This is a genomic window from Pseudobutyrivibrio xylanivorans (genome assembly GCF_010906925.1).
Taxonomy (GTDB): domain Bacteria; phylum Bacillota; class Clostridia; order Lachnospirales; family Lachnospiraceae; genus Pseudobutyrivibrio.
This window is the reverse complement of the sequence record NZ_VTVE01000001.1, coordinates 115,344-230,686: the sequence shown is the minus strand read 5'-3', so window position 1 is coordinate 230,686 and position 115,343 is coordinate 115,344. Positions and strand designations below refer to the sequence as shown.

107 protein-coding genes, 1 tRNA gene and 1 riboswitch (1 of these 109 only partly in view) are annotated in these 115,343 nt (G+C 39.6%); of the genes, 13 read left to right on the top strand and 95 right to left on the bottom strand.

Features of this window, described 5'->3' with window-relative positions:
- On the top strand, window positions 1-83 hold the 3' end of the coding sequence (locus F0Q01_RS01120; RefSeq protein WP_090485314.1) for a TetR/AcrR family transcriptional regulator. 454 nt of this gene lie to the left of the window's left edge; only the last 83 of its 537 coding nucleotides appear in the window; the start codon falls outside the window, past its left edge; it ends in the stop codon at window positions 81-83.
- A 7-nt stretch (window positions 84-90) separates the two neighbouring features.
- Here the strand turns inward: F0Q01_RS01120 and F0Q01_RS01115 are convergent, their stop codons facing one another.
- From F0Q01_RS01115 to F0Q01_RS00910, 42 genes are all read right to left on the bottom strand, one after another.
- Window positions 91-888: a protein-ADP-ribose hydrolase gene (locus tag F0Q01_RS01115; protein ID WP_090485311.1), complete on the bottom strand. Its 798-nt coding sequence runs from the start codon at window positions 886-888 to the stop codon at window positions 91-93.
- 65 nt (window positions 889-953) lie between these two features.
- Complete coding sequence (locus F0Q01_RS01110; protein WP_090485308.1) at window positions 954-2,528, bottom strand: hypothetical protein; 1,575 nt, start codon at window positions 2,526-2,528, stop codon at window positions 954-956.
- A gap of 29 nt (window positions 2,529-2,557) precedes the next feature.
- On the bottom strand, window positions 2,558-3,040 hold the full coding sequence (locus tag F0Q01_RS01105) for a MazG nucleotide pyrophosphohydrolase domain-containing protein (RefSeq protein ID WP_090485305.1): 483 nt from the start codon (window positions 3,038-3,040) through the stop codon (window positions 2,558-2,560).
- A gap of 426 nt (window positions 3,041-3,466) precedes the next feature.
- Window positions 3,467-3,871, bottom strand: coding sequence for a HEPN domain-containing protein (locus F0Q01_RS01100; protein WP_090485302.1), 405 nt, complete (start codon window positions 3,869-3,871; stop codon window positions 3,467-3,469).
- On the bottom strand, window positions 3,856-4,398 hold the full coding sequence (locus tag F0Q01_RS13815) for a nucleotidyltransferase domain-containing protein (RefSeq protein ID WP_242941815.1): 543 nt from the start codon (window positions 4,396-4,398) through the stop codon (window positions 3,856-3,858). Before F0Q01_RS13815 ends, F0Q01_RS01100 begins: the two co-directional genes overlap by 16 nt.
- Before the next feature lie 116 nt (window positions 4,399-4,514).
- A complete protein-coding gene (locus F0Q01_RS01090) occupies window positions 4,515-4,703 on the bottom strand; it encodes a hypothetical protein (protein ID WP_090485298.1) in 189 nt (62 codons plus the stop codon).
- Window positions 4,700-5,464 carry an NUDIX hydrolase gene (locus tag F0Q01_RS01085; protein WP_090485295.1) on the bottom strand — a complete coding sequence of 255 codons (765 nt, stop codon included), beginning with the start codon at window positions 5,462-5,464 and terminating at the stop codon, window positions 4,700-4,702. Before F0Q01_RS01085 ends, F0Q01_RS01090 begins: the two co-directional genes overlap by 4 nt.
- Before the next feature lie 94 nt (window positions 5,465-5,558).
- Window positions 5,559-5,762: a helix-turn-helix domain-containing protein gene (locus tag F0Q01_RS01080; RefSeq protein ID WP_090485291.1), complete on the bottom strand. Its 204-nt coding sequence runs from the start codon at window positions 5,760-5,762 to the stop codon at window positions 5,559-5,561.
- A gap of 21 nt (window positions 5,763-5,783) precedes the next feature.
- Window positions 5,784-6,077: a HigA family addiction module antitoxin gene (locus F0Q01_RS01075; RefSeq protein ID WP_090485287.1), complete on the bottom strand. Its 294-nt coding sequence runs from the start codon at window positions 6,075-6,077 to the stop codon at window positions 5,784-5,786.
- Between the two features lie 534 nt (window positions 6,078-6,611).
- A complete protein-coding gene (locus F0Q01_RS01070) occupies window positions 6,612-6,788 on the bottom strand; it encodes a hypothetical protein (RefSeq protein WP_177209262.1) in 177 nt (58 codons plus the stop codon).
- A 37-nt stretch (window positions 6,789-6,825) separates the two neighbouring features.
- Entirely contained in the window at window positions 6,826-7,260 is a 435-nt protein-coding gene (locus F0Q01_RS01065) for a GNAT family N-acetyltransferase (protein ID WP_090485285.1), read from the bottom strand.
- A gap of 141 nt (window positions 7,261-7,401) precedes the next feature.
- Window positions 7,402-7,623 carry a DUF6485 family protein gene (locus tag F0Q01_RS01060; protein WP_090485283.1) on the bottom strand — a complete coding sequence of 74 codons (222 nt, stop codon included), beginning with the start codon at window positions 7,621-7,623 and terminating at the stop codon, window positions 7,402-7,404.
- A gap of 31 nt (window positions 7,624-7,654) precedes the next feature.
- Window positions 7,655-8,218 carry a cyclophilin-like fold protein gene (locus tag F0Q01_RS01055; RefSeq protein WP_090485281.1) on the bottom strand — a complete coding sequence of 188 codons (564 nt, stop codon included), beginning with the start codon at window positions 8,216-8,218 and terminating at the stop codon, window positions 7,655-7,657.
- Between the two features lie 50 nt (window positions 8,219-8,268).
- A complete protein-coding gene (locus F0Q01_RS01050) occupies window positions 8,269-9,591 on the bottom strand; it encodes an ATP-binding protein (protein ID WP_090155866.1) in 1,323 nt (440 codons plus the stop codon).
- 119 nt (window positions 9,592-9,710) lie between these two features.
- The gene (locus F0Q01_RS01045) at window positions 9,711-9,914 is read right to left on the bottom strand and encodes a hypothetical protein (RefSeq protein WP_090485278.1); all 204 of its coding nucleotides are present in this window, start codon (window positions 9,912-9,914) and stop codon (window positions 9,711-9,713) included.
- A gap of 109 nt (window positions 9,915-10,023) precedes the next feature.
- The gene (locus F0Q01_RS01040; RefSeq protein ID WP_090485275.1) at window positions 10,024-10,434 is read right to left on the bottom strand and encodes a peptide deformylase; all 411 of its coding nucleotides are present in this window, start codon (window positions 10,432-10,434) and stop codon (window positions 10,024-10,026) included.
- Window positions 10,435-10,446: 12 nt separating this feature from the next.
- Window positions 10,447-11,172 carry a hypothetical protein gene (locus F0Q01_RS01035; RefSeq protein ID WP_090485272.1) on the bottom strand — a complete coding sequence of 242 codons (726 nt, stop codon included), beginning with the start codon at window positions 11,170-11,172 and terminating at the stop codon, window positions 10,447-10,449.
- 166 nt (window positions 11,173-11,338) lie between these two features.
- A complete protein-coding gene (locus F0Q01_RS01030; RefSeq protein ID WP_090485269.1) occupies window positions 11,339-11,620 on the bottom strand; it encodes an HNH endonuclease in 282 nt (93 codons plus the stop codon).
- Between the two features lie 272 nt (window positions 11,621-11,892).
- Window positions 11,893-13,443 (bottom strand): hypothetical protein, encoded by a 1,551-nt coding sequence (locus F0Q01_RS01025; protein WP_143096629.1) that lies wholly within the window; start codon window positions 13,441-13,443, stop codon window positions 11,893-11,895.
- On the bottom strand, window positions 13,419-13,985 hold the full coding sequence (locus F0Q01_RS01020; RefSeq protein WP_143096628.1) for a hypothetical protein: 567 nt from the start codon (window positions 13,983-13,985) through the stop codon (window positions 13,419-13,421). The genes F0Q01_RS01025 and F0Q01_RS01020 overlap by 25 nt, the downstream gene beginning before the upstream one ends.
- Before the next feature lie 158 nt (window positions 13,986-14,143).
- Window positions 14,144-15,199, bottom strand: a complete 1,056-nt coding sequence (locus tag F0Q01_RS01015; RefSeq protein WP_163927093.1) for a reverse transcriptase family protein — start codon at window positions 15,197-15,199, stop codon at window positions 14,144-14,146.
- Window positions 15,200-15,436: 237 nt separating this feature from the next.
- Window positions 15,437-17,389: a retron Eco8 family effector endonuclease gene (locus F0Q01_RS01010; RefSeq protein ID WP_163927091.1), complete on the bottom strand. Its 1,953-nt coding sequence runs from the start codon at window positions 17,387-17,389 to the stop codon at window positions 15,437-15,439.
- An 86-nt stretch (window positions 17,390-17,475) separates the two neighbouring features.
- Complete coding sequence (locus tag F0Q01_RS01005) at window positions 17,476-18,132, bottom strand: hypothetical protein (RefSeq protein WP_163927089.1); 657 nt, start codon at window positions 18,130-18,132, stop codon at window positions 17,476-17,478.
- Window positions 18,133-18,184: 52 nt separating this feature from the next.
- Window positions 18,185-19,381, bottom strand: coding sequence for a hypothetical protein (locus F0Q01_RS01000; RefSeq protein ID WP_090485247.1), 1,197 nt, complete (start codon window positions 19,379-19,381; stop codon window positions 18,185-18,187).
- A gap of 28 nt (window positions 19,382-19,409) precedes the next feature.
- Window positions 19,410-20,402 carry a restriction endonuclease gene (locus tag F0Q01_RS00995; RefSeq protein ID WP_090485244.1) on the bottom strand — a complete coding sequence of 331 codons (993 nt, stop codon included), beginning with the start codon at window positions 20,400-20,402 and terminating at the stop codon, window positions 19,410-19,412.
- Between the two features lie 17 nt (window positions 20,403-20,419).
- Window positions 20,420-21,703 carry a nucleotide-binding domain-containing protein gene (locus F0Q01_RS00990; protein WP_090485242.1) on the bottom strand — a complete coding sequence of 428 codons (1,284 nt, stop codon included), beginning with the start codon at window positions 21,701-21,703 and terminating at the stop codon, window positions 20,420-20,422.
- A gap of 40 nt (window positions 21,704-21,743) precedes the next feature.
- Window positions 21,744-22,316 carry an SLATT domain-containing protein gene (locus tag F0Q01_RS00985; RefSeq protein ID WP_090485239.1) on the bottom strand — a complete coding sequence of 191 codons (573 nt, stop codon included), beginning with the start codon at window positions 22,314-22,316 and terminating at the stop codon, window positions 21,744-21,746.
- A 12-nt stretch (window positions 22,317-22,328) separates the two neighbouring features.
- The gene (locus F0Q01_RS00980) at window positions 22,329-23,117 is read right to left on the bottom strand and encodes an SMODS domain-containing nucleotidyltransferase (RefSeq protein ID WP_242941838.1); all 789 of its coding nucleotides are present in this window, start codon (window positions 23,115-23,117) and stop codon (window positions 22,329-22,331) included.
- 34 nt (window positions 23,118-23,151) lie between these two features.
- A complete protein-coding gene (locus F0Q01_RS00975) occupies window positions 23,152-26,367 on the bottom strand; it encodes a type I restriction endonuclease subunit R (protein ID WP_090485233.1) in 3,216 nt (1,071 codons plus the stop codon).
- Between the two features lie 18 nt (window positions 26,368-26,385).
- Complete coding sequence (locus F0Q01_RS00970; RefSeq protein WP_090485230.1) at window positions 26,386-27,567, bottom strand: restriction endonuclease subunit S; 1,182 nt, start codon at window positions 27,565-27,567, stop codon at window positions 26,386-26,388.
- Window positions 27,567-29,177 (bottom strand): type I restriction-modification system subunit M, encoded by a 1,611-nt coding sequence (locus F0Q01_RS00965; RefSeq protein ID WP_090485227.1) that lies wholly within the window; start codon window positions 29,175-29,177, stop codon window positions 27,567-27,569. The genes F0Q01_RS00970 and F0Q01_RS00965 overlap by 1 nt, the downstream gene beginning before the upstream one ends.
- A gap of 85 nt (window positions 29,178-29,262) precedes the next feature.
- On the bottom strand, window positions 29,263-30,606 hold the full coding sequence (locus tag F0Q01_RS00960; RefSeq protein WP_090485223.1) for an HsdM family class I SAM-dependent methyltransferase: 1,344 nt from the start codon (window positions 30,604-30,606) through the stop codon (window positions 29,263-29,265).
- A gap of 1 nt (window position 30,607) precedes the next feature.
- Window positions 30,608-31,195, bottom strand: a complete 588-nt coding sequence (locus F0Q01_RS00955; RefSeq protein WP_090485220.1) for a restriction endonuclease subunit S — start codon at window positions 31,193-31,195, stop codon at window positions 30,608-30,610.
- Window positions 31,196-31,459: 264 nt separating this feature from the next.
- Window positions 31,460-31,780: a nucleotide pyrophosphohydrolase gene (locus tag F0Q01_RS00950; RefSeq protein WP_090485216.1), complete on the bottom strand. Its 321-nt coding sequence runs from the start codon at window positions 31,778-31,780 to the stop codon at window positions 31,460-31,462.
- A gap of 169 nt (window positions 31,781-31,949) precedes the next feature.
- Window positions 31,950-32,705 (bottom strand): hypothetical protein, encoded by a 756-nt coding sequence (locus tag F0Q01_RS00945; protein ID WP_090485212.1) that lies wholly within the window; start codon window positions 32,703-32,705, stop codon window positions 31,950-31,952.
- A gap of 100 nt (window positions 32,706-32,805) precedes the next feature.
- Entirely contained in the window at window positions 32,806-33,084 is a 279-nt protein-coding gene (locus F0Q01_RS00940; RefSeq protein WP_330388666.1) for a helix-turn-helix domain-containing protein, read from the bottom strand.
- Between the two features lie 103 nt (window positions 33,085-33,187).
- Window positions 33,188-33,367, bottom strand: a complete 180-nt coding sequence (locus tag F0Q01_RS00935; RefSeq protein WP_090485209.1) for a hypothetical protein — start codon at window positions 33,365-33,367, stop codon at window positions 33,188-33,190.
- Between the two features lie 39 nt (window positions 33,368-33,406).
- Window positions 33,407-34,744 carry a hypothetical protein gene (locus F0Q01_RS00930; RefSeq protein WP_090485206.1) on the bottom strand — a complete coding sequence of 446 codons (1,338 nt, stop codon included), beginning with the start codon at window positions 34,742-34,744 and terminating at the stop codon, window positions 33,407-33,409.
- A 17-nt stretch (window positions 34,745-34,761) separates the two neighbouring features.
- Entirely contained in the window at window positions 34,762-35,316 is a 555-nt protein-coding gene (locus tag F0Q01_RS00925) for a hypothetical protein (RefSeq protein WP_090485204.1), read from the bottom strand.
- A 74-nt stretch (window positions 35,317-35,390) separates the two neighbouring features.
- Complete coding sequence (locus F0Q01_RS00920) at window positions 35,391-35,990, bottom strand: hypothetical protein (RefSeq protein WP_090485202.1); 600 nt, start codon at window positions 35,988-35,990, stop codon at window positions 35,391-35,393.
- 113 nt (window positions 35,991-36,103) lie between these two features.
- Window positions 36,104-37,045 (bottom strand): hypothetical protein, encoded by a 942-nt coding sequence (locus tag F0Q01_RS00915; RefSeq protein WP_090485199.1) that lies wholly within the window; start codon window positions 37,043-37,045, stop codon window positions 36,104-36,106.
- A 286-nt stretch (window positions 37,046-37,331) separates the two neighbouring features.
- Window positions 37,332-37,958, bottom strand: a complete 627-nt coding sequence (locus F0Q01_RS00910) for an alpha/beta hydrolase-fold protein (protein WP_090485196.1) — start codon at window positions 37,956-37,958, stop codon at window positions 37,332-37,334.
- A 292-nt stretch (window positions 37,959-38,250) separates the two neighbouring features.
- Here F0Q01_RS00910 and F0Q01_RS00905 point away from each other — a divergent pair, with 292 nt between their 5' ends.
- The gene (locus F0Q01_RS00905; protein WP_090485193.1) at window positions 38,251-39,213 is read left to right on the top strand and encodes a putative ABC transporter permease; all 963 of its coding nucleotides are present in this window, start codon (window positions 38,251-38,253) and stop codon (window positions 39,211-39,213) included.
- A gap of 15 nt (window positions 39,214-39,228) precedes the next feature.
- Complete coding sequence (locus F0Q01_RS00900) at window positions 39,229-40,251, top strand: Mbeg1-like protein (RefSeq protein WP_090485190.1); 1,023 nt, start codon at window positions 39,229-39,231, stop codon at window positions 40,249-40,251.
- Between the two features lie 88 nt (window positions 40,252-40,339).
- Here the strand turns inward: F0Q01_RS00900 and F0Q01_RS00895 are convergent, their stop codons facing one another.
- Window positions 40,340-40,516 carry an antitoxin VbhA family protein gene (locus tag F0Q01_RS00895; protein ID WP_205467946.1) on the bottom strand — a complete coding sequence of 59 codons (177 nt, stop codon included), beginning with the start codon at window positions 40,514-40,516 and terminating at the stop codon, window positions 40,340-40,342.
- 204 nt (window positions 40,517-40,720) lie between these two features.
- On the opposite strand from F0Q01_RS00895, the gene F0Q01_RS00890 reads away from it, so the two are divergent.
- Window positions 40,721-41,347, top strand: a complete 627-nt coding sequence (locus F0Q01_RS00890; RefSeq protein WP_090485184.1) for a DUF6088 family protein — start codon at window positions 40,721-40,723, stop codon at window positions 41,345-41,347.
- Between the two features lie 78 nt (window positions 41,348-41,425).
- Here F0Q01_RS00890 and F0Q01_RS00885 read toward each other — a convergent pair whose 3' ends face one another.
- From F0Q01_RS00885 to F0Q01_RS00875, 3 genes are all read right to left on the bottom strand, one after another.
- A complete protein-coding gene (locus tag F0Q01_RS00885) occupies window positions 41,426-41,758 on the bottom strand; it encodes a type II toxin-antitoxin system RelE/ParE family toxin (protein ID WP_090485180.1) in 333 nt (110 codons plus the stop codon).
- Window positions 41,748-42,005 (bottom strand): type II toxin-antitoxin system Phd/YefM family antitoxin, encoded by a 258-nt coding sequence (locus F0Q01_RS00880; RefSeq protein ID WP_090487564.1) that lies wholly within the window; start codon window positions 42,003-42,005, stop codon window positions 41,748-41,750. The genes F0Q01_RS00885 and F0Q01_RS00880 overlap by 11 nt, the downstream gene beginning before the upstream one ends.
- A 226-nt stretch (window positions 42,006-42,231) precedes the next feature.
- Window positions 42,232-47,151 carry a carbohydrate-binding protein gene (locus tag F0Q01_RS00875; protein WP_163927087.1) on the bottom strand — a complete coding sequence of 1,640 codons (4,920 nt, stop codon included), beginning with the start codon at window positions 47,149-47,151 and terminating at the stop codon, window positions 42,232-42,234.
- Window positions 47,152-47,610: 459 nt separating this feature from the next.
- On the opposite strand from F0Q01_RS00875, the gene F0Q01_RS00870 reads away from it, so the two are divergent.
- Entirely contained in the window at window positions 47,611-49,134 is a 1,524-nt protein-coding gene (locus tag F0Q01_RS00870; RefSeq protein ID WP_090489793.1) for a hypothetical protein, read from the top strand.
- A 79-nt stretch (window positions 49,135-49,213) separates the two neighbouring features.
- On the opposite strand, the gene F0Q01_RS00865 is transcribed toward F0Q01_RS00870, so the two are convergent.
- From F0Q01_RS00865 to F0Q01_RS00855, 3 genes are all read right to left on the bottom strand, one after another.
- Complete coding sequence (locus tag F0Q01_RS00865; protein ID WP_090489791.1) at window positions 49,214-49,783, bottom strand: GDSL-type esterase/lipase family protein; 570 nt, start codon at window positions 49,781-49,783, stop codon at window positions 49,214-49,216.
- A gap of 42 nt (window positions 49,784-49,825) precedes the next feature.
- Window positions 49,826-50,413 (bottom strand): sugar O-acetyltransferase, encoded by a 588-nt coding sequence (locus F0Q01_RS00860; RefSeq protein ID WP_090489789.1) that lies wholly within the window; start codon window positions 50,411-50,413, stop codon window positions 49,826-49,828.
- Between the two features lie 302 nt (window positions 50,414-50,715).
- Entirely contained in the window at window positions 50,716-51,003 is a 288-nt protein-coding gene (locus F0Q01_RS00855; protein WP_090489787.1) for a heavy-metal-associated domain-containing protein, read from the bottom strand.
- A 794-nt stretch (window positions 51,004-51,797) separates the two neighbouring features.
- Here F0Q01_RS00855 and F0Q01_RS13905 point away from each other — a divergent pair.
- Window positions 51,798-51,920, top strand: a complete 123-nt coding sequence (locus F0Q01_RS13905) for a hypothetical protein (protein ID WP_278335200.1) — start codon at window positions 51,798-51,800, stop codon at window positions 51,918-51,920.
- A 258-nt stretch (window positions 51,921-52,178) separates the two neighbouring features.
- Here F0Q01_RS13905 and F0Q01_RS00845 read toward each other — a convergent pair whose 3' ends face one another.
- The 5 genes from F0Q01_RS00845 to F0Q01_RS00825 form a co-directional block, all read right to left on the bottom strand.
- Complete coding sequence (locus F0Q01_RS00845; RefSeq protein WP_090489785.1) at window positions 52,179-53,102, bottom strand: alpha/beta hydrolase; 924 nt, start codon at window positions 53,100-53,102, stop codon at window positions 52,179-52,181.
- Window positions 53,103-53,333: 231 nt separating this feature from the next.
- Entirely contained in the window at window positions 53,334-55,346 is a 2,013-nt protein-coding gene (locus F0Q01_RS00840; protein ID WP_090489783.1) for a right-handed parallel beta-helix repeat-containing protein, read from the bottom strand.
- Window positions 55,347-55,363: 17 nt separating this feature from the next.
- The gene (locus tag F0Q01_RS00835) at window positions 55,364-56,233 is read right to left on the bottom strand and encodes a carbohydrate ABC transporter permease (RefSeq protein ID WP_090489781.1); all 870 of its coding nucleotides are present in this window, start codon (window positions 56,231-56,233) and stop codon (window positions 55,364-55,366) included.
- A 2-nt stretch (window positions 56,234-56,235) separates the two neighbouring features.
- On the bottom strand, window positions 56,236-57,147 hold the full coding sequence (locus tag F0Q01_RS00830; RefSeq protein ID WP_330386076.1) for a carbohydrate ABC transporter permease: 912 nt from the start codon (window positions 57,145-57,147) through the stop codon (window positions 56,236-56,238).
- Between the two features lie 114 nt (window positions 57,148-57,261).
- Window positions 57,262-58,659, bottom strand: coding sequence for an extracellular solute-binding protein (locus F0Q01_RS00825; protein ID WP_090489779.1), 1,398 nt, complete (start codon window positions 58,657-58,659; stop codon window positions 57,262-57,264).
- 313 nt (window positions 58,660-58,972) lie between these two features.
- Here F0Q01_RS00825 and F0Q01_RS00820 point away from each other — a divergent pair, with 313 nt between their 5' ends.
- Window positions 58,973-59,956: a helix-turn-helix domain-containing protein gene (locus tag F0Q01_RS00820; RefSeq protein ID WP_090489777.1), complete on the top strand. Its 984-nt coding sequence runs from the start codon at window positions 58,973-58,975 to the stop codon at window positions 59,954-59,956.
- A gap of 11 nt (window positions 59,957-59,967) precedes the next feature.
- On the opposite strand, the gene F0Q01_RS00815 is transcribed toward F0Q01_RS00820, so the two are convergent.
- The 4 genes from F0Q01_RS00815 to F0Q01_RS00800 are packed head-to-tail and all read right to left on the bottom strand — an operon-like array spanning window position 59,968 to window position 65,048.
- The gene (locus tag F0Q01_RS00815; protein WP_090489775.1) at window positions 59,968-61,491 is read right to left on the bottom strand and encodes a glycoside hydrolase family 32 protein; all 1,524 of its coding nucleotides are present in this window, start codon (window positions 61,489-61,491) and stop codon (window positions 59,968-59,970) included.
- 30 nt (window positions 61,492-61,521) lie between these two features.
- A complete protein-coding gene (locus F0Q01_RS00810) occupies window positions 61,522-63,183 on the bottom strand; it encodes an ABC transporter substrate-binding protein (protein WP_090489773.1) in 1,662 nt (553 codons plus the stop codon).
- Window positions 63,184-63,214: 31 nt separating this feature from the next.
- Window positions 63,215-64,123 (bottom strand): carbohydrate ABC transporter permease, encoded by a 909-nt coding sequence (locus tag F0Q01_RS00805; RefSeq protein ID WP_242869246.1) that lies wholly within the window; start codon window positions 64,121-64,123, stop codon window positions 63,215-63,217.
- A 13-nt stretch (window positions 64,124-64,136) separates the two neighbouring features.
- The gene (locus F0Q01_RS00800) at window positions 64,137-65,048 is read right to left on the bottom strand and encodes an ABC transporter permease (protein WP_090489771.1); all 912 of its coding nucleotides are present in this window, start codon (window positions 65,046-65,048) and stop codon (window positions 64,137-64,139) included.
- A 269-nt stretch (window positions 65,049-65,317) separates the two neighbouring features.
- On the opposite strand from F0Q01_RS00800, the gene F0Q01_RS00795 reads away from it, so the two are divergent.
- Genes F0Q01_RS00795 through F0Q01_RS00785 form a run of 3 tightly spaced genes read left to right on the top strand, consistent with a single transcriptional unit; the run spans window position 65,318 to window position 67,637 of the window.
- Window positions 65,318-66,373, top strand: a complete 1,056-nt coding sequence (locus F0Q01_RS00795; protein ID WP_090489769.1) for a LacI family DNA-binding transcriptional regulator — start codon at window positions 65,318-65,320, stop codon at window positions 66,371-66,373.
- A 17-nt stretch (window positions 66,374-66,390) separates the two neighbouring features.
- The gene (locus F0Q01_RS00790) at window positions 66,391-67,008 is read left to right on the top strand and encodes a YesL family protein (protein WP_090489767.1); all 618 of its coding nucleotides are present in this window, start codon (window positions 66,391-66,393) and stop codon (window positions 67,006-67,008) included.
- 2 nt (window positions 67,009-67,010) lie between these two features.
- Window positions 67,011-67,637 (top strand): hypothetical protein, encoded by a 627-nt coding sequence (locus F0Q01_RS00785; RefSeq protein ID WP_090489765.1) that lies wholly within the window; start codon window positions 67,011-67,013, stop codon window positions 67,635-67,637.
- 35 nt (window positions 67,638-67,672) lie between these two features.
- Here F0Q01_RS00785 and F0Q01_RS00780 read toward each other — a convergent pair whose 3' ends face one another.
- A complete protein-coding gene (locus F0Q01_RS00780; RefSeq protein ID WP_090489763.1) occupies window positions 67,673-68,551 on the bottom strand; it encodes an N-acetylmuramoyl-L-alanine amidase family protein in 879 nt (292 codons plus the stop codon).
- Window positions 68,552-68,776: 225 nt separating this feature from the next.
- On the opposite strand from F0Q01_RS00780, the gene F0Q01_RS00775 reads away from it, so the two are divergent.
- A complete protein-coding gene (locus F0Q01_RS00775; protein WP_090489761.1) occupies window positions 68,777-69,682 on the top strand; it encodes a TIGR01212 family radical SAM protein in 906 nt (301 codons plus the stop codon).
- Between the two features lie 618 nt (window positions 69,683-70,300).
- Here F0Q01_RS00775 and F0Q01_RS00770 read toward each other — a convergent pair.
- The 8 genes from F0Q01_RS00770 to F0Q01_RS00735 form a co-directional block, all read right to left on the bottom strand.
- The gene (locus tag F0Q01_RS00770; protein WP_090489759.1) at window positions 70,301-71,158 is read right to left on the bottom strand and encodes a LysR family transcriptional regulator; all 858 of its coding nucleotides are present in this window, start codon (window positions 71,156-71,158) and stop codon (window positions 70,301-70,303) included.
- An 84-nt stretch (window positions 71,159-71,242) separates the two neighbouring features.
- Complete coding sequence (locus F0Q01_RS00765) at window positions 71,243-73,234, bottom strand: FAD-dependent oxidoreductase (protein ID WP_090153671.1); 1,992 nt, start codon at window positions 73,232-73,234, stop codon at window positions 71,243-71,245.
- A gap of 158 nt (window positions 73,235-73,392) precedes the next feature.
- Complete coding sequence (locus F0Q01_RS00760) at window positions 73,393-74,106, bottom strand: hypothetical protein (protein ID WP_090489757.1); 714 nt, start codon at window positions 74,104-74,106, stop codon at window positions 73,393-73,395.
- Window positions 74,081-75,580 carry an ATP-binding cassette domain-containing protein gene (locus tag F0Q01_RS00755; RefSeq protein ID WP_090489755.1) on the bottom strand — a complete coding sequence of 500 codons (1,500 nt, stop codon included), beginning with the start codon at window positions 75,578-75,580 and terminating at the stop codon, window positions 74,081-74,083. The genes F0Q01_RS00760 and F0Q01_RS00755 overlap by 26 nt, the downstream gene beginning before the upstream one ends.
- An 85-nt stretch (window positions 75,581-75,665) precedes the next feature.
- Entirely contained in the window at window positions 75,666-76,964 is a 1,299-nt protein-coding gene (locus F0Q01_RS00750; RefSeq protein ID WP_090489753.1) for an ABC transporter permease, read from the bottom strand.
- Window positions 76,964-77,677, bottom strand: a complete 714-nt coding sequence (locus F0Q01_RS00745; protein ID WP_090489805.1) for an ABC transporter ATP-binding protein — start codon at window positions 77,675-77,677, stop codon at window positions 76,964-76,966. Before F0Q01_RS00745 ends, F0Q01_RS00750 begins: the two co-directional genes overlap by 1 nt.
- A 38-nt stretch (window positions 77,678-77,715) precedes the next feature.
- A complete protein-coding gene (locus tag F0Q01_RS00740; RefSeq protein ID WP_163927085.1) occupies window positions 77,716-79,179 on the bottom strand; it encodes an efflux RND transporter periplasmic adaptor subunit in 1,464 nt (487 codons plus the stop codon).
- Window positions 79,172-79,390, bottom strand: a complete 219-nt coding sequence (locus F0Q01_RS00735; protein ID WP_090153661.1) for a helix-turn-helix domain-containing protein — start codon at window positions 79,388-79,390, stop codon at window positions 79,172-79,174. Before F0Q01_RS00735 ends, F0Q01_RS00740 begins: the two co-directional genes overlap by 8 nt.
- A gap of 288 nt (window positions 79,391-79,678) precedes the next feature.
- Between F0Q01_RS00735 and F0Q01_RS00730 the strand changes: the two genes are divergently transcribed.
- Complete coding sequence (locus F0Q01_RS00730; protein ID WP_090489749.1) at window positions 79,679-80,641, top strand: P1 family peptidase; 963 nt, start codon at window positions 79,679-79,681, stop codon at window positions 80,639-80,641.
- A 165-nt stretch (window positions 80,642-80,806) separates the two neighbouring features.
- Here the strand turns inward: F0Q01_RS00730 and F0Q01_RS00725 are convergent, their stop codons facing one another.
- The 13 genes from F0Q01_RS00725 to F0Q01_RS00665 form a co-directional block, all read right to left on the bottom strand.
- Complete coding sequence (locus F0Q01_RS00725) at window positions 80,807-81,670, bottom strand: hypothetical protein (protein ID WP_090489747.1); 864 nt, start codon at window positions 81,668-81,670, stop codon at window positions 80,807-80,809.
- Window positions 81,671-82,232: 562 nt separating this feature from the next.
- Window positions 82,233-82,312, bottom strand: a tRNA-Leu gene (locus F0Q01_RS00720).
- A gap of 202 nt (window positions 82,313-82,514) precedes the next feature.
- Complete coding sequence (atpC, locus tag F0Q01_RS00715) at window positions 82,515-82,928, bottom strand: ATP synthase F1 subunit epsilon (RefSeq protein ID WP_090489745.1); 414 nt, start codon at window positions 82,926-82,928, stop codon at window positions 82,515-82,517.
- 3 nt (window positions 82,929-82,931) lie between these two features.
- Window positions 82,932-84,329 carry a F0F1 ATP synthase subunit beta gene (gene atpD / locus F0Q01_RS00710; protein WP_090489742.1) on the bottom strand — a complete coding sequence of 466 codons (1,398 nt, stop codon included), beginning with the start codon at window positions 84,327-84,329 and terminating at the stop codon, window positions 82,932-82,934.
- A gap of 18 nt (window positions 84,330-84,347) precedes the next feature.
- Entirely contained in the window at window positions 84,348-85,355 is a 1,008-nt protein-coding gene (atpG, locus tag F0Q01_RS00705) for an ATP synthase F1 subunit gamma (protein ID WP_090489740.1), read from the bottom strand.
- A 3-nt stretch (window positions 85,356-85,358) separates the two neighbouring features.
- Window positions 85,359-87,374: a F0F1 ATP synthase subunit alpha gene (gene atpA, locus F0Q01_RS00700; RefSeq protein ID WP_090489738.1), complete on the bottom strand. Its 2,016-nt coding sequence runs from the start codon at window positions 87,372-87,374 to the stop codon at window positions 85,359-85,361.
- Between the two features lies 1 nt (window position 87,375).
- Entirely contained in the window at window positions 87,376-87,858 is a 483-nt protein-coding gene (locus tag F0Q01_RS00695) for an ATP synthase F0 subunit B (RefSeq protein ID WP_090153645.1), read from the bottom strand.
- 119 nt (window positions 87,859-87,977) lie between these two features.
- Window positions 87,978-88,202, bottom strand: coding sequence for an ATP synthase F0 subunit C (gene atpE, locus F0Q01_RS00690; protein ID WP_090153643.1), 225 nt, complete (start codon window positions 88,200-88,202; stop codon window positions 87,978-87,980).
- Between the two features lie 353 nt (window positions 88,203-88,555).
- Window positions 88,556-89,242: a F0F1 ATP synthase subunit A gene (locus F0Q01_RS00685; protein ID WP_090489736.1), complete on the bottom strand. Its 687-nt coding sequence runs from the start codon at window positions 89,240-89,242 to the stop codon at window positions 88,556-88,558.
- Between the two features lie 154 nt (window positions 89,243-89,396).
- Complete coding sequence (locus tag F0Q01_RS00680; RefSeq protein ID WP_090489734.1) at window positions 89,397-90,686, bottom strand: amidohydrolase family protein; 1,290 nt, start codon at window positions 90,684-90,686, stop codon at window positions 89,397-89,399.
- Between the two features lie 21 nt (window positions 90,687-90,707).
- Window positions 90,708-90,974 (bottom strand): kinase to dihydroxyacetone kinase, encoded by a 267-nt coding sequence (locus F0Q01_RS00675; protein ID WP_090153637.1) that lies wholly within the window; start codon window positions 90,972-90,974, stop codon window positions 90,708-90,710.
- 361 nt (window positions 90,975-91,335) lie between these two features.
- Entirely contained in the window at window positions 91,336-92,751 is a 1,416-nt protein-coding gene (pyk, locus tag F0Q01_RS00670; RefSeq protein ID WP_090153635.1) for a pyruvate kinase, read from the bottom strand.
- A gap of 211 nt (window positions 92,752-92,962) precedes the next feature.
- A complete protein-coding gene (locus F0Q01_RS00665) occupies window positions 92,963-93,682 on the bottom strand; it encodes a PilZ domain-containing protein (RefSeq protein WP_090489732.1) in 720 nt (239 codons plus the stop codon).
- A 96-nt stretch (window positions 93,683-93,778) separates the two neighbouring features.
- On the opposite strand from F0Q01_RS00665, the gene F0Q01_RS00660 reads away from it, so the two are divergent.
- Window positions 93,779-94,786 (top strand): hypothetical protein, encoded by a 1,008-nt coding sequence (locus F0Q01_RS00660; protein WP_090489730.1) that lies wholly within the window; start codon window positions 93,779-93,781, stop codon window positions 94,784-94,786.
- Window positions 94,787-94,836: 50 nt separating this feature from the next.
- On the opposite strand, the gene eno is transcribed toward F0Q01_RS00660, so the two are convergent.
- From eno to F0Q01_RS00585, 15 genes are all read right to left on the bottom strand, one after another.
- The gene (gene eno / locus F0Q01_RS00655) at window positions 94,837-96,135 is read right to left on the bottom strand and encodes a phosphopyruvate hydratase (protein ID WP_090489728.1); all 1,299 of its coding nucleotides are present in this window, start codon (window positions 96,133-96,135) and stop codon (window positions 94,837-94,839) included.
- A gap of 287 nt (window positions 96,136-96,422) precedes the next feature.
- Window positions 96,423-97,043 (bottom strand): ECF transporter S component, encoded by a 621-nt coding sequence (locus F0Q01_RS00650; RefSeq protein ID WP_090489726.1) that lies wholly within the window; start codon window positions 97,041-97,043, stop codon window positions 96,423-96,425.
- A gap of 102 nt (window positions 97,044-97,145) precedes the next feature.
- Window positions 97,146-97,277: riboswitch (FMN riboswitch) on the bottom strand.
- 49 nt (window positions 97,278-97,326) lie between these two features.
- Entirely contained in the window at window positions 97,327-99,864 is a 2,538-nt protein-coding gene (locus F0Q01_RS00645; RefSeq protein WP_090489724.1) for a heavy metal translocating P-type ATPase, read from the bottom strand.
- A gap of 26 nt (window positions 99,865-99,890) precedes the next feature.
- On the bottom strand, window positions 99,891-100,217 hold the full coding sequence (locus F0Q01_RS00640) for a metal-sensing transcriptional repressor (RefSeq protein WP_090153621.1): 327 nt from the start codon (window positions 100,215-100,217) through the stop codon (window positions 99,891-99,893).
- Between the two features lie 165 nt (window positions 100,218-100,382).
- On the bottom strand, window positions 100,383-102,764 hold the full coding sequence (locus tag F0Q01_RS00635) for a methyl-accepting chemotaxis protein (protein WP_090489722.1): 2,382 nt from the start codon (window positions 102,762-102,764) through the stop codon (window positions 100,383-100,385).
- 142 nt (window positions 102,765-102,906) lie between these two features.
- A complete protein-coding gene (locus F0Q01_RS00630) occupies window positions 102,907-103,602 on the bottom strand; it encodes an L-ribulose-5-phosphate 4-epimerase (RefSeq protein ID WP_090153616.1) in 696 nt (231 codons plus the stop codon).
- 20 nt (window positions 103,603-103,622) lie between these two features.
- Window positions 103,623-105,218, bottom strand: coding sequence for a xylulokinase (locus tag F0Q01_RS00625; RefSeq protein WP_090153614.1), 1,596 nt, complete (start codon window positions 105,216-105,218; stop codon window positions 103,623-103,625).
- Between the two features lie 455 nt (window positions 105,219-105,673).
- Window positions 105,674-106,330 (bottom strand): fructose-6-phosphate aldolase, encoded by a 657-nt coding sequence (fsa, locus tag F0Q01_RS00620; RefSeq protein WP_090153609.1) that lies wholly within the window; start codon window positions 106,328-106,330, stop codon window positions 105,674-105,676.
- Window positions 106,331-106,512: 182 nt separating this feature from the next.
- Window positions 106,513-108,012, bottom strand: a complete 1,500-nt coding sequence (gene araA, locus F0Q01_RS00615; RefSeq protein WP_090489720.1) for an L-arabinose isomerase — start codon at window positions 108,010-108,012, stop codon at window positions 106,513-106,515.
- A gap of 252 nt (window positions 108,013-108,264) precedes the next feature.
- A complete protein-coding gene (locus tag F0Q01_RS00610) occupies window positions 108,265-109,332 on the bottom strand; it encodes a GntR family transcriptional regulator (protein WP_090489718.1) in 1,068 nt (355 codons plus the stop codon).
- A complete protein-coding gene (locus F0Q01_RS00605) occupies window positions 109,313-110,269 on the bottom strand; it encodes an ABC transporter ATP-binding protein (RefSeq protein WP_090489716.1) in 957 nt (318 codons plus the stop codon). The genes F0Q01_RS00610 and F0Q01_RS00605 overlap by 20 nt, the downstream gene beginning before the upstream one ends.
- A complete protein-coding gene (locus F0Q01_RS00600; RefSeq protein ID WP_090489714.1) occupies window positions 110,253-111,338 on the bottom strand; it encodes an ABC transporter ATP-binding protein in 1,086 nt (361 codons plus the stop codon). Before F0Q01_RS00600 ends, F0Q01_RS00605 begins: the two co-directional genes overlap by 17 nt.
- 16 nt (window positions 111,339-111,354) lie before the next feature.
- Window positions 111,355-112,392: an ABC transporter permease gene (locus F0Q01_RS00595; RefSeq protein WP_090489712.1), complete on the bottom strand. Its 1,038-nt coding sequence runs from the start codon at window positions 112,390-112,392 to the stop codon at window positions 111,355-111,357.
- The gene (locus F0Q01_RS00590) at window positions 112,393-113,328 is read right to left on the bottom strand and encodes an ABC transporter permease (protein WP_090489710.1); all 936 of its coding nucleotides are present in this window, start codon (window positions 113,326-113,328) and stop codon (window positions 112,393-112,395) included. It lies immediately after the preceding gene.
- Between the two features lie 116 nt (window positions 113,329-113,444).
- The gene (locus F0Q01_RS00585) at window positions 113,445-115,085 is read right to left on the bottom strand and encodes a peptide ABC transporter substrate-binding protein (RefSeq protein WP_090489709.1); all 1,641 of its coding nucleotides are present in this window, start codon (window positions 115,083-115,085) and stop codon (window positions 113,445-113,447) included.
- Between the last annotated feature and the right edge of the window lie 258 nt (window positions 115,086-115,343).

Below are 115,343 nucleotides of genomic sequence, written 5' to 3'. Positions count from 1 at the left end.
ACTGGTGGATTAGGAACTACCCAGCCTGCAGCTCTAAAGAGGCTACAGATATCATGCTGGAGCTGTCTACTCCATACCTATAATGGACCACTAACCCCGTCCCCCTGGTCCATCAAGAAGCTTCTCATATATCTCAAGGTCAACATCCTTAAATACATTAAAGACAATCTTCATATCACTTCTCGTTGCGTCCAGCCAATTACTTACTGTATCAACAGCAATCTCTGCCGCTCTCTGATTTGGAAACATAAATACGCCAGTTGATATGCAGCAAAATGCGATTGATTTCAAACCGTTTTCAGCCGCTAAATCAAGACAAGATTTGTAACAAGAAGCTAATAATTCCTCATGCTCTTTTGTTAAAGGTCCCTGAACTATAGGACCTACTGTATGGATAACATACTCGCATGGAAGATTGTATGCAGGGGTAATTTTTGCATGGCCTGTAGGTTCCTGATGACCCTGACGACGCATAATGTCAGCACATTTTAGGCGAAGCTGAATTCCTGATTTTGAGTGGATAATGTTGTCGATGCAATTATGAAGGGGCTGAAAGCATCCACACATTCCTGAATTAGCCGCATTTACGATAGCATCAACCTTTAGTCTGGTTATATCCCCCTGCCAGACATAGATGTTGATTCTTGATTCTACTGGCTTTAACTCATCTATAGATACCAACCCACTGCTTGCATTTTCTTCCTTTAAATACTCATCCTGAATCCGTAAGAATTCTTCACTTATAGTTTTTGGCTCTCTCACATTCATTAGAGCCCTAAGAAAATCCTTCTGGTCTTTTGCAGCCTCTGGAATATCGTAATTGCGATAATAATCATCCTCTGCCATAAGCTCTTTTATGAGCCACATTCTTCTTTCAGTTTGGTTCATAATAAACCTCCACCTATTTCAATCCAGCAAGTATTTCATCTATATAACCCCGTCCCCCTGGGTCATCAATGACCAATCCAAACACAATGCTCCTCAGCCTCAGTGTTAAACAAAATATACTTCTCCAGCACATCCTGCATCTTAAGCTCCTCAACATCATACTCATTCATATTTTCCAGAATCCTATCGTCAAGGGCCGACACCGGAGTGCCTGGAATATATAAAATATAATGCACCGCACTACTATCCTCTAATCCGTATGGGGTTATGTATATTCGATAAGCCTCGTACCCGTTGGATAATGTCTCATATCCTTCTGTATCTGGAGTATATTTCAAATCTATATCAGACATAGTCAATGAATATGAATACTCATCAATCTTTTTTGCATAAGTGAATCTTCCAATAAACTCATTGATAGTTGTTATTTCATTCTCATAATCACTTTCATGATAATCCCCTTCAAAGCTACCGTTTTTGTCTACGGAAAACGCAGTTTCAGTTCCTCCCTCAACCCTAGATAAACTAAAATCTATAGGAAAATACTCCATTATCTCCAAGAAATTGTCACTATTATAACTAGCTATATATGGCTCGAAATTAATCTCCAATTCCTTCCACTCAGCCTCAGCCCCATTTTTAATTGTCTCGGTAAGCCCAACTTCGGCCTCTCTGTCAGCTATCATTTCTTCCACCTCTGACAGAGTATAGAAGTACTCTCCACCATAATATTTTCTAAGTGGACTATCCTCGTCATATATAGACTCATCACCATCTAGCTCGCAGTAACAATAACCTCTGTATCCATGCTCCCAATCTAAGAATTCATCTTCTTTAGCGAACTTGCCATAAGAACGAACAGTATCGCCCTCATAATATTCACCTGAATTTGGCGTGTTAAAATGAAAATCAATCAGAATGTACTCACCACTATACTTAGCGACTTCATCCTCTGACAATTCATAGGCGCCTCCATTCCCGTAAAGTACTCTATCCTCCTCAGATATCCACGCAAGCTCAGTAGAATCTGAATATATGAAATGCCACTTCCCGTCGCCATCCACGAAACTTTTATTGAAAGAATGACTAGCAGCTCCTCCAGAACCATCACCGTAAATATAGCCATATTCATTAATATGGATGTAGCTCCTACTCCAGGCCACATCCGAATATACGGTCTTAAGCTTTCCATCAAATTCCTTGATAATAATATACTCAATCCATCCCTCAGCTGACATTGGAGTGTCAATATGAAGCGCTAATTCAGGCTCGCCGTCAGCCCCACAATCAATGTAGGCATATTCTATTTTATCAAGCCATATCTCAACAGAGTCATCATCCCCTATATAATCAGCAATGATACAATTAACAAGCTCTTCTAGGGTGTACTCCTCACCCTCATAATTCTCAAATGAATAATATTCGCCCTGCTGCACATGTTTGCCAATTGTAACAGGCACCTCGTTATTAAGAAATCTTTCATAGAGGTCCTGAGCATCAATCTCTGATTCTTCCTCAGATTCCTCCACTTTACTGACATCTGGGATCTCAGAAATATCAGCAGACGCTGCCTCTTTCTTACCACATCCTGCCAGTAGCATTATGCCTATTAAAAAAATCGCTGTTAATCTATTTTTCATAAAAAATCACCTCTTGTAACAATGGTCCACTAACCCCGTCCCTCTAGTCCTTTTCTAGCCTTCGCCTGCTCAATAAGCTGCTGCGCCTCCTTAAATGCTTCTGGGAGATAATCAGCGTACCATTCTTTTCCAGCTTTCTCCGCCTTCTTTATCTCTTCCCAAGCAGCATGTTGCTCTTCCCTAGACGAGTAGGATACGCCACTAAACACATGAGGATGCCTCCGCACCATCTTATCAGCGACAACCTGGCAAACATCTTCAAATGTAAATAGGCCTTCCTCTTCTGCTATCACACTGTGAAACATCACCTGCAAAAGCAAATCCCCTAACTCTTCCTTTAGATTCTCCGCATCATTTGTTCTTTCAAGAATGTTAATTCCACTGACCACCTCGGCAGCTTCCTCAATTACCTCTGGCTTGAGACTAGTGTGGGTCTGCGCTCTGTCCCATGGACAGCCAGTCTCGCTCCTTAAAGTCTCAACTATTTCCTTTAGTCTATCTATCTGTGCCATATTATCTCCTAAAATTTTTAAACAAGCCGCAGTAGCTCATGCTATTGCGGCTTCAATTTTATAATTAATATATCACATTTATATCTCTTCCATGTACCATTTCGTCAAACCTACGGGTTTTTTAGCGTTTTTTCCATATCGCCCGTAAAAATTTTGAAAATATCCACTCACTGTGTATTATCTCAGCCCATATGATAGACATCACTTCCATCTTGGGTAGTAACCAGCAATCCATGCTCCTCAAAGGCATCTCCACCTCAGCAAAACTCGCAAATCCCTACGGGTATATTCGCCATTTTCATTTTATACCCGTAGGTTTTGAATTCCGGCTCTCAAGTTATGCCACAGTGACCGTTTCAAAACCCATTTTCTCGAAAAATGGACCACTAACCCCGTCCCCCTGGTCCATCGCGCCATGGGCCAATTCTATTCTAATACTCCTTTTCCTTTTAAATAGTCACCAATATATTCAATAACTTTCTCTGCTCTTGTAATTTGTTTTTTAGCTTCATCTTTTGATGCAATAAAGAAGTCCAAATAATCAGCTTTCTCTCTGTTTTCAGAAGCCTCTTTTATTAGTTTTGAAACTTCTTTAGGAAACACTCCACTTTTAACATACTCCTGATTAAAATGCGCTATAACACCACTGTGTTTGCTACTATCAAAACCGTCCAATGCATTGACAGCTCTAATGGCATGAAATATTGCATAATAACCTCTATTCAGTGAATTTTTATACCTTCCATTCTCAAACATGAGCTTTTCGTCATACAAATCTTCTTGGCTTGTCTCGAATCTATACTTCGCTAACTCAGTCATGCTGCTTTCCATAAAATAATTCCCTCTTTCTCAACATTTTTATAAAAAGGAAGTGTTTTATTCCACTCCACATATTGATCATAATCTATTGGAACAACAGATAACGTAACTGCCAAATCCAATTCATAGTCAACAACTATATCAACCATTTTGTCATGCATTTCTTCTGTATTTCCAACTTTAAGAATAACTGCGATATCCACATCTGATTCAGGTGTCTCTTCGCCTCTAGCGTATGAACCATACAGTACTATACTATCTAAACTAGCCCCATAGGTTTCACTTAGTTTTATACACATTTCCTTAAGCGAATGCATCAACTCTGGATTATGCTGATTAAGCATAACTTTCTGTCTCCACTTCCTATATTTTCCACTTCTAAGTCTTTTATCAGCTGGCAACGTTGTATCCTTTGGAATGAGCCACTGCCTACCAACCTTTTCCCCCGACAATGTACCATTAATAAGCATTCTACGTATATTACCAGGATCTTTACCTGTTAAATTAGAAAATTCATTTACTGTATAATAACTTACCATTATCTTCACCTCTGTTTTGACTATAACACGCTATCGTGTAATTGTCAAAATAGCCCCTGGTCCATCAAACAAGCCGCAGTAGCATTAGCTATTGCGGCTTGAACATTTCTAATCTACTATATCATTTTTCTATATCGTTCCATGTCCTTGGCATCAATTTTAAGTACTGCACATGCCTGTTCAAAAGAATAGTTAAATGATTGCATGATACTCTTTATCGAAAAAGCTATGCCTTCCGCTCTACCCTTATTAGTCAAATCTATAACAGCCTTGCACATATTATAATTACCTTCCTTGTTCATCATTCGCCATCTCCACGCTCACTTTTAGCAGGAACCTCTCTCCTAATAGTTCGCGAAGCAACAAATCCTCCAATCAATCCTAGCATCATCCCTACAGTCATCCATGTTCCAATGCGGTAATTAATAACCCCAAAGGCTGCCCCGATTGTGATGCCAATCAATACGCCAATGCACATGCATGAAAACACGCTATCGAATCTTCTCTTCCGCTCCTTCACATACCTTCGCACTATCTCAAGTCCACCCATTGGCACGCAAAACTTCTCATCTCTCGGCGGCTGGCAAGCCCTGTACACCTCTTCCAGTTCAAACCATTCCACCCCATCCAGCTCTTCCTCCTGAATGGTAATATCGTCAATACCTGCCTCCTCGTCGTAGACATACACAAACGCTATTTCATTGTCCTTGAAGGGCTTCCCATGGAATTCCTTCTCATACTGAATAGGAAATGTCCCTGCAAAATGCAAATCCTCCGGCACTACCTGAAGACCAAGCTCCTCCGATAACTCTCTGATAGCCGACTCCAGCGGCTCGTCTCCCGCCTGGATATGGCCCGCTGATGAAGTATCATATCTGCCAGGGAAAGAATCCTTGTTAAGTGCCCTCTTCTGCAGTAGCACCTCCGTCTTGTCCCCATTTTCCCGAAGCACCCATATGTGCGCAGTTCTGTGTCTAACGCCATTGGCATGAGCCTGTGACCTAGTCACCCTCTCGCCAGTAGGCTGCCCATTTTCATCTACGATGTCAAAAATCTCGTCTGCCATTTTATTCTCCTCCATCAACAATTCAACCGTAAATGGTCCACTAACCCCGTCCCCCTGGTCCATTACTTGCTTCTGAGCAGAAACAACCTTCTGTTTAATCTTTCATTAACTTCTCTACATTAATCTTATAAATCATGAGTCTCAATAAATAATCCGGCATTTTTCTATTTCCAAGTTCCCAATCCTGCAAGGTTCGATATGGAATTCCGAAATAATCACAAAACTCGCGTCTTGTCATTCCCGTACTCTCTCTTAACTCAATCAAAACATCTTTATTGTCTCTATTTTGAACATCCATAATATTTATTGCTCCATAAATTTACATTGTTATAGTCTCAATCTTAGCAATTTCATCTTTTAATGCTAATTTTGTAGTTCTAATATCAATGTCGTTTTGCAACTTAAGGAAATATTCATCAGAAACGCCGAAGTACTTTCCTAGCCTCAAAGATGTATCAACCGTTATTTTTCTCCTATCATGTAAAATATCCTGAACTCTAGATGTTGGCACAAAAATATCTTGAGCCAACTTATAAGCAGATATTCCCATAGGTTCCATAAATTCTTCTTTTAATATTTCCCCAACCGTAGGTGTGCTAATTCGCCTAGCCATATGACCTCCTAATGATAATCAACAATTTCAACATCATAAAAATCATTATCTTTTTCAGTAAAACATATGCGAAATTGATCATTAATGTAACTCCATTATACACGCTACACGTGTACATTTCAATCATGTATATAAGCGCGCCATAGCACGCATCGCGTATATATGATACCACCCGCAACGCGTATATTCAACCCGTTCACAAATTCAAAACACAAATGCGTTACCATCCCCTTATCAAACAAAACAGAAAGGAAGGATTGTAATCGGCTCCGCCGATGATATCAAAAAGGACCCTGAATACTCAGAGTCCTTACGTTAAAAGATATTTGGTTACCGTCGCCTCTGTAACATCTCTTTTGACCCATAGGGTGCGTGGTTGCAACGAAATTTACCACCTCAAATACCTCTTATTTGTATAAGTATGTTAACAAGATTATAGTCTTTTGTAAAGAATTCGCTTATTTCTTAATTTGTAGTCTGTTCACTTTTAACGGAAGGATTGTAATGGACCACTAACCCCGTCCCCCTGGTCCATTACTTCTGAGACACTCCAGTTGAATTTCTTATTTTCTTAACTCCTGCTGCTTCATATATTTTAACAGGCTCTACCACAATCTTATGTCTTTTAAGAATAGGTTTTTCACTCTGAGCATCCTCAAGTGCTTCATTAAGACCTGTCATAATACTATTAAATACTCTGTTATCGCTCATATTACTCACCTCCAAGGCCTCCTTTTAAGCACTTCAATCACAGCCACTGAATAAACCCAGTCTTATCCCCACTATTGTACCCAGCGTGCTCATAGAACCCCAGCGTCTCGGCATCCTTCGCCCCAGTCATCAGGAATATCTTATAGCAATCCGCCTCCTGGGCAACGCTCTTCGCATAGTCAAGGCAAGCCCTGGCATATCCGCATTTACGGTAATCCTCGTGGGTCACCACATTCTCCACAAAGGCATATGGTCTCACATTCCAGGTAAGATTCGGAATGATAATGCAGGTGCATGACGACACTATCTTGCCATCCACTTCATTTACAATCAGGTGATAATCCTCGTCAGTAAGAATCTTCTCCCAAATCTCAGCAAGATGTTCATCATGCTCCGGAATGCTCTTCTCATGAAGGAAAAGATACAGTTCCAGCATCGAATCTAAATCTTCAAATGTAACCTCTCGTACCATGTTGGCCTCCTATATTTTACACACGTATTTTACCATTCCTAGCAGCCCGCTCCGCGGCCAGGTCTGCCCGAGCTCCACAGACCACGGGCTAGCGCCCGCAAGGAAGGATTGTAATCGGCTTCGCCGATGTATTATAAAATTTTATTTTCCATTAAGATTTATCAGCGCCGCAAAATCCTCAAAGTACCAATCCTTCGTAGGCTTCTGCCCACCAGCCTTCTTAAAGAAGCAGCTAGGTATCTCCCGCTGGGCCAAGTTCTTGGCTATGCATGGTGTACATCCCTTGTCATGATTGGTAGGATGACATGGACATGCCGTGTCTGTGCATGTGCAAAATGAAACCGATGATTGATTCTCCGACATATCTATACTTCACCTCTCATGTTTTTTTGTACTATTCACTCAAACTAAGAAACACTTCCACATCTCCATTGGCCAACATACTCTCCAGCTCCTCTTGCGACGCCTTAAGCTTCCCAAGTTTTGTATATGCCCAAGTGTTTGACCCATAAAAGATAACAATCTGATTCCCATTATAAAGAACAATATCTCCAGGCCCTGTAGTCATCTGTACATCGTCACTTGTTATATCTGCTCCAAGTGAACCCACCTGCTCAAAATCACTATACATCCTCATCTGAATCGTCAAAGAACCCTTTTCATCGATCAGATTTTCAAGGGCTTCAACCGATTCATTATCTTCCCATTCAACGGCTTGATCCACATGATCAATCGAAATGTTAATAATTCCTTTTGATAATTCTTCATTTGCCATTTGCTCATCTCCTATATTTGAAGTAACAACATCTTGCTCCTCACTAGCATCAGCTTTTAGTTCTGAATACACTACAGATGCCTCTTCATTATTATCCTTCCCACATGCAGAAAATAAAGCGCTGCTTATTAAAATAAAAGCACACACACACACATTAACTCTTTTCATTAGAAAATTCTTCATAAAAACCTCCTCTTGTAATAATGGTCCACTAACCCCGTCCCCCTGGTCCATCACCCCTTGATGTAACTATCAATATTCCATTCTAAATACAGCGGAATATTAAATGTTAAGGTTGCCTCGCAAAGATTCTCAGCAATATTTTTCCTAGAAAGTTTTAATCCTTTCTTTGGTTGATACTTTTTACAAAACTGCTTATAACTCTTTGCTTGTGTATTATCTGCAGCTTTTACCTCTACTGGTACAATCTCTCCTTCTTCTTCGTAAATGAAATCTACCTCTGCCGTGTTTCCGGAACGCCAGAAAAATGGAGCTTTCCCTATTGATTTTAATTCATTCAAAACATAGTTTTCTGCAAATGCGCCCTTATATCTAATATATAAGTCAGACTCTTCCAATATCGTATTTACGGATACTTTTGATTTTGCCCGCAGTAATCCAACATCAGACATATATACTTTGAAATAGGTTTTATCAGAGGCTCCTTCTAAAGGTATTTCAGGTTTTTCTACCAACTCGGTCTTAATAAGTAATCCTGCATCCACTAGCCACTGTAAAGCATCCTCCAATTCTGCAGAACGTTTTCCCTCTTTTACATGCGAAAAGATAAATTTATTATTCTCTTTTGCGAGTTGTACTGGAACCGAATCCCAGATCCATCTGATTTTTGGAATATCTGTAAGTGGTGCATGCTTTGAAAAATCATCAGCATAATCATTTAAGATTTCCTTCTGAACCTCTTCGACCTCTTCGTAATCATGGTTTTCGATCCAAGTCTTTACAACTTCTGGCATGCCCCCAACGATATAGTAATTCTTAAGTAATTCCTCCATTTGAGCCGTATATAACTTAGGGATTTCACGATCTGTTGGCCACTCTTTAAAAGTGTCAATCAAATCCGCTTTATCATTTGCAATTATAAATTCCTTAAAACTCATTGGATAAAGCTGTAAGCGGTTTACCTTACCAACGGGGAATGAAATCTGTTTTTTCTTCAGGGCAACTCCCAGTAGTGACCCAGCACATACTATATGCAAATCCCTCATTTGCTCGCAAAAGTATTTTAATGAGGTTATTGCCCTGGTACACTCTTGAATCTCATCAAAGAAAACCAGCGTTTTTCCAGGAATAATCTCTGTCTTAAAATGACGCTCCAACTCCTTTATTATCCTATTCACATCGAAGTCGTAATCGAAAATTGCAGAAAGAGTCTCCTCAGACTCAAAGTTAACATATACATAACTTTCAAAATTACTACGAGCAAACTCATCCACAATATAAGTCTTTCCACATTGTCTTACTCCAGTAAGAATCAACGGCTTCCTTCGTGACTTATCCCTCCATTTTTTCAAATCATTTATTATTTCTCTATACATAACGACATTGCAACTCCTATCTCTTTTGCAATAATTATAACAAAAGTCCTATGACTTTCGCAATTCAATTTGCAAAAACCATAGGACTTTTACTATCTTTTTTTACCATTCCTGGTCCATCACTTAAGCAATTTCTTTATTCTCTTTTCATTCTCTTTTGCAAAAAAACTTAATTCATAAGATCGAATTCTTTCTTTAACCATATTAGGTTCTACGAATCCAATCTTAACAAGCACTGCTAATCGATTAATAACAGTCTTATTTGTAACCCCAAGCTCGCGGCTAACTTCTATAGGTGTGAACTCGCCCTTGTATTTCTTCAACAGCAACAATAGTAGCTCTTTTTCTCCACTAAAATTACACTATTTTTACACTATTTTCCATTGGCTAATAATGGTCCACTAACCCCGTCCCCCTGGTCCATCACTTCCCCTAAATCAACTCCCCACTAAAATGCTGTATCTCGTGCTGTATAATCTGGGCTGTGAATCCTGTGTACTTGCCATGCTGTGGTTTAAAGTTCTGGTCCAGGTAATCCACCTCGATTTCCTTGTATCTCACACATGGACGGACTCCATCTAGCGATAGGCAGCTCTCTTCCGTCTCATACTTCCCACTCTTTGCAGTAATCACAGGATTAACCATGGGAAATATAAATGGCCCGGCAGCTACAACAATAATCTGCTTCTTCACTCCTATCATGTTGGCAGCCATGCCAACACATCTATCCAAATTTGCTTTTAATGTATCCATCAAATCCACAATCACCTGAGCATCCGCCTCTGTGGCTGGCTCAGATTTCTGCTGTAGGAAAAGTGGATCTCTTACTATCTTTTTTACCATCTATAACCTCACTTAATAATTGGCCTCTTCTAATTTCTCTTTCCTCAGCCCCTTCAAAAACTCATCATACGGAACGAACTCCTCCGGATACACGCTCTGCTCCATATCATAAATCTCAGCAACATTAGCATTAAACTGCTCTTCACTCACAAGCTCATCTTCCCACTCATAAGTCAATATATATGGATAATTCTCATCGGCAATCAAATGCTCCCTGTCTGCCTCACTAAGATAGGCAAGTCCAACACCAATTTCCCTAAACTCACCATCTTCCAACTTGGTAATAGTTAATGGGTAGTAATCCATATGCCCAGTATTTGTATAGACAAGCCCACTTCTTTCGATGTACTGTGAACCTAGTCGTGGGAAATTGTAGCTTACCACTTCACCATCGTAATAAGTTGCAATAATCTCTCCACCGGCCTCCATTCCCGTGTCTATAAATAACTCCGGTACATCATCGTCATCTAAATAAATCATTGTTACTTGTAATCCATGATTGCCCGTTTCATCTGGTGCTACATCCTCATTTGTGGTCAGATAATCATAATAAGCCTCACGCCAAGATTCCTCTGTCTCAACGCCCTCGTCTTCTCTTTCTTCTGCCTCATCCGCCTCTTCAGTGCTTTCCTCTACAGTCACTTCTTCCGGCTCTATTGCTGCCTCTTCCTTAGACGCAGTTTTGCATCCAACCAGCATTGATGCCATCAAAACAACTACAATTACTCTCTTTTTCATTTCAAAATCTCCTTTTTCATAAACTCAACTCCCCAACACATAAATGCTGTATCTCATGTATATTTTACCATTCCTAGCAGCTCGCTCCACTCGCAGGTCTGCCCGAGTTCCACAGACCACGGGCTGTCGCCCGCAAGGAAGGATTATAATCGGCTTCGCCGATGGATTACTTTCTTCCTACGTATTTACGTATCTCTATCTTATATTCCTCATCCAGAAATGGACAACATTCCTCTATACTCATAAGCCTAGAACTCTTGGCTCTATTACATGCCTTGCACAGAGGAATAAGGTTTCTAATATCATCTGTGCCACCATGATATTTAGGTATGAAATGATCAATGGTACGTTTATCTACCTCAACTGTTCTTCCGCACTTGGCACAGATGCCACTTGTTTTGGCCCATATTAAATTCTTGAGATTTTCTTTACGTTTTCTTCTTTTCATGTGTTTATAAAAAGTGCTGCAGAGCACGCCCTGCAGCTAATATATAAGAGCGGGCAAGCTTCGCTTCAACCCGCGAATCGAGATTAGGCCTCCATCTCCTGGAGGGATTTTGAGGTATTGTACATAGGCAATTCCTCCTTTCCTAATGTCGATTTCATTATAAGTTAAAAATGAATCCGCAACAACTGATTGTTTTATAAACATAGGTTCATTAACCCATTACATTTGTATCATCTCTGAACTAATACAGACACAAATCTTTGTCTAGAACCCTATTTGTATTTTTTTACCTTTATGGCATCCCAAGAATCCGCTATTGATTGCTTATTGTTATCATCAAATCCATAAGCATCAAGACTACCCCCGCTAGTTACAAATAACGATTGACCATATCCTGCTGCCACATCGTAATAAGTTTTTTCAAATATTTCGGAATTTATATATTTCATTCTAGGCTTATTTTCACCCGTAATTAATACAGTTCCATCACTTTTAACTCCAATAGTATACCAATCTCCAGCAGAAACCCTTACTATATCACTCCAATCTTCAACATCACATTGGCCATACGAATTATCTCCAACCGCTACTACTTTTCCCTCTTTAGTCAAACCAACAGTGTGCCCTTTTCCATGCCTATTCGAACCAACAGCTGTTTCGCCACCACCACTGGCACTAATTGAAACTACATCTTTCCATAATTCTTTTTCTGATATATATTCACTCTCTTGACTCTTGCTTACACCAGAAAATAAGAGCTCCCCTCCATTTGTCAGCCCTACTGCAAAACGCCACCCTGCATCAATATCAACTACAAAATAATCATCCCAATCTGCGATATCACATTGTTTATCATCATTATGCCCTTCCGCTTCAACTTTTCCATCAGAGTATAAAGCAACTGCAAATTGCTCTCCTGTAGCGACATCTATGCAACCTGTATTTCTATCAAATTTTATTTTAGAACCATTATCATATGTTCCTGCGGTATAAAGATTTTTATCTTCATCTATTGCAATAATTATTTTTCCATAAGTATCAACACTTACTAAATTTTCCCAATCCGTAGTTTTTGAAAAATCCGAATTATCTTTATCTGTATATAAAAGTTTTCCCCCTGACGTTATAGCAACACTATTTATGACTCCTCCTGCAACAGTTCTATTTAAATCCATTCTCCTTAAGTAATCTTCACATTTTTTAATATATGAACTTGCATCTTGATAATCCTCAATATCTATGAATTTACTTAAAGCTAATTGATAATTTCCGTCGTTAAAGTCCGTTATAGCAGATATATATAATTCATCCTTTTTAGAATCAATCATTTTTATATCTATTTGAGTCAAATACAACTTTGAATCCGAATAATCAATAATAGATTCAAATTCCTCCTTTGCTTCTTCATATTGACCATCATCAAACAATGATACTGCTATCGAATACTTCATCTCATTCTTTTTTGAATTAATATCAGTATCCTCTGATTTAATTTCATTTAAATACCCTAACGCAATATCATAGTTCTGATTCAAAATTTCTGCCTCTGCTTTTTGGATATTATCTAAATTAAATGATTTTTGAGCCATTTCTTGCGAGTTACTATAACTATCAAGTTTCTCAAAAATTATATATGCTTCATCATATCTTTGCTTATCAAATAATTGTTTAGCCTGATTATAATCAGCATTATTCCTCAGTTGCACTACTAATCCCGCAATAAAAAAGACAGCAAATAACACCACTAATATAATAATATATCTAAAAATAGGCTTTACGATTTTTAGCATCATTTTATCTATGCATCCTTTTCTTCTACACATTTTTCTTGAGGTATAACAGAATTATCTTCTGCATTACATACTACAATTTGAGGCTTCTTTACATAATCACTTCCTATGTAAAGAATGCCTAAAAGTAAATTAATAATAGTAACTACAATAATTATAATTAATACATTACTATGTAATTCTTCTATTTTTGCACCTATAAGATAACAATAAAACCCGCCGCTAATAAGTGCAACTATTCCTCCAAAAAAACATATAGCTCTTTCAATTAGTTTATTTTTATGATAACCCTCAAGTTCCTTTTTCAAAATATAGCAGTTCAAGGCGACAGCATACAACAATAATAATGTATCTATATGCGGAATATAAGAAAAAAAACTATTTTTAAACTTTTCTGCTGTCCATTTAAATACTGCAACCAAAAAAGGTAATACCGCTGTTAAAGTGGTACTTAATGTCCACTTCAACATATCAAGTTTTTTCTGTTCAGTAAGCGTCTCTCCAAAAATAAATTTTCCGATATCAAATCTTTTGAAATTTTTTAAACTCATCATTCTATCCTCTTTTTTAATCATACAAATATATTAGCGTAAAGGTAATTGCCCCCATTTCATATTTATTACTTATTACAACATCTCAAGCATATGGGACCTAACACCATTGAATTTTTATTACAATATGTAATATTTCTGTAATGGGGTCAGACACTAATGTTCTTATTATATTCCTCGAGTTATAAAAATGATTTTTTAGGACCATTTAAATAAGACTCAATACTATTAATTATTTTTTTCAATCGATTTTCAATGTTAATATCCTCACAATATTTAAGAATTTGAATCAAATATGAGCGATATCCACAAAGATAGAATCTTACGTCTATAGCACTATTAAAAGTCTTATCTATTTTAGCCTTTTGAAAGGTGTTATTAATACATTTCAAACATTTTTCGATATCCTTTTCTTTTTCTACTAGCTTAAGAGCAAACAACATGGTTCTAATTGGTTTAAGTTTTTTTCTTGATAAATGAATGGATTTTCCCACAACTATCCCGTTCATGACAATTGAATCGGACATATTTATTGTTTTGTCTTCATTTATATTAAATCCACGGCTGCCAAGTATCTTTCTTATTCCTCTGTAAAAGTCTTTTCTCATCACAGTATTATCGTCAGAAGAAAAAAGCAAATCATCTGCATATCTTGTATAAACAACCTTTCTTTTATTGCAATACTTTTCTATTCTTATGTCCAATTCACGAAATACTATATTTGAGACAGCAGGTGCTATAGGTGTTCCTTGCGCCAGCGTTCCATTGTATAAAAAAATCTCTTTTAACCTTTCTATTATATAATCCCTATCTTTACATTCTTTTAAAATAAACCCAAAAGCATTTTCAATATGTTCGCTTTTAATTGAATCAAAAAATGATGAAATGTCGATTCTCATATAATGCCTGTTTTTATATTTGTTTAAATGCGGTACTAAGTAATCATAATAACTTCTCTTTTTAACAAAACCGTAGGCTGCATCTGATATATAGATTCTATCCAAATATTGCTTTTTCAAATTATTATGAATACGATATAACTCCGATGTTTTATCAATATTATAGATTAATCTTGTACCATTTTTCTTTGGTATTTCTACTGATTGTTTATAGTATTTATTTTTTGCCAAGAAACTAACATAACTCTTTAATTCCAAATCAGTTTTTACCCCTATTCTATTGTAAAAATCCTCTTTATCCTGTATATTCCATCCATTCATACCATTATTATCTCCCATAAAAAAAGGCTTCACAATTGAAGCCTTTACAAATGAGTACCTCTTCATTTTCGCTACGCGAACGTAACAATACGTTAACAAAGTATCTCTTTAACATACTTTTGTTAAAATAATAAACGTTCAAATTAGCCAATACTCTTTCTCGGTTTATTATACATAGTTTAAGTTTGTCAGACTCAAACAGATAAAACAACGAGACTTCGACTATTATGTACACTTAAGTCAAATCATTACTACTCATTCGTATTTACGATATTTTACCATACCAGCTATAAGGTTTACAATATCTTTGAGTTCAGGAAATAACTTAAAAATCTCCTTAACTTTTTTATCAGAATCGTCATTATATTCTTTTAGCCATTCCCGAATAATCCAACTCATATATCTATCAATCCACTCCGTTTTTGTACCTATTGAATATCTAGTTATAAAATCATATGTATCATCATCCACAAATTTCGTCTTGTTTTCAAATGGTTTTTTTAGAATGTCTAGCTTACCCTGATATAGACAACGTAGCACACATAACTTTTTAGCATCTGAATAAGCCTCCAAATTATTATGCACTTCATTATATTTTTGTGAATCATCACTTTTAATCCATTCCATAAAAGCATTGTAAGAATTCTGGTTAATCAACAACCCTTCAACTGTTGTTTTCAATGGATAAACTTGATATTGGAGGCAATAATTTTTTATATTATCAATCAAAATATCAAAATTTCTATCTGTTATAATGAATTCTTCTTGTGTCACTGGGTAAAGCCTTTCTAATTCAATGTTAATTTTACTTCTAAGATTTGTAGTATTAGTTCTAAACTTTCCCGGATAATAAAATTTTTCCCTCAAGTTTATGTCTTCACTTTTTAATGGGTTAACAGTTTCATTGTTATTATTTTGCTTAAACTTTTTCTTTGACTCCGCATAAACAATAATTTTATCCATATCAACAAGCACAAAATATGGAATTGCCTTATTCTTTCCTTTTGACAAAATAGCTCTAGTTGCCGAATCATCAGAATTAGTTGAAAAAAAGGAAACTTCTTCTAATACTGGAAAAAGTGTCCTTAAAGCTTTATTGTAGAACAGCTGCATTTCACTAGTACCTTCTACAAAAACAACTGCATTAGAGAAAAATGGGACCGTTTCGTTATCTCCAATCGGCCATTTAGCGGACTCGAATGGGAACTTATAACCCTCCACTTGTGCATAACCTTCTTCGTTATATATTTTATAAAAAGTTGCCTTTCGGTTGTAGTTAAGTAGGTTAGCTAAAAAATGTGGAGAATGTGTAACTACCATATACTGCATTTTTCGCTTACTTATAAAATATTCGGCCAATCTGTCTATATACGGTGGATGTAAACTTATTTCTGGTTCATCTATAAGCAAACATACTTCTTTGTATGATACATCTGTTAGCTCAGTTAACAGTCTTATATATAAAGCCAAATATTTTAACGAGTTAATGCCATATGAATAATAATTAAATTTTTCATCATCATATATAAATTGCTCTCCTCCCAAACTTGATATGAGTGCATTTTTATATTTCGCTTTATAATCATTTTGTTTGATGTCAATTTTTTCTTCATTAAGTGCCTTCAAGAGCTTTTCATATGTTTTAGAAAATCTATCGCCATATATATTTTTAAATACATCAACTATCTGTGTTTTTTTCGCATCATCATCGTCGTACATACTTATAGCTATTTCACTAACAATATCCCATATATTGCTCCATGAATCAGCGGTTATTTCCTTTGCATCGATAAAATATATAGGAAATACTGATAATATTTTTTTCACCGCATATACATTGTTTATAGGCGACCATTCTATCAGTCCATTTTTATATTGAGTAAGTCCTATTACTAATTTCCTATTTACAGTAATGAAATCCCTATATACTTTTAAAGAATCTTTAAATATATCATTATTCGACTGTAACGAAATATCAAAAACTATTTCAATTGATGCTTTTTGAATAAATGGGTTTTTGTTATCTATTACTTTTTCAATAGTATTCGGATTATTAGCAATACTATAAAAATAACTAATAGCCTTCATCACAGAGCTTTTTCCTGATCCATTTTTCCCTAATAAACAGGTCACACCATCATCTGCAAAACTAATGCTTACCTTTTTCAATGATTTAAAATTGTTAATACTTACTTTTTCTATACCCAACTCATGTCTCCTAATTAGATTAACGTATATACGAATTATACTCTTGCGGTTTTATTCTGTCACCCCTTCAGTAATTTTAAATATATCTAATAATTGCTTTCAGCGTCGAACTCATCCTCATGGGCTGCAATGTATGCAATTGTTTGGCCATCTATCCCTGAATTATATTGCATCCAGTAAACAGCTAATGTTTCATAAGCAATTTTCGCCTCAGCGTACTGATTCTTACATATTTCTATTATGCGCTCCTCATCTGTAACATTAGCTTCTTTCGGTACAATGTTTAAATATTTATCAACATCCAAAAAACATATCTTAAAATACTTGAATTGCCTTCCTATAAACGAATATAAAATCTCGCGGTAACTATATCCGTTAGTTGATACAGGTCGTACTTTTTCATAGAAAGAGCTATTCTTCTTTTCAAGTAAATCATAGTTTATCTGAAGATTTAAGAATATATATTGAATAACGTCTTTTACTTCACTACTTACATTATTTTTACTTTGTGCTACTTGTAAGCATTCCCAATTCTCGCATTCTTTAGAAGCAAAAAGAAGCCAAACTCTACTCTCATTATCAATAGTAGATCGATATTTCGCTTGTATTTCATTCCTATCTTCATAAGTGTTGAATGAGAATTCTTGCTTAAGAAACTTTGATACATCAGTATATTTTTTTCTCGTTTTATTTTTATATGGCTCGCGCAATTTCATCTGCTCTCTTACCCCCACTTTATCCAAAAATCTGACTATAAAGCACGTATTAAGTTTTATCCATTTCAAACAAAACCCATCATCCAGCAATCAAATAAATATTCTCTTTATCGAAGCATATTTCTGTAGTCTTATCGTATATCTGAATCATATCTTCCATCTTTTGCATAAACACTCCAGTATTTGGATTGCTAACCTCTGAAAAAGACTCTATTACTTCATTGCTAATTCCTAATGCATTTGTTTTAAGTTTACCTCCAGCTTCCTGTAAGAATTCATCAACCTGACCTTCTTTGATCTTTGGAATACTTCCGATAAACTTTCCCATAACATCACTAGCGGCACCAAGACCTTTTAAAACATTTGATTCTAAAGAACCCTTTGATAATTTCTCCAAAAAAACAGAACAATCACTAAATAATTCTCTATACTCATCAGTGTTTTTTCTGACTTCGCTGATAGATGCTTCGATATTTTCTTCTTTAAAATTTCCACTCAGCATTATCTCTACCAATGAAGCCAAAGAAAATGTATACAATGATAATCTATAGTACTTAAATTTTTTCAGTAAATCTCTTAATGCATTGCTTACTTGCCCTTGTGCAATTACAAACTTTTTGGAATTCAACGTCTCAGCAACTTTTTTTTGAAAAGAAATCATATTCTTTCTCGCTGTCCTCTGAATATCAAGAACCATCTTATGATTGCTGGCAATATAATGCTCATTATCCCAATTATATTTATACTTACTAATAATTGTATTTAGTGTCACTACATCCGCTTCAATTTCAGACTCCTTTTCAATCTGAAGAAATGAAAGAATCTGCTTCTCCATATCTGCGATATTTCCTAATTCTTTTTCAATAGAAAAAAGAGCTATAGACATCATAATCATAGCGGGATTTGCATTCATAACTATAGTATTTGTTGTTGAAATTGGATCTGCATTGGAAAGTTGCGCAAATTTTGATTTTCCCTCAGCCGTTTTAAGTGCGCCCCAGAAATTACCATTTTGGGCAGCCTTTAAAGTATCCCCAACACTTTTATTTGCAAGCCGATACAAACCACTCATATCCATCGTTGTGGTATTAGTAATTGTATTCAATGCTGGAATTAAAGTTGAAACAGCTGCGCCAAGTGTAGAAAGTTGAGCTATAGGCACAGCAATACTTCTATCTTTTGGAATCTCTTCAGTTCTGACATCTAACAACAATTGTTCTGTTATAGTTGATATTTCTTTTTTATCATTTATTAATTCGTTAGAATGTATAGACATAAATTTCTACCACCAATAATCCATCTTACTAATCAATCCCAGTTTCTTCTTTTAATACAGGAATATAAACCTGCTTCAAAGGAATAATATCCTGATATTTATCATCTAACTTATCATAATAACGTAGAACCAAATCTACCAACTCAGAACCATTGATTCCCCTTATAATTGGATGCTGTTCCAAATATGCCTTGGCATTAAGTGTGTAATCAGATAGTGTTACAAAAACACCATAATCACCTTCGCTCATTGCTCCACGCAAGGATTGTATAGTAGTCTCTTTAATATCACCATCAATGCTCTTAACCTGTACGCAAATACGAGGCGGAAACTCATCCTTGTAGGCAACGATATCAATCCCACTATCTCCACCTTGTTTAGACACCTTTGTTCTATAGCCCATAGCATTCAAAAGATTTGCTACAAAGTGTTCGAAATCGTATCCCTTAAGTTTCTTGCTAAGCTCTTTTAAAACAAAGTCTTTGGTAATCTCCTGAATGTCATCAGCAGTTGCTCCTATAGACTCATCAATTGTAGTATCAAGCATAGCTTTTTTCCCATCTAATGCAGCTAAGAATTCATCTGCATAATTCTTAACCTGGAAGAAAGTTAAAGCTGAACCAACTTCATACAACGCCCCCTGTGAGAAATCAGTACGCGGAAAACTCTTTAACCATTTTACCTTACGTCTATTTGTGTACTGTACTTCTGAATCATCGTAATAATAATCACTCTCAATAATTCCAATATTAATCTTGCGATCAGCCTTAGAAGGATATACTACATAATCACCGACTTGAACCTCATAGACAAATCTATACAGCATACCTACACATGTAGCAACAGAACCTGGTGTAGCATCTGGGTACACTCTTGCATACGTCAACTTAATGGTATCACGGCTGTCACCAGCAAGTTTAATATCGCCTATTTCTTCCCAGCCAATACCTATAATTCCATTTGGAACAAATAAATCATCTCTTAATGTATGGATTCCCCATACTACTTTTCCTTCTGCCATAATCTTCTCCTTAATTTCTATCCACTAATCGGAACATTAATCCTTGCTTTTGCCACGCAAACACCATGTTTAACAATATAACATTCAGTATAATGTGGGCCTTTGTATCTAGAATGTTCGGTGTGGGATGACCGTCCCTTTACAATTTGACCTCTTATATCATCTCTTCGCTCTGCTTCATCACCCACGTTTCTCACCTTCCAATATATATCATAGGGCTGCGGACAATCTGTGGACATAATCATAAACTCCAAGCTTTTATCTATCTTCAAGAAACCATCATCTTTAATAATTTTTGAAAGCAAGTTCGTTCTCCAGCCATCTTGCTTCACTTCGCAATCAATCCTAAGATTATAAACAATGTCCACAGGGAATTTATCTTTTATAAACTCTTCCGTATTCTTGTAATTACTCAAGTTATACGCTCTAACTGCTTTATCAGATTTTGGAAAATCACATCCCAATATTTCACTAAGCGCTTCATTTAAGTTATCATCACTTGATTCTTTGAGTTTTTCATAAGCTATCTGAGCTTTTTTTACGAACTTTCCATTTCCTTTATCCGAAACATGTTGATTGCTCCCCAACGCAAACCAATAACTCTGATTGGATTTTTCATCCTTTAAGAACCCAAACAGATTTAAAAGCATCTCTCTGTAGTCGTAATAGGTAGCACCTTCAAACAAATCATTTTTTTCAAAGAATTCTGCAACTAGCGAATCAATTAGTAATCCACTAAAAGAAAAACCAATATTGTTTTTCCAGGCTCTCAAAATACCTGCAAAATCTCGAAATGCACCATTAGATGAATCATCATAATCATCACATGCAGCTTGTTCCAATAACGGCTTCGTAACCTTCCAGCTCCCACCATCATGAGTATCTGGGTAAATAAATGAACTTGCGTCATTTATAAAAGCAGGAACAAGTTCAACCGTGTATGCATCAAACTCAATTACAACGACCTGACCATCTCCACTTATATCAGTCTTGGGATATCGTTCTTTTAAAACATTTTTCACTTCCTGCAGTAACTGAGACTGACCGCCGCTCTCATACCCATTATATTTGTCATAAACATCGTCTGGTAGAACAAAAAGTAAATCGAGATCACTACTTCCCTTTATAGCTGTTTTTCTTCCTACAGATCCGACAATATACATATGCTCGGTCTCTTCTCCGGAAATATCATAGTATTCTTTATTGAGCTTTTTGGATATCTCCCTAGCTGTAGTCCTCATTGCACTATCATCCAGCTTTATATTTTTACAAAACTCTTTAAAATCACTACTAAGTGACAACAACACCCTCTCCCTTCAAATTAATTACCACTATTCATCATTATTTGTCATCGTCTTTTATTTTTCCCCTTAATGACTCAGGTAAAAATCTATCAATTTCTTCATCTGAAAATGTATAATCTTTTTCCACTTCTAATCTTATTTTTGCTCTCTTAACAGCTTTATTACTTGTTGATGGCGCAGATATGTATATTTCATTTGACTCACTTAATATAAGTTCATACTTCTCCTGAATTCCTTCTACAGAATTTTTCATCATATGAATCTCTGCAATGATACTAAGCATTTTATTTCTTACAACAAGGAATTTATTAGCATAGTCTTTATTTTCTTCTGCCATACTCTTTAAATCAAAACTTTTTAAATATGCCGTTATGAAAAGTGTTGAAAACGACAAAAGTATAGTTATCACCTTTACCCACAAATGATCTTGATAAAAAGTTGAAAAAACACCACAAGATGTAAGTGCTGCAGTAAAGATATTAATGCACTCAATGAATCTATACTTTTCTTTGTAAATCTCCGCCTGTTGTTCTTGTATCTTATGTGTCCAAACAATACTTGCATAGTTTTGTCTTACCAAATCTAATAGTTTTTGATATTGTTCTTTCATAAATTAGCCCCCTTAATTAGCCATATAATTTAATACTTTTCCCAAAATATCCCAGCCTTTTGTAGAATCAACTTGCAGGCCACTTCCTGGAGCTGTAAGCCCTGGAGCAAAAATGCCATACATAGAAATCTCATTGTAATGTTTGAGCAACATTTCCTCATATGTCATCTGCGATGGAACATTGCCCTCCCCATCTCTAGTAAAATGCCATCCTCCCATAGCTTCATAAACAAATGAATCTATAAGAATCCCGGACAGATGATAGCTAGAATACTTCGTATCCCTTATGTAGCGGATGTGTTTACATGTATCAAATAAAAGACCATTGGTACAGCTATTCTTTTGCTTCATAGCATTTTGCTCCGCTTTAGGCTTTGTTGTCATCCAATTACCCCCCATATGTGTGTCTGGATATCGATATGTCTCATCATAATTCCAGCCATTCTGAACTTTAAATGCTGGAAGTATCTCAAACTTCATTCCATCAGTAAATCTTACAACGACAACTTGACCATCTCCCCTGATATCAGTATTAGGGTAAGTATCACGCACTGCATTTTTAACCGCCTGAAGAAGACGTGATTGGCCATTTCCATACATACTAGAAAATCGCTCATATTCACTATTAGGCAATTGAATGAGCACATCCAAATCACTGGTATTTATTGCGGTTCCTCTTCCATATGAACCAACATAAATACTATGATCCACATCGCTGTTACTGCCCCAAAATGCTTGATTAACTGCTTTTGTTATTCTATGATACCTCGAAGATATTTGTCCTCTGGTACCTTCGTCTATTGTATACTGTCCCTTTATAACACGTGAACTAATCTTAATCCCCTCCCTCTATATCTATATCATTTATCGAATCTTCTTGGGCTGTAAAAGCCTCTCCAATATTATGGAACTTCTCAAAATATGCCTTCAGTCTTTCGATAACTCGCTCCTTCTTCTCGGATCTGTTACCGCCACCGAATCGTGATACCGGAGGAAGGATCTTATCAATGTCAGTACCGGTTGTCTTGATTTCTCCGATACGGAAAGCATACTCTATGAACCTTCTTGTCGCTTCTTCCTGTAACTTCTCCTCATCAATGATAATAATAAGCTGCTGATCTCGCTGAGCTGCAACATAGTTGTTCCATTCTGTCATAATGTCATCAACATCATTGATTCCGGCAATGAAGTTTTCGATAAGAGCTTTCTTACTTCTAAGTTCAGGACTTGCAGCAATCGCTTTCTTGATAGTAACAAGGACTTCTTTATCCTCGCAGTGGCTGTCATGATACTTCTTAACGAGCATGAGAATGTAATCAATATTGATTTCAATCTGCTTAATAAGTTCGATTTCAAATACAATATCATCATCAATACTTACTGCTGTATGTTCCTCTCTCTTACGTTTCCACTCATCGCGAAGATCCTGATACTTTCCAAGATAGTCCTGCATATCACGGTCGGAAAGAATCTCTTTTCCTGCGAACTCATCAAAAGAGCTAAGCAGGTTTCTCATTCTAAGGATTGCACCAAATAATGAGATAAATGCTTTCTGATTGGTTTCGCCTTCAATACGAGCCTCTTCCACAGGGAACTTTGTTGTAAGTTCTTCAATCATATCAACATAGCCCGGATGCGGTGTGTCATCTACTCCGGTATATCCGTAATAGTAGTCCTTAAAGCTCTGCATCAAAACGATGCCGCCTGCATCTTTATCTCCGAATAAGGAGATAGCTGAATCCACTCTCTTCTGAAGATTACGGAAGCATACAATGTTACCGAAAGTCTTAATAGAATTAAGGATTCTATTCGTTCTTGAAAAGGCTTGAATCAGTCCATGCATCTTCAAGTTCTTATCAACCCAAAGAGTATTCAACGTTGTAGCATCAAAGCCTGTAAGGAACATATTAACTACAATAAGAAGATCAATCTCCTTATTCTTCATTCTAAGAGATACGTCCTTGTAATAATTCTGGAACTTATCGCTGGATGTATCATAATTCGTATTAAACATCTTATTGTAGTCATCAATAGCAGCTTCCAAAAAGTCTCTGCTTGACTGGTCAAGTGCTGATGTATCCTCAGAATTTTCCTCGCCTAATAAACCATTATCCTCTTCTGCTTCCTCTTCATTTGCGGCAAAGCTAAAGATGGTAGCCACGCGAAGCTTCTTAGAAGGTTCCGCCTGCATCTGCTTCTTAAATTCTTCATAGTAAAGCTTTGCCATCGGAACGGAAGCAACCGCAAAAATAGAGTTAAAACCGCTAAGTCTTTGCTGCTGTTTAATCTCTTCTACGGTTCCTTGCTTTGCAGATGCAACCTCTTCAATGTTAATCAAAGAATTATAAACGTATGACTTATCACCTCTGTAGGTCTTTCTATCAAAGTTATCAAGAATATACTTTGTAACCATGGAGATTCTCTGAGGTGCCATCATTGCCTTTTCTCTGGCAATATCCCAAACCTCTTCATCTTCAATATTGTCATCAATATCCATTGTCTTTATGTAGTCAACACGGAACGGAAGAACGTTCTTATCATTGATAGCATCTACAATGGTATAAGAATGAAGCTGATCCCCAAAAGTCTGCTCTGTAGTAAAGAAAGTGCTCTTTCTTGTACTTCCGATATTTGTCGGGAAGATAGGCGTACCTGTAAATCCAAATAAATGATACTTCTTAAAGTGCTTTACAATCGCAGCATGCATATCGCCGAACTGACTGCGGTGACATTCATCAAAAATAATAACCACATGCTTGTTATAAATTTCATGCTCTTTATTCTTCTTAATGAATGTAGCAAGCTTCTGAATGGTTGTAATAATAATCTTATACTCGTGATGTACACCATTCTTATCCTTATCTTCCAACTGCCTCTGTAGAATAGATGTCTTTGTATTACTATTCGCAGTACCCTTTTCAAATCTGTCATACTCCTTCATGGTCTGATAATCTAGGTCCTTACGATCCACAACGAAAAGTACCTTATCAATGTACGGTAAATTAGATGCCAGTCTGGCAGTCTTAAATGAAGTGAGTGTCTTTCCAGAACCTGTAGTATGCCAAATATATCCACCTCCAGAAATATCTCCGTACTTATTATAGTTATTAGCTATCTCAATACGATTAAGAATACGCTCTGTCGCTGTAATCTGATATGGTCGCATAACCATAAGCATATTCTCCGAGGTAAAGATACAATACTTAGTAAGGATATTAAGAATCGTATGTCTCGCAAAGAATGTCTTTGTAAAATCAACAAGATCTGCAATTACTCTATTCTTTGAATCAGCCCAGTAAGATGTAAACTCAAAGCTATTGCTGGTTTTCCCCTTCTTCGCCTTTGCTGCATTCGCATCCTTGATAGCATTAAATCTAGTACTATTTGAGTAATACTTCGTATTGGTACCATTGGAGATAACAAATAACTGCACATACTCAAAGAGACCTGAACCGGCCCAAAAACTATCTCTCTGATATCTATTAATCTGATTAAATGCTTCTCTGATTGCAACGCCACGTCTCTTAAGCTCGACATGAACCAAAGGTAATCCATTGACAAGAATTGTTACATCATAGCGATTATCGTGTTTAGCCCCATCTGCTGTTCCGATAACATACTGATTGATAACCTGAAGGAAGTTGTTATGGATATTTTTCTTGTCAATAATGGTAATGTTCTTCGTACTGCCATCATCGCGCTTAAGAACCTGAACATTATCCTCCTGAATCTTTCTCGTTTTCTCAACGATTCCTTCATTCTGATTAGCCAGAGACTCATTGAAAAATCTTTTCCACTCAGTATCAGAAAATTGATAATCATTGAGGATTTCAAGGCGTTTTCGTAAGTTTACAATCAAATCAGATTCCTGATGAATCCTAAGATACTCGTACCCCAATCCTCCTTGGCCATTTTCCCCAGATAGTAGTTTAATAAACTCTTCTTCCAGTGCAGCTTCTGACTGGTAGCTTTCAGAGCGAGCCTTTGATGGCTCGTACTCTGTAACTACTGTATTCTCATTTGTCTGTGCAATAATGTTAAAATATGGCACAGCTAACACCCCCTCTTTTTATACTACTTCTTTAAATGTCAGCAGCTTTTCTCGATAGTATTCATATTGCTTCTGTCTAGCGTCAATCTCTTGTTCTAATTTTACAATAATTTCATTTATTCTCCCATAAAGCAACTGGAACTGTTCAATTATTCTCTCCTGTTCATCTAAAGATGGAACTGAAATATCAGTGTCTTCAATCATATAGTTATGCAAATGTTTTAATGTGACCCTACTAGGTAGTACCCAAGGCATAGACATACAAAACCAATACAAATACCGATTACTAATAATCGTTTCATCGTTACTCAACCACACTATATTACTATCCTGGAAATAAGCCTCCTCACCATCATATATTACAGCTTTCCCAACAGTTCCCGCTGTAGAAAGCATTACTTCTCCTGCTTTTGGAAGTTTTGATTTACTTTTGTAAAACTCATATACATCTCTTTCCAAATATAGATTTGCATCGCCTCCAAGTGTCCCATTTTGATAAAATGGAACATCGCCTTTAGTGACAGTTTCAGCTTTCTTTATTCTTCGACACATAGAAACCGTCACGATATCTTTTAATTTCATTTTTTTATAATGCTTATTTTCTTTTAATAATTGAGTTTTATAATATTCGTACTGTTTTTTACGAGCTGCAAGCTCTGTCGTGAGTTCAGCTATCAAGTCTGTGTTAAGTGTTGTGAAAGTGTCCAACACACATCCTATCTCTCGCTGAACCTCTATAGGAGGCACTGGGATTTTAATAGACTTTATGTCTTTAGCAAGTAAATGTTTTACAGTTCCACTATTCTTTGATTTTTCTATTTTTTTCATAAGAGGTTTCAAAACATGTACCAAATATCCGTCAAATAATTCTGTTTCATCTTTAGAATAAATCTTACATACTCGCTGACATAAAACAGCTTTATCCCCCTTCCAAACAGCAGTATGGAAGTTTCCATCCATACCAACAAGCAAATCACCTGCGGAAATAATATATTCGTTCGGCACTGTCTCGATAGTATATGTATCTGTAATTCCATCCAAAACATTCCTTATTCGTATTAAAGGCATACCCTTTCCTTCTGTATTAAATAACTTAGCATCGCAAGGATATCCATACAACACATTTGCAACATCCAATAGTGGCAAATACTTAACGCCATCTGGACATATATTTTTTATTAATTCATTTACTTTACTCATTAACCCACCTCAATATCCGCTATTATTTCATTAATATCTGCTCGTAGTTCATCTGCTCGCTTTACCACTTCTGCAATAGTCGCGTTAAGTTTAACTATATCTATCTTTTCTTCTGTATCCTCCATCTCAACATAAGTAGATACTGATAAATTATAATCATTTTCTACGACTTCATCATAGCTTGCTAAATGGGAAAAATATTTTATGTCCTCCCTTGAAGTGAACGTATCAATTATCGTCTGGATATTCTCCTGTGTAAGCTTGTTGTTATTTGTTACCTTGATACATTCGTTAGTGGCATCTATGAAAAGAGTTTTATTGTCAGTTTTGCCACGTTTCATAACCATAATGCAAGTTGCTATCGATGTGCCAAAGAACAAGTTGCTAGGAAGCTGTATCACACAATCAATATAGTTATTATCTACAAGGTACTTTCTTATTTTCTGTTCTGCGCCACCTCTATACATAATACCTGGGAAACATACGATAGCTGCTGTACCATTATTTGCAAGCCAACTAAGGGAATGCATAATAAATGCCATGTCGGCTTTACTCTTAGGTGCTAATACACCTGCTGGAGAAAAACGAGGGTCATTGATGAGCAAGGGATTCTCGTCACCTTCCCACTTAATTGAATATGGCGGATTAGAAACAATTAGTTCAAATGGCTCATCATCCCAATGTTGAGGAGCTGTAAGTGTATCTTCGCAAGCGATATTAAACTTATCAAAACCTACATCATGAAGAAACATGTTAATTCTACAAAGATTGTATGTCGTAATGTTTATTTCCTGTCCAAAGAATCCATTACGTACCTTATCTTTCCCAAGAATCTTCTCAGCTTTTAGAAGCAGAGAGCCTGATCCGCATGCAGGATCATAAACCTTATTAACCTCTGTTTTACCTACAGTTCCCAGTCTGGTAAGAACTTCGGACACATCCGCTGGGGTAAAGAACTCTCCACCGCTCTTACCAGCGTTAGAAGCATACATAGTCATCAGATACTCATATGCATCGCCAAATGCATCAATATCGTGATTCTTCACATCACCGAGATTCATCTCAGCTACACCCTTAAGCAGCTTTGCAAGTTTCTCATTTCTCTTTGCTACCGTCGCTCCAAGCTTATTGCTGTTTACATCAAAGTCATCAAACAAGCCTTCAAAATCGCTTTGAGACTCACTTCCCTTTGCAGAATCTTCAATATGTGTAAATACCAATTCCAGCAATTCATTGAGATTATCTTTAGTACTTACTAGCTTACCGTCTTTATTCTTAAATGTAGCTTTGTCACTATCGCAATTTTCTACAATATTACAAAACAATTCACTTGGAAGTATAAAAAAACCTTTCTCTTGAACTAAATCCTTTCTTGCAGTCTCTGCCTCATCATCAGACATCCTAGCATAATCAAATCCAGTATTTCCTGCCTTTTCCTCGCCTTCATTTACATAGTTTGTAAGGTTCTCTGAAACGTATCTGTAGAACATTGTGCCGAGAACATAGTTCTTGAAATCCCATCCGTCTACAGCTCCTCTTAATTCATCTGCAATCGCCCAAATAGCGCGATGTAATTCATCTCTTTCCTGTTCTTTCTTTGTATCAATCATTTTATTATCTCCAATCTTGAATATAGCATTTTTACTCTAATTATCTATTTATCATTGTAATAGTTATGGTGTCCCAAAATACGGACTATACAAACAATTTTAAGCTATTACTTCTTGCATTTAACTCTTCTAACCTATTGTAGAGCTGAATTAAATCGTCATTAATTTCTGATAAAGGTCTTGATTCGACCTCATCATCAGTATTAATGTACCTTGAGATGGACCAATCTCCTGTTTCAAGAACTTGGGCATTTGAAACTTTGAATGATATCTTGTCTATCTCTTTTTTCTCCTCAAGTATTTCCTGTAATAACTTTTTATTATCTTCAGTTATATAAGCATCATTTCTTCGTTCTCTCTGAACAAGATTAGATGCATCTACAAATAATACATCTTTATTATTTCGTTCAAAAACTAACATTGCTGTATTAATAGTTGTGCTATTATAAACAGGCGGCAATGATACTACTTCTTTAAGTAGACCTTCTTTTATAAGATTCCTTCGAAATGTGCTTAAAGCTTTTGATTGTCTAAAAAGTATGCCTTGAGGCACAATAACAACAAATCTACCAGTGTCTTTCATCGCATCAAGAGCACTTGCCATAAACAAGCATTCCATTTCTCTACACGAATCTGTATCCATCCATTTTTGCACCCGCATTAACTGGTTATTCGACAATTCAGACATTGTTTTCATCCCAAACGGTATATCCATAACAATTTTATCTACTTCATATACTGGAGGCATAGATGTAAAATCTTCTGGTGTTGTATCAAAGTCTGCTCCGTTAAGAATCAAATACAGTGTTGCGACTTGGATAGAATCATTATTTATATCAACACCATAAAGTTTTACATCTTTTCTGTTTTTAATACATTTTGCAGCTGAATAGCCATATCCAATCGAGCCATCTAATACACTTTCACCATCCTGAACATTAGCAGCAACACATAGCAAATCAGATACCGCATTACTAGAGGCTAATTCGCCAATCATTTTGCCACCTTCCCTTGATGCTAAATTAATCAATCTTTCAGCATATAAAGAATACCCAGCATCCGAAATAATATTTGCGGTTTCAGCTACAACTTTGATGAACGCCTTCTTCCAAGCCTCTTCTTCTGAACGAAACGAAGATAATACATCTGATAATAATCCTGGTTTAACATTATAAGTTTCTTCTAATACCACAGAAGCTGACTTAATCACTTCAATATCTTCAATAGAAACAGGCCTATATAAAACTTTAGTTAACTCTACAATTGTAGACATATACTTCGGATTAACACATGCATTTTCTTCAATCATTTTTCTTAAGCACATAATATATAATGTGCATCCAACATATTTCGACATTTCCATTCCAGCATTACGCCAAATACTTGCTACGTTCCAGCAATATTTATCAATATTTACATAGTTATCCATATTAGTTACCTCCTAAGACAGCATCCAATTTTTCTTTTTCAAGAGCAATAATTTGTTCCATAACAGATTCCTTTTCACAAATTGTCTTGTAAAACAACGCAATCTGTTCTTGCTCCCCTTCTTCTGGAAGATTCACTTTGACATCTTTCACTTTTCCAATAGTTAACAGTGGAACTGATGCTCCACTAACCATATTCATTACTTGCCTCATATATACCCCAGAGTTGCAAAATGCTGCCAAAAATTCTGAGGAAACGTTCTTACCTGTATTTCTGATAATAATACAGAAAGAAGTAATCAAAAGTCCCTCATCTTCTTTTGACACAATCGCCGCATCATACGGTGAGGAAAGCTTTACAACTATATCTCCTTCTTTTGTAAGCTTCTTTTCATCAAACTCTGTTTTGTAATTAACCTCATATAGCTCTTCGTGAGCTATACTTCCTGATTTGATTGCTTTTGGTGGTATAACCTTTACTGTTCCAATAGCTATTTCTTCTTTTTTACCATTTGCCTCTATTCTTGATGTAATCTGACCACCAATAAATGAAATCCCTTTTATTTTACTTAGCTCAATACGTTTATTCATTATTATATCCTCCATTTAGTTGATATATTTTTTAATGTTCAAAACCGATTTGTAAAAGAAATGGCACGGTACCAGTGCCTCTTCCTTTTTTGATGATATCATAGTATCACATACTTATCTATATGTCAATAACATTCTGAAAAAAATCGCATATTTGCTGATATATTTTATTATGTTCACTTGTAAAAATAGATTTTCATACTTAGAAATTTTTTCACTTTCATTCTTTGATATCAACAGTCAATTTACAGGCCAAAGCCATTTTTACAGCTTATCGTACTTATCCGCCTTGCCCCTAGCCTTCTCAACCGGGTACTTGGCCTCGTTCTTAGCCATCTTTGCATTTACGATATCGTCTTCATCTAGGCCTAGCTTATCTAGCATATTTCTACAATACACAAGCACATCCGCCAGTTCTTCCTTAACATTGTTGATATCATAGTTCTCATCACTCCACTGGAAGCACTCTAGTAGCTCGTTTGCCTCAATAGAAATTGACTTTGCAAGGTTGGCTGGTGTGTGGAACTGGTCCCAGTCTCGATCTAGTGTCATTCTTCTTATACGTTCTATAGTTTCCGGTGTCATAACATCCCCCTTTTTCCTTCTTATCTAACAGTTTTAGTGTACCACAGCAGCTCACTTTATAGCATAATAAGTTTCATCAACTTTGCCATAAATCAATCCAAACAACTACATATATAAAAGATTTTACCTCAACAAAAAAGACAGCTGACGCTGTCTTTTTAATATCACATTACAAATCAATAGCTGTATTAATCCAAAAGTTTTTTCTTTTTGATGATGATAAGTCATAAATCAAATTTTCTATATACTCTTTACCTATTTTTTCATAATCCTCCAAAATAAGATTTTCAAAATTTGAGCCATAAGAGATTAAACTATTGATTGCTCGTCTGAATGGATAATATTTCTTATCTTCAGGGATACCTCCACTAATTACATATAATGGTATCAGGGATACGCAGACTTCTAAACTTTGGTTATAGAATTTTACTCGATCCTCTTCTGTCCTTTCTTTCCTGCCCCCAAGACAAAGGGCTCCTTCTGTAAGTCTTTCAAATAAATTAGCATATAATTCTTCAAAATTTGTTTCTAATACATCCATTGTTTCAGGATAATTTATATTGGCTTCACTATATGCTGAAAGCTCATCTAGCAAACTATATCCAAAATGTGCTAATGTTCGAGAATTCATTACACTGTCTGATATAGTACTCCCAGCCAGTCTCCTATTTCTCACATGAACAAATTCATGATAAATTGAATTGTAGATGCTTATTATTTGACTCTCATTTAATTCTTCCAAATTATACTTCGCAGTACCGATTATAATTTCCTCTTTTCCACCACTAGAACGCATACTACTATCTTTTTTCTTTTCATTAAAGTAAACTTTTACATTTCCTTTTATTTGTAATTCATTTTTTATTTTTTTTATTGCAAGATTTGTATCAAAACCCTTTTTAATCCTTTTAAATTTTAAATTCATAGGTCATGTCTCCTTTAATCAGTCTGTTAATTATGTCTTTTCCACCAGGTAGAATTTTTCTAGCAACCTACAAGATATGTGCACATGTGTCTTAATTATTCTAATGGTCAAATGCCCCCCGTCTCTTTTCATTAAGAACCTTATAAGCAATCAACCGAAGAACATACTCCGGCATAACACGACGACCAAGCTCCCACTCCTGCATCGTTCTATACGGAATACCAAGCCAATCAGAAAAATCCTTTCTGTTCATTCCAGATTGCTCTCTGATCATCAAAAAAGCATACGCCATCTTACGACGATTTGCTTCTGTATCATCCTTAGATATTCTTTCGACCTCAATTTCAAATCCTTCCACGTTATAAATCTCAGTTTGCATAGACACTCTCCTTTGTTCATGTAGTCATTGCGTATATCATATTGCCATTATAATGTAGTCAATGACTATACGTCAAGAAAAAAACAGATTTACCTCTTAAACCTTAGAATGTTCCATTTTTCTTAGCTTCAAGCATGAGAGCTTCTACTTCTTTTGCCCGTTCCCTCAATTTTGAATCATCAGGCTTTGGGGTGTTCAATATTGTTTCTAAGATTGAACGTCCAATTCTACCATGAAGAGCTCCCATATTTGGCTTAATATAATTAATCTGCTTGTTACGCATAACCACCACTCTTTTTTTAATAATTCACTGCTCTATTACTCATTTGTCTAATACAAATTGTGAAGGTTTGTCAAAAAAACATGTTTTAATGCCTTTAAATAGCTTCCTTATGAGAGATTGTTTTGTTTGCAAATTAGCATTTTCTTTCTGTAATCTATCTATAGTTTCACTATTATGTTCCAATTGTTTATTTAGCGTTTCTATACTCAAATCCTTTTCTTCTAATTGTTTTGTTAGGGCCTTTTTGTCATTTACTAAACTATCATGCATATTATACCTATTCTTAAGATCATTGTATTTATCAATTGGAACTTTGAGACACATATGAGTTCTACAAATAACATCTGCTGCAGTGTTTTGTTCTCGTGGTATTAACTGGACAGTCACAGACTCAAAAAGCTCTGCTATTCGCATATTACTATTTTCCTTTTGCCAAGTCTGCATAGCACTTGAGTTATCAGTAAAAATCTTTATATTACCCTTAAAGTTATAATCAAAAGCAGCTATCATCATGACTTTCCCTATTGCTGTTTTTGTTATCCTCTCGGTATGCTGCATCTCTGGAACATATTCTACTCCTGAAGAAATCGTAATAGATGGTGTAATTTGTGACTCGTCTTCTAACAGCCCTCTGCATATTATGTAACTATAGCTTCCTGCCTTTCCTGGAATACCATTTTCATTCCAAGCTACTGGATGAATTGATTCATCTATAAAAATTGTTCTATAAGAATCATTTAGCTTGATTCGGTCTTCTTCATCCTTGATACATTTACATGGCTCAAGCCCTAAATTATTAATAACTGCACGGGTTGCAGGCTTCAAATGCTTACCCTTACAGTATGGACAATCCTGTTTATGGTATTTTCTGCCAGTATCAGTAATAAATAAAACGATTGTTTTACCTACAGACGTAAAATTTTCATTTAGTATTTTCCTTATCACCTGAACAGCTGTAAAATCAAGCAACTGCCTATAATAATTATTCCCCTCGAAAAGAGAAGCAATATCCAAGCGTTCGCCACTTAGTTCTTGAGTCCTAAAATTAGAAACCATTGTGGATTCATTCCTTGCAATAGAATGAACAAGCTGATCCATTTTTTTGTCAAGAAAAGCTGATACCAACTCCGGTCGGCGCTTTTTAATTGTTGCGTAGTTTAAAAATAATGATTTCGCTTTTTCTAAATATCTATTGATTTCAGCTTGTGGTAAGTTCATTTCATCTAAGTATAGAAGAAGAGTTGGAATTCTATTTAAAATAACCCTTAACTGTTCAGTAGTGTTAGCCTTAGTTTTGCCTTTCTTTTTCGTTTCTTTAGCTGACTCTGCCAATTTAATATATAAGTCATACAGAATATCTTCATCAGCTCTTGCCATAAAAAGACCTCCTAGCCTTATTTATTTAGTTTCCCATCTGCATCATCCTCCTGATCAATAGGTACTCTTTGCATAGAAAGTATTGAACCAACTAAAAAATAAGCGATTCGATTATGCATGTCTTCATCATCAAAGCAATGTATCATTTCATTCAATGCGAAAAAAAGTGATGTGGAAAGAGATGGCCTTACTACAAACATCCAATAAGCGCCACCGACTCTCATAACCTCAGCTGCTTCAATAGTCAATTTTTTAAGGTTGTCGTTTTGAATCGACTCATAAATAAGCACAGTCTTTATTGCACTAGCTTCCTTATTTGCTTTGTTACAAAGCTCCTCCATAGCTTCGCGGTTATACTCAGAATTTGCTAATGAATCTAATTCTTCCAACATCTTGATAGCTATGTTTACAGCTTTTGCTAATTCCTGATTGCTAACTTCAACAAGGAAATCTCCGCCTACGAATGGCACTTTATACGTACTATCTCCATTTTCGGATGTTTTTATTTTTATATTCTTAAGCTTAGAACACAATACTTGCTCCAGTTCATTCTTTTCTTCAACTGTTATCATTGTTACCCCCATTTTTGATATGCATGTTATGGTGCAAAAGCCCTAAAGTTAAGAAATACATTAGAGCTTTTGAATTATGATTCTTCAAATAATAAATTATCGATATCTTTTTTTAATTCTTCACTTAATTTTACACTTAGGATTTTGTGCTTATAGATGCATTTTTCGACGGCCTTATATTTTTTAATTATATTTTCCACAGTATCGAAACGAATAATATTCATTTCTCGTACACAATCTACAATTTTTTGAGGGGATCTGGAAAGCGTTCCAGCCTCCCATCCATATAGATTAATCTCAACATCATGGCCATTGTTTGACATTATTTGCCCTTCAAATTCGCTTGTTTCAATACCAAATCGCTTCATAATTGCCAACGCATTTATTCGACGAACATATATATTTAATATACAATGGAATAGCAATCGCTCCTTAACACTGCATCCGTTCTTTTTTGAATAACTCAGATTTTTTATAAACCCACTGGGTAGCATTATTTCGGTTATATTGGTTATTTGGGGTATTGAATCCCATTCTTCATATTCGTCGACTCGGTGTATCATATTATATATGCTAGTTTCCGACACGTTAAGGTCGTAAGCAATATCTCCAACTGATTCGTTGTTGTTGTAGCGTTCATGCGCGATATAAGCTCGTTCGTCAGGTTTTTTCATTTTCATTCCTCCTTTTAAGGGGAATTATATAATTATTTGATTTTGGTTTCCTCAAGCGTTTTTTTCACTTCTGCACGTATTTCAACTTATATTATGGAATTTTAGTAAAACAATTAATAATCTATAAAATACAAATATCCTTGCTTCAAAAGCTCTAATAATATGTTTATTATATTTTCTTTATCTCTATCAATCTCAACTGAAAAATCTTTTTGCATAATTTCAAAGTAATTATCGATTCTTTCAAATTCCATGCTATACGGATCAAGTATTAAAGCTCGTGATATAATATTTTTTAGGTTACTTCTTCTAAATGCAATTTTTAAAGATGTTAGCTCTTGCTCTGTATAATCATGAATATACCAATATCCATCACCACACTTTAATGGATTATATAAATTAATTCGAAAGAAATAAGGACGATATATTTTAAATTCTTCTTCTGTTATTTTGATTTTTTCTTTTTGCTCCCTTGATACCTTCCAATACATAAGAATAATCATCATCTTAACATTAATATTTTCAACTTGTTCTATCATTTGTTTGATTGGATCATTAACAAATATAGGTGTATTCATTAAACATGTCGTGATAATGAAATTCTCATAATCTATTTCAATTGTTACGCTTCCATCGGTATTATACTCACGAGACTTTATGTATGATGCTTTATCAAATTCTTTTCTTATATTTTCGATTTGAATTATTTTATCTTCCACTATTTCTGGTATTGTGGCATCAAAGTATGATTCTATTTTTGTTTTTGCTTTGTTGATACCTTTAACCTTTTGCTTAGTAGATAAGTGACAAACCTGTCCTTCACTCATTAATGAGTGCACTAATGAATTATAGACGCAGTTCCTATAGTAATCGTATATTGTCTGGCCACACATTTTAGAGTACGATTGGCGTATGTAGTTTTCGCTGTAGTAATTTATTCCATAGTTTTCGAGTTTGATTTTATCCCATGCTTTAGAATAGTCATTTTTATCTGAACATTCTTTTACCTTCGTCTCGACAAATTTTTGTACTGCCTTCACTTCTTCATATTTCATAGATTTTACCTCCATTTTATTTAATTAAATCATACAAAACGGTCCAAATGTGATTATTGTAATTGCCGAACTCTCTTCAACCATGACTTACTATTGATCATGTGACAAATTACTCTTTTTCATCACGTTCTTTACCCATGGAGCAACTGCAACTTCTTCATTTACATTTATGATTCTCAATCTGTTATTCAAATCCTATCCTCCTTTCCTGTAACTACCTATATCGATACTAGGACAAAAAAATAAGGTGCTCCTATATAGGTGCACCATACAGACAAAGTGTCAATTATTTTTTATTCATAACCCAAACAACCCCCTTTGCCGTTCTTATATCTGCGTCCTTAAAATGATTGCCCTCATTCCATTCTAGGATACAGTTCACATCCTGCTCTTTTAGCAGTGCGTATGCTTTTCGTATTTTGTCTCCCACAGTTGCCATAACAGGATTACGGGCTTTTTCTTCCTTATCTCCTAGACTCAGATAGACGGTATCTGTTTTGATTTTATTTTGTGCCATATACTCATCAAAATCTGGGAACCACATAGATGGAGATGCTGCTGCAACCCCGCTAAACACATCTGTCTCATATGCTGCCCACAGGGCAAATAGTCCCGCCAGTGAATAGCCACCTATATAGTAAGTCTTGCTTTTATCTACGCATAGTTTCAGCACTTCTTCCAGAGTTTTTGTGGCCCCCTCACCGAAGCCTTCCTTGCCAAACACTGCCGGTGCTTTCCATGGAGACAAGTCACTATTCCAATCATCTATTTTCACAGCCTTCAGGCAAATGCTTTTACCTGAGTTTCTTACGATTTTGACATACTCATTTTCTATGCCTTCTAGGTCGTGGTCATCCACAGGCTGAATCAGTACAATATCCGATTGCGGATTTCCAAATTCCAATATTTCCATTACTTTATTTCCCTCTGATTTCCAGTATCTATTATATTTTATCGTACATGCGAATTAAACGCATCAAAAAAGACTGCCCTCGGCAGTCCCCCATCGGCGGAGCCGATTTCCAATCCCTCCTTGCTCGCGTAGCGAGTGGTCTGTGGAGCTCGGGCAGACCTGCGAGTGGAACGAGCTGCTAGGAATGGTCCCATAATTATTAATTACAGATTTTTCATATATATCTTGTATATTACTGGTAATAAGAGCCTATAATAAAAGCTATATAAAAGCATCTATAGGAGGGAGATATATGGATTTCACTATTAATCTGATATTGGTATTCTTCGTATTTTCTTTTGTGGGATGGTGTATTGAGGTAACACTGAAATATCGCCAGTTTGGTCGTTTTATAAATCGAGGTTTTCTAATTGGGCCATGGCTTCCTATTTATGGATGTGGAGCTGCACTGATAACTCTCACGGTAGCAGGACTCACACCAGTGGAGAGAGGCATAGGAACCACCTTTGCTATATCCTTGATTGTATGTGGCTTGATTGAGTACCTGGCCAGCTATTTTATGGAGAAAAAGTTCCATGCCAGATGGTGGGATTATAGTCAAAAGCCAATGAACCTAAACGGCAGAGTCTGGATTGGTAACTTGATACTATTTGGAATAGGTGGGGTTGCCATTATACATATTGTTAATCCGATTTTATATGGGCTTTTCGACAGTCTAAGTCTAGTAAGTAGGGAGATTATTGCCGGTTGTCTTTCTGTTATTTTTCTTGCTGACTACAGCGTTTCTCATTTTGTATTAAAGCTTGTGAAAATCGGAGTTGAATCCAGTGAGGCTGATAATACAGAAGCCATAAGCAAGGATGTGAAATTATTACTCAGTGACAGATCTATTTTTTATCGAAGATTTGCCAATGCCTATCCTGACGTAATCTATCGTACTGAAAAGGTCAAGGCCAGAATGGAAGAAATCCGTTTGGAGACTGAGAAGTTTCGCTTAGAAGCTGAAAAGCGTCTAGATGAGCTGAATCAGCAGTATGAAAAGAACAAAGCTGAGTGGGATGCAAGTATTAGGGCCGGAAAAGAGCAGTTGAGGGAGACCCTAGAGCCGACAGGCTTCATAAAGAGCAATTTGATAGAGAAGCAAAATCAGCTTATTAGTTTACTGTATGATGAAAGTACGGCAACAGCTCCCGCAAAGACCCTGATGTCTGAAATCGAACATGAGCGTTTGCGACTGGAAAAACGCAGTTGGTAAGTTGGAGGATAGATAATGGCTACAATCAAAGATTATATTACTTGGCGTGGTGATTTGGAATTTTGGCAGGATGGCTTCAATGTGGTGGATAATCTGGTGCTTTCTTGTATTTCCTATGTTGAGATGGATAGGATTTTTTCTGGTGATGCATCTGAGGTCATGAGTATAAAAGAGGTTAGCGATATCTATTTTGACAGGATTTTTGACGAAAAGAGCTTTCGTGACGGTTCCATATTAAAGGATGCTCCAATCACATTAAAAGCTATCGCCCAGACAAACCGTTACAAGGACGTTAAAATCAGGAATTATATTAACTTGATAGATACCTCCCGGACTCTTCAGTTTGCAGCTATGGAATTTTTGCTTCCTGATGGCTCAAGCTATATTTGCTTCAGAGGGACTGACGATACTGTTGTGGGCTGGAAGGAAGATTTTATGCTTGCAATCAAAGAAACTGAAGCTGAAAAAGAGGCATTAGCCTATATTAATCGAATTGCGAAAGATAATAATCGCCTGCTTCGTGTTGGTGGACATTCTAAGGGTGGGCATCTTGCGGTATTTGCCGCAGCTAAATGTAATAAAGCAATCCAGCAGAGGATAATTACAGTATACAGCAACGACGGCCCTGGCTTCATGGAAAAGGTGGCTTCTAGCAAGGCTATTAAAGACATACTCCATAAGATAATAAGCATTGTACCTGAAGAGACCATTGTGGGACTTCTAATGACACCTGTATGTGAACCTATAGTTGTTAAAAGTACTTCTGTGGCTGTTTTACAGCACAATATCGCCACCTGGTGTGTAGAAGGTAATTCACTGATCACAGCGGAAAACATTTCAAAGGCTGCTCAAATGGCTGATAAATGGATAAAAGATAATACTAGTAAGATGTCTGAGGCTGAGATGGATGCATTTGTTGAAGAAATCTTTTCAGTCTTCGAAGCGGCAGGCGCCTTGACCCTTACCGAATTCAAAAAAGGAGGTTTGAAATCTTTAAAAGCAATTTCGCAGACAGTGAAGGCAAGTAAAAAGAATTAATACATGTCTAAAAAAAAGCCATATCCGAAGATATGACCAAATATACAAAAGAAAAAAACTCTGGGCCCTTGAAGTACCAATATTTCTTCTAATAATTGTTTCGTACTTTCATCTTATATTTCTTATCCAAAAAACGCTTGGCATCGTCCATTGTGATTTCTCCGCGTTTTTCTTTTTCTATATATTCTTTAAACGCTGCTGTTGGCTCTAGACCAGCAACTTTAATCATACCAATAGCGTAATCCCATGCTTCTGCGTTAGTCATAGATATCGCCTCCTTCTTGAATTTATTGTATCATATCTTTAGCTTTTTTATATGGCCTAAAGGCTTTAAGTAATTACCCAAAATATAAGTGCCTGACTCCATTGCATTTTTGATATGCACTTTTCTTTGACAAATTCGCAATCCATGTTAAAATAAGCTTAACAGATTATGTTTTACTATATATTTCGTTAAGGTGGTGATGATATGATATACAACTACATAAAAGACAACTATAAGGAAGGTGAGCCAATTTTCTTCTCAGATATATACGATGGCACCATTTCTAAATCTGCTCTTACCCAGCAGCTCACAACACTATGCAAAAAAGGCTTGCTTGTTAAGTATGATAATGGCATTTACTACATGCCTAAGAAAACCAGACTTAAATCAGCAGTTGGGCCAACAGCGGATACAGTTGCGAAATACAGGTTTATAGTCAAGAATGGCAAGATTGATGGCTTTTATACTGGAAATACATTTGCAAATCAGATTGGTATCTCTACTCAGGTTCCTCACGTAGTTGAGATAGTAAGTAATAATACCAACTCTGCTCCAAGGGATGTCATCATAGGCAACAGAAAATTTAAAGTGAAGAAGCCACTTACAACTGTCACCAACGATAATGTTTATATATTACAAATGCTGTACCTACTGTCTGATTTAGACTCATATTTAGATTATGATTATGAGGAAGCCAGACAATGCTTTTCGAAATTTATTGAATCACATAACATAAAAAGAAGCGATGTGGATGAATATATAAGGAAATTTCCGCTCACAGTATTCAAATTTTATTATGAATTGAGGTTAGACAATGTACTTGCACAATGATAAAGAATTATTTGGCGATATTATCGCCCTTACTGCAGAACAAAATAAGGCGCACCAACATTGGTGCGCCTTGCAACACTATTTAAAATCCTTTACTATTTGTCCCTGATTTCGCTTTCCATAAACTAACCTTAAAATTACAATTCTATTATTCTCATCATCTATAAAGTAGTAGACTATATAATTTCCTACTAAAAAACGCCTCACATCATCACGTCTTAGAAATTCATTTTCTACAAGTCTACCATTTTTAGGGTTCTTACAGATATCTTCAAGCTTTTCTTCCAATTCGTCAGCAAAGCTTATAGCAGCCTCAGGATTTGACAGTTCTTCTTGTATATATGAAATTACCTCATCAACATCATACGCAGCTATCTCGGTAAGAGCATAGTTATATTTTTTAAATGCCATGCTTACTCCTCAATTTCGCAAGTGTTTTTGGTCCGTCAACTAGTCTTCCAGCTTCATAATCAGCAATACCTTTATTAACTTGAGTAGCCTCGTCGATTCTTCGCATAGTACGCTCGTAATATTCAATATCCATTACGACTAACTTACCATATCCATTTTTTGTGACAAATACTGGCTCATTAGATTCAGAGCATCTACGCTCTATTTCTACAGTATTTTTTAAATCTCTCATTGGAACAATCTGCATATAAAAGCTCCTTTCTGTGACTAAATTATACACCGAATTTAGCCACAATACAATATTTCCCATCGGCGAAGCCGATTTCCAATCCCTCCTTGCTCGCGCCAGCGAGTGGTCTGTGGAGCTCGGGCAGACCTGCGAGTGGAACGAGCTGCTAGGAATGGTCCCATAAAAAGCAAAAAAGGCGCCTGACCCCCCAACGGGAATCAGACACCTTCTAAATTTTTAAGCTTTACTCAACTATATAGTTAATTGTGCTGCCTACTTGACCACGTCCAATAATACCAAACTCTGTAGTCTGGCCGTTTGTAAGTGTTGAGTTCCATGACATAGGTGTGAATACATAGTAATCACCTTCCTGTGAAACATTTACGCACCAGCTCTGAGTAAGAGTAATATCACTCTTCTTTACCTTAACCTTCCAGCTATTCTTAGTACTTCCGGATTTGTTGGTAACCTTGAAGCTTACCTGATATCCATCTGTCCAGCTGTTGATTGTATAGGTAAGATCCATGCCTGTCTGAACTACAGGAGGATCTGGGTTGACTATTGGCTCTGAATAAGCTGTAGCCTTCCATGAATATACATTCACTACACCACTACCAGAATTTACAAAGTAAATAGTCTGCTTTCCGGTAATGTTCTTAGAAGCTGTAATAGTATATTCCTTTGAATCACCACTAATAGTTGCTGAGCCAAGAAGAGGACCAGCAGCTGAATTTAATCTAACCTCAATCTTGCCTGTAGAAGTTGATGATGCTGTAATTACAAATTGTGAAACGCCATCTGAGAAGTTGACGTTTTGAGTTCCTGCAGAACCATTTGGAGTAATATTTACAGCAGTCTTGCTTGGTGTAACTAATGCACCGCTAAGTAGTGACGCTGTTGTAGCATCAACGCTGCTATATGGATTTACATTTGTTGCAGGTGGATTTACTGGTGGCTGCTCTCCTGCTTTAGCTGCCTGCCATCCATCAAATGTTACCGGGCCACCCTTTGCCTCGAAGTATACATAGTGTACGCCTGTAATATCTGATGAAACGTTGATTGTCACTGGCTTAGTGATATCTGTACCAACTGCTACTGTTCCTGCTGGAGTCTTTGAATCATCAATATATACATTAAGGTTTACCTTTGGCTTAGATGCCTGAGCATATACGTTGAATGCTGAAACGCCCTGTGAGAAATCAATATTCTGTACAAGGACATAACCATTTTCATTGATTACCACCTTATCCTTTGATGGTGCAATCATAGCGCTTGTAAGCTGCTCTGGAGTAGCAATCTCTGCCTCAACCTTTGCATAAGGATTGATTGTATCGCCTACTGGTGGTACTACTACCCCACCTCCTGGAGCTGTTGCTGACCATGAATCAAGTGTAATACCTGATCCTGCTGCAACTACAAAGTACACATCATGTGTTCCTGTAACGTTAGCAAGTGCCTTAGTTGTCTTAGTCTCAATTGTACTATTTTGGCTTAGTCTAAATGCTGCGACCTTGTCGCCTGTAGCTGAATCGAGTCTGACCTCAAGCATTGCTGCTGTACTTGCAGAAACATTTACATTAAACTCTTCTACGCCCTTAGCGAAGTCTACATTTTTGATTGCAACATATGAGTTAGCCTGTGCAAGACTTACAGCATCCTTCTTAGGAGTAACCATTGCGCCACTCATATCAGTTGCAGCTGCGTTTTCGGCCTGATTTGTACGGTATGGATCTACTGTATCGCCTACTGGTGGCTCTACTGGTGGCTGGTCGCCTGCTGCAGCTGCCTGCCATCCATCAAGTGTTACTGAACCTCCCTTTGCTTCGAAGTATACATAGTGTACACCTGTGATATCTGTTGAAACAGTGATTGTAGTTGGCTTTGTGATATCTGTGCCAATTGATACTGTTCCTGCTGGAGTCTGTGCATCGTCAATGTATACATTAAGGCTTACCATTGGCTTTGAAGACTGAGCATATACATTGAATGCTGAAACGCCCTTAGAGAAATCAATATTCTGTACAAGGACATAACCATTTTCATTGATTACCACCTTATCCTTAGATGGTACAATCATTGCATTTGTAAGCTGCTCTGCAGTAGCAATCTCTGCCTCAACCTTTGCATATGGGTTGATTGCTCCTTCAACTGGTGGCTCTACTACTGGTGGCTCTTCACCTGATGCAGCTTTTGCTGTCCATGAATCAAGTGTAATGCCTGAGCCTGCTGCAACTACAAAGTAAACATCATGTGTTCCTGTAACTGTAGCAAGTGCCTTAGTTGTCTTAGTTGTAATTGTTCCATTCTGGTCTAATCTAAATGCTGCAACCTTATCGCCTGTAGCTGAATCGAGTCTGACCTCAAGCATTCCTGCTGTACTTGCAGAAACATTTGCACTAAACTCTGCTACGCCCTGAGCGAAGTTTACATTTTTGATTGCAACATATGAGTTAGCCTGTGTAAGACTTACAGCATCCTTCTTAGGAGTAACTCTTGCATTACTCATATCAGTTGCAGCTGCGCTCTCTGCCTCAACTGCGCTGTATGGATTTACTGTATCACCTACTGGTGGCTCTACTACTGGTGGTTCTTCACCTGATGCAACAGCCTGCCATCCATCGAGTGTTACAGAACCGCCCTTAGCCTCGAAGCGTACCTTGTGTACACCTGTGATAGCTGATGAAACATTGATTGCTGTTGCATTTGTAATGCTTGGACCAACTGTTGCTGTTCCTGCTGGAGCATCTGCATCGTCAATGTAAACATTCAAGCTTACACCTGGCTTTGAAGACTGAGCGTATGCATTGATACTTGAAACGCCCTGAGAGAAATCAACGTTCTGTACAGTAACGCTACCATTTTCATTGATTACAACCTTATCCTTTGAAGGTGTAACCATTGCACTTGTAAGATCTGTAGCGATTTCTGCCTCAACCTTCTCATAAGGATTGATTGTATCACCTACTGGTGGCTCTACTACTGGTGGCTCTTCACCTGATGCAACAGCCTGCCATCCATCGAGTGTTACAGAACCGCCCTTAGCCTCGAAGCGTACCTTGTGTACACCTGTGATAGCTGATGAAACATTGATTGCTGTTGCATTTGTAATGCTTGGACCAACTGTTGCTGTTCCTGCTGGAGTAGCTGCATCGTCAATGTAAACATTCAAGCTTACACCTGGCTTTGAAGACTGAGCGTATGCATTGATACTTGAAACGCCCTGAGAGAAATCAACGTTCTGTACAGTAACGCTACCATTTTCATTGATTACAACCTTATCCTTTGAAGGTGTAACCATTGCACTTGTAAGATCTGTAGCGATTTCTGCCTCAACCTTCTCATAAGGATTGATTGTTTCGCCTACTGGTGGCTCTACTACAGGTGGTTCCTCTACAGTACCTGATGTCTTTGCTACCCATGAATCAAGTGTAACGCCTGATCCACCTGCTACTACAAAGTAAACATCATGTGTTCCTGTAACTGTAGAAAGTGCCTTAGCTGTCTTAGTAGTAATTGTACTATTCTGATCTAATCTAAATGCTGCAACCTTGTCGCCTGTAGCTGAGTCAAGTCTGACCTCAAGCATTGCTGCTGCGGTTGCAGAAACATTTGCATCAAATGACTCTACGCCCTGAGCGAAGTTTACATTCTTATATGCAACATATGAATTAGCCTGTGTAAGACTTACAGCATCCTTCTTAGGAGTAACTCTTGCATTACTCATATCAGTTGCAGCTGCGCTTTCAGCCTCAACTGCGCTGTATGGATTTACTGTATCGCCTACTGGTGGCTCCACTACAGGTGGCTCCTCAACTGGTGGCTGCTCTACTCCACCTTCGGCAGCAACTGCCTGCCATCCATCAAGTGTTACCGAACCGCCCTGTGCCACAAAGTATACATTGTGTGAGCCTGTGATATTTGATGAAACATTGATTGCAGTTGCATTGGTAATATTTGTACCAACTGCTGCTGTTCCTATTGGAGCATCTGCATCGTCAATGTATACGTTCAGCTTAACCATTGGCTTTGAAGACTGAGCATATACGTTGATACTTGAAACGCCCTGAGAGAAGTTAACGTTCTGTACAAGAACCTTACCATTCTCATTGATTACTACTTTATCCTTTGATGGTACAACCATCGCATTTGTAAGTTCATCTGAAGTAGCATTCTCTGCCTCAACCTTCTCATAAGGATTTACTGTATCACCTACTGGAGGCTCCTCTACTGGAGGCTGCTCTACAGTACCTGATGTCTTTGCTACCCATGAATCAAGTGTAACACCTGATCCACTTGCAACTACAAAGTAAACATCATGTGTTCCTGTAATAGCTGCAGTTGCCTTAGCTGTCTGAGTCTGAATCTCGCCATTCTTGCTCAATCTAAAGGCTGCTACCTTATCGCCTGTAGCTGAATCAAGTCTGACCTCAAGCATTGCTGCTGCGCTTGCAGAGACATTAGCATCAATAGATTCTACACCCTGAGCGAAGTTTACATTCTTGTATGCAACATATGAATTAGCCTGTGCAAGACTTACTGCGTTTTTCTTAGGTGTAACCATTGCGCCACTCATATCTGTTGAAGCTGCGCTCTCTGCCTCAACTGCGCTGTATGGATTTAATGTATCACCTACTGGAGGCTGCTCAGGTGTATCTGGTGTATCAGGCACTTCCGGTGTGTCTGGTGTTTCAGGTTCCTGAGTCTCTCCTGGTACTGCTTTCCAGTTATCTACAGCGCAAGTACCAACTTTATTTTCGAAAGTAAAATAATCTGTATCAGCCAGATTAGTCACATCTGTCGAGAATTCCTGATATCCACTTGTAGCTGAGTATCTGATAGTTCCTACTGTTTCACCATTTTCATCCCCTTTATGGATGACAATGACTCCAGGTCCGTCAGCCTTTAACTTAACGCTGATTTTTGAAACTCCCTTTGAAAAATTTACAGTCCTCATGGAAAAATAATTTCCCTTTTCAAGACTTACAGCGGTTGTTACCCCATCTTCTTCAGTAAAAACATCCTTTACATTCCTTGTAAAATCAAGCTCTGCCTCTACTGTACCATAAGGAACAATCTGCGGTGCCGCATTAGCTTTTAAGCCTGGTGCAAGCACTGTTGCTGCTGTCACAAGCAACCCTAACGCGATTGATGTTTTTCGTTTCATTATTCTTTTTTCACCCCCGATTCCAGAAATTTGTCCTTTATTTCTTTCTTAAACGTTTAAGCTTATATTATTTTAACAGTTTCGTATTTTTGTCTACAATGCGTAATTTTTAACAAAGATATTAGGTCCAAACAGTACTCATTAAACAAAGATTTCAGATTTTTGACATAAAATATGATTATTATTCAGTCTTTTTAACTCTTCTTTAATTTTTTCTTACACTATAATCACTCAGTTTTTTCACTACACACAATATATATTCTGTGTATTTACGGGGTTTATAGGGAGAATATCATTTGAAAATTTTTTTCATCTTTCCAAAATCCAATTTGTAATATTTTCATCGCTTTACTGAAATACATTTGACATATTCGTATTTTTTTTGGTAGGGTATTCCCAATGTTACATGTAACTAACCTACTACTTGGAAAACATTACTTGAATAAAGGAGGTATTGTTTTGAAAAACAAACTTACTACGAGATTTTTGCTATCTGCTTTTACAGCAGCTACTCTCCTATTATCATCAGCTAATATAGTAAAAGCTGCGGGGGAAGAGGTTGTAGATTTTTCTATTACAACAGACCAAATCAGAGAATACAATGCTACTGTTGATTCTAGCAATGGACAGGATTTAGCAGGAAAGACAGTTATCATTTCAACAAACGATGTACATGGCGCCATCAAAGACTTCGCCTATGTGGCTGGTCTAAAAAATAAAATGGAAGAACGTGGAGCTTCAGTTATTCTTGTAGATTCAGGAGATTTCAGTACCGACAAAGATGTAAAGAAATACGATAAGGAAAAAAGTAAAGATGCAAAGAGAAGTACTGATAAATCAGATGGAATTGCTGCCGTAAAAATAATGAATGCTGTAGGTTATGACTATGCTTGCCTTGGCAATCATGAATTCGAGCGTGGAGATAAAGCCCTTAACAATATCATTAACGCAGCTGATTTCACATTTGTAGATGCCAATATAAATGACCTAAAAAACGAAAAGGTTCAATCTTATGCCATAACAGATGAAAAAGTCACACCTGTAAAAATAGGATTCTTCGGATTACTAACTCCAGAAGGTAATGTTTGGTATGATAAATGTGGATATTCTGTAGATCCTACCGAATTACATAGCACAGCCAGCAAAACAGCCAATGAATTGGATGCAGCAGGTGCAGAAGTAATTATCACTTTAGCTCACTTAGGAGTTGAAAATGACATTCTTAAGAATCAGGCGGGATTCGAATTTGATAGAGACAAATATGGCAATAAAATATATGACAAGGTTTATGCAAATGGAACCAGAAGTGTAGACCTTTTTGCCTTCACTGGCGAAGATGATGGTGTACATAAAATCGACCTGATGCTTGACGGCCATTCTCACACAACTATGTCCGATATCAATCAGGATAAATACCCAGGATGCCATATTCAGTCTCAGGGAATTCAGCTTCAGAATATCGGCGTCACTGTAATTGATAATGACACAAAAGAAATCACTGACAGATATCTCATTTCTGAGGAGTACTATTCTCAGATTGGAAAGGATCCAAAGATTGAAGCCTACATTGAAAAAGTTATAGAAGCGGTTCAAGATGGTAAAGATATCCCAGATTACAATGCTGACGATTATGCAGAATCTGCCCCTACAACAGACGATGCAACAGTCGATGCAGCAGATGAAACTACAGACGCTACAGTAGACGATACTGCAGACACTACTGTAGATGACACTACAGATACTACTGTGGATGATACTACAGATACTACTGTGGATGATACTACAGATACTACTGTGGATGATACTACAGATACTACTGTGGACGATACTTCTGTCGATACAGTTGATGATACTACCGGCGATACTACAGATGGTGCATCAGAGAATACATCCGGCGATTCAAGCGACAACCCTGGCCACAGCGGCGGTCATCACAACCACCATCACAACAACCATCACCGATATGGCCATAGAGCTGCCTAGGATCCTCACTCTTCCAAAAAATAAATTATAAAATCCTTACAAAAATAGCTGCCGCTCAGTTTCCTGAACAGCAGCTATTTTATATTCTCTCTTCTAAAAACCTCACGGCGAACGCTTTCTGCCCATCCATTGTAAAATGGACCCCATCATATGTCATAGGAATGTTCCAGGCTGCTGCATCTATAGCCTCCACGCCGTACTGCTCTGCCAACTTTAAAAACATCCGGTTCATCTCAATGCTTGCCACCATGTACCTCATAAGGTCTGGATCATCTGCCTCTATATATGGAGGGGCAATCATGATGAATCTGCCCTTGAAGTTCTCCTTAACATATTTAAGGATTCTTTCCATTTTCTCTGCAGTCTTTTTTGCATCAGGCATATACGTCAGCAATATGTCATTGGTGCCAAGCATCATTACCACAGTATCCTCTTCACTCAGCCCACTTAGCATGCTTGTAAAATACCCGCCTCTCACATCCGGTAGCTGACGGCCATTCATGCCATCCTCCACCACCTGATATGATTCTGATAGGGCGTTACTTACGATGGTAGCCCACCTTGCCTCAGCAGGATATCTTCCAGTGGCAAATCCTCTAGGATCAAAGCCGTATGTATTTGAATCTCCAAATAAAATTAACTTTCTCATGATTTCCCCTTACGCAAGTTCCTGGGCAGCCCTTCTCCTAGGCTATCTATCCCAGCTTTTCTTTTTATCCTCTTCTGTAATCTGGCGAATCACTCTACATGGATTTCCCACAGCCACACTGTCTGATGGAATATCACTTACTACAATACTGCCCCCGCCGATTACTACATTGCTTCCGATGGTGACCCCTGGCATCACCTGCACACCTGCGCCTATCCAAACATTGTCACCTACCACTATAGGATACGCATACTCCAGCCCCTGATTTCTCCTCTCGAAATCTATCGGATGTCCAGATGTATGGAACCCACAGGATGGAGCAATAAACACATCATTGCCAAATGTCACACCACCTGCATCCAGAATAACCAACCCATGGTTCGCATAGAAATTTTCTCCCACTGAGATTCTATATCCATAGTCACACCAGAAATCAGGCTCGATGTGCACATTTTCACCTGTCTTGCCAAGTATTGTCTTTATAAACTCATGGCGCTTATCCAGCTCTTCTATAGGAAGACTATTATATTTCTGACACAAGCTCTTGCACTTTACGCGCTCCGCCTCAAGCTCCTTGTCATAATTTGCATCATATAGCTTCTGGCATTCCATTTTTTCTTTTTCTGTCATCTTAACCCCCACATTTTCCCATTCTTTTTCTCGCGCCACCTCAACTCCGCGGCACTATCATTACTCCTTACAGCTTGTGGTTTCCTACTTGCGTTGCTTGACTTTCTCGAAAAGAGAAACAACAAGCGAAAAAAATAATGCCTCTCTCGTCTGCAAACGAAAGAGGCGGCTCTCACTGAGAGCTAATTAAACTCAATCGGGAGCATCCACTTTGGCGTGGGTGCTTTCTTTATCTATAATGTAACATCATCCACAATCCTTTTCAATCATTTTCATATTTCCCCGTATATTCTTCCAGTATTCTACTTGCTCTTCTTCACTGCGAATCTGAACATATCTGCCCCAAGGATTTTTACATTGAGCTTGTCTGCCTCATTCTCAAGAGACAGTACCTTGTATCCTGTCTCCTGAATAGTCTCTTTCAGCACCTGCTCATCTGGGACTTCCTCCGACAGAAAGCTGCTTTCTCCTTTTTTATGGGAGCTTTTTACCTTCTTAGCTCCTGGCACTGCCTTTCTAATTGCATCGTTGATGTGGGCTTCACACATGCCGCACATCATTCCGTCTATTTTCATAGTTGTTTTATACATACTTCCCTCCTGAACTAGCCTAATTAATCGCCTTACAGTTAGTTGCCTCTAACCTTGTATGAATATTATCACCTTTTCCCAAATATAGCAACCAACTATGCCCACACAAAAAAGTGGGAAGCCTAAGCTTCCCACTAAATCTTCTTTTATAAAAAACACTAAAAAACTTCTGATGTTCGATTGAATTTTTCGAACATATGTGCTAGATTTATTTATGCGGTTCATCCGTACTGAAAGTACCCATGACAGGGTGGTAGTCTCCCGAGCCTATATGGTATCCAATCAATTGGATGCTACAGGAAGGGAGGTGGCGCCAATGAGCGATTATGAAATCTTATCGATTGTGCTTGGTATTATAGCATTGCCTTTTTTGGCTTGTAATTTATTGTTAGCGTTGCTTGACTTTCTCGCCAAGAGAAACAATAAGCACAAATAAAAACGCCTCTCCTGTCTGACCCACAGAAGAGGCTGTGCTCATTTTGAGCATTTAAGTTCCTTAAACTCGTGGAGCATCCACTTTGGAGTGGGTGCTTTCTTTATCTATAATATAACATCATCCACAATCCTTTTCAATCACTTTGGCACCAAAAAAAGTGGTAAGCCTAAGCTTCCCACTGAATTACCTTTTTTAATAAAAAATTGTTACTGTCCGATTGAATTTTTCGAACATATGTGCTAAATTATTTATGCGGTTCTTCCGCACTGAAAGTACCCATGACGAGGTGGAAATCTCCCGAACCATTCTATAAGGTGCTCCACAAAGTGGATGTCACTATGGAAGGGAGGTGACGCATATGTCGGACTATGAAATGTTGATGATTATGCTAACAATATTAGCATTACTCCTTACAGCTTGTGGTTTCTTACTTGCGTTGCTTGACTTTCTCGAAAAGAGAAACAACAAGCGAAAAAAATAATGCCTCTCTCGTCTGCAACCGAAAGAGGCGGCTCTCACTGAGAGCTAATTTACTCTAATTCGGGAGCATCCACTTTGGAGTGGGTGCTTTCTTTATCTATAATATAACATCATCTATAATCCATTTCAATCATTTTGAATCCATTTCCATGAGTTTACCCCACAGGAAGCACTCCCTCCTCCTCAAGAGGTAATTGCCCAATCATTTTACCTCTCAGAAAGCACTTCCGTCCTCTCAAGAGGTAATCCCTACAAATTCTTACATCGCCTCAAGGAACCCTCTGATTTCCTCCACTACTCGCTCTGGCTCCTCTACATACACATAGTGTCCACAATCTAGCTCTACCAACTTTCCATTTGAGGATGCATCTACTATTGCCTGATGACTAGCCATCCATCCATCACCAGCTTCAGTAGAAACTAACTGCAATGTAGGTACCTTTGGCAATGGATTGTTATCAATCATATCGCAGGCATCATCCACGCTCTTTGCCTCATTGAGAAGTGTTTTATTTAAAAAGTTTCTATTTCCGATGGCAATAATCATCTTCTCCTCTTCACTACCTGCTTCATCTGCCATCAATCTTAAAAATCCCATTGCTCTAAGTACCCTAATACCTGTACCTTCAACACCAAAAATTCCATCATGAAATTCTTCATCTCCTTTTATAGATGAATCAGACATATCCATTCCAATAATTGCCTCTACTTCCTCTGGATAATTCTGAGCCCAGATAAGTGACTCAATTCCAGAAATAGAATGTGGGCAGAGCACGTATGGCCCCTTTATGCCCAGCTTATCAAGCGCCTTTCTATCCTGATCCACAATTGTCTCAAAACTTCTCTCTCCATCAACCACATCACTAAGTCCATAACCGAATCTCTCAATGATTACCACTTTATAATTCTTTGCCAGCTCCTGACACATTGGTAAAAAGTCTACGTATGGGCTAGCTGTTCCAAATCCCGGAAGCAGAATTATGGTATGGTTCCCAGAGCCCTCAGTGTAAACATGCATGTTGTGTCCATCCACCTCTACCATTGTTCCTGGCGGATTCTTCCAGTAGACCTCTTCCTTTTTAAGCATCACCTGATTGTATATGAATACGCCCACCACAAAAAGCAACATCAGTCCGATGATCCCCATGAAAATGTTTCTAGTAATTATTAAGAATTTTCTCATCCAAAATTCCTCCTATCTTTTATTCACACTAATACAAAAGATAAAAACGTAAGCTCTGCCATTGTACTAATCCAATTCTTAAAAAATCCTTAAAATACGCATTTCCATATTATTTTGGTCCTATAACCCCGTCCCCCTGGACCAAAAAAACCAGCACACTCTCAAAGAGTGTGCTGGCCTAGAAATCAATTATTTTGGCCCTATAGCCCCGTCCCCTAGGGCCAAAATTATTTACTCGATAGCAAGCTTTCCATAGAGCTTTGACTTAGCAAGCTCTACTGTGGCAAATGGTCCTGGAATCACATCAGTTCCACGGTGATTGCCAAGTACATCACAGTCAAATGTGATAGGTGTGCCATCAGGATTCTCGAATTTCTGCTGTGGCTCGAATGCCTTGCCCAGAGTGTCTGTAGAAATCATGTCTACCTTGAAATCCTTGACGAGCTCAAAGAGGTTTGTATCAAGGAAGTACTCACCATTTTTCTCTACCACATCAACGCGGGCCTTCTTAGACTTGTCCACAAGTTTATTTTTCTCGTTCTTCCATGGCTTTGCACCTAAGAAATATGCATTGCCATCAATCCATACTGGAAGGTGAGCAAAATGAGCATCCTCATGCTTTCGCATATCCGGATATACGGTATCCATATCAAACATCTTAATCCACTTGTCGTATGTAGGATACTCGTCAAAACAGTATGTACCTACCTTGCGGTTTTCAACATATTTCTCTGTTGGGTCTGAGTCATTAAGGAGCTCAAGATCCTTTGATGACCACTTCTGAATGAAAATGTTGTTGTAAATTCTGTCGTCACCGTGAAGGAATGTCATGAATCCCATTACCTCTGTTCTATGAGGCATGTGATATGGTGTATATCTCCAACTTGTTCCATCTCCTACGTAGGTAAATGAACCGGCACACAGGTTGTGGACCATTGCCACACCCTGCGTCGCGATTCTCAAAGATACATCGGAGAGAAGAATGTTATTGTCAATAAGTGTTGGGCCGTGACTTACCTCTACGAAAATATCCTGGCATGTCATGCCGCCCTTTAGCTGCTCTGCAAACTCTGGACGCTGATTGTCGTGAAGAAGGTTTTGGGTAATTCTTGTACCCTGAGCCTCCCAGTCACACCAGATACCCATTGTGCAGTGGTGGATGTGATTGCGTCTCATAATTACATCGATTGCTGCATGCATTTTGATACCTGCAATCTCAGCTCCGCCAAGCTCCATCATGTTGTTGATATGATGAATATGATTGTCCTCTATGATACTAAATACTCCACCCATTCGGCCGATGATTCCACCCTGCTCGCAGTGGTGGATGTTGTTGCGGCGGATAATGTGTCCACCGATTTTCTCCTTAACCCAGCCATAATACTGGCCTCGGCATACTGAGTCTCTCTCCATCTGAGTAGGACTCTTAACATGCTCTGTTGTATAGAAGTTGCTATTTTCTGGGTCATAATATCGGCCAACGCAGATACCTGCGCATTTGCTGCCCCAGATTTCATTGTCCTCGATTATCCAGCCCTTGCTCCAGTGAGGAGAAATCATTCCATCCTGGTAAGCTGCTGGTGGCGCCCATGTTGTAGCCGCCTTGTTGATGTTAAATCCGCTGACTGTAATGTAGCTTACACCCTCTTTACTAGGCATAAAGCACTCACGTCTCACTGTGATTTCAACATTTTCCTTGTTAGGGTTTGCCCCGCCAAAGTTACAGTAGAAAACTGTCTCAGCATTTTTCTTGTCCTGTTCAGCGTACCATTTTCTAGTTGATTTTTCTGGTACCCATGAGCACTCATATACTTTTGCTTCAATACACTCTTCGATGCTAAGTGCCTCGTAAAGTGCCTCATCATTTAACCAAACGCATCCTGTATGCTTGTTTGGAGTTGCAAAATACCAGTCACCGTATACAAGTGTTGTGTATGGATTATATCCACCAAAGACGCTGTTTTTCACTCTGGCTGTCCACACATTTTTCTTGTATTTCTCCCAGCCAGTCAGCTTCTCTGCTCCTGTGATAATTGCCCCAAGTGGCTTGGTGCTTTTGTAAACTATAGGAGCATCTTCAGTACCTGCATTTACAGGGTCAACATACTCTCTGTATGTTCCTGGAGCCACAAGAATTTCATCTCCAGGAAGTGCCACTTTTGCGGCCTCATTTATTCTTCTGTATGGCAACTTTTCTGTTCCGTTGCCATCGTGCTTAGCATTTACATCTACGTATATTGTCATAAAAAATCTCCCTTATGTTATCCCTTAACTGCACCTGCCATCATGCCCTTTACAAGCTTATCCTGGAAAACGATAAACAAAATTATCATAGGAAGAACAGAGAGAGTAAGTACTGCAAGGATAATAGGAATATCAAGTGAGTGCTCACCCTTGAACTGTCCAAGTGCAAGTGGAAGTGTCTTTTTCGCTGGTGTAATAAGAAGAGTATTCGCAAATGCGAATTCATTCCACATAGCAACACCGTTGTAAATAGCAAGTGTAGAAAGTCCTGATTTTGAAAGAGGAAGTATTATCTTGAAGAAATTCTGATAGCGATTGCAGCCATCTATTTCTGCCGACTCCTCAATCTCCTTTGGAATAGTTTTCATAAATGCTGTCAAAATAAATACCGACATTGGCAGCGCAAATGCAACGTATGGACCTATCAATGCCTTAAGGGAATCATAAAATCCTATAGCAGTGGTCAATTTGAAAATAGGAATAAGTGTAACGTGCATTGGAACTGACATCATGGCAACAATTGTTGCGTAAATCAGTGGGTTCAGCTTAAAGTTCATTCGAGAAAGTGGATAAGCTGCAAATGCTGAGATTATAAGCATCAACACCAGCGAAATGCCAACTACGATTACACTTCGAAGGAAATATCCAAAGAATCCATTTTTTACCACGTTTATATAGTTATCAAAATACCATGGGTGTGGAAGGTGGAATACACCCTGCTGCAACATGTCAAACTGCTTACGGAAGGAGTTCATTATCATAAAGAAAAATGGTGTCAGTGTAAGCACCAACATGATGCATGCAAAGAAAATGGCTATGGCCCATGCTATCTTTGATTTTATTTTCGAGCTACGGTAATCCGCGCTTGTTGTATTATTTCTTGCCATAACTAGTAAACCTCCTTAACCTTGAATACCTTGTTAAAGATAAGGGCAATAGCAGTGATTAGGATAAACATTCCCGCTGCTACCGTAGAACCATAACCCATGCTAAACTGCTGGAATGACAGCTTGTACATGTAGGTAGCCATCAGCTCTGTTGTGCCTGCAGGTCCACCCTGAGTCATGTTCCAAATCATATCAAAGTACTTAAGCGAACCTATCAAAGACATGATGCATGCAGTCTTGAAAATAGGTCCAAGGAGTGGGATAGCAATATTTTTAATGTACTGCCATCTTGTGGCGCCATCGATGATAGCTGCCTCGTAAATTGTAGTATCGATGTTTCCGTAGCCGGCGATGAAATACACCATGTAAAATGGAGTAAACTGCCAAGCCATAACTCCAATTACTGTATAAAGGGCATTAGGCGCTGTTCCAAGTAGGTCGATAGTCACCTTTTTTCCTTGAATAATCGAAGCAAATGAAGAAACCATACCACCGTTTGTTGCTAACGCATATACGAATAAGAAAGCGATTGCAACTGAACTCATAAGATATGGCAAGAACCATATAATCTTAAAGAAGTTAAATTTCTTACCACCTGCATCAAGGAATGTAGCAAGAAGCATTCCAAGAGGAATCTGCAGAACGATAGAAAATACCATTACTATTAAATTATGCTTGAATGATTTCCAAAACATTTCGTCATGGAGAAGAGTTTTCCAGTTCTCAAGTCCCACAAATACTTTGTCCGCAGAAATACCATTCCATTTGTATCCGCTTATGACAAATGTATCAATAACTGGATAAACTATAAAAATACCTATAAGTAAAAGGGCCGGAAATAAAAATACTGTCGCCGCTATGGCAGTACTTTTCGCCTTCGCCTGAGCAAGCCCCATGTTATTATTCTTTTTCACACTACTCTCCTTCCTACTGCTTTAATTAAAAACTGCCCCCAGAGCCGAAACCCTGTGGGGCAGCTTGTTTTTTCTACTACTAGCAGCAGCGTATACAATTACTTATGTAGCTTGTCATTGTTCCGCAAGAGCTTTTTGCATTGCCGCGTCGTGTTCCTCACCTATCTCCTTAGGCGTCTTTTCAAGACCGAACAATTCTGTCATACAATTCTTGTGTACTTCTGTTACAGATGCTGGAAGATACTGATCATACCAGAGCTGTACGTTTGAAGCGTTGAAGAATACATCAGCGATAATCTTCATGTTAGGATCGTCGATATTCTCTTCCATACCCTTGATTGAAGGCTGTGTACCTGTTGATAACTGGTCATTGTTGTATGTATCATCGTTGTAGTACTGAGTTGCAAGAACATAGCAAGCATCAAGCATATCCTGATTTACTGTACCGTCATCGTTGTAGCAGTTAAAGCTCATGCCCATACCGATTGCTGTACCGATTTCTACGTCCTGAGGAACGCCCTTAGCCTTAGCTTCTGAATCCTCTGGGAATCTGAATACGCCAATGTTCTCGTTGTACCACTCTTCGTTATCATTCTTGATACCAGATACCTGCCATGCACCGTGAAGCATCATAGCAGCAGAGCCATCATAGAGAAGTGCTCTATCCTGATTGTCATCAGCTGAAAGAGAGTTAACACCATCTGGGAAGTATCCCTTCTTTACCCAATCCTGAATCTTCTCGCCAGCATAGATAAATGCTTCGCTTGTAAATGTTCCGCCATTTTCCTGTGTATATGCAGCATCGAATTCAGCATTACCTGAGTGACGAGCAACTAAGTACATGTAGTACATAGAACCTGTCCACTTAGATGCGTTTGCAAGTGAGAATGGTGTGATTCCGTTTGCCTTAAGTGTATCGCATACATCTTCAAGCTCGTCGATTGTCTGAGGAACCTCAAGACCTAAATCCTTGAAGATTGTCTTGTTGTAGAAAATGTCACATCCTGAAAGTCCACCAAATGGAATAGCAAGCATCTTGCCATCATATGTTGACTGTGCAACAGCTGCATCGATGAACTCTGGATGATCATATTTTGCATACATATCTGTAATGTCATTAGCATATCCTGAGTTGTAGTATTCAGCCATTGGACCGCCGCCCCAATGTACATAGATGTTAGGTGCCTGACCAGAACTCATAGCAACTACAAGCTGCTGCTTATAGTTATCGTTCTGCTGGTGTACCTGAGTGATTTTGATGTTAGGATAGTCTGCCATAAATCTCTGTACGGCACCTTCCTGAGTACTCTTTGCTGGCTCATCTGTAGCGATGTCCCAAAGAATGATTTCCATTGGCTCTGTTGTAAGCTCTGGAAGATTCTTTCCATCTGTCTGCTTTGCACCTGTGTTTACCGCTGTTTGTCCCCCTGATGATGAATCACCACAACCAACCAACGATGTCACAGCAAGAGCTGCAGCAAGTAAAGTACCAATAACCCGTTTTTTGTTCATACCTTATCCTCCTTCTGTTTAGTAGTCGCTTTTTGAAGCATTCACTTGCTTCCTTCTTAAGACCGATTTTATATTACGAGAAAACATTTCGCCTGTGCATAATTGCTATGTACCATACTATAATTGCTATTTTATATGTGCATATTTAATAATTTACCTAAAAAGGTCAATTATTTACCATTGCAATATGTCGCTTTTGTCACTCATTTACGGGATTAGGTATGTTATAATGTGACAATAATAATCGTAAATGCGGATACGATAAAAATTGCTATTTCTGTTTTTTCTATTCATCTTTTGGGGGATTGATGGTATGAAAAGATATTATGAAGATGCTAAAGAACACGTTCAGCACAAAGTTAACACCAGTCTGAGGATGTTTATCAACCGCCTTCACGCTGATTTTCCAGCTCACTGGCATACGGACATTGAGATTATCTGGCCAAGAGAGGCTCCTTACAAGGTAATCTGCGGCAATCAGACTTATTATGTAGAGGTAGATGACATTCTTTTAATTTGTCCTACCGTTCTTCACGAGATTTTTTCTCTATCTCCTGGCACTAGAGTCTACATCCAGGCAGATTTTTCCGGCATCGGCGCCATAAAGGAAATTGACAAGGCCTTTCACCTCATGGCTCCTGCCCTTCACATCAAGAAAAAGTCTTGCCCACCTGACGTCTACAATTATCTTTGTAGCCAAATGAATAAGATTATGGAATTGTACTTCGGCTCTACACCGCCTATTTACACCCACGAAAAAGAGGTGGATGAGTCAGTTATTTCCTATACTAAGCTTGATGACTATGATGAGCTTGAGATCTACTCTATCCTCATGCAATTTATTGCTTTTTGCGGAAAGAATATCCATCTTTTCAAGGAATCAAACTCACAGGCTTCTGCAGGGGCATTAAAAAATAGTCTTCCTCTCAACAATGTGTGCAACTACATTGCAGAGCATTTTTCAGAGGACCTATCGTTAGAGTCAGTGGCTTCCTTCGCCGGCTTTAGCAAGTATCATTTTGAGCGCATTTTCAGCGACTACACTGGCGTCACATTCTACCAGTATTTACAGCAGATTCGCATAAATTACGCCACCACACTTTTGTCCAATCCGGAGCTTTCCGTCACGGACATTTCCTACCAGTCCGGATTTGCCAGCTGCACCGCCTTCACCCGTGCCTTCAAAAAAAGCACCGGCTATCCGCCATCAAAATTCAGAGTTCTAAACGAGGAGCAGCACCCACTCAGCGCCAATCCTCATTTTGCAGACAGAAAATTGCGCCACACAGTAGTGTGACGCATTACTTTCTATAAATCATATTTTGTTATATTAAGTGTGACATCTTCGTTGGTGCTAAAGTAGATTCCATCACAGGCTACATCTGTTGGAAGTGATGCCGTCATTACGTATTTACCGCCTTCAAAAAAGACTTCCATGCTGTATCTATCCATTACAATGCGCACCTTGATAGATGAGCTATCCCATGGAATATGGGCACGTCTTTGATGGACAATAGCACGTCTGGAGCCGGAGAATTTCCTGTCGATTTTTGCAATATTTTCCTTTGGACGAAGCACTATATCTGTGTGGTACTTTTCGTCTGCTGCAACGGAAATCACAAATCTATCGAATACTACCTCTGGATTTTTAGAGCTCACTTCAAGCTCTATATCCAGGCAACGACCCCTGATTCCATCCAGGCATACTCCATCTGCTATCGATTCGCTGTCTCTATCTTTTAAATCCTTGTTGGCAGCAATTAACACGTCCTTGTACTCTACCTTGCCTGAGCGCATATCCTCTAGCTCTCTGATAGGCCACTGGCAAAGTCTTCCATCTTTAATAGAGATTTCCCTAGGCAGAGTCATCTGTCCGAACCATGGTTCATTCTTATCGTGGGCACCTGTGGTATCCCAGTTTTGCATCCAGCCAATCATTACTCGTCGACCATCCTTTGTGAGGATTGTCTGCATAGCATAGAAATCAATTCCGTAATCTACCGCCTGAAATTTTTCCTCGGTAAATGTATCTGTTGACGAGTCATAATCTCCGATAATGCATAGATTGCCGTTTCCATTATGGAATTCAAATCCTTCTGGAAGCATGTCCTGTGGACTTGCAAACAGTACGCCCTTTCCATCTAGTTCAAAGAAATCCGGGCATTCCCACATCATGCCATAGCGGCCTTTGTTCTCTGCGAATACTTTTTCAAACTCCCAGTTTAAGCAGTTATCGCTTTTGTATAGAAGGAGCTGGCCGCTTCCATCTGCTGGTCTACTAGCCACCAGGCATCTATATGTGCCGTCGGATTTCTCCCAAATCTTTGGATCTCTGAAATCTGTTTTGCTGGCTCCCTCAGGGATATCATCAGTTTTAATTACTGGGTTATTCTCGTATTTTTCATAATCAAGTCCATCACCGATAGCAACGCACTGTGTCTGAAATTCTTTCATCTGTCCATTTTCCACAGTGCGTTTCATAACTCCTGTGTATATGAGCAAATGTCTTCCATCCTTAAGTGTTATTGCACTGCCTGAAAATACTCCGTCTTTGTCGTAGAATTCATCTGGAGCAAGTGCCACAGGAAGGAACTCCCAGTGGAGCAGGTCAGAGCTTACCGCATGTCCCCAGTGCATTGGTCCCCAGTGTGCATCATATGGATGATACTGGTAAAACAAGTGGTACATGTCATTGTAGATGCAAAATCCATTAGGGTCGTTCATCCAACCAACTCGTGGAGATAAATGGAATTTGGGCCTGTTCTCCATTGGAATTAACTTTTCAAAAGCCTCTTCGTACTTTCTGGCCTCTCTCAAAGTTTGACTGTTCATATATAAAATCTTCCTTACTTCTATTTCTAATTATTTAGCATAAAAATCATCTAAATATTTCTGATAGATTGCTAAGTATTCCTCTAAGCCGTAGCTATTTACCTGGTCTACATAGGCTTTCCATGAAGCATCAGTAATACCATCTCTGATAAACTCGGCCCTTGTTGAATTAATGTATGATACTAAATCTGTCTGGATTGTAGAGAGCTTTTCATTGTCCTCTGCTGACATAAATACTCGTGGATATACGTATTTTCCATGCATATCATCTGTGTAGTAATCCTTAATCCAATCGAGACGATACTGTGCATCATCGGGACATGTTACATATACATCGTAGTACTCATCTAAGATTGCAAGAGGGCCACCTACGCACTCTGCCTCTCTTACCTCTACAGGTGAAGCATCCCCAAGCGCTGCATGCTTAAGCATCTCATCTCCATTTGCATTTGTTCCAAGCTCGAAGATATCAAAATCATCATCCTCTCCATATGTACCCCAGTTGTTCTGTGGTGACTGGAATGGATCATACATCTTATCTAGCCATGCACATACAAATGCTGGATTTGTACAAACGCTAGTTACAACACATCTACCTCTATCAAATCCTGATGTAAATGAACCATTCTGTGGTGTGACATTTACTGTATCTGCCTGAAGTGCTGCAAGTGGTACATAGTCGTTGATGTTGTCGATATTAGCCACATCCCATGTGAAGCATACACCGTATCTGTGTGACTTACCCTTGGCAACATATGTTGACCAATCCTGTGTAAAGCACTCCGGGTCAATAAGTCCCTCATCGTAGAGCTTGTGAAGCCACTGGATACCCTCTTTGAATCCATCAGTTGTTGCTGTACATACAACCTGTTTATCATCTGTAACTGCAATATGCTGTCCCATATCTACGTCGCCGATACCATCACCGAATCCATTAATAAGAAGGTTTGGATCCTGATCATTTACGATACAAGACATTGGAATAATATCTCCCTCGATACCGAATTCCTTCTGAAGCTCTGAAGAATGCTCCTTAAATGCAAGTAATACCTGCTCAAACTCATCTACTGTTGTAGGTGTCTCAAGTCCTAGGAAATCAAGCCATTTCTTGTTGATAAATGGCATGTTGTTGCCTACAGTCTGAATGGCTGTCTTCTCAGAGCCAAGCTGCTCAATCCAAGGCAAAGCCCAGATATGGCCATCCTCATCCTCGCACATTGTACGGTACTCAGGATGGGCATCAAAAACTGCCTTTAGATTTGGCATATATTCATCAATATACTCCTCGACCGGTACAATTACCCCCTGGTCTGCGTATCTGATTAAATCGTTGTCGCTAAATCCTGCTGAAAACACAAAATCTGTAAGTGTGCTGGCGTTTGACATGTTGAGAGTAATCTTGTCTGCCCACTGGTCTGATGAAATGGCAGTCCACTCCACATGTACATTGGTATCCTCCTCAAGTCTCTTGAAAATTGTACGGTTGTTAGGGTCCTCCTCTGTGCCTACAGGATAGCTTGTTGTTCCTGTGATAGTCACTGTCTCAGCAAGTGGAAATGCAAGATTTTCCATATCAACCTTGTCCGCATTACTTGCGCTGTTACCCTTTTTTCCGCAGCCAACACCCATAGACGCCACTATGGTCACCGCAAGAGCTGCTGAAATCACTCTTTTCATACTGTTCTTTCTCATTTTCTTTTCTCTCCTCCTAATATAAAAACCTTTAACCTTTTACAGAACCTACCATAATGCCAGCATCAAAATACTTCTGGAAAAATGGATACATCACAAGTAGTGGCAAGCTGGAAATGATGATTGTGGAATACTTAAGGAGCTCAGCAAGTCTGGCTCTCTCTGCAGTAGACTGCATATCTGCAATCATTCCTGCATCCGGCTGGTTCTGAATCAAAATAGCTCGAAGTACCAGCTGAAGTGGCTGCTTAGATGCTGAATTTAGATAAATCATGGCATCAAAGTAGCTGTTCCACATTCCCACAAACTGCCAGAGACAAAGCACCGCTATAACCGGTGTACAAACCGGCAAAAGGATCTTAAAAAACAGCGTCAATTCATTTGCTCCGTCTACCTCAGCAGCCTCTCTTAATTCTCCAGGAATTCCTTTGTAATAAGTTCGAGCAATAATCATGTTCCATACTGAAAATGCCCCTGGTAAAATCACTGCCCACATGCTATCCAACAATCCCATGTTGCTGATAAGCAAATATGTAGGTATTAAACCACCGCCAAAAAACATAGTGATTATGAAAATGACGTTAAAGATTTTCTTTCCTTTAAAATCCTCTAAAGACATTGGGTAGGCACAAAGCATTGTGATAGCAACTGAGAGGAACGTAAAAACAAGGGAATAAATCACTGCATTTTTAAAGCCCACCCATATCTGTGCATTAGAGATGACTCTTTCATAAGCCGTTAAAGTCCATTTATCTAAGTCAAAAGTAATGCCCTTATTTTGTAATGTTATAGGATCCATAAATGATGCTATAACGATATAAACCATAGGTACGATGATTGCCAGTACAAAAAGCCCTAGAATCACATAACCTGTTATCAAAAATGTCTTATCACCTGCGGAATATTTCGCGAAGGCGCTTTTCTTCTTTTTTGCTTCCATTTCTTCCTCCCGACTATAGTCCCTGACCATCATTCATTTTCTCAACAATCTTGTTTACAGCCACTAAAAGAATCAGATTGATAACTGTGTTAAAAAGGCCAACCGCTGTTGAATAACTATAGTTTCCATCAAGCAAACCTTTCTTATATACATAGGTCGCAATGATTTCAGATGAACCCAGGTTCAAATCTGTCTGAAGGGCGTAGGCCTTTTCAAAGCCTATACTCATAATATTTCCTGCCTGCAAAATAAACTGGATAATAACCATATCCTTAATTGCAGGCCATTCTACCGCCTTAATCTGCTGGAAAATATTTGCTCCGTCTATCTGAGCTGCTTCCTTAAGTTCCTGGCTGGCATTTGCAAGCGATGCAGTGTACATAATGGATGCCCAACCTGCCCCCTGCCAGATACCACTTATGATGTAAATAGGTCTAAATGCCTCAGGCAATGTCAAAAAGTTGATAGTAGTTCCAAAAAGCATATTTACAGGTCCTGTAACTGATAAAAGAATACGAACCATACCACAGAGAACTATTACAGAAATAAAATTTGGCATGTACAAAACCAACTGAATCTTCTGCTTGATTTTTTTACTTCCAATTCTATTAAGAAGAAGTGCCAAAATAATTGGAATTGGGAATCCCCACAACAATCCATAAATACTCAGCTTTAATGTATTTACCAAAAATGTCATAAAATCTGGGGATGATAAGAATTGTTTGAAATACTCAAATCCAACCCATTCACTTCCGAAGAAGCCCTTAAATGGACTATATTTTTCGAATGCAATCAATATACCGCCCATTGGCAGGTACTTAAAAATGATTGTAAGCAAAAGTGCCGGTCCTAAAAAGAACACATACAATCTCCAGTGATGTATCACGTACGTAGCAGTACTGTGAACCCTATCTTTCTTTTCCATTATTCCTCCTAACCCACTTTCAACCGCAGCATAGGTTTGTGCGTTTGCACAAATCGATTATGCCTTTACTATATCAGTTTTTACATTTGTGTCAATGTATATTTGTGTATTTGTAAAAATATAACAAGTTTTTTTGTGTGCTTTTGTAATAATTTTTACAAGAATTTTTACATTTGACAAATAGATTTTTACATTTTATAATTTCTCTAGCGGGGTAAAATAGGGTTTTCATTTTTTTAACTTTTTTTACAATTAATTAGGAGAATATAATGGCTAACAAAGTAACAATTCAAGATATCGCTGATGCACTTGGAGTTTCCAGAAACACAGTATCTAAGGCCATCAACAACACTGGCATCCTAGCCGATTCCACTAGGGAAAAGGTCCTTGCCAAGGCTGTAGAGATGGGCTACAAGCAGTTCTCATATGCTAATTCTGTTTCAGATATAATAGGTACTGCCACTGTTAAGAAGCCACTTGTATCTGGCGATTTTGCTCTTTTTATTGGAGGTTTCTTAGATAACTCTCACTTTGCATCTACCATGCTAGACAAGTTCCAGCACGAGATTACCACTCTCGGTTACAGCATGAGCATGCATCGCGTTACATCTGAAAATATAGAATCCCTTTCTTTACCGGTCAGTTTCAATAAGGATCGTACAGCAGGCATCATCTGTGTGGAGATGTTCAATCAAGAATACTGCGAGATGCTTGGTACTTTAGGCATCCCTCTTCTTTTTGTAGATGGTCCAGTAGCCAGCTACAGCAGGCAGCTTGAGGGAGACTTCCTTATGATGGACAATTCAGCTGGCATCTTTAAGCTGATTACAGATATGAAAAACAGAGGAGTTAAAAAAATAGGATTCGTTGGCGAGTCCCACCACTGTCGCTCCTTCTTTGAGCGCTATATGGCCTTTAGAAATGCCATGTACTTAAATGAACTTCCTATCGATGAGAAATTCTGTCTTACTCATATCCAGCCACATGGCACAGATTATTTTGCCAAGCTTTTCAAGACACTATCATCTCTCAAGGAATTACCTGAATTACTTATCTGCGCCAATGATTTTGTTGCAATTGACATCATCAATTGTCTCAAGCTCATGGAGAAGTCATATCCTGATGACATTATGCTTTGTGGCTTTGACGACTCAGCTGAATCCAAGGTCATGACCCCTGCACTTACCACTTGCCACATACATTCTCAGGCAATGGGATATACAGCTGCCAATCTACTACTCTCTAGAATCGAGCAGCCAGATTTGAATTACAGAACCGTATATACGGAGACAAATCTTATCTACAGAGAGTCCACTAGGGACTAGGCATATAGGAGTTTTTTATGGGAAATTTATTAAACTATGATGGACCAGTCCTTCGTTTTCTCACCAAGATAGTCTACAGTGTGTGGCTCAACATACTTTGGTTCATTTGCTGCATTCCTATCGTCACCATAGGAGCTTCCACTACTGCACTTTGTCATTGCTGTCAAAAGATGGCTCGGGATGAGGAAAGCTACATCACCAGGACATTTTTTACCAGCTTCAAGCAGGACTTTTTTAAGAGCACCATAATAGGATTGATTATGATTGGACTTGGAGCAGCTCTTGCAGTTGATGGATACATAATATATCACCTTTGTTTTACATCAGTCTTTTGGACACTAGTAAGTGCTGTCTTAATCATTGCTGCTGTGGCATATATTATTGTTTTACTATGGATTTTCCAGCTACAGGCTCACTTCGTAAATACGATAATTAACATGTTCAAGAATTCCATAATGATTGGAATGAGATTTATCTTTTGTACTATCACAATGGCTTTTGTATTCGTAGCTATGGGACTTCTCATATACTATGTATGCACGCCAGCTATTATATTCGGCGTGGGCACATGCACTTATTTTTGTTCCATGCTGGCCAAAAATATACTGATTCAATGCGAATCACAAGAGTTTTAGTTATGAACAAATCAAAAAGCACCTTTAGACAATTAAATACCAAACAAAAACTGCAGTACATATGGGACTACTACAAAATCCACATAATAGCTACTGCAGTTATTATTTGTATCATTTTTTCAATTATAAGCACCGCCAGAAAAAATAATACTGCGGACCTATATATGGGCTACATCAATGTTGCCACCACAGACTCCATCACAGGCTCCATTGCCTCGGACTGTCATATGGATATATACAACTACAATGACCTGCTCATTACAGCAGATCCCGACAGTGACAACATCCAATATGCCTATGGCTCTTCTATCAAGCTCATGTCTGCCATCAGCGATGACAAGTTAGACATTATAATCGCCGATTCTTACGGCATCGACCACGCTGATGATTTAGATTATCTTACAAATCCAGCAGATTTCCTATCTGAGATGGCACCTGAGCTATTGAAAAAATATGAGCCTTACTTTGTCTACAACATTGACGGTCGTCCTTACGCAGTAGACGTCTCAAGTATCGGCCCCTTCAAGGAGGCAAATTACACTGCCCCCGTGTATCTAGGCATCATTGCATCTGATAATAATAGAAATAATGCTATAGTTAAACTGCTTTATACTTTGATAAAAAAATAGAGCCGCCTTGGCTCTATTTTTAATGCGTTGCTTTTCTACTGGGCCTCTGTTTCTGCCCTTTCTGCTATATATGCATCAACTCCATTTGCAATTCCCACTGCAATCTTTTGCTGATAATCATCTGTCACAAGTTTTGCTTCCTCATCTGGGTTGGATAAATATCCCACCTCCACTATTGTAACTGGTACCATACTCCAGTTGATTCCACTCATTGAATCATCCTCGAAAATGTTTTGTTTCTTACATCCTGTTTCATCCACAAGATAATCAAGTACACATTCTGAAAGCAGACGGCTTTCCTCATAGCGATTGCCATTATATGGATTATTCGGCGTCTGGCACATGGTCATAGCTCCATGGACACTAGAGCTGTCATATCCGTTGCAATGGATTCTGATAAAGGCATCTGCATTTGCCTCATTGGCAATGGCTGCTCTCTCGCTATTACTTATATTCACATCATTATCTGTTCTGCACATGATGACTGTGTAGCCTCTGGCCTCTAGCTCTGTCTGCAGCTTAAGTGCAATCTCAAGATTCAGCTGATACTCTGGCGTGCCAGTTTTTACACCAACATTTCCATAGGTTACCTTGGCCTTTTGTTCACTTGCTCCAGGTCCTATAGGCTCCTTTGACAAGTCGCCCTTTTGCTGATGACCTGCATCAATGACAATTACTTTGCCTTGATTGGTGGTGCCTAGTTCCTCTGTGGCAGTCTCATCGGCGGCTGGCTCTTCTGATTGCACATCCTCTGTTGTAGCTGGCTCCTCTACCACTGCAGCGGGAGTTTCCACCTCAGCTAGATATTGGCTGTCAGTCTCTTTTAGACCCGCAGTTTTAAAGGATGGATACAGAAAGAATCCAACCAAAATCAACAATATACTAATGATAAAAATTAATACTTTCTTCTTCATAAACATTCCCCATTCTCTCGTTGCTAAATCTCTATTCTAAGGGCTTTTTTTGACCTCATATCCGCATAGAAATATTAAAGCATTTTTGTGTATTCAATTATATGATTATACTGTTAAAAAATCAAAGAATTGTATGCTATTTAGGGAATCGTATACTTAATTGAAAGAAGAAATGCAAAAACGATTTTCCGTGAAATAATTCTTTCTATGCTATAAAATAGAAACATGAATTACACAAGCTTATCTGATTATCTAAAAGAAAAATATAATACGAAAGTTTACAAACTTTCACTGACAAGTGGATGCACCTGCCCCAACAGAGACGGTACCATCAGCTACGGCGGATGCATTTTCTGTTCCGAGGGCGGTTCCGGCGATTTTGCAGCAAAAGGCGACGATATTGATTCACAAATCAACCAAGCTAGAGCCCTTGTAGATAGCAAAATCTCCAGCAAAATTCCACCAGCCGAGCGCAAGTACATTGCCTACTTCCAGTCCTTCACCAACACCTATGGTGATGAGGATTACTTGCAGGATTTATTTGCAAAAGTCCTAAGCCGACCAGAAATCGTAGGCCTATCAATCGGAACTCGTCCTGACTGTCTATCTGACTCCATGATCCAGTTCCTCTCTGAGCTGAACCAGACTAAGGAAGTGTGGGTGGAGCTTGGTCTTCAGACCATCCATGAGTCCACCGCCACTTTAATCAATAGAGGCTACCCACTATCTGTATTCGACGACGCCTACAAGCGCCTCACTGACGCAGGCCTCAAGGTAGTGGTCCACCTTATCCTCGGTCTCCCTGGGGAGACTGAATCTCAGATGCTTGAATCCGTAAAATACCTTGCTGACCTGACCCCCACCCTATTTGGAATCAAGCTTCAACTACTCCACATCCTACGTGGCACAAGGCTTGCGGACATGTATGAATCCCAGCCATTCCACGTATTTACCCTAGACGAATACTGCAGTCTCGTAGGCCAATGTCTCAAGGCTCTGCCACCCGAGACTGTCATCCACCGCCTCACCGGGGACGGCCCAAAGCGCCTCCTCATAGCACCTACCTGGAGCGCCAACAAAAAGCTGGTCCTCAACACCATGACCCGCTTCCTCGCCTCCCTGCCCGACTGACCCGGCCCCAGGCCTTGTATATTTAATGGCCCCTGGCCCCTCATATGGTTGCAAAAGGCCCTTGGGATATCACAGCATGAATATTTGGTTTTTCTACACGCAAATTGACACCAGACATTTCACGTGTCTTTCTCAAGCCTTTACAGTTTTCAAAAAAGTAGCTTATGTGTGGACACCCAGTGCACGTTGATGGCAGTTTAAAAATGGTTCTGAGGGTGTTATGGGCGATTTTGGAATGAGCTTAGAAAAATAAAAAAGAGTTTTGTAATATATTGGCACGAGCCGCCACGGACGGCGGCGAGAGTGCGTAAGCAACAGGACGTTGCATGGAGCACGGCGCCAATATATACAAAACTCTTTTTTTAATTTTTCTTAGTGAATGTATCATGAGCCCATAACACCCTCTTTAGAATCATTTTGTAAAACTGCCATTGATACTAAATAGGTGTCCACACAGCAAAGCTACATTTTTGAAAACAGTTCATTCTTAGAAAGACACGTGGCTGTTACCAATTTTTGACGTGAAGAAAAACTACAAATATTCGCTGAATCGATATCCCAAGGGCCTTTGCAACCACATGGGGCCAGGGGCCTATTAGCTATGTGCCTGGGGCAGGGTCAGGTGGTAATCTCCTGGAGGAAGCGCTTGGCGATTTGGGCATCGGCTGAGCGCTCCAGGTAGACTCCGTAGACGTCCCAGGTGTAGGCGTCTTTGATGGACACGGCCCTAAGCTCGTCGCTGTCGTCAAAGAAGCGAGGGGCGATTCCGATGCCTACTTTGTTTTTGACTAGGCTGCGGATGGTAACGCCGTCGCCAACGTGTGCAATGATTTCAGGGTTGAATCCATTCATGTGGCAGGCGTTGATTACATCGTGGTAGATGCGGTAGTTTTTGTTCATTGAGATGAGAGGCTCGTCCTTTATGTCCATTATGCTTACACTATTTTCGTTCCAGAGGCGGTGTCCATTGTAGACGTATAGTACGATGTCTACAGATTTGATGAGCTGAGCCACTAGACCTGGCGCCTCTACCTTGCCAACTACTAGGCCGCAGTTGATTTCCTCCGACAGGACCTTTTTCAGGACTTTTTCATTTTCCTGCTCGTCCCATATTCCCACGATTTCCGGGTTGGATTTCATGAAATGATTTACAACAGGGATGTCGATGGCTCGGATGGTACCTGCTGCAAAACCTACTTTAAAACGCTTTTCCTTTGAGCTAGCTGCTTCAATGGCTGAAAACATCTCGTTGATTTCCTTGGAGATGTGCTTGGATTTTTCGTAGAAGACGATGCCGCTCTCTGTAGGCACAAATCCATCCTTGGTACGAGCAAAAAGTGGCGTACCGCACTCTTCCTCCATAGACTTTATCATCTTGCTCAAGCCCTGTGGAGAAAGAAATAACTTGCTGGCTGCCACCTGAAGATTTCTCTCCTCATATACAGTTTGAAAGCATTTGAAATTTCGTGTATTCATAATAAAAATTATAGTTAAAAAAACCCCGCCAGGCAACGGGCCTGACGGGAAATATTAAAAAAGAGAAATGGTTTGAAAAAGTAATTAAATGTTGTTTGCTACCTCGAATGCATCCCAGATACCGTACATGATGTTTGATACCTGTCTAGCATCACCGAGAAGATAGATTTCATCTACGTCGTTCTTGTACTGGTTGTAGAGAGTGTTCTCGCTAGCGTAACCAACGCAAAGAACTACGCTGTCTGCCTTGATTTCCTTTGTGCCATCAGCAACAGCTGCCTTAAGGACGCCGTCCTTGTACTCTGTAACCTTAGCGCTTGTAACAACGTCGATTCCGTTGAATGGGATAAGCTTCTCAAGCATTTCCTTGTTTGCTGAGCAAATAGGACCGTTAACTGCCATAAGCTTGTCGAGGGCTTCAACGATTGTGCAGTTCTTACCCTTCTGTGCAAGATCAAGTGCAAGCTCGCAACCTACGAGACCACCACCAACAACTACTACATTGTTGCCTGGGTCCTTCTCGCCGAGAAGTACCTGCTCTGCTGAGTATACCTTGTCATCGTCACCAAGAGAGAACATCTTTGGACGTGAACCTGTTGCAAGAATAACTGCATCATACTGCTTGTCGAGAATTTCCTTCTCTGTAGCCTTTGTATTAAGGTGAACCTCAACACCAAGACGTGTCATCTCATCCTCGTACCACTTAGCAAGTGCGATGTCGTCTTCCTTGAATGCTGGAGCGCCACCTGGGATAAGGTTACCACCAAGTCTGCCTGTAGCCTCAAATAAAACTGGCTCGTGGCCTCTCTCTGCAAGTACACGTGCTGCCTCACATCCTGCAACACCGCCACCTACAACGAGAACTTTCTTCTTCTTGCAAATTGGGTTAAATGCATTGAGCTTTTCCTTACCACACTGTGGGTTAACTGCACAGTTGATAAGTGAGTATGTCTGGATACGTCCCATACAGCCTTCCTGGCAGCTGATACATGGACGAATCTGGCTAAGCTCGTTGCGACGAATCTTGTTAACGATATCTGGATCTGCAAGTGTAGGACGACCAAGTGAAATCATGTCGCAGATGTCGTTGTTGAGGCAGTCGATAGCTGTATCTGGATTGTCTACACGACCAGCCATGATTACAGGGATGTTTACGTGCTCCTTTGTAATCTTAGCGAATTCCTTGTATGGAGCCTTCTCCATATACATTGGTGGGTGATTCCACCACCAAGCATCGTATGTACCAGCATCAACATCAAGGGCGTCGTAGCCGTACTTCTCAAGAAGCTTAGCAGCCTCGATACCTTCTTCGATATCACGGCCCTTCTCTTCGAATTCTTCTCCTGGAAGTGCTCCCTCACGGAAGTCCTTAACCATTGACTTAAGTGAGAATCTCATTGCAACTGGGAAGTCCCATCCGCAAGTCTTAGCGATTTCCTCACGAATTTCCTTAGCAAATCTAAGTCTGTTCTCAAGTGATCCACCGTACTCATCTGTACGCTGGTTAAAGAATGAAATAGCAAACTGATCAATAAGGTAACCCTCGTGAACAGCGTGAATTTCAACACCATCAAAACCTGCACGCTTAGCGTTATAAGCGCCCTTACCAAAGCTCTCTACGATTCCGCGAATCTCTTCCTTTGTAAGTGGACGGCAAGTCTTGTCAAGCCATCTGTGTGGAATTGGAGATGCAGAAACTGGTGGGAACTCACCAAGGTTTGTAGGGATAGTAACACGACCGAAACCACCTGACATCTGTAAGAAAATCTTTGAACCGTATGCATGTACACGCTCTGTCATCTCACGGCTAGTTCTTACAAACTGTACTGGATTGTAAGTAGAGTTTGGTGTGTTAGGGAATGAAGGCTTCTCAACCTCTGTATCAGAGAAAGTTACACCTGTGATGATAAGACCGATACCACCCTTTGCACGTCTTGTGTAGTACTCGATACCTCTTTCATTCCATCCGCCTTCGCAATCGCCGAGACCGAGAGGTCCCATAGGTGCCATGGCGTAGCGGTTTTTGATTTCCAGTTTACCAATAGTAATTGGCTCAAAAAGTCCCTGGTATTTCATTAAATATCCTCCTTTTTTTCTTTTTAACAACATCATTTTGCCAGCTTATTGTTAAAAAATTATCATTAAGTAACTTAATTTTACCTTAATCAAAAAAGGAGAGCCATCAACAAAAGGTTATGCATCCGCAACTATTAATTTATAATCCTCATTATCTTTTAATCGAGGTTACATTCTCTGAAAGAAAAAACCGCTCCGGCGCAAACAATGAATAAATCTTCCATGCTCATCTTGCCGCGGCTATATAAGAAAAGTAGAAGAAAAAGAATAATTACCGTAAATACGGATCTAGCTAATGCTAAAAGCTGCTGCTTACTTTTTTCATGGTCAAGCAATTTTTGCTTGGCATCAGCTGCATCCATGGAGCGCTTGCCTATATCAACAATAGTATCCTGGCCTCTTCCATACTGAAGGACCTCATCTATTCCGTATGCCACATCTGCAATAAAGTCATTGCCCTCTTCTCGCACCTCTTGATAGGATTCCTTTAATTTCTCGATGTTCATAGCATTGGAAACTGGAATCATACCACCGATTGTTACGTATGCGATGGCGCAGATAATCCCTACTACAGGATGCTCTATAGCAAGCAATGCTGTCATTATGATGGAAAATGTAATACAGATTGCTGCATTGTTTCTTTTTTCTATGTAGCGGCTACAAATAGCCTGGAAAAAGCCGCAGACAACCCTCAACACAACCACAAGCGCAAATAGGCTAAGTCCCAATGGGAGCTGTCGCAAATTGCCTGGTTCCCTAACTCCATTTACCGCAATATAGATATCCTCCGCCCCTATAAAAGCAGCGAATACCACCGAGAGATGTACAATCACTCCAAGTATTATATCAATTATGTTTAATGTCTTTTCCATATTCGTCTATCATCCCCTCTGAGAGAGTGTACACAGTATCTGCTCCTCTCACATCATCGTACTCATCTGAAACATAAAATACTGTACGCTTCATATCATTTGCCAGCTTGAAAATAATGCCTCGGATTATTTCCTTTGAAGTGCCATCAATAAAGCTTGTTATGTTGTCAAAAACATATACTCGCGAGTTCTTAAGTAGGGCTCTTGCCAAAAGCAGTCGCCGCTTTTGTCCCAGGGTCAAAACATAGTCATCCTCAATTGATAAATCAAGGCCACCCATTTCCTTTATCTCTGACCACAGATTAACAACGCTTAGAGCTCCTATCATTTTCTTCTCTGATACTTTTTTGTTGCCTAGCTGCAAATTAGCCCGCACTGTGCTTTTAAAAATATGGGATTCATCTGTGATGTAGGTCAAATCCTTAAGCAAGGCCTCCTCTTTTATCCCACTGAGCTCCCGACCATTTATTTTTACAGAGCCCTTGTATGCTCTGTTTTCCTTGGTCAATATTTTCACTAGAGTAGATTTGCCTGTGGCCTTTGGCCCTGTCAGTCCTACGATGCTTCCAGCTGGTATCAAAAGTGATGCCGACTTGAGCACTTCCTTGCCATCATAGCTATATTTTACGCAGTCCATGACAATTCGTACCGGCTCCTCTGACACCTCTTCCTTGCCTTCCTTAGGCTCCCGCTTTTTCAGAAAATCCAATACATTTTCCACCTTTTTGGAATCCATAATTCCATTTTCCAAAACCTCTCCCAAACGTCTGAGAGGCTTGAAAATCTCCAGTGTCAAAAAGAATGTAATAAGAGCCCACTCCAGTCTAATATTTCCAACAAGAAGCTCGTTGATTGTTGATCTGTATCCAAAATATGCTCCGATAAAAGTAAATGCATCAAGGGCAACAATAATATATTTAACTGGAATGATAAGCTCAAATTTCTTTGCCAAAACAAAAAACAGAATGATTATTAAAATGGCAAATATCAGCACAAACATTACCTTTGCATTTATCATCCCAAGCATAACTGCCATGGTGATAGTTCCTAAAATGGCATAGCCAATTCGTGGCAGAAAAACACTATAGTATTCTTCCACCGAGACCATGTCATCAGTAAGCATGGTGGCAATTTTTTCCCGTGTAATTATTCCGGAATATGAATTTCCAAGTCTAGTGATTTTGCCGTAGATTTCACGGCGAATTTTTTCAGAAACAGCTCTGCTTGCATTTGCTTTTGCATCATAAAATAGTTTTAAGAAAATCAATCTAGATGCAATGCTAAGGGCTGCTATTAAAAGGTATCTGATTATACGATTTGAATCAGTGATACCGTAGAATGCGTCAGATATTGTGATAGCAATACAGCCCACTAGCACTAACTGTGCTAGCAGGCCAATCCATTGCCATATTATTTCTTGGAGGACCTCAAGTGAGTCCTTACCCATTAACTTCAGAAGTCGCGTCTTTACCATTTATTCATCCTTCTCCGTAGGTTTAGGTGGATGAGATTTCATGACTATAATCGTCCATGAATATCTTAGGTATCACGCATATTTTTTACTCGTAGCGCAATGCATCAATAGGATTGAGCTTTGCTGCCTTATTAGCTGGGTAATATCCGAAGAATACACCAACAGCCATTGAGACTCCAACAGCGAGTATGATACTCTCTACTGAAACTGCTGCCTCGTATCCCATCATCTTAACAGCAAATGTTCCAAGGCCAACACCAGCTAACATTCCTATAGCTCCACCTATTAAACATATTACCACAGATTCGGTAATAAATTGTAGACGAATGGAACCATTTGTTGCACCAAGTGCTTTTCGAGTACCTATTTCCTTGGTACGCTCTGTGATTGATACAATCATGATGTTCATAACACCAATACCACCTACTAAAAGGGAGATGGCTGCAATAACTGTAAGTGCCAGCTGAATCATGCTAATCATACTGTTCATGGAATCCATCATTGATGCCATACTAACACAAGCTACTTCGTAGGCATCATTTCTAGCATAATATTTCACATTAAAGAAGTCTCTAACCTGTGCTGCGAACTCATCATTGTTGGTGTCAATTGTAGTAACAATGTTGCAATAGTCAATTCCCTTATTCTGTTTGTGTGTAGCGATTCTAGCTGTATCATAAGGGATGTAAAGATCTGTTGTAGGATTGTCAGAAACACCAAAAGATAAACTTTCCTGAACATATTTATATACACCTACAACATAATATTTATAATAAGTGCCATTTGCAGTTACTTCAATTTCTTTTCCGATGACGGAATCATAGTCACCCTTATACAATCTATCAACAAGCTTGTCGGAAACGATACAGGTCTTTTTTGCCTCTTTGTAGTCATGACCGATAAACTGACGACCTGCAATCATGTCCAATTTCTTGAACTTAAGGGCATCTGCATTAAGTCCCAGTAGATTTACTTTGGCATCTTTATTTCCCTTGGAAACTTTGCCTGGCTCCCAGCTTCCTGTAATAGTCTCTTGGAGCATTATATACTGAACATTATCCTTGTACTCAGTTGTAAAATCATCAAGCATTTCTTGAGAAATCAAATCTGAATCAGTCATTTCTCTCACATAGCCTTCACCATAGTTCATGCCTGTATCCGTGGATTCTTTTTCCTGAGACTTTTGCATTACAGCCATCTGCAAGTTATTGGCTCCCAAATCCTGCATTGTCTGGTTGACCATGATTGTGATTGAGTTACCAACTGTCATGATTGCAATAACTGATGCAATACCGATAATAATACCAAGCATTGTAAGCAGGGAGCGCATTATGTTTGCCTTAAGTCCTGCTAACGCCACGAGGATGTTTTCTGTAAATAACATTATGCATCCTCCTTTGCTTTTAATCCTTGCCAATTACCTGCTGACTCACCGATGATTGAACCATCCTTGAGAGTGATGATTCGCTCTGTCTCCTGTGACAACTCTGGTGAATGTGTGATTAGAACGATTGTCTTGCCCTGCTCCTCGTGAAGCTTATGGAAAATATCCATAATCAATCGACCAGTCGCAGAATCCAGCGCACCTGTAGGCTCATCCGCAAGTATAATTGCTGGATCATTAGCCATAGCTCTGGCAATTGCCACACGCTGCTTTTGTCCACCAGAAAGCTCATCTGGCTTGTGCATCATTCTATCCTTCATACCTACTTCTTCAAGGAGGAATCTAGCCTTGTCAGCTCTCTCCCCCTTGCTCATACCTGCATACATCATAGGAAGCTCAACATTTTTAAGAGCTGAGGTACGAGCAATCAAATTGTAGGTCTGAAATACGAAACCAATTTTTTTATTTCTAAGGATTGATAATTCATGATCCTTAGCCTTCTGAATATCCACTCCGTCAAGAGTATATTCGCCATCTGTAGGTCTATCTAGGGCTCCGATAATATTCATCAAAGTAGATTTACCAGAACCTGACTGTCCAACTATTGATACAAATTCTCCCTCTTTAACATTAAAGTTAACCCCATGGAGAACTTCAAATTCATTAGGTGTACCTATAAAAAAGCTTTTATGAATATTCCGAAGGTCAAGCATTGTCTTTTGTTCCAATTTCTTTTTCCTCCGATTTATTCTTATTCAACGTACATGTAATCCATTATATCGGTACTTGGTCCATCAGCAACAACAGCCTCTACTGTTGTACCAGCGTCGATTCCTTCGCCTGAGATTTCAACATAGTAATCACTCTCAAGTCCTCTTGTTACAGGAACATCCTTCTTTGAACCGTCCTTGCCAATAACTGTAACGAAGTAGCTTCCATCCTCTGCCTCCTGTACGCAGTCATAAGGAACTGCTAAAACATCTGCGGCCTTATCAAGAATTACGCTGGCCTTTGCTGTCATACCAACACGAAGTCTGTCATCTGTGCCATCAAGTGTAATCTTTACTTTGTACTCTGCCACGCCTGTGCCAGTACTTCCACCTGCTGCAGCCTGTGGTGCCTGAGCAGCACCGCTTGATACTGTTGTTGTAGATGCTACTGATACGAAACTAACTTTACCTGTGAACTCCTCATCACCTGTTGCCTCGAACTTAACTGCTACAGGAAGGTCCTCTTTAATATTAGCAATGTCGTACTCATTGACTGTTGCCTCAACTATGAATCCACTGGTATCTGCAATAGTAAATACGCTGTTACCCTGTGTATAGTTGTTGCCTTCCTCTACATCCATAGAAATGATGTAACCAGAAATTGGTGTTGCAACCTGAGTCTTGTCCATGCTCTTATATACGTCATTAAGCTCATCTACCTGACTGTAGTTTGTTGCGTAATCCTGCTGCATGTTTGCAAGCTCAATCTGATTCTGTAATGCTGTAATCTGGAACTCTAAATCAGAAATGCTATCGCGCTTGTCCTCGTAGTCCTCAATAAACATAGCAAGTGACATACCATACTTTTTCATGATAGCAGCATCTTCGCTAGCGTAACGATCTCCATATGCCTCTTCGCCGTACTTGTCGAAGTCATCCTTCAATGCCTTAACATTGTCATAGATAGTCTTGTTATCCTCCAAGTACTTCTGTGTCTCATCGATTTTCTTCTGAGTGTCGTTAATCTTTTTATTTAAATCATCAAGATTAACTACTGCCTGAGCATCGCTGATATTGTGCTGTGCGTTAAGCTCTGCAAGCTTTCTATTGTAGTCATCGCTATCAAACTCAACTACTACTGTGCCTGCCTCTACGTAGTCGCCTACCTCATAATTAACCTGAGCTACCTTAACACCTGTAACACCTGAGCTACCGATTGTAGAAGTAATTGTCTTAGTGTTGTTGGCTGTAAGCTTACCTGTAACACTAACTGACTGTGTTAAATCCATTTTCTCTACTGTAGCTGTAACAGGCTGATTAGCCTGCTCTGCAAGCATCTCTGCTGCTTTCTTGGCATTGTATCTAAAATACCCATATACACAAAGTACAATAACCAAGATAATGAAAAGCTTTTTATGTCTCTTTAAAAAGCCTCCTACCCTTTTGAAGAATCCCTTGATCTTTGAATCCTTCTTAGGGGCACTGTTGTCACCAATTTTACTCATCTTTATCCTCCTCATATTTCAATATGTCACCTGGCTCACAATTAAGTGCCTGACATATGCCTGTCAAAGTTGAAAAACGTATTGCGTTTACCTTATTATTTTTTATTTTTGACAGATTCACATTTGTGATCCCGACCGCATCGGCCAGCTCATTTAAAGACATATGACGACGTGCCATCATTACGTCCAGTTCTAGAATAATTCTACCCATGAAATAATCTCCACTCCCTATAAACAACAGCAATTTATCGTTTGCCGATATTACAGTTATACAGTTCTAACCATCGAATGTCAACTATTTTTTAATGTTTTTCGATAATTTTTATTCTATAACAATTAAATTGTCACTAGTGTACCCCTAGCCAACCTAAAATACAATAAAATTGAGCTTACGTATTCCTTACATTTTTGTCACATTTTGGCCCTGCAACCCCGTCCCCCTAGGTCCATTTTTGGTGTATAATGGTTTTACCTTAGTTGCTTTAGATTGGAGGGGATTATGAATTTTACAGAGATTAGTTTTGATCAATTTGATAATGTAAAGATAGGTCAGGCCGAAAACATGGATGCCGGCACTGGAGTTACTGTTATTGTGGCACCTGAGGGACGGCCTTGTGGATTAGATATCAGAGGTGGCGGTCCTGCCAGCAGAGAGTCTGGTCTTATGGACCCTCTTGCAGCTACAGATATCATTCATGCAGTTGTATTAGGTGGAGGCTCAGCCTTTGGACTTGATGCAGCCGGCGGTGTTATGAAATATTTATCCGAGCATGGGATTGGATTTCCTGTAGGAGATGTGGTAGTTCCACTTGTTTGCCAGTCAGATATTTTCGACCTGGGCTACAAGGCTTCGAATATTTACCCAGACAAGGCCATGGGCTATGCAGCCTGTGAAGCAGCATTTACAGGAAAAGGCAATCTGAAAAACGGCTCATTTGGCGCAGGTTGCGGTGCCACCGTAGGCAAACTCATCGGCATGGACCGCTGCACCAAATCAGGCATCGGTACCTACGCAGTGCAGCTTGGGGAACTAAAGGTAGGCGCCATCGTGGCCACCAATGCCATCGGCGACGTTTATGATTTCGAGACAGGTAAGCGCATCGCTGGCGTCACCACAGCCGACGGCTCAGCCCTCAATGATTTATCCTGCGAGGAGATTATGTATGATATGGTAATCAATCCATCAAAGTACGCTGTTCCTGCAGAGACCAGCGCGCCTACTAACACAACAATCGGCATCATTCTCACCAACGCAGCCTTCAACAAGACTCAGCTTTGCAAGCTTGCCGGCATGACCCACGACGGCTACGCCCGCTGCATTCGCCCAATCCACACATCAATGGACGGCGACAGCATCTACGCCATGTCTCTGGGCGACGTTCCAGCCACCCTCGACCTGGTGGGCACCCTAGCTAACCACGTCATGTGCGAAGCCATTAGACGCAGCGTTGCTTCAGTTTAAATAGTGTTTTATCCAGACACCAAAGAAAGTGTTGCTAAAACTTGCAACACTTTCTCTTTTTATTATGAATTCATATTGATTAATGAATTATGTTATCAACTCTTGTGGTTATTTTCTTTATAACTTCATTTCAGTTGTGCTATATCCCATTTATATCTTTAGTCTTTACTTCAAATAACTATTGATCAACCTATCTAACAATAGTGTATCTAGTCCAGCCTCCTGCGTTTCAAATGTATACAATAGATTCCTTCCATATTCATAACCCAGCTCATTGTACTTATTGATTTTCTCCACACATTTAATCGCATACTCTGGTACATCCATCATCCCAAAATGTTCTCCGAAAAATGTTTTTCTAAGTCGAATATTCAACACCGCAAAATCCGGCCGCATCCCCTTATTTGCAAGATTTGTAAAAGGCTCATACACGTATGGAACCCCTTCCCTTGCAAGCTTGTCAGCAATTATCTTTTCTGATTTTGACCTAACCCGCTCTCCTCTTTCAGTATAGTACGGCGTCGTAATAGGATATCTTTCATAAAAGCTATCCCTCTGACTCCCACCCAAGAACATCTGCCTCCATCTTTTGATGTAGTTTTCATCGTCTTCATAATTTGAATGTATTAACCTTTTCCTGTCTTCAGATAAATCCCCATAGAGTTCATATTCATTATTATTAACATAATAAGACTCCAATTCTTCTATTAGAGCTATCTTATTCTGGATTATATCATATATATTCTTGTCAAAAGATTTCTGTGCCAATCTTCTGGCTAAATCAATACTTTCCTTCTTGAGAAACACTCTCTCAATTTTATTTTGCCCCTCTTTCATGCAATTACTGCATTTATAATATTGTATATACTTCCCTTTATTTTTCTTAATTTCCAAGTAATCATTACTATCATCTAATGTTTTATCAATTCTTTCTTTTTCCTGATGTAAGATTTCTAGTTCCTTTTTCATTTCATCTAAAAATACTCTGCTCATAGTAATATCCAAATTTTTCCTCTCTAACTCTCCCATTTAATCCATATATTCATATCATCCAGCATGCAATCTATGTTTTACCACTGTCGAACTAACTTTTTACATTTATGAGTGGTATATTTTCCAGCTTTTACCTCTCGACTTTTAAATTATCAATTTATCCAGTGGTAATTTTTTTTGACCTTACCACTGTAATAATTACATTCTCATTTTTGCAGTGGTATTATTCCATTGCTTTACCACTCAAAAAACTTCATTGACCTCATCGCAGTGGTAAAGCTCCTTTTTCTTACCACTGCAAAATGCCATTTTTATATTCTCAAGTGGTAAAAGGAATTTTTTGTACCACTGAAGACTCTTATTCGCCGAATCTACAGTGGTAATGGCTACTCCCTTTACCTCTCAAAGCGCAAGAATCACTGTTTATAAGAGGTAATTGTCCCCAAAAACAGCAACGCCCTAGCAACAAATCAACGTCACAACATAAAATCTGCACCATAACAGGCAAACTTCGCCATAGAAAAAAACATCGTCATATTCTCAATAAAAATCAAAGTGGAAAAAATAAATGAATTGAATGTATGAATAAAAAGAATACTGCGGGTGACAGGACTTGAACCTGCACGGTCTCCCACTAGAACCTAAATCTAGCGCGTCTGCCAATTCCGCCACACCCGCGTATAAAAGGAAAACTGCAATGAATTTCCCACAAAAACATGTAAGAAATTCATTACGTTGTCGGCTCATCGACTGTACTAATATATCACACAGCTACCGCCCTTTGCAACCACTATTTACATAATAATAGCTATAAAAACCTACACTAAATAAAAAGGGCGCCACAGCAAAGTGGCACCCGAAAATCAGACATATTAAATTCTTATCTCTGTGTTTTTGCACCCTTTAGGCGGGCCATAGCACGAGCAAGATTTGCATTTGAAATCTCATATTCAATACGGCTCTGCTTTTGCTGTAGCTGCTCCTGGGCACGCTCAAGCGCTTCCTGGGCACGGAAGGTATCGATATCTTCTGGTCGCTCGCAAGAATAAGAAAGAATCTTGACTGAGCCATCTGGATACACTGTAAACAGTCCATCAGATATGACAGCTTTTCGCCACTCGCCCTCTTCATTCTTAAAGCGAATCTCGCCTACCTCCACTACACCAGTCATCTTTTCATGATGGTTCATGATGGCAAATTCTCCATCCGGACTAGGGAGAATGATTATCTCACATGGCCCATCATAAAAGACACCGTCGCAGGCTACAATTTTTAAATTAAATAGTGATGCCATAAGCTACTCCTTTGCTAACTCAGCAGCCTTCTTCTTAACATCTTCGATTGTTCCAACATTGAAGAATGCAGCCTCTGGATACTCATCCATCTGGCCATCAAGGATTGCCTTGAAGCCTCTTACTGTCTCTGCGACTGGAACAAACTGTCCCTTTACACCAGTGAAATTCTCAGCAACTGAGAATGGCTGTGAAAGGAAACGCTGTACCTTACGAGCACGGTAAACAGTTACCTTGTCCTCGTCCGAAAGCTCTTCCATACCAAGGATTGCGATGATATCCTGAAGCTCCTTGTACTTCTGAAGAATCTCCTGAACGCCACGAGCTACCGCATAGTGCTCCTCGCCAACAACATCTGGCTCAAGAATTCTTGAGGTAGACTCAAGTGGGTCTACTGCTGGGTAAATACCCATCTCAACAATCTTTCTTGAAAGAACTGTTGTGGCATCCAAATGTGAGAATGTTGTAGCTGGTGCTGGGTCAGTCAAATCATCTGCAGGTACGTAAACAGCCTGAACAGATGTGATTGAACCATTTTTAGTAGAAGCGATTCGCTCCTGAAGCTCACCTAAATCGTTGGCAAGTGTAGGCTGGTAACCTACGGCTGATGGCATACGACCAAGTAGGGCCGAAACCTCTGAGCCTGCCTGAACAAAACGGAAAATGTTATCAATGAAAAGAAGCACATCCTGATTCTTAACATCACGGAAATACTCTGCCATTGTAAGTCCTGTCTCAGCTACTCGCATACGAGCTCCTGGTGGCTCATTCATCTGACCAAAGACTAGGGCTGTCTTATCAAGTACTCCTGATTCGCCCATCTCTGTCCAAAGGTCGTTACCCTCACGAGAACGCTCTCCAACACCAGTGAAAATTGAATAGCCGCCACTTTCAGTTGCGATATTGTGAATAAGCTCCTGAATAAGAACTGTCTTACCAACACCGGCACCACCGAAAAGTCCGACCTTACCACCCTTGGCGTAAGGAGCAAGCAAATCGATTACCTTGATACCTGTCTCAAGCATCTCAACTACAGGGCTCTGGTCTTCAAATGTAGGAGGCTCACGGTGGATACACCAATGTTCTCCATCATCAAGCTTTTCTCCATTATCCAATGTGTCGCCAAGCACGTTGAAAAGTCTTCCAAGAGTCTGCTCACCAACAGGAACTGTGATACCGTTTCCTGTGGCAACAACCTCCATATCTCTACACAATCCCTCAGATGGAGCAAGCATAATACATCTGACTACGCCAAGTCCAATATGCTGAGAGACTTCCATTACTCTCTTCTCGTCACCTACCATAACATATAGAGCATCTCTAATGGCAGGTAGGTCACTATCTTTAAATTCTACATCGACAACAGGTCCTGAGACCTGGACGATTTTTCCTTTTAACTCCATTGATTGTCTCCTCTGAAACTATCGCCTTTTTTTCTTCTTAAGCGCCTTTGCTCCGCCGATTACCTCAGTGATTTCCTGGGTAATCTGAGCCTGACGCACTCTGTTGTATTCAATAGATAATTCTCGAAGAATTGCCTCTGCATTGTCTGTCGCAGCCTGCATAGCCATCATTCTGGCATTTTCCTCACTGGCCGAACACTCTACAAGGGCTCCATACATGAAGGCTGTAAAATGATTGTGAACCAACTTCTCCAAAACTGTTTTAAGTGATGGATAAAATGGGAACCATGAATCTCCACCTTTTTGGATGGCTTCAAGCTCATAGCTGTTGATGGAATGAACGTGCTTGACGCCCTCTTTCATCTCCACGGCTGCTTTGCTTTTGCCCTCTGTATCAGCCTCGATTTCCTTGGCCTGCTCTAGGATAAACTTGTGAGTCTTCAATGGAAGAAGTCGCTCTACACAAGTCTCCTCTGTGACAGAATTAAGCATCTTTGTATAAATGATATCGATTCTATCAAGCTCTTCCCTATTGTATAAATCAATAAGGTACTCTGACATAATACGGGCTCTATGCATTGTTGGATTGTTGGATGAAAACTTGAAATTCTCGTCCACGTTGTATCCATTATTTGTAAAAAATACGCGGCCCGTTTCACCTACCACAAAAAGCTTGTACTCATCTTTTGTCATTCCAGAGATTCGCTCCAAGGCCATTTTAATGGCATTGTGATTGTAGGCACCTGCCATACCCTTGTCGCCTGTAAATACTACAAATCCACGTCTTTTGATAGTCTCATGATCGTCTTCGATTCGATTATCAAAATAGATGTGTCTGATATCTGGAAAATGAGCAAGATTTTCAGCTAATCCTTTTTGTGTTCCAATGAAAAATGGCTCTGTCTCTGCAAGCTTTTCTTTTGCCTTTCGAAGCTTCATAGAGGACATCATATACATGGCTCTTGTAATCTTCATTGTATCCTGAATACTGTTTATTCTATTAAGGATTTCCTTTGTACTTGCCATGGCTTACTCCTGATTCTTCTTGAACTCCTCTGCCGCATCAACAATTGCTGCCTTTAGCTCATCAGTCAAATCCTTTGATGACTCAAGCTGGCTGATAATATCGCTGTGGTCTGCTGCAAAATATGTAAGCATGTCCGCTCTAAATTTCTTGATTTCAGAAACCTCAACATCGCTGAAAATGTGAGCGTTTGCAGCCACGAGAATGATAACCTGCTCTGCCATTGAGAATGGTCTGCTAAGAGGCTGCTTTAAAAGTTCCATAAGTGCACGACCGTGAGCCAACTGCTTTTTAGTTGCATCATCAAGGTCTGATGAGAACTGTGTAAAGACTTCCATCTCACGATACTGAGCCAAATCGATACGGATTGAACCGGCTGCCTTTTTCATCGCCTTTGTCTGGGCAGCACCACCAACACGGGATACAGAAAGACCTACATTTACCGCTGGTCTCTGGCCTGCGTTGAAAAGTTCTGACTCAAGGAAAATCTGACCATCAGTAATAGAAATAACATTTGTTGGAATGTAAGCTGAAAGGTCACCTGCCTGAGTTTCAATAATAGGAAGGGCTGTTATTGAGCCGCCACCTGCCTCTGGTGTGATTCTAGCTGAACGCTCTAAGAGTCTAGAGTGGAGGTAGAATACGTCACCTGGGTATGCCTCACGTCCTGGAGAACGCTCAAGCAAAAGGGAAATAGCTCTGTATGCAACGGCATGCTTTGACAAATCATCATAAACGATGAGAACGTCCTTGCCTGAATACATGAAGTACTCAGCAAGAGCTGTACCTGCATAAGGAGCAATATACTGAAGTGGTGCTGGGTCTGCAGCTGTTGCGCTGACAATGATTGTGTAATCCATTGCACCATTTTCTTTTAATGTGTTAACAAGCTTTGCAATAGTAGAAGCCTTCTGACCAATAGCAACATAAACACAGATTACATCCTTGCCCTTTTGGTTGATGATTGTATCTGTTGCAATCGAAGTCTTACCAGTCTGTCTATCGCCAATGATAAGCTCACGCTGGCCTCTACCAATTGGAAACATTGAATCTATTGAAAGAAGTCCTGTCTCCATAGGCTGGCCAACTGATTTTCTATCTACAATACTTGGAGCTGGGCACTCTACTGGTCTGAAACCATCTGCAGAAATCTCGCCCTGTCCATCAAGAGGTTCACCAAGGGCATCCACGATACGACCGAGGAAGCCATCACCTACAGGAAGACCTGCCATCTTGCCTGTACGAACTACCTTTGTACCCTCTTTGATTTCTGTGTCACGGCCGAAAAGAATAACACCGATTTCATCGCGGCGCACATCCTGAACCATGCCCTTTACTCCACAGTCAAAGATAACGATTTCTCCGTAAAATGCGTGGTCGATGCCATCTACATTTGCAATGCCATCACCAACCCAATTTACAACGCCCACTTCCTTTTCCTGGGCCTCAAGTGTAAAGTCCTCCACACTTGTTCTTAAAATTGAAAGGATGCTTTCATCTACAGCAGATACTCCCACTGCGGAATTGATTTTGGTAGCAAGCTGATCAATACGTCCCTGCTCACTCCAGTCATATTCCTTGGTTCCTACTGAGAGAATGAAGCCGCTCTTTAATGAGCTATCCTGAACCAATTCAATTTCGATATCCTCATTGCCAACTTCCTTGGCAATATATCTCTTGATACCTGCAAGCTGCTCGTCAGTAGGTGCAGTAACATAGCGAAGCTTCGCCTTGTTAATCTTGTCATCTGACACCTGAAGTGACTGAGCGTATGCAGCTCTTATATCATCAAATAATTCAAAATCCCCGTTGTCGCATAACAGCTTTAAGAAATTGCGAATCTCGTGAGGGAAAATCCTATCGATAACCACATGCTTTTTTGCAATGGCTACTGTTGGATCTGCAAGCTCCTCACCAATTGCAGGTACAGCTTCAATGATTGAAGCGGCAGTCTGCAAATGTCCACCTGCATTTTCCAAGCTATGTAGGTCACGGGCGTAATTTATAGATTTCTCTGTCACTCTACTCACCTGCTTTACCTAAAAATTCATCAAACAAACTGCTATCTATATCTGCACCTGTCTTGCTTCCAACCACCTTTGTAGTGGCATCAACAACGATGTCTGCAATCTCCTTTTTGGCACCAGCGATAATTTTAGTCTTCTCCTGGTTGGCCTCAGCAACTGCTGCATCTTTAATATTTCTAGCGTCTTCTTTTGCATCTGCAAGAATCTTCTGATACTGGCTATCAGCGCTCTTTCTCGCATCTGAAATAATCTGCTTCTTCTCTTCTTCCACACTGACAAGCTTCTGCTCGTACTCTTTTTTCAACTCATCAGCCTGGTTCTCCTTCTCAGCTGCATTATCGTAAATCTCGTTAGCTTCCTGCTGTCTTTTTGCAATAATATTTGCAATAGGCTTGAAGAAAAAGATTCTAAATGCAATGAAAAGAATAAGAAGATTTATTACCGTAAATACGATATTCCAAAATGAAACGTTAATCATATTTTTATCCTCTAGTATCTATTCTTAACTACTGAAGAACTGCCATTAAAAATTGCTTTCAGCAATGGGCAGTTCTGTATATCAAGGAATCTTCCCTAAAGGGCCCCTCCTTGATACATTTACTGCAACATAACTATAATCATCAATGCGATTACGAAACCATAAATAGCTGTTGCCTCTGCAAGTGCACAACCTAAGATAAGGTTCTTCTGAATCTTGCCCTCTGCCTCTGGCTGACGTGCGATACCCTCGCAAGCCTTACCTGTAGCGATACCAATACCGATACCTGCGCCAATACCTGTTACAACTGCAATACCTGCACCAATAGCAATAAGTGTGTTCATTTTTTAATCCTCCTTTAAGTCCGCCAAGTTACGCTCACAAGCCTTAGTCTCTCTTACGCTGACTTCATGTCAGCTCCAGAGAGCAAAGAGCTTGTTAGCTACTTGACTCATCTAATAAAATATAATTTGTTCTACACCTGAATTCTAGTTTTTCTCAGCCGGTTACGCTCTCAAGCCTAAGATATTACTTCCGGTGACTGAAATGTCACCTGCAGCAACACTTAGAGCTTGATAGCTACCAACTATCTCCAATATCAATCACTTGACTCATCTAATTAATACAATGTCCCAAAAAAATTCTCTACTTTTACGCATTTACGAAAATGGCCCTATGACCCCGTCCCCCTGGTCCATTACTCTACTGCTTCTTTTATGTAGAGGGATGTCAAGAAGACGAAAACGTAGGCCTGAAGTAATCCATCGAATATATCAAAATATAGGCTGAATACTGCTGGGATTACTGGTGGGCATACTATTTTAAGTAATTCCATGATTACGAATGCACCAAGTACATTTCCAAAAAGTCGCATGCACAATGACAGTGGTCTTGTGAATACGTCTAGAATGTTGAATGGTGTAACGATAGCAACTGGCTCTGTAAAATTATGCAGCCATTTTCTCACGCCATTCTGATAGATACCAGCTGCCTCTACAAGCACGATACTCATAATGGCAAGAGCAGCTGTTACATTTAGATCTTTTGTTGGTGACTTGAAGCCAAACAGACCGATTACATTGGAAAGTCCAATATAAAGTAGAACCGTTGTGAGATAGCCTGTGTACTGCTTTCCCTCTTCGCCCAACATGCTGCCTACAATACCTGTCAGCTTCTCATAAATAAGCTCCGCAAACGCTTGTCTCTTACTGATGTTTTGCGTTTTTAATCCTCTAGTTAAGAAAAATGCTATGAGGATGAGAACTGCCATTACAATCCAAGTGACAACCACAGATTCCATAACCGGAATCTCAAGGCCTCCAAGGTGGATGGTGAACACCGTCTCGCAATTCAGCTCTTCTATAAGCTCTTCTGCTAAACTCAAGAAAACACCTCCTATCTTTCTTTAATTATGAAATTCATTTTAGACCTTTTAGACAAAAATATAAGATACACTTTATGTAATATGTATAAAGATAAAGAACTTGCTTAAAGACATGTCTGTCCCTATGAAACAAAAAAAGAGCAGAGTATTACAACTACTCCACTCTTGAATAAACCTTTTTACCCTTAACAAATTTGTCCTTAATTAATGCGTCAGCATCATTGTAGCACATTCTTTCAATGCGCTCTCTAATAGACATATCCCTCATGGAATACATCTTGCTATCATCTACTACTATTGCATCAAACTCGTAGCCCTCTTTGAAGGTACCTACATTGCCAAAATACTTGCCGCCACCTAATGTAGCCATGAAGAATACTTCCTCAAATGTAAGTGGCTTAACATTAGTGTCAACCAAGCGGTAATACATCTTTGACGCCTGAAGTGTGATAAGCATAGTCTTAACCAAATTCATAGACGAGCCGGCGGCTACGTCTGTGCCAAGACCCACATCAATACCTGCATCCAAGAACTTGCGAACAGGCGCAATTCCAGAAGTAAGATTCATATTAGAATCTGCACAATGGGCAATAAATGCACCATGGTTCTTAAGAATCTCAAGCTCTCTGTCATCAGAATGAACGCAGTGCGCCATGATTGTAGGACGCTCAGGTGTGCCCATAGTATCAAACATCTCATAAGCGTTGGCATAGCAAGTAGACTCAGGAACAAGCTCCTTAACCCACTCAATCTCAGAATGGTTCTCTGACAAATGAGACTGAATTCTTAGGTCTCTTTCCTTGGCAAGCTTGCCTAAGCCCTTCATCAACTCATCAGAACATGATGGGATGAATCTTGGTGTTAAAATAGGCTTCGTATTTACGTATTTGCCCTCGATGGCATCAAGCCATTCTCTTGTGGCTTGAAGAGATTCCTCTGCGCTATCCTCCTGCAAATTGTCTCCACCATTTCTATCCATGTTGACCTTGCCAACATAGGTAACGATGCCAGTATCCTCAAGCTGATTCATAAGCTCGATTGTAGCCTCATTGTGAAGAGTGGCAAATACAACAGCTCTAGTAGAAAAGCATCTGCGCATATCTTCTGTAAAATACTGATATGCCTTTTTAGCATATTCCATATTGCCGTATTTGGCTTCCTCTGGGAATGTGTATGTGCTGAGCCAGTCTAAAAGCTCTGCGTCCATACCGATTCCTCTAAAGGTGTACTGAGGAGCGTGGACATGCAAATCAGTCATGCCAGGAATAATAATTCGCTCGCCATAGTCATAGAGCTGCAAGCCCTTGTACTGGTCTGGCAGGTCGTGGAAAGCGCCCTTGCAAATTCCATCTATACATACTACGTAACCTCTATAATATGTAGTTATTCTATTTGCTGATTCAGAGAAGGCAATGCCCCCTCGCAAAACGAAACTATTATCCATAACTGCTCCAAAAAAAATCTCCTATCCCTGAAGTCCTCTTGCCTGTCTATCCATATCCTCTACTACGATATCGTAAATCTCGCCAAGAGTTCTGCAGTACTCCAATACCTTCCAAGGCTCATTTGTGTGATAGTGAATCTTAATAAGCTCCTCATCACCTACTGCAAGAAGACTATCTCCTACAAAGTTCTCAGTGATGTAATCGTTGATCTCATCCTCGTCGAGATCCTCGCCCTCAATGAGAAGCTGTGTGTCATATCTGAATTCGATTGTCTGCTCTGGTAACATATTAATTCCTCCGTAAAAATTAAAGTTAGGCAAATAAAACTCGCCTACATCACATACTTTATCACAAGCGCATAAAAAATGCGAGAGGATAAACAATACGAAAGAGACGCCAGCGGAGCGTCTCTTTCAAAAGGGAGAATAATGTTATGAAAAAATTGTATCTCTCTCGAGATGAGTATATATTAACTGATATTTTTGTACAAGTGGTGTAAAAAGTGTGAATTGTCTGTGAATTATCCAATCCGTCTGACAACATTATTTCCCATTCGGTTACAAATTTATATAACGCTTGACTAAATCACGATTTAATCAGAGTCCCACAGCGGCCTACCAACCGCCTGACTCAAACTTAAACCTCAGTCTAGTCAATTGCCTCAACCTTGATTGTGTTAGTGTTTCCACTGTGTCCGTCGATTGGGCCACCTGTAAGAACTACGCTATCACCCTTCTTAAGGTCAAGCATCTGCTTAGCACGACCTAATGCATAGTAGAACATAACATCAAGTGATGTGAACTTGTCAACGAGAACTGGTGTAACACCCCAGCTAAGTGCAAGCTTTCTCCATACCTTTTTGTCAGTTGTCATAGCGATTGTATCAACTGGGCAACGGAAACGGCTTACGCGACGAGCTGTGTAACCAGACATTGTGCAAGCTACGATAGCCTTAGCATTAACGTCGATTGCCATTGAACATGTAGAGTGGCAAACAGCATCTGGAGTAGACTTAATCTCGATCTCCTCCTTGTGGAAACGTCCCTCGTAATTGATATCATTCTCTGTAGTCTCAGCGATCTCAGCCATTGTAGCAACAGCCTGTACTGGGTACTTACCCTGAGCACTCTCGCCTGAAAGCATGATAGCTGAAGTACCATCATAAACAGCGTTAGCAACGTCGGAAATCTCAGCACGTGTTGGACGTGGGTTAGAAATCATAGACTCAAGCATCTCTGTAGCAGTAACAACTCTCTTACCAAGAGCTCTTGCCTTAGAGATGAGCTCCTTCTGAACAGCTGGAAGCTTAACAAATGGAATCTCAACACCCAAGTCACCACGAGCAACCATGATACCGTTGGCAATCTCAAGGATCTCTTCTACATTGTCAACACCTGGCTGATTCTCAATCTTAGCGATAACCTCTACATCCTCTCCGCCATTCTCGTCAAGGAATGTTCTAAGCTCAACCATATCCTGCTTTGTTGAAACAAATGAAGCAGCGATGAAATCAATGTCATTCTCGATACCAAAAAGGATATCCTTCTTGTCCTGCTCTGAAAGATAAGGACCTGACATTACCTTGTTAGGGAAGCTCATAGACTTCTTGTTGCTCATAGTTCCGCCAGTAGTACACTTTGTAATAACATCGTGTCCCTTAATATCAGTAACCTCAAAGAATACGATACCGTTACATACTGAAAGTGTGTCGCCTACTGAAAGGTCCTTGTGAAGGTTCTTGTGAGAAACTGAAACACGTGTCTCATCACCTTCAACGTCATCTGTTGTAAATATAAATGTATCTCCCTCTTTAACAGTTACAGAGCCGTCCTTGAATGTGCGGATACGATACTCTGGTCCCTTTGTATCAAGAAGAATAGCAATTGGAAGATTAAGCTTCTTGCGAACCTTTTTAACTAAATCCATCTTCATTCCCTGCTCTTCATGATCACCATGAGAGAAATTCATTCTTGCTACATTCATACCAGCCTTAGCCATTGCTGTGAGGGTCTCCTCATTCATGCTTGCTGGTCCGATTGTACAAATAATCTTTGTCTTTCTCATAAAATACTCCTCTATAAAAACTCAAAAATAGTTTACGCAAAAAAACGAAATCCGTTCTATAATAGCATCATTTTAGGTCAGAGTAAACAAAATATTTAATTAAAAATTGTTACTATTCACAGTTATAAATATTTATAGATTAATTCTTGCCAAGCTTGCTTGTAAAAGAATAATCTTTTTTTTATTGGAATCAGTAACTCAGAATAAATATCTAGTGCCACCTCTTTATAGAAGTCTGGCTCCAGCCTGCATCCTCTTTTTCCTTTGGATTCCTCTTCACTCCAATTTCTATAGCCTCCTCAGCTCGAAGTATTTTTGCCATCTCAGGTCTATAAGTAGAAGAAATAGAACATCCAAACAGCTCGCTTCCATCTCCCCTAAATGTACTTCTCACAAGTCTAACAGGCACTGATATTCCATCGCCAAAATCAACTCTTATAGGCTGGGATGGAATTAGATTAATCTGCTTTTTCACAGTAATCCCTACCCCGCCGTAGGAAATATCTACTGTGGTAGCAGGAAATTTATTGTCCCCCTGCAAAATAATAACGTTTCTTGCAATAGGATATCTCTTATGGCGACGTCGCTCTGTCTCGTCACCAAATGCTTTTCGAGAAATGACAAGATGCTCCTTCTTGCCATTGGCACCGGACACAGTAATTACCTTTATATTGTTCCAACTATATGCCTGACGTCCGCTAGTGCAATACAGTGTCATTCTATTATGATTAAAAGCCCAATTAAGCTTTACAATTTTCCCTTTAAAATTGAATCTAATGCTTTCGCAGCCCACAAAGGCATACTTTCTAAGATTCATCCTTGAAGGAGGCAACAAAACAAGCTTAGGTATAATAGGAATGTCTATTTTTTTCTTTCCTTTTGATACCCTAATGTATGGTTTGTTAAGTGTTGTTACTTCTGATATTTTCATAGGCTCTACGCCCCCCTTCTTATTATAAGGATACTATAAGTGGCAATTAAACATCAAGAGTGGTAAACTGTTGACTTTGCAAGGAGGATTTTGTTTATGAAAAAAACTTTGTACTTAGTTCTTGCAGGAGCTCTTATGCTTTCAACAGTATCATGCGGTCAGCAGGGAACTACAAACAGCAACGAGGGAAATGTTGTTGACACAGAACAGAAAACAGAAGACACAAACACTAATGTAGAAGCGGATAAGTATGACAGCCTTTATGATGCCTTCTTAAATGGCGAGGCTACACTTAGCACTGACTATTATCTCAACAACGCTTCTGAAACTGGTTCAGGCTACGAGAATGATTTCTTTTCAATCATCGCTGGCGATGAACTTACACTTCCAGAAATGGTAGAAACTCTTAACGAGGCATTTATGGATGATGAAGGATTTTTTGCACATCAGGAAATCTCTTCAATCAGCTATTCATATTTAGACTGCGGTAATGATGGCGAAAAAGAGTTAGCTGTTAAATTTGTTTGCCCAGTTGTGGAACCTGACTCAAACATTGTCCTTGTAATTAAGGAAATGGACTCAAAGCTTCAGGTTGTATATTCAGTATGCTCATGGTCAAGAAGCGAGACAACTATCAATGAATACGGCTTTATCCAAGGCGGCGGAAGTGGCGGAGCAATTAATCACTCAAGTGATGCAGCTTTAATTGACGCTGATGGTAAGTATCAATTCGGATATATTCTCACAGAGAGTGCTGATTTAGAGGATTTCGGATATGCTTACGAGCATGAAGATTTCGATGCATCATCACTTGAGGGAACTCTTTGTATCTACGAATTACGCTTAACATTTGAGCCAGGAGCTGACAAGCCTTCTGATTACTTCTCATATGCGGTATACGACAGCGATACATACGAGGAAATTGATGTACCTAACCTCTATACAGATAGCCCATACAAGGAAGTACTTGATAGCTTTACAACAATTAAGTTTGTTCCTTATGATGAGCTTGAAAAGGCAATCTCTGATAAGCTTGATTCAATCGGTGCTACAGAAGATATCAGAAATGCCAACGAACTTGAATTTACAGAAATTGCATTATAATACTGAGATCAAAAAAGGCTGCCCGAGGGCAGCCTTAATTTTTTATCTAATTATTTAACGTTGAAAGCATCCATTCCTGGATAATCTGCTGCAGCACCAAGCTGCTCTTCGATACGAAGGAGCTGGTTGTACTTTGCAACACGCTCTGTTCTAGATGGAGCACCAGTCTTAATCTGGCATGTGTTAAGTGCTACTGCAAGATCAGCGATTGTTGTATCCTCTGTCTCGCCTGAACGGTGAGAAGAAATAGCTGTGTAACCAGCCTTGTGAGCCATCTTGATAGCCTCAAGAGTCTCTGAAACTGAACCGATCTGGTTGAGCTTGATAAGTATTGAGTTACCACAACCATTTGCAATACCCTTTGAAAGACGCTCTGTGTTTGTAACGAATAAATCGTCACCAACAAGCTGTACCTTATCACCAATCTTAGCTGTCATCTTCTTCCAGCCTTCCCAATCCTCCTCATCAAGACCATCCTCGATAGAAATGATTGGATACTTGTCAACAAGTGCTGCCCAGTGATCGATAAGCTCATCTGTTGTGAAGTCCTTACCAGACTTTGGCTGATGATAGAAGCCCTTACCCTTTTCTGACTTCCACTCGCTTGATGCAGCATCCATAGCAATCATAAAGTCCTTACCTGGCTCGAAACCTGCAGCCTTGATAGCCTTTAAGATTGTCTCAATAGCTTCATCATCATTCTTAAGTGAGTTAGGTGCGAAACCACCCTCATCACCTACTGCTGTAACGTCTCCCATCTCCTTGAGAATAGCCTTAAGAGCATGGAAAACTTCTGCACACCAACGTAAGCACTCGCTAAATGAAGGAGCACCAACTGGCATAATCATAAATTCCTGTGTATCAACAGCGCTATCTGCATGCGCACCACCATTTAAAATGTTCATCATTGGTACTGGAAGCTTTGTTCCCTGAATACCACCTAAAAATTTATAAAGAGGAATCTCAAGTGATGTTGCTGCTGCACGACAACATGCGATTGAAGTTGCAAGAATAGCATTTGCACCAAAGTTTGACTTATCCTTTGTGCCGTCTGCCTTAATCATAGCTGTATCGATAGCATAAATATCTGATGCATCCATTCCGCAAATTACATCAGCAATTGGTCCATTAATATTTGCAACTGCTTTTGTAACACCCTTACCTAAATATCTGCCTTTATCTCCATCGCGAAGCTCCAAAGCCTCAAACTCACCAGTAGAAGCACCTGAAGGAGCCATACCCCGGCCTACAGTACCATCAACAAGTGTAACCTCACATTCAACAGTTGGATTTCCTCTTGAATCAAGAATCTCTCTACCAATTACCTTTTCAATCTCTAAGTAATCCATAAAATCCTTCCTTTCACTATAAAATTATTTTTAGTTATCTATTCAATCTCTTATAAAGAGCGAATAAATCTAGAGAAGAAGAGCTCCTACACATTGCAGGAAGTAGCAATTCCTACAAGTGCAATCATGTGAGTAGCAATCACACAAATAATTATTATTTGAAAATAATAAAAAGGAGCTCTGCAATGATTTACACATAGTTAGCATATTCTAACTATAAGTAGACTAGCAGAACTCCTTTGAATTCGCAATAACTATAAACCTTGAGTAAATGAGAATTTTTCTCGTTAATTCTTGCCCTTAAGAAGAGGTCTAAGTGGCTGATAAATAAGTACTGTAATAACTGCTGAGATGAGACCCTTTACAAATGTAAATGGCACGTTAAACATAAGTAAGCACTGCTCGATTGATTTAATCTCAGCAAATGGAGCAACTGCTTGATATGCTCCTATAATAACATCTTTTGGCATGAAATTATAGTATACAGGGTATACGATAAAGAGATTTGATGGGAAGCTGATTGCAGCCATTAAAAAAGCGCCAACAAATGCACCTAAAATCGCATTCTTCTTTGTCTTCTTTCTGTAATAAATAAGACCAGCTGGCAAAACAAAGGCTACGCCTAATATAAAGTTTGAAAGCTCGCCTACACCACCTGTTGATGTCATAAATAAATGAAGAAGATTCTTGATCAAGCAAACTACTACGCCATAAACTGGGCCAAGTGCAAATGATGCCATAAGAGCTGGAAGCTCTGACACATCAAGCTTGATGAAATTTGGAACAAATGGAACTGCTGTATCCAAAAACATCAATACAAAAGCGATAGCCGAAAGCATAGCTGTTACTGTCATACTCCTAACATTTACTTTATTGTTGTTGATCTTAACTGTTTCTGTTGTGTCCATAGCACACCTCCTAAATATATCTCTAGGAATCTCCATTGGATTAACAAATAAAAAAGCCCTGATAAAATCAGGGCCTATACTCAAAAATAAATGTATTACTTTATTTATCCTCTCCCATCCAGACTATACTGTCGGTACTGGAATCACACCAGTTCAGTCCCTAAGGACTCGCGGACTATACCGCCGGTCAGGAATTGAAAGCCTAAGCCTTCGCACCTTGCCCTGAAGATTTCCTATTTAATTCTCCAATACTATACTACATTGTACGCAATTAATCAATCATTTATTTAACTCCGCAGAATTCGTATCCGGCACCCTCTACGGCTGCCTTAAGGTCTGCCTCTGATACCTCAGCAGATGTCTTAAGTGTTACGAGATTTGCCTCGTGATTAGCAACTGCCTCCTCTACTCCAGAGATTTTCTCAAGTGCTTCCTTTACGTGTGCCTCGCAGTGCTGGCACATCATTCCCTTTACTGTGATTTCCATTTTATTATTGTCCTCCTTAATTAATAATGGTTCATGACCAAGTGAATTTTTAAGTGGTCTGTCATTTCCTTTATTGAATGGATCAAAAAGATTCAGTCTCAGTGCATTTGTCACTACGCAAAAGCTTGATAAGCTCATGGCAGCTGCTCCAAACATAGGATTCAGTGTCCATCCAAATGCATGGATATAGGCTCCTGCTGCAAGTGGAATTCCTATTATGTTGTAGAAAAATGCCCAGAATAGATTCTCATGAATGTTCCTAAGTGTGGCACGGCTAAGCCTGATGGCTGCCACTACATCTGAAATTCTGCTTTTCATAAGTACCACATCCGCTGCATCTATTGCCACATCAGTACCTGCACCTATTGCTATTCCCATGTCAGCTCTGGTAAGGGCTGGAGCGTCATTGATTCCATCACCTACCATAGCCACCTTGCCAAACTTCTGAAGCTTCTTGATAACAGCTTCCTTGCCATCTGGCTTCACACCGGCGATGACCTCATCTACGCCCACATCCTCAGCAATTGTCCTTGCTGTGCGCTCATTGTCTCCAGTAAGCATTACCACGTGGATGCCAAGATTTTTAAGCTCCTTGATGGCAACATCCGAATCTTCCTTTATAACATCTGCAACAGAGATGATTCCAAGGAATCCATTTTCCTGTGCAAAGAAAAGTGGTGTCTCGCCCTTTTCAGAAAGCTCATTTGCAAGACTCTTAGCATAGTCTGGTATCTGAACATTTTCAGAAACAAACTGGTAATTGCCTCCGTAAACCATCTGTCCATCAAGCTTTGCCATAAGGCCATTTCCTGAAACAGTCTTAAAATCTGTAACCTCCGCCGGCTCCTCTGAAAGCTCAAGACCGTACTCTACAATTGCCTTTGCAAGTGGGTGCTCTGATTTGTTTTCGATGGCAAAAGCCGCTCTAAGCAAATCAATATCTTCCACACCCTCTGCCTCGAAAAATCCGATTACCTTTGGCTCGCCCTTTGTAATTGTGCCTGTCTTATCCAGGGCAACTATCTGAATCTTGCCAGTCTCCTCAAGGGATACTGCCGTCTTAAACATAATTCCATGGCGGGCTCCCATTCCATTTCCTACCATGATTGCAACTGGAGTTGCCAGTCCTAAGGCACATGGACAACTGATTACAAGAACAGAAATTGCTCTCGCAAGTGCATAGCCAAATGTCTGGCCAACAAGCATCCATATAATAAATGTAACTATCGCAATAGCGATCACTACTGGGACAAAAACTCCTGATACCTTATCTGCTATCTTGGCAATAGGAGCCTTTGTGGCTGCTGCATCGCTGACCATCTGAATAATCTGAGACAATGTAGTGTCTCGTCCTACTCTAGTGGCCTCGCATACCATATAGCCACTTTCATTTGTGGTGGCAGCTGAAATAGTATCTCCTACATTTTTATCAACTGGGATACTCTCACCTGTGAGGGCTGATTCATTAACAGCACCATTTCCCTCTACCACTATTCCGTCAACTGGAATATTCTCTCCAGCTCGTACTGCAAATCTATCTCCAATTTTAACCTGCTCTATAGGAACAAGCTGCTCCTTGCCATCTCGTATTACAGTTGCAGTCTTTGGAGCAAGCTTCATCAAGTCCTTCAGGGCATCTGTGGTGCGCCCCTTGGAAATGGACTCCAAAAGCTTTCCAACTGTGATAAGGGTAAGAATCATGGCTGCTGACTCAAAATAAAAGTCATTCATAAGAGCCATTACCTTATCCCCATCACCAGCCAACTGGGCAAGTGTCATGGCATACACCGCATAAACACTGTAGATAAATGATGCGGCTGAACCTAGGGCTACAAGGGTATCCATATTAGGAGCTCTGTGAATAAGTCCCCTAAATCCACTGATGAAAAACTTTTGATTGACCACCATGATGGCTGCTGACAAAAGCATCTCGTAAATGCCCATACCAATATGATTGCCATCCATAAATCCTGGCAGTGGCCAATCCCACAACATATGGCCCATGCTCACATATAAAAGAGGAATCAGTAAAATCACTGATACTATAAGCCTCTTTTTGATAACTGGAGTCTCCTTGTCTTTTAACTCCTCTTCATAATTTGGGACAACTGCGTTGGCCTGACTACCGCCAAGGTCATCCTTTAAGCTGGCGCCGTATCCTGCATCCTCTATCGCCTTAATAATGGCAGCTGAATCTGCACTTCCCTCAACTCCCATTGAGTTAGTAAGCAGGCTGACAGAGCAGCTTTCAACACCTGGCACAGCTGATACTGCCTTTTCCACCCTAGCCTGGCAGGCAGCGCAACTCATACCTGTAACATTATATTTTTCCATATTAATAACCTCTAAACACCGGACTATTATTTCATAAGCTTCTGAAGAGTCACTACAAGCTCATCAATAATCTCATCATTGCCCTCACGGATATTATCCGCTACGCATGACTTCATATGATTAGCCAGCAAAACCTTGTTAAAGCTATTTAATGCGGAAGTAATAGCAGAGACCTGAACTAGAATATCTGTGCAGTACACATCATTCTCCAGCATGTTCTCCACGCCGCGAACCTGTCCCTCAATCCTCTTGAGGCGATTCATCAAGTCCTTTTTCTCTTTTGCATCTCTGTCCTTGTGCTTGCCACTGCAGCATTCACAAGTTACTTCCTCTATCTCATTCTTATTTCCCATATTTACTCCTTTGCTATACCCCTACAGGGTATCCTTACACTTGAATAATATACCCACCAGGGGTATATGTCAAGTTTTCCTTTTCAAAACCCCAGCAATAGGTATTTCCTAGATTGAACAAAAAATAAGGCAGCCTTAGCCGCCTTATTTTTAATATAGGTAAAATTACTCGTATTTAAACTTGTTAACTTCGCTAGCAAGCTCGTCTGAAATGTTAAGGTTCTCTCCTGCCTCGTCGCTGATTGTTGCAAGGTTTGTTGCAACCTCTGCTGTTGCATTAGATACATTAGAGATACCCTTTACAGTTTCCTCAAGGGCTCTGTTTATGTTGTCAATTGTACTCTTGATTTCAGCCATGCCCTTGTTGATTTCATTACTGTCAACTGCGAACTCTTCCATTGCAGATGCTACAGTCTGGATGTCATCCTGGTAAGTGCCTGTCATGTGCTCTACACCCTCACGACCTGAAGCATTGGCCTCCATAAATGCATTTGCAAGTGAGTTTGCCTTTTCAGAAAGGTCATCTACGCTGGCAATAACTCCGTTGGAGATTTCCTGGATGCCGCTGGCTGTCTCTTTTGAGTTGTCGGCAAGCTGTCTGATTTCGTCAGCAACAACTGCGAATCCCTTTCCTGCCTCACCGGCACGTGCTGCCTCGATGGAAGCATTAAGTGCAAGCAAGTTGGTCTGAGCAGCAATATTTAAAATCTCATCAGTCAAATCAGCAATCTTTTCAACTTCTTTTGCTGTCTTCATACTTTCCTGAAGCTGTTCGATTACAACATTTGCCTCTGTATCTGCCTCATCTCTCTGCTTCATAGATTCCTGTCTCAAGCCCTCAACCTTGTGGAGAATCTGCTCTGTAGAATCAGCCTGATCATTTGCCTTTACATGTACATCATTAACCTTGCTTGTGATGTCGTTAATTCTGTCTACTACCTGCTGCAATGATGCTGCAATCTCCTCGGCAGAAGCGGACATTTCTTGCATAGTAGATGAAACATCGTTGATTTCATCATTAGTATGATTAATGCTGTTTCCTACATTTTTCGAAATAGAGCTAAGTCGTCCTGAATTGTTGCCAAGCATTCCCATTACATTCTGAAGCACTCCAACAAACTCATTAATGGAATTTCCAATCTGAGCTGTCTCATCATTGCCACGAACTCTGACTCTATTTGTCAAATCTCCGTTTCCGGAATTGATACTGTCAATAATGTCATTGATTGCCTTGTTTGTATCTTTAAGCGGTTTGATAATAGTAAATGTAACGATAAATACTACAATAACGCTTATTACTAGCGCTATAAGCATTATGACAAGTCCAATATTTCCGATGGCAGCCCTTGCTGCATTAAATGCCTCGTCATGTAGTGATACTTCTATAACAAAATTATCTGTAACCACATAACCTGAGTAACTCAAAAGTCCTGTGACAGGGTCAATAAATTCAATAACGCCCTGTTTACTTGCTATCATTCCCTGCCAAGCCTCAGGTCCTGTTTCTGCCACATTAAAGTTGAGAATAATCTCTTGATTGTTTGAAATAACAGTAACACCATCAAGATTGAATCCGATAACCTCATAATTGAAATCATCAAGAATAATCTGAGACATTACTCCAAGATCAATTGAGGCATTGATAACACCTATAGGCTTGCCTGTGTCTGGGTCATTAATAGCATAAGCTATGACATAGCAAGGACGTCCCGATACTGGAGAAACATTTATTCCAAAGTATGAGCCATCTGCGATACATGCCTTGAAGAAATCTTCATCTGCGCATGAATGAAGTGTTGTATTATCAAGGCAATCAGCAAATCCCATGGAACCTATGCAAATAAATAAGTTCTCATAAAGGTTGCCTGAATCAGCCTGGTTCTGTGCCAATATGCCAGCCCATCTTTTTGCTGCAGCTGCATATTCGTCATCTACTACAGCTTCTACTGGCTCTTCTGCAGGTTCTTCTACAACTTCCTCTGCAGGCTGTTCCTCTGCAGTTTCCTCTTCTACTGGTTCTTCCTCTGCTGGTTCTTCATTAGCCAAATCTCTTGTAGGTGCTTCCTGCTCATCAGCTTCTGGTTCTGTTGCCTCAGAATTTTCTTCCTCTACTGCCTCCTCAGCTTCCGGCTCTGTAGCTTCTTCTACTGCAGGCTCTTCCTCAACAGTTTCTACTTCTGCAGCTTCTTCCTCCTCCGCTACAGCTTCTGGCTCCTGCTCTTCTTCTGCTGGTGCTTCCGCAACTGCTGCACCCCCTATAGGAAATTGTTCGTTATACTTTTGCGCCAATTCTATTAAATCTTGGCTAGCAGCCATTGTATGAATAACTTGCTTTTGGTCTGCTACATAAGTGTCAAGAATTTCTCCCTTAAGCACAGCCAATTCCTCAAGCTTTTCCTTACTAGACTCCACCAAATTGTTTGATGCAGTCTTAGTAATCAGCAAAGTTGTGGTGAGCATAGAAGCTACTAAAATCGCAACTGTCATCACAAGTATCTTGGCTGTAATAGTAATTTTAGGACCCTTACGAACCTTATTTTTTGCCATGATTACACCCCTCCGTAATACATAATCTACATTAACTCTAGTATAAACCCCTAAATTTCAGAGTTTGTGAAATAAATAAGAAAATTTTCGCAAGAAAAAAAGACTCTGCTGTGAAGCAGAGCCTAAAAATAAAAAGAAATTATTAATTTTGTCCGTAGTATGCGTTAGCACCATGCTTTCTATTGAAATGCTTATCCCTGATGCAATCAGGAGCTGGTGCAACCTGTGGGTTAACCTGCTCTGTGAAAAGTGCCATCTTAGCAACCTCCTCAAGAACAACTGCATTGTAAACTGCCTGGTCTGCATCCTTGCCCCATGTAAATGGGCCATGATTTTTACAAATTACACCTGGCACGTATTTTGTATTAATGCCTCTCTCCTCAAATGTCTCGATGATAACCTTACCAGTGTTTACCTCGTATGCTGCATCGATTTCCTCTGGAGTGAGATTTCTTGTGCAAGGAATTGTTCCGCAGAAATAATCTGCATGTGTTGTGCCATAAAGAGGAATATCTCTTCCTGCCTGAGCCCATGCTACTGCATAAGTAGAATGAGTATGCACAACACCACCAATTTCTGGATACTGTTTGTAGAGCTCTACATGAGTAGCTGTATCTGAGCTAGGTCTGTACTTGCCCTCAACAACCTCTCCATCAAGATTTACAAGTACCATATCCTCTGGCTTTAAATCCTCATACTCAACGCCTGATGGCTTGATAGCAAAAATGCCAGACTCTCTATCAATACCTGAAACATTGCCCCAAGTATAGGTAACCAATCCGCGCTTAGGCAATTCCATATTTGCCTCATACACCTGTTTCTTTAATTCTTCTAACATTTCCTTCTCCTCTTTCGATTCTATCTCCAGTTGTCTACGGCAGCCGCCTCAGCCTTAAGAGCCTTTTTGTATTCAGCTGTCCACTCGTCGTAGCCCTTGACCATAACTGGATCTGGCTCCATTGTTGTAGACTCCTGTCCAGCAAATACTTTTTCATCCAAGTAGCTCTGGAACTTCTGTGACTTGTCATCGCGGATGCAGTAGTTGGCAAGGACTGCCATACCCCAAGCGCCGCCTTCACCTGCTGTAGCCATTACAGTAATAGGTGCATTTAAAGCAGCTGCAAGAACTGACTGTCCAACGCCCTTTGTCTTAAAGAATCCGCCGTGACCTGTGATAGATTTAATCTTTACCTTTTCTTCCTTGAGAAGAATGTCATTACCAATCTTAAGTACTCCAAGAGCTCCGTAAAGATTTGAGCGCATGAAGTTTGCAAGTGTAAATTTAGCGTCTGGCTTTCTCACAATCATAGGACGTCCTTCATTGACTCCTACAACTGGCTCGCCGCCAAAATAGTTATATGAAAGTACACCGCCGCAATTAGCATCTTCTGTAAGAGCCTTGCGATAAAGTGTGCCATAAATGTCATTCATAGAAATATCAATGTCGAATGCATCTGCAAATTCCTTGAATATTCCAATCCATGAATTCAAATCTGATGTACAGTTGTTGCAGTGAACCATGGCAACTGCCTCACCTGTTGGTGTTGTAACCATATCGATTTCCTCGTATGGCTTAGAAAGAGGCTTATCAAGAACTACCATTGAGAACACTGATGTACCAGCAGAAACATTACCTGTTCCAACAGAAACAGCGTTTGTAGCAACCATACCTGTACCTGCATCACCTTCTGGTGGAGCAAGTGGGCATCCTGGCTCAAGCTCTCCTGTAGGATCAAGAAGCTTTGCACCCTCTGCTGTAAGTGTACCTGCATCATCACCTGCAACTAATACCTCTGGCATCAAATCTTCTACTTTTGTAGTAATACCATGTGCTGCTGCAAGTTTATTAAATTTCTCAAGCATAGCCTTGTCATACTGACAAGTTGCTGAATCAATAGGAAACATTCCAGATGCTTCGCCAACACCTGCTACCTTTTTTCCTGTCATCTTGTAATGAACATAGCAAGCAAGTGTCATGAAGTATGCCACGTTCTGAACATGTGGCTCTTTGTTTAAAATACACTGATAATAGTGTGAAATGCTCCAGCGCTGTGGCATGTTAAAATTGAGCTCCTTTGAAAGCTCTGCTGCAGCCTGGCCTGTAATTGTATTTCTCCATGTTCTAAATGGAACAAGCAAATTGTCATCCTTGTCAAATGCAAGATAACCATGCATCATTGCAGAAAAACCAATTGCACCAATCTTCTTAAGCTTTACATCATACTTGCTGAAAACATCCTGCTTAAGCTTTGCGTAGCAATCCTGTACACCTGCCCATACCTCCTCTAAAGGATATGTCCAAATGCCATTATCCAAATGGTTCTCCCACTCATGGTCACCCTGAGCAAGGACCTTATTATCGCCATCAACAAGGACAGCCTTGATTCTTGTAGAACCAAACTCAATACCTAAAGCTGTGCCAGTACCTTCGGCAATTATCTCGTTAATATTCATAAATTATTACCCCCAATACATTATTTTACGCGGCATCCCAATACTCCGTGCTCCCGCAGGCCACCTCCCATACTCAAGCTAGGGGACCCTCCCTTGAATGGCATGGGGCTATCTCCGTTTCACTACGGTCGGTGCTAAGCGAATGTCCACTGGACATTCAGCACCCTGCTCGCGCCTACCACGACTGTGTGCCGCGTTTAATATTAGCTGGTAGGTATCAATCTCTAAGTGTTGCGCAGCGAAACATGTAGTTGAGCGAAGCAATATCTTAGGATTGAGACCGTAACCAGCTGCATAAAGTGCATATTATTCAAATGGCGGCCACACAACTTAGAAATAGCTTGTAAGTATCAAGCTCTGAGTGTTGCACAGCGAGACGTGTTAGTCGAGCGGAGCAATATCTCAGGCTTGAGACTGTAACAAGCGAGCCATAACCTAGGACGGCCGCCTATTTATTACTCGCCAAATACAGCGATGTAGTCCTTCTGGAACTTTTCGATACCTGCAGTTGTGAGAGGATGATTAATCATTGTTTCGATTACAGAGTATGGAACTGTTGCAATGTGAGCACCAGCAAGTGCGCAATCTGTTACGTGAATTGGATTACGAACTGATGCAGCAATGATTTCTGTATCGTATCCATAGATGTCAAAGATCTCAGCGATGTCACGGATAAGATCGATACCTGCCATGTTGATGTCATCAAGTCTTCCAAGGAATGGTGAAACATATGTAGCACCAGCATTTGCAGCAAGAATAGCCTGGTTAGCTGAGAAGATAAGTGTAACATTTGTCTTGATGCCTTCTGCAGAAAGTACCTTTACAGCCTTAAGACCTTCTGCTGTCATAGGAATCTTTACTACCATGTTTGGATGCATAGCTGCAATCTCGCGGCCTTCCTTAATCATGCCTTCTGCGTCAACTGTTGTAGCCTTAACCTCACCTGAAATAGGTCCATCAACGATAGAAGCAATTTCCTTAAGGATCTCTTCCTGGCTACGTCCACCCTCTTTTGCAATAAGTGAAGGGTTTGTAGTAACACCGCAGATTACTCCAAGATCATTTGCCTTCTTAATGTCCTCAATTTTTCCAGTATCAACGAATAACTTCATTTTCTTTTTCTCCTTCTAAATATCTTGCTGGTAAATACCAGTTTTAATAGTTATTCATGGTCGACCAAACCGCCCCATGTTAACTACAATTGTAAATCTTTTTGATATACCATTCTATAAAAATAATGTCCATCTTATGGCACAATTTTTACATTAACTCAGCAACTTCAGGCGTATTTTCCCTATTTCTTGTATACAAGATTTCCAAGAGCTAAATCACGTTTGAAGTCACGAATCTTTGTGTCCTTATCAATATAAACTGCCTCGATACCCATTGCAGCTGCCCAGTCACCCATCTGCTCAGCAGTAAGATCATAAGTAAATGCTGTATGATGAGCGCCACCTGCAAGAAGCCAAGCCTCTGTACCTGTGTAGAAATCTGGCTGTGGTGTCCAGAAGTTGATAGCTGTAGGAAGCTTTGGAAGTGGCTTCTCAACCTTCTTGCAATCAACATCCTGAATGATGAGACGGAATCTGTCGCCTAAATCAATGAGGGATGTAGCAATACCCTTGCCAGTCTTTGACTGGAATACAAGACGAGCTGGATCCTCTCTATCACCCATTGAAAGTGGCTGGCACTTAATCTGGATAGGACCATCTGAAATAGTTGGGCAAATCTCAAGCATGTGAGCCTGGATAATACCTTCCTTACCCTTTACAAGGTTGTATGTGTAATCCTCAAGCATTGAAGTACCCTTTGCGTCCTTCATGCCTGTAGTCATAATCTTCATAAGGCGAACCATTGCGGCAACCTTCCAGTCACCCTCTGCGCCAAAGCCGTAGCCCTTTTCCATAAGTCTCTGGATAGCAAGACCAGGAAGCTGCTTAAGTGCACCAAGGTCACCAAAGTGAGTTACGATTGCCTGATAGTTTTTCTCCTCAAGGAATCTCTCGAATCCGATTTCAATCTGAGCCTGAACAGCTACATGCTTCTTGAATTCCTCTGGGTCTCTGCCCTCAAGGCAAATATCGTACTTGCTGTAATACTCATCAACAAGTGCATTTACATCTGACTGAGAAACTGCATCAACTGCCTCAGCGATTTCATTTACAGGATAAGCATCAACTTCCCAACCGAACTTAAGCTGAGCCTCTACCTTGTCACCTTCTGTAACAGCAACATTTCTCATGTTGTCTGCAACTCTCATTACACGGATGTGGCTTGACTCTACAATACCGATTGCTGTGCGCATCCATGAACCAAGCTTCTCCTGAACCTCAGCATCCTGCCAGTAACCTACGATTGTCTTTCTCTCGATACCCATTCTTGAAAGAATATGAGCATACTCTCTATCGCCGTGAGCTGCCTGATTCTCATTCATGAAATCCATATCCATTGTCTCGTATGGAATCTCGCGATTGTACTGAGTATGTAAATGGCAAAGTGGCTTTCTAAGCTCCTGATGTCCTAAAATCCATGACTTTGCAGGTGAGAATGTGTGCATCCATGTGATAACACCTGCGCAAGTTGGATCATTGTTAGCCTCGTTAAATGTGCGTCTGATCACCTCGTTTGTAATCATTGTTGGTTTCCATACTACCTCAAATGGAAGCTTGCCTGACTTGTTTAAGCACTCAACAATTTCCTTTGAATGTGCTGCAACATGTGAAAGGCACTCATCTCCGTAAAGGTCTTGAGAACCAGTACAGAACCAAAACTTGTAGTTAAGCTGTGTCTTCATAAAATTACCCTCCGTTAAATCCTTCTCTGTTCCCAGCATGGCTTAGACAGCCAATCCCGATACATTTATCACCGAGAACAACAACTTGTATATAAAAAATAATACAACTTGTACACGTATAGATACAAGTTGTATTTATTCTTAAATATTATGCTGTTTTACTAAGATTTACAGCCTATATACAAGTACTATCCTCTCTATACAAGTCCAGCCCCTAATAAGCAATTCTTGCTATCAGACCGGACAAGCATATTACAACGTACTGGTCCTCTCCACTAGCTCTGGTAAAAGAAGCACCTGGGCATCCTTTCTACTCAAAGTTCCATCAATAAGTCCAAGGAGAGTCTCTGCCGCCTTTTTCCCAAGCTCCTCCTGTGGGTGGGCAACTGTGGTAATTCCCTTGCTTTGAGCAAGCAGTGAATTATCAAATCCCGTAACAGAAATATCATGAGGAACGCTTCGTCCAGCCATTGAAAGTCCCTTTATTACATCAGCGGCAATCTCATCATTGTAGCAAACTACTGCATGACAGCTCCTGCCATTTTCAAATATTCTAAGAAGACCCTCTAGAGGCTTCTGCCCCTTGTCCTTGGTGTGATACCAAATTACCATGTCAGGGTCATAGGCAATGCCTGCTTCCTGCAGAGCCTTCACATAACCCTTGTGTCTAAGTATCCCCTGGGTGTCATCTGCCTTGAAAATGCCTGCCACTTTCCTGTGACCAAGCTGTATAAGATGCTCTGTTATCAGTCGGCCGCCCTCTACATCGTCAAGCATTACATGGGGTCTATCCATCATAGCCTCATAGCACCCCTGGATAAACACGTAAGGAATCCCCATTGCATCCATCTGGTCATAAAGCACCTGATGCTGGCAGCTGATGGCACTCTGGCTAGGCTCAATTATCATGCCATCAATATTTTTGGAAAGGAGTTCCTCCATGCACCAGGCCTCGCCCTTTCTGGAATTGTTGGTTGTCTTAAGCAGGATACTGTAGCCATTTTCATTAAGCACCTGATTGATTCCCTGGATAACCCTTGGAAAAATATAATCAGACATGTAGGTGGTTACCACCGCAATATTTTTGGTACCGCTCCTCTTGTGAATACGCTCTGCCACAAAAGTGCCGCTGCCATGTCTTGCATAAAGCAAGCCCTCCTCAGTAAGCTTACTGATAGCCTTTCTTACAGTCTGCCTGCTGGCACCGAACTTTTCAGCTAATTCATTTTCCGAAGGGATCTTCTGCCCCGGCAAATATTTACCGGAGTTAATCCCCTTTTTTATATCCTTAATTATTAACTCATTCTTTGATATTATCATCGTACTTTACCCAAGCAGCAAATTCCTCATCTGTACATTTTACAAAATGAGTGCCATCTACATGATGGTCAGTACCCTTATTATAATCAATTCCTGATGTTTTGTAATCGTATGTTTCAGAAGTTCTATTCTTCTCCAAAATAGGATTTGGCTCAGGAATAGCTGAAAGCAAACTCTTTGTATAAGGATGAATTGGATTTGAGAAAATCTCATCTGTTGTGCCAGTCTCTAAAAGATGGCCGAGATGCAGAACTCCAATTCTATCTGAAATATATTTAACCATTGAAAGGTCATGAGCGATAAACAAATATGCCGCACCTGTCTCCTGCTGAATATCCTTCATAAGGTTAACAACCTGCGCTTGGATAGAAACGTCAAGAGCTGAAATACACTCATCTGCAATGATAAGTTTCGGATTCATGATAAGTGCTCTGGCAATTCCTACACGCTGTCTTTGCCCACCAGAAAACTGATGAGGATAACGTGTAATATGCTCAGGTGCAAGACCAACCTTTGCAAGGATTGCTTTAATCTGTCTATCTCTATCAGCCTTATCCTTATATGTGTGATGAATATCTAGACCCTCACCTATAATATCTCCAACTTTTTTACGTGGATTAAGTGATGACATAGGGTCCTGGAAAATCATCTGCATCTGAGTTCTTAACATTTCCCGGTCTGACTTTCCAAGTTTTCCACTAATATCCACATTGTTGAATGTAACCTTGCCGTCAGTAGGGTTATAAAGCCTTATAATGCTTCGACCTATTGTTGATTTTCCTGAGCCAGACTCACCAACAAGGCCATAGGTTTCACCTGGATATATTTCAAAAGAAACTCCTTCTACCGCCTTTACGGTATAGTTCTTGCTCACAGGAAAATGCTGCTTTAATCCCTCTACTTTCAAAAGAGGCTCACTATTATAATTCACTGCCATATTCTGCTGCCTCCTTCTTCATTCTATCAAGTCGCTCCCTAAGCTCCTTTGGCATTTCAACTTTTGGCGCTCTCTCATCTAAAAGCCATGTTGCTGCGTAGTGTGTCTCTGTAACCTTAAACATTGGTGGCTCAAGCTTGTCATCAATCTCAAGAGCATATTTATTTCTAGGAGCAAATGCGTCACCTGGCTTTTCATTCAAAAGGTTTGGTGGGGAACCTGGAATTGTATAAAGTCTTGGGTCGTCAGTGTTCAAATCAGGCATAGCTGAAAGAAGTCCCCATGTATATGGATGACGAGGGTCATAGAAAACCTCATTTATCTTGCCCTTTTCAACAATTTTACCTGCATACATAACATTTACATAATCAGCAACCTTTGCAACTACTCCAAGGTCATGAGTGATGTAAATAACTGAAATTCCGCGCTCTTCCTGTACCTTTTTAATAAGCTCAATAATCTTTGCCTGGATTGTAACATCAAGTGCTGTTGTTGGCTCATCGCAAATCAAAAGATCTGGGTCACAAGAAAGAGCAATGGCGATAACCACACGCTGTCTCATACCACCTGAAAGCTGATGTGGATACTGCTTCATTCGCTTTGCTGCATCCTCAATACCAACTTCCTGCAAAAGTTTAATTGCCTTTTCCTTAGCCTCCTGCTTCGACATTTTAAAATGCCATAAAAGGCCTTCAGTAAGCTGCTTTCCAATAGTCATTGTAGGGTCCAAAGAAGTCATTGGATCCTGGAAAACCATGGCAATTCTCTTACCATTAATGTGTTTTCTAATCCATCTTTTATCCTTTGTGAGAATGTCGATTTTCTGAACGCCCTGCTCATTCTCATATTTGAACTCAATTGTTCCTGAGTTAACTGTCGCATTTTTAGCGAGAATTCCCATTGCTGCCTTCATTGTTACAGACTTACCTGAGCCTGACTCACCAACAATTGCAACTGTCTCGCCCTTTTCCAAATCAATATTAATTCCGCGAATAGCATGAACCTGACCTGCTGTTGTCTTGAAGGAAATATCAAGGTCGCGGATATCTAAAATAAAATTCTCATTCATTGTCTGCTACCTACCTTTACATTTCTTTCATTTTAGGATCAAATGCTTCACGAAGTCCGTCGCCTAAAAGGTTAAAGCTGAGCATCAGTAAAGCCATGATAATAATTGGTGGAATAATCTGATATGGATGAGTTGTAAATGAGTTATAACCATCCGAAATCAGAGATCCAAGTGAACATCTTGGTACAGGAATTCCAAGACCTACGAAGCTTAAGAATGCCTCTGTGAAAATCGCTGTAGGAATTGAGAACATAACCTGTGTGATAACTGGTCCAACAATATTTGGAAGTACCTCTTTGAAAATAATAAAGAAGCTGCCAGCTCCAAGTGTTCTGGATGCAAGAACGAATTCCTGCTCCTTAAGCTTTAACATTTCCGCACGGGCAATTCGGCTCATACCAACCCACTCTGTTAAAAGGAGAGCGAAAATAATTGTAAGCATTCCTGGCTTTAAAATTAAAAGTAAAAGTGTAACGATAACAAGTCGTGGAATACCATTACAAATCTCTAAGATTCTCTGCATAACCATATCCACTTTTCCGCCGAAGAATCCAGAAATAAGACCGTAGCTCATACCAATAATCATATCGATTAAAGCTGCTGCAATGGCAATGATAAGAGATACTCTTGTACCCTCCCAGCATCTTGTCCAAAGATCACGACCATAAATATCGCTGCCGAACCAGTAATAAACATCTGTCAGGCCGCCTTCTTCATACTTGTTTACCTGAACATCTCCAACTGATGTAGATACTGTCTCTGAGCCATCAAAAATTCCAAGGCCCTCAAGCCATGAAACTCTAGGAGCCAAGTTCTTTTCTTCCTGAATCATTCCCTCGTATGTATAGTCATTCATACCTGGGCCAATTGCAGCGAAAAGAATAATTAACAAAATAAGAATCAAACCAACTACGGCGCTTTTCTTATGGAAAAATCTAATTAAAACTTCTTTCCAGAAATTTTGGGAGGCATAATTTGAATCAAGACCTAACTCTTCAGAATTGTTCTTTAATTTAAAATCTTCTTGAGTTGGTATGTATGTCACATCACTCATTTATTCTCCCTCCTTTCCCAGACGAATTCGTGGATCGATTATTCCGTAGAGAATATCAACCACAAGCATGATAGCTATGTACAAAGCTGAATAGATAAAGCTAAGAGCGATAACTACGTTATAATCATTTGACTGAATAGCATTTACAAGTAAGCTGCCCACTCCAGGGATTGCAAAAATTTTCTCTACAACCAATGAACCTGTCATAAGGTCAACAATAAGTGGCGCAAGCACAGTGATAATTGGAATCAGTGCATTTCTAAGTGCATGAGAAAAAAGAAGCTTTCTTCCTGAAAGACCCTTACTCTCTGCAAGAAGCATATACTCGCTGCCTAGCACTTCAATCATTTCTGTACGAGTAAATCTCGCAATAGAAGCCATGGTAAACATTGAAAGCGCAATGGATGGCATGATGCTTGAATTAAATGCATCCGCGCTATCATATAACATTGGGAACCATTTCCACTTGTATCCCATTGTGTAACTTAAGCCTAAGGCGAATACGTACGAGGGTACCGACACACCAATTACAGAAATGATGGTACATATAGTGTCTAAAATGGTGTCCCTCTTCAAGGCCGCTATTACGCCGAGAATCAGGCCGATTATTGCACCTCTAAAGACGGCATAAAATCCGATTCCAATAGAGATAGGAAGTCTGCTTTCAATAAGCTGGGAAATAGGAGTGTTCTTTGAAATTTTATAACTTACACCTAAATCTCCTTTACACATGTTAACAACATACCGTCCAAACTGAATTACGATTGGATCATCTAGTCCATATTTTTCATATAGGGCTACTCTTTGATCATCTGTAAGCTTTTCATCATTGAAAGGTGAACCAGGCATAAGTCGCATCAGGATGAAAAGTATAAGAATAATAGCAAGCAGTGTTCCTATAGATGTTAGGACTCTTTTTAAGATATACTTTTTCACTACATTTTCTCCTTAAAAAATATTTGAATAAGGGAGGCTAAAATCTATTTAAACTCTCTTAAAGAAATATTGGGCCACACTTTATTAAGCATGGCCCGAATAAATCAAAGCATGTCTTACTGCTTTACTGTATCTTTAAATACTCTGTTAAGTGCTACTGGGTGGAACTGGATGCCTGTTACGTTTGCCTTAACAAGTGTTGCATTAGCTGCTGTGTAAATTGGGAAGATAACTGCATCTTCCATTACAAGTATTTCAGCGTCATATAATCTTGTGCGACGTGCATCAAGCTCTGTGCAAAGATTACCAGTTGTGCACTCATCAAGAATTGCATCATACTCTGAATTTGACCAGAAACCATAGTTGTTAGAGTTGTCTGTATACCACATTCCAAGATATGTCATTGGATCATCGTAGTCAGGTCCCCATCTTGTAAGACCAAGTTCAAAGTTGCCTTCCTGAAGATCCTGTACACGCTGCTTCTTTGGCTCTGTTACGATTTCAACTGTAAGTCCTGGAAGAGTTGCCTCCCACTCAGACTTAAGAACTGTAGCAACCTTCTTTGGAGCGTCATCATCATCAACCTTCATTTCAAGAGTAAGTGAATCAACACCTAACTCCTTAAGACCTGCTTCCCAATATTTAACTGCAGCTGTTGCATCGTCTGCACAGTATGCACTGTACTTCTCCTGATCTGCTGAGAAATCTGCTGCAAAATCTCTAGGTACTGCTGTGTATGTTGGAAGTGAACCATCATTAAGCTGGCTTGTTACGTCAACACGGTTGATTGCATTAGTAAGTGCAAGTCTGATGTTGAGGTTTGAAAGTGCCTCTACCTCCTTGATGTTAGGAGATACATACCAAAGGTAACCAGCACCGATTGTTGTAAACTCTGGGTCAGCTGATACCTGCTCAACCTGATCACCATTTACAAGTGTGATATCAAGATCACCATTCTGATAACTCATAAGAGCTGTCTGTGAATCCTGAATTACCTGATAATCAAGACCTGTAAGCTTTACTCTGTCAGCATCATAGTAATCATCATTCTTTGTAAGGTGGAATGCTGTTGCAGCTGGCTCATATTCATCAAGAACGAATGCACCGTTTGAAAGTGTTGTCTCTGGGCTAGTTGCATATGTATCACCACATTCTGTAAAGAATTCCTCATTTACAGGGTAGAATGTTGGGAAGTACATAAGTGAAAGGAAGTAAGAAACAGGAACATTTAACTGAACCTCAAGTGTGTAATCATCAACTGCTGTTACACCAAGTTCACTTTTATCCTTCTCGCCAGCAATAATCTCTGCTGCATTTACAATCTGTCCGATATCGCTAAGCATGAATGCATACTCTGAAGCAACTGCTGGATCAACAGCTCTCTGCCATGCAAATACGAAATCTGCTGCTGTAACTGGTGTGCCGTTGCTCCACTTAGCGTCCTGTCTAAGCTTGAATGTGTATGTAAGACCGTCATCTGAAAGCTCATAGCTTTCTGCAATTGCGTTTACTGGATTTCCATCTGGATCCATCTGCATAAGACCATCTGTATAATCTGCAATTACCTCAAAAGATGTACCGTCTGTTGCCTGTTGTGGGTCAAGAGACTCAACAGCTGTTTCAATCATTACGTTAAGGTCAGTAGAAGCTGCTGCGCTACCTCCTGTTGCTGATGTGTCTGCGTTCTTACCGCCACATCCTGCCATTCCCACAGCCATTGTAGCTGCAAGAACGAATGACATAATTCTTTTCTTCATATCATTTTTCTCCTCTCAAAATGGTGATAAAAAAAGTACAATGAGGCTTTAAGGATTTAGCACTTCATTGTACTGATGGGTTAAACTATAATACATTACTTTATCACTGTAAAGAGAAAAATTAAATTTTCTTTAAAACATTTTTATAACAAGATATAAATTTATTTTATATATAAAAAACTCCAGTCACACTATCCTGCCTATGGGTACTCTGTTAAGCATTGAAAACTTAGCATGAGTAACCCATGAGCCTGATAG

What these genes read in the sequence shown, in the direction of transcription:
- F0Q01_RS01115 (WP_090485311.1), bottom strand. Translation starts at nt 888, where the DNA reads ATGAACCAAACTGAAAGAAGAATGTGGCTCATAAAAGAGCTTATGGCA.
- F0Q01_RS01110 (WP_090485308.1), bottom strand. Translation starts at nt 2,528, where the DNA reads ATGAAAAATAGATTAACAGCGATTTTTTTAATAGGCATAATGCTACTG.
- F0Q01_RS01105 (WP_090485305.1), bottom strand. Translation starts at nt 3,040, where the DNA reads ATGGCACAGATAGATAGACTAAAGGAAATAGTTGAGACTTTAAGGAGC.
- F0Q01_RS01100 (WP_090485302.1), bottom strand. Translation starts at nt 3,871, where the DNA reads ATGGAAAGCAGCATGACTGAGTTAGCGAAGTATAGATTCGAGACAAGC.
- F0Q01_RS13815 (WP_242941815.1), bottom strand. Translation starts at nt 4,398, where the DNA reads ATGGTAAGTTATTATACAGTAAATGAATTTTCTAATTTAACAGGTAAA.
- F0Q01_RS01090 (WP_090485298.1), bottom strand. Translation starts at nt 4,703, where the DNA reads ATGATGAACAAGGAAGGTAATTATAATATGTGCAAGGCTGTTATAGAT.
- F0Q01_RS01085 (WP_090485295.1), bottom strand. Translation starts at nt 5,464, where the DNA reads ATGGCAGACGAGATTTTTGACATCGTAGATGAAAATGGGCAGCCTACT.
- F0Q01_RS01080 (WP_090485291.1), bottom strand. Translation starts at nt 5,762, where the DNA reads ATGGATGTTCAAAATAGAGACAATAAAGATGTTTTGATTGAGTTAAGA.
- F0Q01_RS01075 (WP_090485287.1), bottom strand. Translation starts at nt 6,077, where the DNA reads ATGGCTAGGCGAATTAGCACACCTACGGTTGGGGAAATATTAAAAGAA.
- F0Q01_RS01070 (WP_177209262.1), bottom strand. Translation starts at nt 6,788, where the DNA reads ATGAGCGATAACAGAGTATTTAATAGTATTATGACAGGTCTTAATGAA.
- F0Q01_RS01065 (WP_090485285.1), bottom strand. Translation starts at nt 7,260, where the DNA reads ATGGTACGAGAGGTTACATTTGAAGATTTAGATTCGATGCTGGAACTG.
- F0Q01_RS01060 (WP_090485283.1), bottom strand. Translation starts at nt 7,623, where the DNA reads ATGTCGGAGAATCAATCATCGGTTTCATTTTGCACATGCACAGACACG.
- F0Q01_RS01055 (WP_090485281.1), bottom strand. Translation starts at nt 8,218, where the DNA reads ATGAAGAATTTTCTAATGAAAAGAGTTAATGTGTGTGTGTGTGCTTTT.
- F0Q01_RS01050 (WP_090155866.1), bottom strand. Translation starts at nt 9,591, where the DNA reads ATGTATAGAGAAATAATAAATGATTTGAAAAAATGGAGGGATAAGTCA.
- F0Q01_RS01040 (WP_090485275.1), bottom strand. Translation starts at nt 10,434, where the DNA reads ATGGTAAAAAAGATAGTAAGAGATCCACTTTTCCTACAGCAGAAATCT.
- F0Q01_RS01035 (WP_090485272.1), bottom strand. Translation starts at nt 11,172, where the DNA reads ATGAAAAAGAGAGTAATTGTAGTTGTTTTGATGGCATCAATGCTGGTT.
- F0Q01_RS01030 (WP_090485269.1), bottom strand. Translation starts at nt 11,620, where the DNA reads ATGAAAAGAAGAAAACGTAAAGAAAATCTCAAGAATTTAATATGGGCC.
- F0Q01_RS01025 (WP_143096629.1), bottom strand. Translation starts at nt 13,443, where the DNA reads ATGTGTAGAAGAAAAGGATGCATAGATAAAATGATGCTAAAAATCGTA.
- F0Q01_RS01020 (WP_143096628.1), bottom strand. Translation starts at nt 13,985, where the DNA reads ATGATTAAAAAAGAGGATAGAATGATGAGTTTAAAAAATTTCAAAAGA.
- F0Q01_RS01015 (WP_163927093.1), bottom strand. Translation starts at nt 15,199, where the DNA reads ATGGGAGATAATAATGGTATGAATGGATGGAATATACAGGATAAAGAG.
- F0Q01_RS01000 (WP_090485247.1), bottom strand. Translation starts at nt 19,381, where the DNA reads ATGTCTATACATTCTAACGAATTAATAAATGATAAAAAAGAAATATCA.
- F0Q01_RS00995 (WP_090485244.1), bottom strand. Translation starts at nt 20,402, where the DNA reads ATGGCAGAAGGAAAAGTAGTATGGGGAATCCATACATTAAGAGATGAT.
- F0Q01_RS00985 (WP_090485239.1), bottom strand. Translation starts at nt 22,316, where the DNA reads ATGAAAGAACAATATCAAAAACTATTAGATTTGGTAAGACAAAACTAT.
- F0Q01_RS00970 (WP_090485230.1), bottom strand. Translation starts at nt 27,567, where the DNA reads ATGAGTAAAGTAAATGAATTAATAAAAAATATATGTCCAGATGGCGTT.
- F0Q01_RS00965 (WP_090485227.1), bottom strand. Translation starts at nt 29,177, where the DNA reads ATGATTGATACAAAGAAAGAACAGGAAAGAGATGAATTACATCGCGCT.
- F0Q01_RS00960 (WP_090485223.1), bottom strand. Translation starts at nt 30,606, where the DNA reads ATGGATAACTATGTAAATATTGATAAATATTGCTGGAACGTAGCAAGT.
- F0Q01_RS00955 (WP_090485220.1), bottom strand. Translation starts at nt 31,195, where the DNA reads ATGAATAAACGTATTGAGCTAAGTAAAATAAAAGGGATTTCATTTATT.
- F0Q01_RS00950 (WP_090485216.1), bottom strand. Translation starts at nt 31,780, where the DNA reads ATGACACCGGAAACTATAGAACGTATAAGAAGAATGACACTAGATCGA.
- F0Q01_RS00945 (WP_090485212.1), bottom strand. Translation starts at nt 32,705, where the DNA reads ATGAATTTAAAATTTAAAAGGATTAAAAAGGGTTTTGATACAAATCTT.
- F0Q01_RS00940 (WP_330388666.1), bottom strand. Translation starts at nt 33,084, where the DNA reads ATGCAAACTGAGATTTATAACGTGGAAGGATTTGAAATTGAGGTCGAA.
- F0Q01_RS00935 (WP_090485209.1), bottom strand. Translation starts at nt 33,367, where the DNA reads ATGCGTAACAAGCAGATTAATTATATTAAGCCAAATATGGGAGCTCTT.
- F0Q01_RS00930 (WP_090485206.1), bottom strand. Translation starts at nt 34,744, where the DNA reads ATGGCAAGAGCTGATGAAGATATTCTGTATGACTTATATATTAAATTG.
- F0Q01_RS00925 (WP_090485204.1), bottom strand. Translation starts at nt 35,316, where the DNA reads ATGATAACAGTTGAAGAAAAGAATGAACTGGAGCAAGTATTGTGTTCT.
- F0Q01_RS00920 (WP_090485202.1), bottom strand. Translation starts at nt 35,990, where the DNA reads ATGAAAAAACCTGACGAACGAGCTTATATCGCGCATGAACGCTACAAC.
- F0Q01_RS00915 (WP_090485199.1), bottom strand. Translation starts at nt 37,045, where the DNA reads ATGAAATATGAAGAAGTGAAGGCAGTACAAAAATTTGTCGAGACGAAG.
- F0Q01_RS00910 (WP_090485196.1), bottom strand. Translation starts at nt 37,958, where the DNA reads ATGGAAATATTGGAATTTGGAAATCCGCAATCGGATATTGTACTGATT.
- F0Q01_RS00905 (WP_090485193.1), top strand. Translation starts at nt 38,251, where the DNA reads ATGGATTTCACTATTAATCTGATATTGGTATTCTTCGTATTTTCTTTT.
- F0Q01_RS00900 (WP_090485190.1), top strand. Translation starts at nt 39,229, where the DNA reads ATGGCTACAATCAAAGATTATATTACTTGGCGTGGTGATTTGGAATTT.
- F0Q01_RS00895 (WP_205467946.1), bottom strand. Translation starts at nt 40,516, where the DNA reads ATGACTAACGCAGAAGCATGGGATTACGCTATTGGTATGATTAAAGTT.
- F0Q01_RS00890 (WP_090485184.1), top strand. Translation starts at nt 40,721, where the DNA reads ATGATATACAACTACATAAAAGACAACTATAAGGAAGGTGAGCCAATT.
- F0Q01_RS00885 (WP_090485180.1), bottom strand. Translation starts at nt 41,758, where the DNA reads ATGGCATTTAAAAAATATAACTATGCTCTTACCGAGATAGCTGCGTAT.
- F0Q01_RS00880 (WP_090487564.1), bottom strand. Translation starts at nt 42,005, where the DNA reads ATGCAGATTGTTCCAATGAGAGATTTAAAAAATACTGTAGAAATAGAG.
- F0Q01_RS00875 (WP_163927087.1), bottom strand. Translation starts at nt 47,151, where the DNA reads ATGAAACGAAAAACATCAATCGCGTTAGGGTTGCTTGTGACAGCAGCA.
- F0Q01_RS00865 (WP_090489791.1), bottom strand. Translation starts at nt 49,783, where the DNA reads ATGAGAAAGTTAATTTTATTTGGAGATTCAAATACATACGGCTTTGAT.
- F0Q01_RS00860 (WP_090489789.1), bottom strand. Translation starts at nt 50,413, where the DNA reads ATGACAGAAAAAGAAAAAATGGAATGCCAGAAGCTATATGATGCAAAT.
- F0Q01_RS00855 (WP_090489787.1), bottom strand. Translation starts at nt 51,003, where the DNA reads ATGTATAAAACAACTATGAAAATAGACGGAATGATGTGCGGCATGTGT.
- F0Q01_RS13905 (WP_278335200.1), top strand. Translation starts at nt 51,798, where the DNA reads ATGTCGGACTATGAAATGTTGATGATTATGCTAACAATATTAGCATTA.
- F0Q01_RS00845 (WP_090489785.1), bottom strand. Translation starts at nt 53,102, where the DNA reads ATGAGAAAATTCTTAATAATTACTAGAAACATTTTCATGGGGATCATC.
- F0Q01_RS00840 (WP_090489783.1), bottom strand. Translation starts at nt 55,346, where the DNA reads ATGACAATATACGTAGATGTAAATGCTAAGCACGATGGCAACGGAACA.
- F0Q01_RS00835 (WP_090489781.1), bottom strand. Translation starts at nt 56,233, where the DNA reads ATGGCAAGAAATAATACAACAAGCGCGGATTACCGTAGCTCGAAAATA.
- F0Q01_RS00825 (WP_090489779.1), bottom strand. Translation starts at nt 58,659, where the DNA reads ATGAACAAAAAACGGGTTATTGGTACTTTACTTGCTGCAGCTCTTGCT.
- F0Q01_RS00820 (WP_090489777.1), top strand. Translation starts at nt 58,973, where the DNA reads ATGAAAAGATATTATGAAGATGCTAAAGAACACGTTCAGCACAAAGTT.
- F0Q01_RS00815 (WP_090489775.1), bottom strand. Translation starts at nt 61,491, where the DNA reads ATGAACAGTCAAACTTTGAGAGAGGCCAGAAAGTACGAAGAGGCTTTT.
- F0Q01_RS00810 (WP_090489773.1), bottom strand. Translation starts at nt 63,183, where the DNA reads ATGAGAAAGAACAGTATGAAAAGAGTGATTTCAGCAGCTCTTGCGGTG.
- F0Q01_RS00805 (WP_242869246.1), bottom strand. Translation starts at nt 64,123, where the DNA reads ATGGAAGCAAAAAAGAAGAAAAGCGCCTTCGCGAAATATTCCGCAGGT.
- F0Q01_RS00800 (WP_090489771.1), bottom strand. Translation starts at nt 65,048, where the DNA reads ATGGAAAAGAAAGATAGGGTTCACAGTACTGCTACGTACGTGATACAT.
- F0Q01_RS00795 (WP_090489769.1), top strand. Translation starts at nt 65,318, where the DNA reads ATGGCTAACAAAGTAACAATTCAAGATATCGCTGATGCACTTGGAGTT.
- F0Q01_RS00790 (WP_090489767.1), top strand. Translation starts at nt 66,391, where the DNA reads ATGGGAAATTTATTAAACTATGATGGACCAGTCCTTCGTTTTCTCACC.
- F0Q01_RS00785 (WP_090489765.1), top strand. Translation starts at nt 67,011, where the DNA reads ATGAACAAATCAAAAAGCACCTTTAGACAATTAAATACCAAACAAAAA.
- F0Q01_RS00780 (WP_090489763.1), bottom strand. Translation starts at nt 68,551, where the DNA reads ATGAAGAAGAAAGTATTAATTTTTATCATTAGTATATTGTTGATTTTG.
- F0Q01_RS00775 (WP_090489761.1), top strand. Translation starts at nt 68,777, where the DNA reads ATGAATTACACAAGCTTATCTGATTATCTAAAAGAAAAATATAATACG.
- F0Q01_RS00770 (WP_090489759.1), bottom strand. Translation starts at nt 71,158, where the DNA reads ATGAATACACGAAATTTCAAATGCTTTCAAACTGTATATGAGGAGAGA.
- F0Q01_RS00765 (WP_090153671.1), bottom strand. Translation starts at nt 73,234, where the DNA reads ATGAAATACCAGGGACTTTTTGAGCCAATTACTATTGGTAAACTGGAA.
- F0Q01_RS00760 (WP_090489757.1), bottom strand. Translation starts at nt 74,106, where the DNA reads ATGGAAAAGACATTAAACATAATTGATATAATACTTGGAGTGATTGTA.
- F0Q01_RS00755 (WP_090489755.1), bottom strand. Translation starts at nt 75,580, where the DNA reads ATGGTAAAGACGCGACTTCTGAAGTTAATGGGTAAGGACTCACTTGAG.
- F0Q01_RS00750 (WP_090489753.1), bottom strand. Translation starts at nt 76,964, where the DNA reads ATGTTATTTACAGAAAACATCCTCGTGGCGTTAGCAGGACTTAAGGCA.
- F0Q01_RS00745 (WP_090489805.1), bottom strand. Translation starts at nt 77,677, where the DNA reads ATGCTTGACCTTCGGAATATTCATAAAAGCTTTTTTATAGGTACACCT.
- F0Q01_RS00740 (WP_163927085.1), bottom strand. Translation starts at nt 79,179, where the DNA reads ATGAGTAAAATTGGTGACAACAGTGCCCCTAAGAAGGATTCAAAGATC.
- F0Q01_RS00735 (WP_090153661.1), bottom strand. Translation starts at nt 79,390, where the DNA reads ATGGGTAGAATTATTCTAGAACTGGACGTAATGATGGCACGTCGTCAT.
- F0Q01_RS00730 (WP_090489749.1), top strand. Translation starts at nt 79,679, where the DNA reads ATGAATTTTACAGAGATTAGTTTTGATCAATTTGATAATGTAAAGATA.
- F0Q01_RS00725 (WP_090489747.1), bottom strand. Translation starts at nt 81,670, where the DNA reads ATGGGAGAGTTAGAGAGGAAAAATTTGGATATTACTATGAGCAGAGTA.
- atpC (WP_090489745.1), bottom strand. Translation starts at nt 82,928, where the DNA reads ATGGCATCACTATTTAATTTAAAAATTGTAGCCTGCGACGGTGTCTTT.
- atpD (WP_090489742.1), bottom strand. Translation starts at nt 84,329, where the DNA reads ATGGAGTTAAAAGGAAAAATCGTCCAGGTCTCAGGACCTGTTGTCGAT.
- atpG (WP_090489740.1), bottom strand. Translation starts at nt 85,355, where the DNA reads ATGGCAAGTACAAAGGAAATCCTTAATAGAATAAACAGTATTCAGGAT.
- F0Q01_RS00695 (WP_090153645.1), bottom strand. Translation starts at nt 87,858, where the DNA reads ATGATTAACGTTTCATTTTGGAATATCGTATTTACGGTAATAAATCTT.
- atpE (WP_090153643.1), bottom strand. Translation starts at nt 88,202, where the DNA reads ATGAACACACTTATTGCTATTGGTGCAGGTATTGCAGTTGTAACAGGT.
- F0Q01_RS00680 (WP_090489734.1), bottom strand. Translation starts at nt 90,686, where the DNA reads ATGGATAATAGTTTCGTTTTGCGAGGGGGCATTGCCTTCTCTGAATCA.
- F0Q01_RS00675 (WP_090153637.1), bottom strand. Translation starts at nt 90,974, where the DNA reads ATGTTACCAGAGCAGACAATCGAATTCAGATATGACACACAGCTTCTC.
- pyk (WP_090153635.1), bottom strand. Translation starts at nt 92,751, where the DNA reads ATGAGAAAGACAAAGATTATTTGTACAATCGGACCAGCAAGCATGAAT.
- F0Q01_RS00665 (WP_090489732.1), bottom strand. Translation starts at nt 93,682, where the DNA reads ATGAAAATATCAGAAGTAACAACACTTAACAAACCATACATTAGGGTA.
- F0Q01_RS00660 (WP_090489730.1), top strand. Translation starts at nt 93,779, where the DNA reads ATGAAAAAAACTTTGTACTTAGTTCTTGCAGGAGCTCTTATGCTTTCA.
- eno (WP_090489728.1), bottom strand. Translation starts at nt 96,135, where the DNA reads ATGGATTACTTAGAGATTGAAAAGGTAATTGGTAGAGAGATTCTTGAT.
- F0Q01_RS00650 (WP_090489726.1), bottom strand. Translation starts at nt 97,043, where the DNA reads ATGGACACAACAGAAACAGTTAAGATCAACAACAATAAAGTAAATGTT.
- F0Q01_RS00645 (WP_090489724.1), bottom strand. Translation starts at nt 99,864, where the DNA reads ATGGAAAAATATAATGTTACAGGTATGAGTTGCGCTGCCTGCCAGGCT.
- F0Q01_RS00640 (WP_090153621.1), bottom strand. Translation starts at nt 100,217, where the DNA reads ATGGGAAATAAGAATGAGATAGAGGAAGTAACTTGTGAATGCTGCAGT.
- F0Q01_RS00635 (WP_090489722.1), bottom strand. Translation starts at nt 102,764, where the DNA reads ATGGCAAAAAATAAGGTTCGTAAGGGTCCTAAAATTACTATTACAGCC.
- F0Q01_RS00630 (WP_090153616.1), bottom strand. Translation starts at nt 103,602, where the DNA reads ATGTTAGAAGAATTAAAGAAACAGGTGTATGAGGCAAATATGGAATTG.
- F0Q01_RS00625 (WP_090153614.1), bottom strand. Translation starts at nt 105,218, where the DNA reads ATGAATATTAACGAGATAATTGCCGAAGGTACTGGCACAGCTTTAGGT.
- fsa (WP_090153609.1), bottom strand. Translation starts at nt 106,330, where the DNA reads ATGAAGTTATTCGTTGATACTGGAAAAATTGAGGACATTAAGAAGGCA.
- araA (WP_090489720.1), bottom strand. Translation starts at nt 108,012, where the DNA reads ATGAAGACACAGCTTAACTACAAGTTTTGGTTCTGTACTGGTTCTCAA.
- F0Q01_RS00610 (WP_090489718.1), bottom strand. Translation starts at nt 109,332, where the DNA reads ATGATAATATCAAAGAATGAGTTAATAATTAAGGATATAAAAAAGGGG.
- F0Q01_RS00605 (WP_090489716.1), bottom strand. Translation starts at nt 110,269, where the DNA reads ATGGCAGTGAATTATAATAGTGAGCCTCTTTTGAAAGTAGAGGGATTA.
- F0Q01_RS00600 (WP_090489714.1), bottom strand. Translation starts at nt 111,338, where the DNA reads ATGAATGAGAATTTTATTTTAGATATCCGCGACCTTGATATTTCCTTC.
- F0Q01_RS00595 (WP_090489712.1), bottom strand. Translation starts at nt 112,392, where the DNA reads ATGAGTGATGTGACATACATACCAACTCAAGAAGATTTTAAATTAAAG.
- F0Q01_RS00585 (WP_090489709.1), bottom strand. Translation starts at nt 115,085, where the DNA reads ATGAAGAAAAGAATTATGTCATTCGTTCTTGCAGCTACAATGGCTGTG.